Here is a 112,824-nt window from a genome sequence, read left to right on the forward strand (position 1 = left end):
TATCGAAATATCCGGCGATTAACCACAGAACAGAAAAAGCCATCAACCCGTTAGGGAGAGAGACTCCCCGCTCCGGCGCCCGTTGGCCGGTCAGCCAAACGTAACCCATCAGGGCGTAGACCACGCCGGACAAGCCACCAAAATTTGAGCCGCTGAATAAGGATTGTCCCCAGCCGCTAAATACGGCAGAAACAAGGGTTAATACCACTAGTTTTCCCGTGCCGAGGCGTTTTTCCATTTGGCCGCCCAAATACCACCACCACAGTAGGTTAAACAGGATATGCATCAGCGAGAAGTGTAGAACAGCGTGGCTGACCCAACGCCAGATTTCCAGATACTGGCTGCTGTTTACCGGCCAGGCCAGCCAGCTCATAACCGCATTATCGCCAACGATTTGCATCAGAATATAGACTGCAATACATACCGCCATCAGACCGAGGGTGAGTGGGCCAGCCTGACTACGTAAATTCTGCAACAGCGAAACACGCTGATAAGGCATATCGGTGTGAAGATTGCCCGATTGCCAGCTCGCCGCCTGATAGCGCGGGTTGAGTGGGTCTAATAAAAATTGTTCCAGCTCATGCTGAACCTGAGGCAGTTTTTCATCCTCATTTAGCCAGATTTCTGCATCCTGGCTCTGGTGTCGGAGTTCCAAAATCACCTTTTGCGTGGCCATATAGTCCACAAAGGCCTGCGCCAGACGTAGGTTAGAAATTACTATCACACGAATCATATTTATAATTTACCGTCTAACGTTATGATTTATAAAATATCTAAAGCTTTATCGTAGCAATTTAGCATGTTAGCAAACTGATTCTCCCTTTTCGCTGTAGGGATGTCATCTGTTGTTTAAAAAAAGCCAGAGTTCACAACAACGAAAACCGCCGAGACAGGTGAATATGTCGGCTTAATATCATTCTTGTGGGTGATGCAATATGGCGCAAGGCAGAGGCCAGCGGCGGCCTCTTGCATTGGGAAAAGGGGTAAATCAGGCTTTGTCTGTAGCGACATCTTGCGGGTAATTTCTGGCCCAGGCTTCGAAACCGCCGTTAATGCTGTAAACAGCATCGAAACCTTGCTCCAGCAGGTATTGAGAGGCACCGCGGCTGCTGTTGCCGTGATAGCACATCACCATCACCGGCTGGTCAAAATCGGTTTGTTGCATAAAAGTCTGCAAACTGCCGTTGGTCAAATGAAATGCGCCCGGCGCATGGCCGGCTTCGTAGCTCTGCGGATCGCGAATATCCACCAGAACCGCCTGACCCTCTTTCCAGCGAGTGTAGGCTTGCTCAACGTCGATTGCTTCAAATTGTTCCATACTGCTGACACCCTTTTATTGGCGATTAATGTGGTTATGCCGCTATTGTAATCAATTTTATGCCAATAAAGACCCATTGGTTGGTATGGATAAATGTCCGCCAGATAAAATCAGCGGTCGGTTAAACGCCGTATCCCATCATTTGCAGCAATCGCTGCGCTTGTTGCACCGCTTCCTGACGGTGCGCCACGCCCAATTTTTGATACAAATTACGAATATGGGTTTTGATTGTGGTGGCGGCGACGTCCAGTTCACTGGCTATTTGCTCATTACTGTAACCGGAGTAAATCAACCCGAGAACCTGCCATTCCCGCTGAGTCAGCGGGCTGGTACGAATCAATTCTGGCACCTGCGGATGGGTCAGTAACTTATCGACAAAGCGTTCGTCAAAATGAGCAAATTTATGGCGATGATGCTGGTTGATGTCTTTCAGGATGCGTTGAGCACGATGTTGTTCCAGTTCCGGCAGCGCGTTCAGTTGGATAAGCTGACGTAACTGCTGTGCCATTGCTTCCCCTTCGATCACAAAGTGGCTGATAAAACCGGTGCGGTTTGCCAATGTCAGAGATTCTATCAGCGCTTTTTGCGCTTCGCCTTTCCGTTCGGTTTGCCAGTAAAGAATATTACTTAACAGCAGGTTGCGGTTGAGGTCGCTGGTCAGGCGCAGGCGACGGGCATTTTCGTTGAGTTCATCGAGTACCACTTCGGCCTCATCGAAATAACCGAGCATAATCTGCACTCTGGCAATATTACGCCACTGGCCTTGCAGGAAATGGTTATCGGCCATGCCCGGTTTTTCCGCCTGACGCAGCCAGTTAGCCGCAGCCGTTTTATCACCGGTCATTTGCCAGTAAATCACTCTGGGCTTATCCGCATTGGTTACCCAGTCGCGATGGTATTGAGTGCCGTGGATCAAGGCTTCGCAGCGTTGAATATACATATGGGCGTTATCTAAATCGCCCCGCGCCAGCGAGCATTTGGAGAGCATTGCCAGACATTGCAACTGCTGCTGTGGCTGATAGTTGGCGAGAATAGCGATGCCCTGACGTGCGGCTTCCTCTGCTTCATCCAGTCGCGACCACGACCACAGCACCTGCGCGCGAATACGCAGTAAGAATTCATGCATCGGCAATTGCTCAAGGTGCTGTTCGCGTATCAGCTCGAAGGCTTTTTCCTGAGTTTCAAACGCTGCCTGCAAGAAGCCTTGGGCAATCAGAATTTCACTCTGTTGCAGTAGAGCCCACAACGCGTAGTGATAGGCCTGGTGGCGGCGCGCCATTTGCTCAGTTTGCTGCATCATTGGCAGCGCGCGAGCCAGTTCACCTTTGCAGTGATGCACTTCACCTGTGACGGAGGTTGCCACAATTCGGCTGTAGTAACTGGCCATCGGCAGGTATTTCAGCGCATCGGTTGCCAGTTTTTCCGCTTCATCTGGCTTGCCTGCGTTAATGGCTACCTGCGCTCGCAGTGCGTCAAATTCGGCGCTGAGCGCAGCATCAATCGGAATTTTACGTTCCAGCATCGCCGTTTCGGCCTGACCGAGCAGAGTGTTAACTTCACTATAGCGATGCTGACTTTGCGCCAGCCAGGCTTGTAGCAGCGCCAGTTCAGGATTTTGTATCAGCAAAGAATAAGGTAGTGCGCTAAGGCATTGTTCTAGCAGCGCCAATTCGCTGTGATTGAAAAGTGACCAGGCGTGTTGCAGCAGAATATCCCGCAGCATCCCCACATCGCCAGCCGCTAGCGCATGGTGAATAGCTTCAGCGGGATAACCCAGCGCCATCCAACCTTCAGCCGCGGCGTGGTGAAGGTCCGGTAGCTCCAACGCCAGTTCCCACTGGCAGCGTTGACGCAGGAAAGTGGCAAACAGCGGATGGAAACAGAACCATTCGCCAGTGTCATCCATTCGGTGAATGAATAGCCCCTGTCGTTCCAATTCTTCCAGCCGTTGCTGGCCGTTGTCTTCGCCGGTCAGACGCACAATCAGCGCATCGTTCATTGAACGCAGCACCGAACAACGTAGCAAAAATGCACGAGCATTAGCATCAACCTGATCCAATACTTCATCTACCAGATAATCGGATAGATGGCTGGCATTTAACCCAGCCAGACGTTTAGCGGATTTTTGCGCCGATGAATTGGGTTGACGAGAGGAAAGGGCGATAAGCTGCAAAGCCGTAGCCCAACCTTCCACTTCGTCACACAGGCGGCTGCTATCTCCTTGATCTAATGGTACTGGCAAGCGGCAATCAAAGAATTGCTGCGCTTCCTGATGATTAAACGCCAACTGTTGAATACCCAATTCCAGTAACTGATCGCGCACCCGCAGATTGGCGATGCCCAAAGGCGGCAGCGTGCGGGACAAAATCAGCAGCGTGAGGTTTTCAGGCTGATGGCGCAGGAAAAAGCGCATGGCTTCATGAATGGCGTCGTTGGTGATCAGATGATAGTCATCAATCACCAGATACAGCGGCCCGTCCCAGTCGGACAGTTCCACAAATAATTGGGCGAACAGCGCCGAAAGATTGGCATATTGATGTTTTTGGCTGAGCGCTTCGCTCTTGCTGCAATGTCCACCGGTGGCCTGTTGCACCGCCGCGACCAGATAGGTAGCGAAACGTTCAGGCTGATTGTCGCTTTCATCCAGTGAATACCAGCCGAGGTTGGATTGCCCCGCTGCCCATTGGGCAACCAGCGTGGTTTTACCGTACCCCGCTGGGCAATTCACCAGCGTCAGGCGATAGTTCGCTGCCGCAGAAAGTTTGGCCAATAGGCGATCGCGCACAACGGTATTTTGCAGCCGTACCGGGCGGCTCAGTTTTGAAGGGATCAGCATATTATTCCAGACTCAAATGGCAACGACAGACCGGCGGATTCATAGGGATAATTATTTTAAGCCTCGTAATTAATCAGCCCTGTTAAGGTCTGATAACGGCCAAATTATTGCAATAACGTTAATACTTCCTATGGTCGTAAGTTGCACCTGATCACATTTTTAGCTACGCCCTGCGACTCATCCCCAGCTAATCCCTTACCAGGATGATGCTCTTGCCGATTCTCCTCGGCAGGATAAGGGTAAAATTACCCCACTCACAGGATAGAGACTTCCCTATGTCACAGCCCATGCTAAAGAAGGATGATTTTCTGGCAGCACTGACCCGTCAGTGGCAGCGCTTTGGCCTCAGTTCGGCCCAGCAGATGACCCAGCACCAATGGTGGCAGGCGGTCAGCGCGGCATTGGCCGAACAGTTGGCGGCTCAACCGGCGCCGACTAAAGTGCAAAAAACGCAGCGCCATGTGAATTACATCTCAATGGAATTCCTGATTGGTCGCTTGACGGCAAATAATCTTATCAACCTCGGCTGGTATGAAACCGTTGAGAAACTGCTGGCAGAGCAGCAGGTCAATCTGGCCGACTTGCTGGAGCAGGAAACCGATCCGGCTTTGGGTAACGGTGGTCTGGGACGTTTGGCGGCCTGTTTCCTCGATTCGATGGCAACGGTGGAGCAACCGGCGACGGGCTATGGGCTGAACTATCAATATGGGCTGTTCCGTCAGTCATTTAGCGAAGGAAAGCAGCAGGAAGCGCCAGACAACTGGGAGCGCGAGAGCTACCCGTGGTTCCGTCATAATGCGGCGCTGGCGGTGGACGTGAGTTTCGGTGGCAAGCTGGAAAAACAGGCCGATGGTCGTCAGCTTTGGCGTCCAGATTTTACGCTGCGCGGTGAAGCCTGGGATTTACCGGTATTGGGCTTCCGCAATGGGGTGACTCAGCCCCTGCGTTTATGGCAGGCAACCCACGTTCATCCGTTTGATCTGACTAAGTTTAACGACGGTAAATTCCTGCTAGCCGAACAAAACGGTATTGATGCGGAAAAACTGACTAAGGTTCTGTATCCCAACGATAATCATCTGGCCGGAAAGCGTCTGCGTCTGATGCAGCAATACTTCCAGTGCGCCTGTTCTGTGGCAGATATTTTACGCAAACATCACGCCGCCGGACGTACACTGGCCGATCTGCCTGAATATGAAGTGATTCAGCTGAATGATACCCACCCAACCATCGCTATTCCTGAAATGCTGCGAGTGCTGTTGGATGAACATCAGTTGAGCTGGGAAGCTGCCTGGGCTATTACCAGTAAAACCTTCGCTTATACCAACCATACACTGATGCCGGAAGCCCTTGAATGTTGGGATGAAAAATTGGTGCGTAGCCTGTTGCCGCGCCACTTTGCCATCATCAAGCAAATCAACGCTCAGTTTAAAAAACGGGTGGATAAACAGTGGCCTGGGGATAAAGCGGTGTGGGCAAAACTGGCCGTACATCATGATAAACAGGTACGTATGGCAAACCTGTGTGTGGTCAGCGGTTTCGCGGTGAACGGCGTGGCGCAACTACATTCGGATTTGGTGGTTAAAGATTTGTTCCCGGAATACTTCCAGCTGTGGCCAGAAAAATTCCATAACGTAACCAACGGTATTACGCCGCGCCGCTGGCTAAAACAGTGTAATCCGGCCCTTTCTTCGTTGATCGACGAAACTTTAAAAGTGGAATGGGCGAACAATCTGGATGTGCTGGAAGGGCTGGAGCCCTACGCCGAGGATAAAAAATTCCGTGCGCGCTATCAGCAGATTAAGTACGACAACAAGGTAAAACTTGCCGAATACGTCCATCGCACTATGGGAATTACGCTGAATCCAGATGCCATCTTTGACGTGCAGATTAAGCGCCTGCACGAGTACAAGCGGCAGCATTTGAATTTACTGCATATTCTGTCGCTGTATCGCCAGATTCGCGATAATCCTAATCTGGATATTGCCCCGCGGGTCTTCCTGTTTGGTGCAAAAGCGGCACCGGGCTATTACCTGGCGAAAAATATCATTTACGCCATTAATCAGGCGGCCGAGAAGATCAATAACGATCCGATCGTCAAAGATCGTCTGAAAGTTGTATTTATTCCTGATTATAAAGTCTCCGTAGCCGAGCTGATGATTCCGGCGGCAGATGTTTCTGAACAGATTTCCACTGCCGGTAAAGAGGCATCGGGCACCGGTAACATGAAGTTGGCGTTGAACGGCGCTTTAACTGTGGGCACGCTGGACGGCGCTAACGTTGAAATTGCCGAGCAGGTCGGTGATGAGAATATCTTTATCTTTGGTAACACCGTCGAGCAGGTTAAAGCTATTTTGGCGAAAGGCTACCAGCCACTGAAAGTCTTGAAAGCCGATGCGCATCTGAAGAGTATTTTGGACGAACTGGCCAGCGGTGCCTTCAGCAACGGTGATAAACACGCTTTCGATATGATGCTGCATAGCCTGCGTGAAGGGGGCGATCCATATCTGGTACTGGCTGATTTTGCTTCATATTGTGAGGCTCAACAGCAGATTGATGCACTGTATCGTGATAAAGAGGAATGGACTCGTCGCACCATTCTTAATACCGCGCGGGTAGGAATGTTTAGTTCCGATCGTTCGATTCGCGATTATCAGCAGCGAATCTGGCAAGCCAAACGTTAAGGAGACTGCATGGATCGTAAATCGCTCGATCAGGCAGCTACGCTGGCAGGGATAGCCGCCAGCTACATTAATGCCCACGGTAAACAGCAGGCTATACCGATGGAAACCAAGCAGAAACTGCTGGTAGCCATGGGACGAAGCCCGGATTCCGTTCAGCCTTCGCTGGGTGAGAAAACGCCGTTACCGGTGGTGAAAGTCTTTACTCACGTAAGCCCGATGACTCTGGCTATCGGCGGTGAAGGTGATTATCACTGGCAACTGGTGACAGAAGAGGGTATTTCACATCAAGGGCGCGTTAGCGCCCAAAAAACCCTGACGTTGCCGGCATCGTTACCCCTTGGTTACCATCATCTAGCGTTGGAGCAAGGTACGCAGCAATGGCAATGTTCAATCATTGTGGCACCGAAACGTTGCTATGAGCCAGACGCGTTGCTGACCGGAAAAAAGCTCTGGGGCGCCTGCGTACAGCTCTACACTTTACGTTCGGAGCGTAATTGGGGTATCGGTGATTTCGGCGATTTAGACCGAATGGTTGAACAGGTCGGAGGGCGTGGCGGTGCATTTATCGGCTTAAATCCGATTCATGCGTTGTATCCGGCCAATCCCAATAGCGCCAGCCCATATAGCCCTTCGTCCCGTCGCTGGCTGAATGTGGTTTATATCGACGTGAACAACGTGGAGGAATTTCAGCAGAGTGAAGCAGCTCAGCGCTGGTGGCATCTGCCGCAAACCCAAAGCACGCTGGCTGCGATCCGCACCGCCGAATGGGTCGATTACGCCAAAGTGACAGAGCTGAAACTGGCCGGTTTACGTCTGGCTTTCCCGCTGTTTTTGGCGCGAGCAGCCAATGATAAGCAAATGCAGGACTTCCGGCAGTTTGTGGAGCAGGGCGGTAAAAGTTTGCAGCAACAGGCCGCTTTCGATGCTTTACATGCTCATTTAAGCCAACAGGATTCTGCTATGTGGGGCTGGCCGGTGTGGCCAGAACAATACCGCGATGGACAGGGCGAAGGTGTGGCGGAGTTTTGCCAGCAGCATAGTGATGAGGTGACTTTCTACCTGTGGTTGCAGTGGTTGGCAGCCAGCCAGTTTTCCCAGTGTTTCCGCCACAGCCAGCAGCAAAAAATGCCGATAGGTTTGTATCGGGATTTGGCGGTTGGCGTAGCCGAAGGCGGCGCGGAAACCTGGTGCGATCGCGAACTCTATTGCCTGAAAGCCTCGGTTGGCGCGCCGCCAGATATTCTTGGCCCTTTAGGTCAAAACTGGGGGTTGCCGCCGATGGATCCTCACGTGATGGTAGCCAGAGCCTATCAGCCATTTATTGATTTGCTGCGTGCCAATATGACCAGCTGTGGCGCATTGCGGATTGACCACGTTATGGCGCTGCTGCGCCTGTGGTGGATTCCTTATGGTGAAACGGCAGATCAGGGCGCTTATGTGAAGTATCCGGTTGACGATCTTTTGGCAGTACTGGCGCTGGAAAGCCAGCGTCATCGCTGCATGGTGATCGGAGAGGATTTGGGGACAGTACCGGTGGAAATAGTCAGCAAGCTGCGGGATAGCGGTGTTTATTCTTACAAAGTGCTCTACTTTGAAAGAGATAGCGAAAACACTTTCCGTGCGCCTCAGTCTTATCCGGTGCAGGCGATGGCGACTATTACTACTCATGATTTACCGACGCTGCGTGGCTACTGGCAAAGTGACGATCTGACTTTGGGCAATAAGCTGGGTTTGTACCCAGACCAGCAGATTCTCAAACAGTTGTATGCGGATCGGGAAAGAGCCAAGCAAGGCCTGCTGGAAGGTTTGCACCATTATGGCTGCGTACCGAAGAAAGTCGGCCGCAAGGCGGCGCTGCTAGCGATGAGTCCAACGTTAAATAGAGGTCTACAACGCTATGTGGCAGATAGCGCCAGCGCGTTGTTGGGATTACAGCCGGAAGACTGGTTAGATATGGCAGCGCCGGTCAATATTCCCGGCACCAGCGATGAGTATCCGAACTGGCGTCGTAAGCTGACCCATTCTTTAGAGGAGATGTTTGCCGATCAGCGGGTTAACCGTCTTTTGAAGGATTTGGATAAGCGGCGCAAGAATGTCTCTGCGGGTTAACCATCAGCGTTTATCCGATGCCATTCGTTGAAGGGTAGAAATTAAAAAGGGGAGCCGATGATGAGTCGACCCCCCTTTATTTTCCAGCGTTTCTCAATTAGGCAACGGCAGTGAGAGTTGCCATTGCCAGTTTAAGACAACGGAATCAGTAATAAGAATGCTCGCCGCGCTGATGCTCGGTCAGGTCTCTTACCCCTTTCAATTCAGGGAATTTCTGTAACAGCTCTTTTTCGATGCCTTCTTTCAGGGTCACATCGACCATCGAACATCCGTTACAACCGCCGCCGAACTGAAGAATTGCCAGCCCGTCATCGGTGATTTCCATCAGCGTAACGCGACCACCGTGGCCAGCCAGCTGTGGGTTAATCTGCGACTGCAAAACGTACTCTACCCGTTCCATCAGCGGTGCAGAATCATCCACTTTCCGCATTTTGGCATTAGGCGCTTTCAGGGTTAACTGCGAGCCTAACTGATCGGTAACGAAGTCGATTTCAGCATCCTGCAGATAAGGTACGCTCAATTCATCCACATAGGCGGATAATTGCTCGAATTTTAGCTCGGTATCTGTGGCCTCAACCGCATCCGGCGGGCAATAGGACACACCGCATTCTGCCGTTGGAGTACCTGGGTTGATCACAAATACGCGGATTTGGGTACCTTCTTCTTGATTTGCCAGCAATTTGGCAAAATGAGATTGTGCTGCATCTGTTATTTTGATCATGGCATTAGCTCAATAGTTGACTGCTCTTGTCGGTTATAATACGCCCATTGACGCCGTGACTACAAGGTGCGGCAAATACACCAAACCTGCAATGAGCTTACCTTCTGTTCCCGCAGCATAGCGCCTATCTCGGCAACCGTGCTGCCCGTTGTCACAACATCATCCAGTAATACGACGTGCTGACCGCAAAAATCTTCGGTAAGGCGAAATATTCCCCTTAGATTCTTCCGGCGCGCGCTGGCGGTGAGCTGCCGCTGCGGTGGCGCGGCAGACAGGCGTTTTAGACTGTCAGGATGATAATCGCAGCCTAGCCAGCGAGCCAAAGGTCGCGCCAATAAATCGCTTTGATTAAAACCTCTCTGCCAGCAGCGCTGGTGATGTAACGGCACGCTGATCAACCGCTGAGGCTTGATTGCCGCACTATCGGCGTATTTTATCGTTCGCCAGCGTAAGAATATCAAGCGAGCCAAAACCGGCGCTAATTGTGAAAAACCCTTAAATTTCAGCATTTTTATTAGCGTACTTAACGGCGGTTGATAATCCCCGATGAACAGTATCCGCTGCCATGGCCGTGGTTGCTGTAGGCAGCGACCGCAGGGTAGTTCGGGCTGTGATGAGGGCAAGCCACAGCGAAAACAGCAGGGTGGCGGCATGGGTAAATGACGTAAACAGAAACAGCAAATTCCGTGAAAAGCCAGATGTAACGGTTGTCGGCATAGCCAACATAGCCCGGTGATTGTTAGCATAGGCATCTTCCTTGATGTTGAAGGCAACAGGATAGTAACTGATGACAAAGCTTTATTGGCAGACCTGCGGCGAAGGCGATCGCGATCTTGTGCTGCTGCACGGATGGGGACTGAACGCCGAGGTGTGGCGTTGCATGATTGAGCGGCTTGCCCCGCATTTTCGTATTCATCTGGTCGATTTGCCGGGCTACGGACGCAGCCGAGATTATGGTGCGATGTCGCTGGATGAGATGGCTGATATTGTACAGAAACAGGCTCCAGCGAAGGCGCTGTGGCTGGGGTGGTCAATGGGCGGGTTGGTGGCGAGTCAGATTGCCCTGAGTCACCCGGAGCGCGTGAGCGGCCTGATTACGGTCTCTTCTTCCCCCTGTTTTACCGCCCATGACGAATGGCCGGGGATTCGCCCAGAAGTGCTGGCGGGTTTCCAACAGCAGCTAACGGAAGATTTTCAACGCACCGTTGAGCGTTTTTTGGCGTTACAAACGCTGGGGACGGAAAGCGCCCGTCAGGATGCACGCTTGCTGAAATCGGTGGTATTGAATCATCAAATGCCTGAGGTGGAAGTATTGACCGGTGGCCTGGAAATTTTGCGCACGGTGGATTTACGTCAGGAGCTGGCTGCTTGTTCTGTCCCGTTACTGCGTATTTATGGTTATCTGGATGGTCTGGTGCCGCGCAAAGTTGCCGCGTTGCTGGATGATGCTTTACCTCAAAGTCGCTCTGTAGTGATGAAAGGCTCGGCTCATGCTCCATTTATCTCTCACCCTGATGATTTTGCAGAGTTAATCATTAATTTTGCCGCTGAGACTGCTCAGAGTTCTTAATGGAGTCACGCCGTCGGGAGAAGGGCTATCTCTGTCATTACCTCGACGGGATCGAAATATATTGGTCATTTAGTGGCTAAATACTGAATCTACTCAATAATTAGAAGCGTTAGATCAGGTGCTACAGAACGGGCAGTTCATCGCGCCGATTTTTCTGTAACCCTTCCTCTGGGGGATGAACCTTTCCTGTAGGCGCATCAATACAAATCAAATCTAACTCATATCGTTATTACTTGGCTCAATTTTTCTGTACACGCACCTATCACTTTAATGCGAGGTATTACCATGAAATTATTGAAAAATGTAGCGGTTGCTCTGGTTGTTGGTGGGTTGTCTTTTGGCGCTTTGGCAGCGAAAGAAATTACAAGACAAGAAGCGAAAGACAAAGGCTACGAAAAAATTGGCACCATTTCTTCTTCTGGCGAAGCCATGTCTCCACTGGATGTGAAACAGGATTTGTCGGCTAAAGCCGACGAAAAAGGCGGCAAGTACTACGTCATCATCTCGGAAAATGAAAAGAAAAAATTTAACGCTACCGCAGATGTTTATAAGTAATTATCGTTGAATAACAATAAGGTGATGCCATTGCTGACATCACCTTTTTCTTTAGTGGGTTTTTAACTGATACACCACGGTATTGCATTTCTGGCCTTCCGGGCAGCTTTTACAGCTACCGCTCAGGCATCCGCTGTTATCCTGCTCGATACGCTCCAGTTTTCCCATAGCAATCAGTCGTTCTAGCATAGCTTCTACCAAAGGTAGCGGTGCGGCCAACTGCTGACTTAGCTGGCTAGCTTCCATGCAGCCGTTCAGGGCAAGGGTGTCACGCAGTTGCATCAAACTGGCCATAATTGATTTCTCCCTGATTAATGACAGTGACCGCCGCCATTTTGGCAGCCACTCGCGGGCTGTCGATTCTGTAGGCGGAAGGTTACCCGGCTGCGAGCACGGCGCAGGCCGAAGAATATCAAAATGTTAAAGACGATGACCGCCGCGATAATGCCCAAACTTTGCTGTGGATGGCTGCTAAAGGTCGCGGCCTGATAGAACAGCGTTGCCAGTGAGTAAGCCACGTTTAGTCCCCACAGAATTGAGAAGGTCATCCAGCCGCGGCTGGTTTCACGGGCGATCGCGCCCATAACGGAAACGCAGGGAACGTAGAGCAAAACAAAGATCAGGTAGCTATAAGCCGCCACGCTGGAGCCAAATTTGCTGCTCATCATGCCCATTGAACCAGCTTCCATTTCACCGTCACCCTTGCTGGCTTCTATCGGGTTGGAAAGTACGCTCAGGCTGAAGGTATCTTTTAATCCCTGCCAGGTTTCGTTTACCGCTCCGCCGAGTTCATCCAGCAAATTAAAGCCTTCTGCATCAAAAGGTTCGTTCTTAATTTGCTCGGCGGTATACAGAGTGTTTAATGTCCCCACAACGACTTCTTTCGCCATAGCCCCGGTAACCAAGCCCACGGTGGCCTGCCAGTTATCGGCGTGTACGCCCATTGGCGTCAGCAACGGCGTGAGTACTTTACTGACCGAGGCCAAAGCTGAGTCATTAATGCTATCGGCGGCTTTCCCGCCGAAGGTAAAGCTGTTCAATCCACCAATAAAAATACTGGCGATAACGATGACTTTACCGGCGCGCAGCACAAAGCCTTTCAGGCGCTGCCAGGTCTGTAGCAGCAGGCTTTTTAAGTGAGGAACGTGGTAAACCGGCAGTTCCATCACGAAGGGAGAGGCTTCGCCGCGCATAATGGTGTACTTGAGTAGCAGTCCGGTAAGAATGGCGACCACGATGCCGAGCAAATACAGGGAGAATACGATGCTGGCACCGTCCTGCCCGAAGAAAGCGGCGGCGAAGACGGCAAAAATAGCCAGACGTGCACCACAGGACATAAAGGGCGCCATCATGACGGTTGTCAGGCGTTCGCGCTGAGCGTCCAAGGTACGTGCGCCCATAATTGCCGGCACGTTACAGCCAAACCCGACGATGAGCGGCACGAAGGATTTACCCGGCAGCCCCAGAGCCTGCATCAGGCGGTCCATAACGAAAGCCGCCCGAGCCATGTAGCCAGAATCTTCGAGGAAGGATAGAAACAGGTACATCATGCCGATTTGCGGTACCAGCGGTAAAACAGTGTTGATCCCGCCGCCAATCCCCTGAGCTAAAAATATCGTCAGCCATTCGGGGAAGTGCAGGGTATAGCCAACCCATTGTAGACCCTGAATAAATATCGCCGATGAGCCGATATCAAAAATTGGCTGTAGCGCCCCGCCGATATTGATCGCCAATACAAACATCAAATACATAACAAACAGGAAAATTGGCACGCCGAGCCAACGATTCAGAATCACTTTATCTAGCATTTGAGTCAGACGGTTAGGTTCAGCCTGTTGCGCGTTGCTAACCGCATCACACAGCGTTGCGATGCTTTGGTAACGAGCGTCGGCAATCACCAGTTCGGGATCTTCATGTTGTTGATCTTTAAGCCGTTGACGGGATTCTGCCAGCAAAGCGGGCGAAACGCCGGAGCGTGCCAGACTGTAGATATCACCTTCCAGCATTTGTAACGCCAGCCAGCGCCGTTGCTGCATTGGCAGACTATCGGGCATGGCCGAAGTCAGTTTTTCAACTTCTTCCAGCAACAGCGGCGGATAGTTCACCAGAGCGTTATCGGTGTTCGGCTGATATTGGTCGATGCTGGTTTTCAGTTCGGCAATACCTGTTGCACGAGTCGAAACTAGTGGAATGACCGGGCAACCAAGGCGCTTAGACAACGCATCCACGTCAATTTTGATTCGTTGACTTTGGGCAATATCCAGCATATTCAGCGCGATAATGCATGGAATGCCCAACTCTAGCAGCTGCAATGTCAGATAGAGGTTGCGTTCCAGATTCGACGCATCTATTACGTTGATTAACAGATCGGCTTCGCCACTGAGAATGTAGTGACAGGCAATTTGTTCATCCAGCGAGGTTTGTTCAGAGATGGTCGTCAGGGAATAGGTGCCGGGCAGGTCAACCAAAGTCACCTGATGCTGCGCCGTGGAAAAATGACCTTCTTTCCGTTCTACCGTGACCCCAGACCAGTTACCTACGCGCTGACGTGCTCCGGTCAGTTGGTTGAACAGTGTAGTTTTACCTGCATTGGGGTTGCCAATTAAGCCGATTGTGAGTGCTTTCATGATCCAACGTAATATGAGTAAATTAAAATTAATCTAGACCAGGTGATATACCCAACCGAGCCGCAGAGAAAATAAAATGAAAGGAACCTAAAAATTAAGGCTGTAGGTCCAAATTCAGAAAATCTAAATCTTTTTTACGCAAGACCAAGCTAACGCGGCGAGTTTCTATCTGAATGGGATCGCCTAATGGTGCGAGACGCACAACATTAAATGATGAACCGGGTAACATGCCGAGCGACAATAATTTTTGTCGATAAGCCGGGCTGATTTCAGGAGAGAATCCCAAAATCTTATAAGCGCGTTGAGGAAGAAGATGCATATAACCCTCGTGATAATAAAAGATGACATTATCGGCAACAAAATGGCGGACTAACCAGCTCAACGCCAGGTGCGAATATCACATTATCTGCCAGAGGAATCGGGCTATTAGCGCTAGCCATTGAACTGCGGGCGGTAGCGCTAAGCGATAATAGACACAATAATGATAGTGAGAATCGTTATCGTATTCAACAGCGATCAAAAACCTAATGGTAAATATTCGTTACGACATTAGGAATAATATGCTCTAGGCCGATATCTTCTTTTTTTAGCACCAAAGTGTGGCGTTCGCAAACGAGAATGGCTGGTTAAAATGGTTAATGAATTGTATTTCAATTTACATATACGACCAGCCTTAAGGATAATAATTCTAATTTACACTATCTGCAATTCACCATGATTTGAATCAATTAATATCTGGATTTATATTTAGTTAATCTTATTTATTATGTTTCTTAATAAATCCTTAGGGTTGCGTCAGTCGCCTCATTTATTTTGAGAGGTCCAACACAAATAGAAAAAATATGATGGACTCAGAAAATAGATGTTTAGCTTCTGCTAATCATCTATGAATATAAAATTTCATATTTATAGACCAAAAGATTATGAAAGGCATATCACAGAATAGCAGTGAGAAAAGGGAGAGAGTGGCGCGAACTGGGAAGGAAAAACGCCGCTGACAAGAGTCAGCGGCGCGGTTGGATTAGCGTTTTTTGCCTAAGGCCGCTGCTAGCGCGTCGCTCATGGCGCTGTTGCCTGCGCCGGTAGCGCTAGCAGTGCGTCCTTTGGCTGGCGCTCTATCGCGAGAATCCTGACTATTGCGTCCTCCCTGACGAGGTTTAGCACTATTGTCAGCGCTGCCGCGTCGGGCATTGGTTTCTCCCGGTTGCTCGTCTAAACGCATCGTTAAAGCAATACGTTTACGCTGTAAATCTACTTCCATTACTTTCACTTTGACGATATCGCCGGCTTTCACCACTTTATGTGGGTCATCGACAAATTTGTCTGCCAGTGAAGAAATGTGCACCAAACCATCCTGATGGACGCCGATATCAACAAAGGCTCCAAAATTGGTGACGTTAGTCACCGAACCTTCCAGAATCATTCCCACGGTGAGGTCGTTCATGGTTTCAACGCCGTCTGCGAAGGTTGCGGTTTTAAACTCAGGACGCGGATCGCGACCCGGTTTTTCCAACTCTTTAAGAATATCTGTCACCGTCGGCACACCGAAACGCTCGGTAGTAAAATCTCTGGCTTGCAGGTTCCGCAGTACGGTTGGATTGCCCATTAAATCCTGTAACGCCTGCTCGGTCGCAGCCAGAATACGTTCGACTACCGGATAGGCTTCGGGATGCACCGTCGAGGCGTCCAGCGGGTTATCGCCGTGGTTGATGCGCAGGAAACCGGCGCACTGCTCAAAGGCTTTTGGCCCCAAACGACTGACTTTCAATAGCTGTTCACGATTACGGAAACGACCATTTTCATTACGCCAGTTCACGATATTTTGCGCCATCATGCGCGTCAGACCGGCAACGCGGGTTAGTAATGGCACCGACGCTGTATTGAGATCCACGCCAACGGCGTTTACGCAGTCTTCAACCACCGCATCCAGTTTTTTAGCCAATTGGCTCTGGCTAACGTCATGCTGATACTGGCCAACCCCGATAGATTTTGGATCGATCTTAACCAGCTCGGCCAGCGGATCTTGCAGGCGACGGGCAATTGACACCGCGCCACGGATAGAGACATCCAGATCGGGGAATTCCAGTGCCGCCAGCTCAGATGCGGAATACACGGAGGCTCCGGCTTCACTGACAATCACTTTCTGTGCGGTAACCGCCGGATATTGCTGCTGCAATTCGGTAAAGAAGCGCTCTGTTTCCCGAGACGCGGTGCCGTTACCAATTGCCACCAGTTCAACCTGATGCTTGATGCATAGCGCCGCGACAGTGGCGGCGGCTTTGGTGGCCTGACCGGTATGAGGGTAAACCGTGTCGTAAGCCACTAATTTACCGGTGGCATCAACCACGGCGACTTTGACTCCGGTACGTAATCCTGGATCCAGACCCATGGTGGCGCGCATGCCGGCAGGTGCTGCCATCAGCAAATCCTGCATATTACGGGCAAACACGTTGATGGCTTCTTCTTCCGCCCGCTCGCGCAGGGTGCTCATCAATTCGGTTTCCAAATGCAGTAAAACTTTGATGCGCCATGTCCAGTTGATGACGGCTTTCCGCCACGCATCGGCAGGCGCATTATTCAGGCGCAGATCCAGATGATTGATAATAATCTGTTCGCCCTGGCTTTCACGCGGCGGTTCTTCAAACTGCGGATCGGCATTCAGAGACAGTTGCAGCACGCCTTCATTGCGGCCACGGAACATAGCCAATGCGCGGTGCGAAGGTACCTGAGCGATAGGTTCATGATGTTCGAAGTAATCGCGGAACTTTGCCCCTTCCTGCTCTTTGCCTTCAACTACTTTTGAGACGAGGTGCGCATTTTTCCATAGATACTGACGCACTTTAGCCAGCAGCGTGGCGTCTTCGGCGAAACGCTCCATCAGGATGTAACGCGCGCCATCCAAGGCGGCTTTGGTATCGGCAACGCCTTTCTCAGCATCGATATAGGCGGCGGCAACGGGTTCAGGCTCTTGCTGCGGATTGTTCCACAAGCTATCGGCCAGAGGTTCCAGACCGGCTTCAATCGCAATCTGTCCGCGCGTGCGACGCTTCGGTTTATAAGGCAGATAAAGGTCTTCTAGCTCGGTTTTACTCATAGTGCCGTTTATGGCACCGGCGAGTTGCTCAGTTAGCTTGCCTTGATCTTCAATGGATTTGAGAATGGTTTGGCGGCGGTCTTCCAATTCACGCAGATAACCCAGACGGGTTTCCAGCTGGCGCAACTGGGTATCATCCAACCCGCCGGTAACTTCCTTACGATACCGTGCAATAAAGGGAACGGTATTACCTTCATCAAGCAGGCGGATAGCGGAGATGACTTGCTCCGGCCGGGCCTGTAGTTCGCTTGCAATAATGCGGCTCAGTGGTTCATTCATAAGTCTGGTATCAGTTCGATAGATGAATAGGGAAATCAGAAAGGACAGTTATACGGATTGCGACAGAGAATTGCCAGTGCTGCGGTAATGCCGGCGAGCCAGAGAAAGTAGTGTTTTAGCATCTCGTTTTGCAGTAACAAATCAAAGCAGACCATTCCCAATATACTGCCGAGCGAATCTCCCAGAGTGGCAGACAGTGATACCAGCCCGAAGTAGGTAGCGAAACGCCCTGGCTCGGCGAATGAGGCATTAGCCGCGTTTGAGCACGGCATAAATACCATTAGTGCAAAGGCAAAAATACAGCCTGCCAGCAGGATGAAAAACATGTTATGAGCGTAGTAAATCAGCAGGAAGGATAGAGAAAACGCCGCTAATGTCACCTTGGGAAAATAAGCCTGAATCCGCGGGTTAATATGGGCGCTGACCCAGTATTGCAGCACCATCACAGACAAGGCTTCGACCATGTAGAACCGCGTGATATGGCTTTCTGCGCCTAATACTTCGCGCACGTAGAGTGGAATGGTGGAAAAAAGCTGAGCATAAAGCATCCATAGCAGGCTATTGATCAGCAAGAATCGGCAGTAATGCTGTTTTTTGAAGGCGATCAGAAAATCTATAACGATCGGTTTGGCTTTCTCAACTGACTGGTGGTGAGGTTCAGAGAGAAAAAACCGGCAAAATAGCAGCAGAGCGAGATAGAAACTAGCAATAACCCAATACAGCTGACCAGGATAATTGAGCAATATATTAAAACCAATGGCAGGGGCGATTAATGCCGAGCCATGCATAAGAACGTAGATAAATGAATAATCGGCAGGAGCGTGAGAAGCGTCGGATGAAGACTGTTTTTGGCGCGCGATAGCAGAGTGGGTTAGCAATACGATGGAAGAAACGCCCACGCCAGCAATACAGAGGCACCAAGGAGCAAGGATACCTATCAGCTTATCTGATGCAGCCAGTAAAAAACCGACGGCGGCAATGCTTAAAGAAAGCATCAGGCTAGTGCGTAGAGTTAATCGATCGAACCACGGCCCCAAAGCGACCTTTGCCAGACGTGAGGTAAAAACGTAGCCAAAAATGATGGTGCCAACGGTGGCTACGGATAAGTTCAGATAATCATAGAGATAAGTGGCGAGAGTCGTCATCAGCATGTAATAGGCCAATGACGATCCGGCAAAAATAATAGAGATTGATAGTAACGGCCGAGTATTTATCCACAACGGCATATACCCAGCCACTCCTAGGCTGTTTGTCGAGTTCGATGGCCTTCACCTAAAGAGCGAGTGAGGTACAAATCCATCATATGGCGTTGCCACAGATTGAGTGCCTCTGCAAAACGATAAGCCAACCCTAAGGCTTCTTCCACGCAAGCTACGGCTAAAGGCGGACTGTGAGCAGAAAACTGACTTAACGAATTAAGATGATCATAGTTTTCATCCGTTTCTGCGTGGATAACGAAGGGTTCAACCACGCTATAATCTAACGCGTTTCGCTCGGCAATATTTCGATAAAATGTTCGGGTTTCATTGACTCGTCGAGCGGTGTTTTCCAGTACGGCTACGCAGCTTTTGTAGGCGAAACAACCTCGTCTGGCGGCCAATTGCAACAGCGCGCAAAGAGACTGAGTGCAGGGTAACGGCAACAGCGTTTCTTCTAGTGCGGGTAGCAGATGAGCACGGCGAAAACGTATTGCGCTAAGTTTGAACAGATAAGGGTGATCCCATTCCTCAGACAAATGTGTAATGAGTTTGTCCGCGACCAATTGATTCTGAGTATGAGATAGCGCGGCTCCTAAATGTCGGATCACACTGTGAGTATGGTGGTAGTTTTCTATTGCCCAAGCATAAAGCGTATTCAGATCTGTCGCTGCCGTCGGGTTTTCCATCGTTGACCAGAATGGGTCGAAGTAAAGTATATCCGCCCAATGATTCAGCTCGTTGTTTATCAGGTCAGCGGCATCTGCGGCAGCAATATAATCAGCATTAATCGGAATGGCATAGAGCAGAACGTTTTTATGCAGGAATGCCATAAAGTCTCGGCTGAAATCGGCGCTGCACCCTGTTTCTATCAAAGCGGATTCTGGGTCTCGGTTTCTCGACAGCATTTCGACAAAAAATGCATTGATATCATCATGAACCAGCTCAACTACCTGTAGCCGGGAGGTGAGGCGCAAAACTCGTTCGCGAACATATTCAACCACAACGGAATCTTTTAACAGCATGATTTTCTCCAGTATTCACCGATTGTGGTGCTGGTGGCATTAGGCGCTGTGTAACCAATTCATGTGCAATTGAGGGAAGGAGAATGCCTTCTCGACGTAAAAAACCTGCACACCGCGATAAAACAAATGAAATTGATCCCCCAGAGCCGCCAGATTAATCAGGCTGGTATCGATATCTCGTTGCAGGCGCGGACCGATAAAATCGCAACAGGCTTTGCCATAGCTGCCCGCAAGGGGATATCCGTAGACTTTGGTCAGGGGAATACTGGCGAAAGAGGTGTCATTATCAATAGACTCTGATTTCCACGTAGCAAGGTGAGCAATGATTTCCGGGTTATCCAAAAGCTCGCTAAAGAACGCCACTACCGGTTCGATAGATTCGATGTAGCCAGGTGATCCAAATAGATCGATGGCGTAGGCAAAAGCCAGAGGATCTTTAGCGGCGATATTCTCCAGTGTGAGCTGCAACATTAAGGTTGAGGTCAGTGGCTCCAGTTCAGCCAGAGGTTTTTGGGTCAGCTCATGACAAATGTTATCCCAGGTTTTTTTCATTCGATGAGCGTGGAAAGCATGCAGAATAAAAAGCTCCTGAAGCTGCTTATCTTCGGTTTCCGCAGCGCATCGTACCAGCGCTTTATCTAATCCATACAGCAGGTGGCACATTTCAACGGCGAGTTTGCAGCAGTGAGGCGTTAATCCATAGTATTCGCTCATTGCGCCGCCTTTCAGCCAGCCACGCAGCGAAGTCGTCACGGCGATAAACTGTTCATTCATCTCTTCGGGCTGAATCATGTTCCAAGCGTCAGCGGGAAAGGATAAGTCCTTAGGAGTCAGAAGGGGTAGTGCTGGGGCTGTCGCGGTATTATCCATAAAGTTAACCCTTTCCTATATGGTTGAACTTGCGTAGTGGGTACCAGAAAGCTGGTCGGATGATGTAGAAACACACTGAGCGCCAGAAAGCGGCAATGAGTGATAATGCCGATAAATATCGTCATGCCATATCTCAAACCAATTGGCGAGCCGATGACAGCTAGTGAAAATCTGAGTAACTTTCTGTGCCGGTAATGTCGAATGACCTTCCAGTAGGTGTTCGAAGATATCGATATGTTCAAACTTCTGATCTGCCATCAAATGATGAATCAGCTTATCGGTGAATGCCTGAGGGAGTTCTAGCCGCTCGCCGGCCGTTTGATAGAAATCGATCACCGATTGCCCGTTTTGGGTGGTGGCTTCCAGCAAGGCTTCGCAGGCGTTGTACACCAGCGTTCCCATTTGAGCCACATTGGCCATAAAACGCGTAATGCTGGTGGTACTGGCTAGGGGCGGGCTTTGATCCAACTGAGCCTGATCGATACCCACATCGTGGCAAGCGGCCATAAATAACCGGTAATGATCCCACTCTTCGCTGAGATGACGAAATTGGATGCCATGCCCGATTTGGTCATCGGCATAGTGAATAGCCCGAGGCATATGCGACATAACGCTGCGAGTGTAATGCATATTTTCCTGCGCCCAGCCGATAAGCACCGACGGCGATTCTTTACCATCATACAAATCTTGCCATATCTGTTGGTCATACATCTTATGCACCCAAATGGGCAGCCAGCGGTTGAATTCCGTCAAAAAAAGTGGCGTAGGAATCGCCTGATACGCTGGCAGACACCAGATGAAGCCTGCGGACTCCAGAGATGCCAAAGTATGATTAACGGTGGTGATGTCGAGTGATAGGTGTGTAGCGATTTGTTGTGGGGTTTGCGTGCCGTCACAGCATTCAAGCAGGCGTTTGAAGTTATCCCATTGATTGAGGTCTGCGATAGTTAGCGTCACTCCCGCTCGCGAGGCCGTCTTGTCTAAAACTACCGTATTGGGCAGTAATAAAGGCTTGTTGATACCTTCCATGATTCGCTCTCCAGATCATAAATTGTTTTATAAACGTCAGTATGAGCTAACCTCCCTAATATTTTAGGGAGGTCTTGACCGTTATTGTTCGGCTGCTGGTCGAGGTTTATTCTGCTCTGGTAGCTTGGTTTCAAGAATAATAATTTCCATTTTAAAATCCTCCGTGATTTTAAATAAATCCATATATAACATCATGTTAATCAATGTTACTTGAGCGCTTTTCTGCGCGTATTAATCTTTATAACTCGCCGTATAAAAAGTCAACACAGTCTGTCTTAATGTGAAGTTATGACCGTCGAGATAGGTAAAGTTTGAGGCATGGCTCGAGTAAACAACCTGGCGTAATCTGAGGGAAGACAACGTATTGATGATAAGTTACGTTATATTGGATGACTGAATACCCAACCCGTGTTGAGTGGATAAGAGAATGTCGAAAAGTAATTACATCACCCGCGAAGGCTGGCAGGCTCTGGACCTCGAACTAAAATATCTATGGCGAGAAGAACGGCCAAGGGTGACGCAGGCAGTTTCAGAAGCAGCCGCAATGGGCGACCGTTCTGAAAATGCCGAATATATTTATGGGAAAAAACGCCTGCGGGAAATCGATCGTCGGGTGCGTTTTTTATCCAAACGTCTGGATGTGTTGAAAATCGTCGATCCCGATCCGCGTCAGGAAGGAAAAGTTTATTTTGGCGCTTGGGTTAGGGTGGAAAATGAACTGGGAGAAGAGCGGTTTTTTCGATTGGTTGGCCCAGATGAATTCGATCCGGCCAAAAAATGGATCTCAATTGACTCGCCGGTGGCGCGAGCCTTGATTGGTAAACAGGTAGATGATGAAATCACGGTTCAGACACCCAACGGCGAGGCAACCTACTGGATATTAGAGATTCGGTACCGGCCATTTGACGAAAAGTGTTGATTATTAGGTAGAACAATAAGCTTTGTAACAATTTCGACTAGAATATATACCATAAATAGCTGTCTGTTAGCGTGAGTTTTTCTAACAATATTCAGGTCGGGCAATACAGCCTTTGGGAGTACTAAAATGCAAGAGAATCACAAGATTCTGGTCGTCGATGATGACATGCGCCTGCGTGCGCTTTTGGAACGCTATTTGACTGAGCAAGGTTTTCAAGTCCGCAGCGTAGCCAATGCTGAACAGATGGACCGCTTGCTAACCCGTGAATCATTCCACCTGATGGTTCTGGACCTGATGTTGCCGGGCGAAGATGGGCTATCTATTTGCCGCCGCCTGCGTAGCCAGAGCAATCCAATGCCAATCATTATGGTGACCGCGAAAGGCGAAGAAGTTGACCGTATTGTTGGTCTGGAAATCGGTGCAGATGACTATATTCCTAAGCCGTTTAACCCGCGTGAGCTGTTGGCGCGTATTCGTGCGGTGTTGCGCCGTCAGGCCAATGAACTACCGGGTGCACCTTCTCAGGAAGAGGCGATTATCTCCTTCGGCAAATTCAAACTGAATTTGGGGACCCGCGAAATGTTTCGCGAAGATGAACCTATGCCATTGACCAGCGGCGAGTTTGCCGTGCTGAAGGCATTGGTGAGCCATCCGCGTGAGCCGTTATCCCGCGATAAATTGATGAATCTGGCTCGCGGCCGTGAGTACAGCGCCATGGAACGTTCCATCGATGTTCAAATCTCCCGTCTACGCCGTATGGTGGAAGAAGATCCTGCTCATCCGCGTTATATCCAAACCGTTTGGGGCTTGGGCTACGTATTCGTACCGGACGGCAGTAAAGCATGAGGCGATGGCGCTTTTCTCCGCGTAGCTCGTTTGCCCGTACCCTGTTATTGATTGTGACCTTGCTGTTCGTCAGTTTGGTCACAACTTATTTAGTGGTACTAAACTTTGCCATTTTGCCTAGTTTGCAGCAGTTCAATAAGGTTCTGGCTTACGAAGTTCGTATGCTGATGACCGACCGGCTGCAACTGGAAGACGGCACGCTACTGGAGGTCCCGCCCGCTTTTCGGCGTGAAATCTACCGTGAGTTGGGAATTTCTTTGTATACCAATGCTGCGGCGGAGGAGAGTGGCCTGCGTTGGGCTCAGCATTACAAGTTTCTCAGCGATCAAATGGCCCAGCAGCTTGGAGGGCCAACGGATGTGCGGGTTGAGGTTAATAAAAACTCGCCGGTCGTCTGGCTGAAAACCTGGCTATCGCCAGACATCTGGGTGCGGGTTCCTCTGACTGAAATTCATCAGGGTGATTTCTCGCCGCTGTTCCGTTATACGCTAGCGATTATGCTGCTGGCGGTAGGCGGAGCCTGGCTGTTTATCCGCATTCAGAATCGGCCCTTGGTGGAGCTGGAGCACGCGGCGCTACAGGTGGGGAAAGGCAATATTCCGCCGCCGCTGCGGGAATATGGCGCGTCTGAGGTGCGCTCGGTAACCCGGGCATTTAACCAAATGGCCTCCGGAGTAAAGCTGCTGGCAGATGACCGCACGCTTCTGATGGCGGGCGTCAGCCATGATTTACGTACACCGCTGACCCGTATTCGCCTAGCGACGGAAATGATGGCAGAAGAGGATGGTTATCTCTCTGAATCCATTAATAAAGATATTGAAGAATGTAATGCCATCATCGAACAGTTTATTGATTACCTGCGCACCGGGGAGGAAATGCCGACGGAAACCTGCGATCTGAACGCCATTTTGGGCGAAGTCATTGCAGCAGAAAGCGGATATGAGCGGGAAATTGAAACAGATTTATGCGACGGCGAAGTGAAGGTCGAAATGCATCCGTTATCGATTAAACGTGCGTTGGCGAACATGGTGGTTAACGCAGCTCGTTATGGTAATGGCTGGATAAAAGTAAGCAGCGGCACTGAGTTACAGCGCGCCTGGTTCCAAGTGGAAGATGATGGGCCGGGTATCAAACCGGAAGAATTGAAGCATCTGTTCCAGCCATTCGTTCGCGGCGATAGCGCTCGTAGCACCAGCGGCACCGGTCTGGGACTGGCAATCGTACAGCGTATTCTTGATGCTCACTCAGGTATGCTGGATATCGGCACCAGTGAGAAGGGCGGGCTGTGCATTCGCGCTTACCTGCCATTGCCCTTAGACGTGAAATCGGTGGCACCGGGCAAACACGGTTGACGGTGTGAGCGACTAATATCAGTAAGAATCAGCAAGATCAAAAAAGGGCACGAATATCGTGCCCTTTTGCATAAGTAAAACAGATTAGATTTTCGGCCCGGCGCTGACTAAAGCTGCGCCAGCAGGGGTATCGGTATACTTATCGAAGTTGGTGACGAAGCGTTTTGCCAGATCTTCCGCTTTTTCCTGCCACTGCTCAAGACTGCTGTAGGTTTGACGCGGGTCCAGAATCTCTGGATTCACGCCCGGCAACGCCGTCGGTACCGTCAGATTAAATATTGGTAAGGTGAATGTCTCAGCCTTATCAATATCGCCATTCAGGATGGCATCAATAATCCCACGCGTATCTTTAATCGAAATACGTTTACCTGTGCCATTCCAGCCGGTGTTAACCAGATAGGCCTGAGCGCCCGCCGCCTGCATGCGTTTTACCAGTACTTCGGCATACTGAGTTGGATGCAGCGACAGGAAAGCCGCGCCGAAGCAGGCAGAGAAGGTTGGCGTTGGTTCGGTTACGCCGCGTTCGGTACCGGCCAGCTTGGCGGTAAAGCCAGACAGGAAGTGATACTGAGTTTGATCAGCGGTTAAACGAGATACCGGTGGTAAAACACCAAACGCATCGGCGGTCAGGAAAATGACCTTGGTTGCGTGGCCAGCTTTGGATACTGGCTTAACGATGTTTTCGATATGGTAAATCGGATAGGAAACTCGTGTATTTTCCGTTTTCGATCCATCGTTAAAATCAACGGTACCATCGGCCAGTACCATGACGTTTTCCAGCAGAGCGTCTCGCTTAATAGCGTGATAAATATCTGGCTCGGCTTCTTCGGAAAGTTTGATGGTTTTGGCGTAGCAGCCGCCTTCAAAGTTAAACACGCCGTCATCATCCCAGCCGTGTTCATCATCACCGATGAGTTTACGCTTAGGATCGGTAGACAGGGTGGTTTTGCCGGTACCAGACAGGCCGAAGAAGATCGCTACATCGCCTTTCTCGCCCACGTTGGCAGAACAGTGCATGGAAGCAATGCCTTTCAGCGGTAGCAGGTAGTTCATCATTGAGAACATACCTTTCTTCATCTCGCCGCCGTACCAGGTGCCGCCAATCAGCTGCATGCGTTCGGTCAGGTTGAATGCCACAAAGTTTTCGGAGTTAAGACCCTGCTCTTTCCAGTTCGGGTTCGTGCATTTAGCGCCGTTCATCACGATAAAATCAGGCTCAAAATTGGCCAGTTCTTCATCAGTAGGGCGGATAAACATGTTTTTCACGAAGTGTGCCTGCCACGCAACCTCGGTAATAAAACGAACCTTCAGACGAGTATCAGCGTTCGCACCGCAGAAAGTATCAACCACAAACAGACGCTTACCAGATAATTGTTCGGTAACCAGCCCTTTCAACTGGGTCCAGGTTTCCTGACTCAGCGGTTTATTATCATTCTTGCCTTTGCCCTGATCGGCCCACCACACGGTATCTTGAGTGATGGCGTCGCGAACGATGTATTTATCTTTCGGGGAGCGGCCGGTAAAAATGCCGGTATCAACGGCGACAGCGCCTAAATTGGTGACAGTCCCGCGCTCATAGCCTTGCAGATCAGGCTTGGTTTCTTCCTGAAATAAAAGCTCATAACTAGGGTTGTAAACAATCTCGCTTACACTATGGATGCCATAATCGGCGAGCTCTTGCGGGGTGATTCCTTTAACACTCATGTCTAACTCCTAGGGTCGTCTTATTTTTATGCCACCGATTGTAAATCCTCAGCCTCGATTAACAGCGATTGCTATCAAAGATTTTAATAAATGACCTATTTTTAGCTAGGTTATGAGAGATAGCACACGAATTATAGCAAGCGTGAAACGGCAGGAATCACCGGGCACAGTAAATGTGCCCGGAAAGAACAGAATAATTAATGGATTTGATCGTCAGACGGGCTGTTTCCGCTGAGCAAATTGGCGATATCTACAGCGTCAAAAATATGGTGAGTGCCACAATATTCGCAGTGCATATCAATTTGACCATCCTGCTCAAGCATTTCCTGCACTTCTTCAACAGGCAGAGTCACTAAAGCGTCCATGCATCGTTCACGGGAACAGGTGCAACGGAAGCTGACATTCTGCGGATCATAAATAGTCACTTCTTCCTGATGATACAGGCGATACAGCACTTCATTGGCTGGCAGGGTGAACAGTTCTTCCGCCTTGATAGTGGTTGTCAGCTGCGCCAAATGGTCGAATTCGTCTTCATTTCGCTCTTCGGCAGGCAGAACCTGCAACAGCATACCCGCTGCCGCCGCTTTACCTTCGACTTCACCGGTACGGATAAACAGGCGGGTCGGTAGCTGTTCGGACTGCATGAAATAGCTTTCCAGACATTCGGCCAGAGTGTCGCCTTCCAAGCCAACAACACCCTGATAACGTTCACCTTTAGCTGGTGTAATGGTTATCACCATATAACCATTACCAATCATTTGCTTCAGCGAGCTGTCTTCGGCAATTTCGCCGTTGGTGCGAGCCACGCCTCTTAGTTCCTGCTGGTTATTGCCGTTGATTACGGCCAGAGTCAACGGGCCATCGCCCTGCAGCTGTACGGTGATATCGCCGTCAAATTTCAGAGTAGCGGTCAACAGGCTGGTAGCGACCAACAGTTCACCCAGCAGCTTTTTAACCGGCGCGGGGTAATCATGGTTCGCGATAATCTGTTGATAAGTTTCATTAACGGTTACCAGCTCGCCGCGTACCGCATGATGGTTGAATAGATAGCGGTGTAATTGGTCGTGATTAGACATAGTTTTCTCTCTTAAAAGCAGCCGGTTATTCCGACTCGCCGTATTTAAATTTGATCAGATTGCGACGCTCTTTTTTATCCGGCCGTCGATCCGGATGGGGCATGGTCAGAGCATTGAGTTTACGTGCCTGAGCTACTTTCTCCCGGTTGGCGATACTGGTTTCCGTTTCTTCATACATTGCCTGCGCTTCCGCCGCACCGCGCCGCTGGCTGTGTATGGACAGAATTCGAACCGTGCGCTCGTCATTCCCTTGTCGCAACCGAATTTCCGCATTCAATTCAACCAGTTTACTGGGTTTCCCCCGCTGGCCGTTGTAATGAACTTTACCGCCATCAATCATCTCTCTGGCCATTGCGCGGGTTTTGTAAAAACGCGCAGCCCATAGCCATTTATCCAGACGAACGGCGTCATCGGGAGCGGATTTTTCTTTCACAGAATCTCCTGTCTGCTAAGCCGCGCTGTGGTGCCGAATGGCTGGCAACAGTTGGCGATAGTCGCTGATGGCGGGATGGCTTTGAAACACTTTGCCCGCGCAGCTTGAATCAGGGTTTTCAACGCCCAAACAGTAACGGATACCAAAGGTTTTTGCCGCGTCCAAAATGGCTTCGCTGTCATCCACAAATAAGGTTCTGGCGGGGTCAAAATCGATATGTTGAGCCACGGCCTGCCACAAACGCTGATCTTCTTTCGGATAACCAAATATATGGGTGGAAAGTAACAAATCAAGGTGCTGATCGAGACCGGTATGCTGAACTTTAATATTCAGGCTATGGGGATGAGCATTGGTCAGTAAAATGGTTTTCCGCCCGGAGTCGCGTAATTCCTGCAAAAACGGCAGTGTATCCTGACGCAAACTGGCGCGCGACCCGACCTGCGTCGTCATGGCATAAATATCTAGATCTAGTCGTTGGCACCAGTAATCGAAGCAATACCAGCTCATGGTGTGCTGCACCGCGTGGTATTCATCGTTAATAATTGCCTTGGCCTGCTCCAAAGGGATATTCCGCTGCTGGCTTAGAGCTTCAGGCACCAGTTTTAGCCAGAAATAGCTGTCGAACTCCAGATCCAGCAAAGTACCGTCCATATCCAATAATACGGTATCGATATCTTGCCAGTTAACATTCAGTGGCATGGTCACTCCAATAAAATAAGCAGGCATTCTGGCTGTTTGAGGGGGAACAGCGACGGACGATTTAGCAGATAATATTTAGCCTAGCATACCAAAATGACAAGGTCTGCGCGTGGCTGATGCTGCGTAGGCGGATTCTGGCGCTTAGCGAAGATAAGGCGTAGCGGTAAGGTGAGTGCTAAAGCAGCTATCATAATAGCGTTGAATATCTTCCATGCGGGTGCGATTTTGGCGCATACGCTTAATGACCAGGTAGCCGTTGACGGACAGGCAAATAATCAAGGCGAATAACAACAGGCTGGTGCCTAAATAGCGGCTGAGCGTGATAACGTCCGGTTCGCTATGCAAAGTAACATGACGCGTACCGTTGGCATCAACGGTAATGCTGGTGATGACTCCTTCAGCTTTAAACGGGGTATTCAGCAGCAAACCAGAGAGCCGCTGAAGTTCTCGCCACTGCTCTAACGCACTGTAATCAAACAGCGGAACGGCAGGAATAGGATGGTTGACCAGCTGTTTGCCTTCATCGCTGCTGATCAGGAAACCGCCCGGCGGCGGGCTATTTAATGCCTCGGTAGCCAGATGAGTTTCGCGGTAAACGAAGGAAGAGGTAGCGGTATTCACCAAACTTTCCAACGCATCGGCGCTGACCGGACGTAATAACACGTTCATACCTTTGAGCGCGCCAGACTGTGCTTTTTTGGTGAGCGCCGCCCAGTTCTTGGCGTTGCCTAAATTGACCAAGGCGTTTTTCAGACGTACGCAATCGGCTTCGCTTCTGCATAACTCTTTGGTTTTCAGTACAATATCGGAAAAGTTATTCAGCAGAATCATCCCGGACTTTTCAATCGCTGTCGCTAACTGTGGGTTAACGTTAGGATCGCTGCTGTCCTGCGGGTGCAATTGCTGATTGACCGTCGCCAGCAGTGCAGCGGCTTTTTCAATAGTTTCCGACTCAGGCTGTGGTAGCGGAGATGCGGTATTCCAGTAAATGCTAGAGCAATCGAAAGGCGTAAAAGCAAAATTATGCGGGCCGAGAGCGTTAGGCGGCACATAGCACATACCCGTTCCCTGAGCTTTCAGCATATCGCCAATGCGAAGCGGCATCTTTTCCAAAGCTTGTACACTAGTGACCTGCTGGCTTTGTGCACCCTGAATCCACGCCATGCTGAGTTTTAGCGGCAGACCGAGCGGAACATAAACGACCAGCAATATCAGAATCGCTAATGAACCGAGCATTAACGTCAGGTTTTTGCCCCAGCGCTGCAATGGAAAATTTTTCATTTCATCATGCAGGGATAAATAGCGTCCCTGACGGACGACCTGCCGATTTAGATAAATATCAACGTTGGTTTTCTTACCCAGATCGTGGGCGAAATAAGCCTGCCAGTGAGGCGGATAAATCAAGTCGATAATGCCCAAAGAGATGTTATTCATCTGCCCTTGATTGGACTCGCCAAATAATCCCCAACGCTTTGGCGTGCCACTCAGGCAATGAACTTCCTTTAAATCCGATTCTGAAAGTGGTCGGAATAACTTCCAGCAGGCCCAGGAAAGCAGGGCGATAGAGACAAGAATCAGCCATGGCAATACTACCCCAGGACTAATAAGGCTGAGGAATAGAAGCAGCAAAGCCAAACAGATAGTCGCCGCTTCTCTCAGGCCGGTAGGCCCGTAAATCGCATGTTCTTCCGGCGTTTCCTTGCGAATATTGACCAAGGCGACGTGTTCGCTGTCTTCTTTACGGATAGACGCATTTTGTGGCGCAGACTGGGCGACTCGCGGCGTTGGGGCTTCCAACGTGTGATCTTTAAGGGAGTGACCATTTAAAGAGATCACCAATGGGATAGTTTTTGTCTGAATGACTTCGACGTAATTATCCTGCGCGATGAATTGTTCCCAGAACGGGGGTAAATGCACTTCGGTGGCATCAAGGTAGTAACGCCATTTATTCGGTTCATCGCTAGCCACGCCGTAGCGGGTAATAGCGCGGGTGACGGCATAGACATTATCGCTTTCCGGGATCAACGCCAGCTCGTTAGACGAGGACGAATGCCCTTGATCCAGATGTGAATCCAGACCCGGCAGCTTTTTAAAGGTGCCATTTTCGGATTGATTAAGCAGGTAATTCTCGACGGCGACGCGTTCTTCAGGCGTAAGGGTACGATGCGTGGGTTTGACAAACGGGAGCGCCACGGGAACGGCAGAGATTTGGTGATATTTGAACCACCATAGCAATGCAACAGCGACAAGGCTGGTCAAGAGTAAGGCCAATATCAACACTATTGTGCTCATCCCATCCCCATCCGAGTGCTACCAAACCTCGTTAACTCTATGAAAGAATGCATATTATGCATAAAAATCGTGTCGAGGCATACGGAAGAGTTATTTCGTGAGCGGGTATAGCGGCATTCTGCTCAGCGATATGATCTGGTGTAGGGGCTCTTCAACTGCCTGTTAGGCGACAAAGATAACAGGGGTAATACGCGGGTAATATCAGCATATTCCTATTTTCATCTTCATACTTTAACGTTCTTGCTGCCTAAATAGGCCAGTTTCTAACCGACTAAATTTTGACTAAACCGATTGTCATGTTAAAAACGGGTAAATTATATCTAACGGCGTTGCGATAAAGGTTCTCATTAACGCACAATGTGATCAAGTTTTAAAACTATCCCTGCACCCAAGACGTTAGCATTATTCTGGACAGGAAAAGATTGGCCTGAAGCACATTTTGGCAGGCTGGTACGCCCTAATAAAACGTCATATTAGAGGTGAATTATTCATTCGGGGCTATCATGAAACACCTGCAAAAACCTAAAATTCTTAATGTCGAAACGGTTGCCCGCTCCCGCTTATTTAACGTAGAGGCGGTCGATCTTGAGTTTAGTAACGGCGTCCGTCGTCTTTACGAACGAATGCGCCCCTCCAATCGCGAAGCGGTTATGATCGTGCCGATTATCGGCGAAGATCTGTTGCTGATTCGCGAATATGCCGTGGGAATTGAATCCTATGAGCTGGGGTTCCCTAAAGGGTTAATCGATCCGGGAGAAGAAGTTCTGGATGCGGCGAACCGTGAATTGATGGAAGAAGTTGGCTTTGGTGCCAAGCGTTTTGATTATCTGACCAAGCTGACGATGGCCCCATCTTACTTTTCCAGCAAAATGAATATTGTCGTCGCACGAGATTTGTACCCGCAAAGTCTGGAAGGGGATGAGCCAGAACCTTTGCCGCAGGTGCGCTGGCCGATTGCGAATATGATGGCGTTGCTGAAAGATCCTGATTTTAATGAGGCGCGTAATGTGAGCGCGTTATTCCTCGCTCAGGCCTTCTTTAATTCGACTCTCTCACGTTAACTTTCTCTTTTGGAATGATAAAAAAAACCGGCCAATCCTGAAGACTGGCCGGTTTTTTATTCGCGAATACCGTTAAAACTGTTTCCGGCTAGCGCGGCTCCCAACTAGAACAATTCCTGACTCTGGCCGTTGTCCATGAGCGTCGTACCCACTTCCTGAACCGCGTGTTCCGTCGGCTGCGTTCCTTCGATAAAGTACTCAGGTCGGCTACCCGAACCGCCGTCAGACAGCTTGCCGGTACGTTTATCGATCACCACGGTAACCACGCCCGGAGGCGGCGTTGTTTTCTGTTCAGGGATACCTTCCAGAGCGACTTTCATGAAATCATTCCACGCAGGCTGAGCGGTTTTCGCTCCACCTTCACCGCCGGCGATCTGGTCTGGAATAGCGCCAGAAGCGGTACTGCGGCCGAGGTTACGTCGATGGTCATCAAAGCCGATCCACACTGACGTTACGGTATCCGGGCCATAACCAGAGAACCAGGCATCTTTCGAGCTGTTGGTAGTACCAGTTTTACCGCCAATATCGTGTCGTTTCAGATCGCGGCCCGCGCGCCAGCCGGTTCCCATCCAACCTGGCTCGCCGAAGATGTTGGTATTCATCGCATCTTTAATCAGGAACGCCAGCGGAGTGCTGATAACGTGCGGTGCATACTGCTGATCGCTATCTTGTTTAACCTGAGACGGCGAAACCTGCTCTAGCTCCGGCATCGGAACGGTGCTTGCGGTATTATTCTGCGAGGTTGCCACGTTCTCTACGTTGTCGTCAGAAAGCACCACAGAACGCTGCGTATCGCCGTAAATAACAGGCAAATTGCAATCATTGCACACAATCTTCGGTTTGGCTTCGAACAGGACATTATTGGCTTCATCGGTGATTTTAGTGATGAAGTAAGGGTCAACCAAATAACCACCGTTTGCCATCACCGCGTAACCGCGCGCGACCTGCAATGGAGTAAAGGACGCGGAACCCAGCGCGAGCGACTCGGAATGTACGATATTCTGCGCAGGGAAACCGAAGCGTTGCAGATATTCCGCAGCATAATCGACGCCCATGGCGCGCATGGCTCGCACCATAACGACGTTTTTCGATTGACCTAAGCCTTGACGTAAGCGGATTGGACCATCGTAGCTCGGCGGGGAGTTTTTCGGCCGCCAGTCAGTGCCTGCACCGGCATCCCAACGAGTAATCGGCAAATCGTTGAGAATGGTCGCCAGCGTTAAGCCTTTATCCATCGCAGCGGTATACAGGAAAGGTTTGATATTCGAACCAACCTGACGCAATGCCTGAGTTGCACGGTTAAACTTGCTTTGGTTAAAGTCAAAACCGCCAACCAACGCTTTAATTGCACCGTTATTGGGGTCGATTGAAACCAATGCGGAGTTCACGTCCGGCACCTGCGCCAGCCACCAGATATCGCCGACCTGACGCACCCAGATTTGTTGTCCAGCTTGTACTACATCAGTCACGCGTTTCGGCGTAGGGCCTTGAGCCGTATCGGATTTAAACGCCCGCGCCCAACGCATCCCGGCCATTGGCAACGTGACGCTGCTGCCGTCGGCTAATATAGCTGTCGCCTGTTCAGCCGTCGTCTGAGTCACAACCGCAGGGCGCAGCGGGCCGTAAACCGGCAGAGTTTTTAAAGAATCGACAATCTGTTGCTGCGTCCAGGCGGCTTCACCCACTTTCCACAGTACGTTTGACGGGCCGCGATAACCGTGGCGCATGTCATAGGCCAAAACGTTGGCTCGTAGAGAATCCACAGCGGCTAACTGGAGTTTTTTGGTGATAGTGGTGTAAACCTGATAACCATCGGTATAGGCATTCTCGCCATAACGTTTGATCATTTCCTGACGCACCATTTCAGCCAGATAAGGCGCTGAGAAGGCGATTTCTGGCGCATGATAATGAGCGACTAGAGGTTCACTGCGTGCCTGATCGTATTGCGCCTGAGTAATGTATTTTTCATCCAGCATTCGGGATAACACAACATTACGACGCGATACGGCACGATCGTGCGAATAAAGCGGGTTAAAGGTCGACGGCGCCTTCGGCAAACCGGCGATCATGGCAATTTCGCTCAGAGTTAACTGATTAATTTCTTTGCCAAAATATACCTGCGCCGCAGCACCAACGCCATAGGCGCGGTAACCAAGATAAATTTTGTTCAGATACAGTTCAAGAATTTCATCCTTAGTCAGTAACTGCTCAATACGCACTGCCAGAAAGGCCTCTTTGATTTTACGCATCAAAGTCCGTTCCGGGCTAAGGAAGAAGTTTCTCGCCAGCTGCTGGGTGATGGTACTGGCTCCCTGAGAGGCGCGGCCAGAAACTAAAGCGATGGATGCGGCACGCAATATACCGACCGGATCAACGCCGTGGTGCTCATAGAAACGGCTATCTTCCGTCGCAATAAAGGCGTGCACCATTTCAGGCGGAATTTGCTTTAAAGACAGCGGAATTCGGCGTTTCTCACCAAATTGGGCGATCAATTCGCCATCGGCGCTATACACCAGCATAGGTGTTTGTAACCGGACGTCTTTCAGCGTGGCAACGTCGGGTAGCTGAGGCTCAATATATTTGTACAGGCCAAATATCGAGGCTGCTCCCAGTAAAATGCAACACACCGTAAGGATCAAAAAATACTTTACGAACTTCACCTGAGATTTCCCATTCAATGTCATTTGGGCAGTTTATAAACAACCGCGCCGTAGTATAAAGGCAAGCCATGCACCGTGGATACGTTCTTTTATGCTCTCTCGATATGGAGGTCGATGAAGATGTGCGCACAGAAAATATGGCAGGTTGGGCTGGATATTCAAATGAACTGCGTCCGGGCGTTAGCGGTATTGAGGCGACGATATGGCTGGCAACTGCGCCATTGGTGGCAACAGCCATTACCGGACGGCGTTTTACTGAATGGGAATTTACAACATTTAGAGGCGTTGAGCGAGTTGCTTTCGCATTTACGCCGGCAATTACCAAGACATATTTCTTTACGTATTGCCTTGCCGGTTCAGCGCATATTACAGCAAAGCTTTCCTCGCCCGGATAAACGGCTGAGAGAACCTGAGCGCAGCCAGTTTATTTATAACGCCGCCGCTCGGCAGTTTCCTTTGAGTGGCCAAACTCTGGCGTTGGATTACCGCACAAATAGCGCCGATGAACGGCAGCTGTTAATCACTGCGGCTCGCCAGCAGGATATTTCTCGCTGGCAGGATTGCCTGCAGCAGGCAAACTTCATGCCTGATGCGATTGATATTTCACCCTGCGCGCTTCGTTATATGGCCGTAGCCGCCAAATTACCGCCTCGACATCTACTACTTCACCGTATTGAGCGGGAATGGCTATGGACTACCTCTGCGGATATGCCTTTTCGCTATGGTTTGATTACGGCGCAGGAGGGAAGCGATACCAAGGCTATTTTGACGGAATTACATCGGTTGAACCCGCCAACCGGTGAGCCAGCTTTCGGTGTTTATTACAGCAGTATTGGCGATGAACCTATCCCTGAGAATACGCTTCCCTGGTCTCCTTTTATTGCTTTTAGACAGCAACAGCCGCCACTTCCTATTTTGCCCGGAGCTTTTGCTTTAGCGGGAGGGTTGGCTATTCGCCCGGAGGACACCGATGTATCAAGTTAACTTTTTGCCCTGGCGCGTTAGCCGACAACAGGCACGCTATCGTTTATGGCGAAATTTGCTGATAGGACATTTAGCGATGACAGCCTTGATATTGGCATGTATTACTTTTTTGTTGCGTTATGAAAGGGTTGAGCGTGGGGCGGAGATCGGCAAATTATCCCATCGTCAATCAGCGCTGGACTCGTTGCATCAACGAATTCAAAAACGGGTGACTGAGTTGCAAAAACTCAAAGAACATCACCATCGCGATAGGCAAATCTCCCGCCGAACTCAGCATTATCTTGTGTTGTTGAATACTCTGTCTCAATCCATGCCGACAGATTGTTGGATCACACAATTAGTACATGACCAAAAAACGACGGATTTTGATGCCATCTGTCGTGACTATCCAGCAATTGGTCAGCTATATGAAAAATTAACGGAGACAAAGGAGAAAACCGCAAACCATTGGGATAACGCGCAGGTTCACGATATACAGCAGCGAGAAAACAATGGGGGTTTTGCGATCAAGGTTCGCTGGATTTCGGGGAGTCTGGTCGATGAATAATTATTATCTACGCTGGATGAGTCAATCGGGCGGGGTGCTTTATCTCTGGCTAATCATTACAACCTTATTTATCGGTTTTACGTGCTACGCCGTGCTCATCAGACCGGAGCTGTTGCTCAGAGTCAACGAAAGGGAACACATTGAAACGCAACGAATTTCTCTGGCGCAGCGGCAACAGGATATCGCCCAGATGCCCACGCTGGATCAGCTTGGACAGCAGCGCGAAGCGTGGCATTTGTATCAGCAACTAAAAACGGCTGAAAACCCGACTAAATCTTTAATCAGCCATATTGGGGAGTGGGTGGTTGCAACCGGTGGCCAGGTATTACGATGGCAACAGTTAGAGGTAAAAAACAAAAATAAGGTAGGAGTATCGCAATGGGAGGGGCTTCTCAGTATGGATTACTCTGGAGCCATTCACTTGCTGGGGAGCCTCAACGCTCTTTATCCCCCCTTTTTGATAGAGCATTTACATATTACTGCGGAAGCGTCGGGATTAAACCTCAGACTGAGGTTAAGAGGGCAGTACGAGGAGGATGAGAATGACAAGGAACGGTCAGAAAAACTTACTATTAATAGCGTCGGTGATGGTAATGGCATCGATGATGGCGGTCAGTCGAGCCACTTCTGAGTTTGTTCCACTCCGTAATCCGTTCCAACCGGTCATCACGCTTTCCTGCCGAGAGCGTGCTGATGCTGCTATGAGCCAATGGTCGCTGCGAGGGATAGTCGGCGCACCGGGTGAATATCGTGTCTGGTTGGAAAAGTCGGATGGCGAATGGCGTCGTTTGGCTGAAGGCGAATTTATTCAGAGTCACTGGCGCGTAACGCACATAGGGCTGCGGCAAATCAATATGAGTTACAGCGGAATGGACGGTTCCTGCAAGATGATGTCACCGCCGGTATCCTGGTTTCTAATGGAACCGGGTAATAAAGGATGAAACAACGGTATTAAAAGGATGTTTGCCTATGTGTTTACCAATATTGTATTTAACCACGTTGTATTTAATAACATTTTTGCGTTGGGCGGGGCTATCTCTGCTATTTATCCTCTGCTTATTAACACGCAGTGAAGCTCGTGAACCCTCGGTGTCTCTGACATTTCAACAGACCCCGGTATCCGTCATATTGCAAGCCTTAGCCGATTATCAATATATGAATCTGGTGACGTCCGCCAGCGTCGGCGGTAGCCTGAGTTTACGTTTGGAAAACGTTCCATGGTCGCAGGCGTTAAAAACCGTCATGCGCATGGGTAATCTGGTTGCCGAACAGGAAGGGAATGTCCTGTTGGTGATGACCAGACAGGAAGCTTCAGAAAGGTTAATGGTTGATGAAGCTGCGGCTAAGGCCAGAAAAGCAGTGCAACCTGATTTACTCAGCAATTATTCGCATATTTTGCAGCATGCCAACGTAGAAGATGTTGCCGCCAGCCTGAACAACGGGCAGGGCGGATTACTGTCCGATAAGGGGCGGGTAATGGCGGATAAACGTACCAATAGATTGCTGATTCGTGATACCGCAGAATCGATAGAAGTTATGAAATCTTGGCTGGCAGAATTGGATTCGCCACTACAGCAGGTGCAACTTGCTGCCCATATCGTCACCATCGGCAGTGAAAGCCTGCATGAACTGGGTGTTCGCTGGGGGCTACCTGCCAGTGAAGGGCAAAGTGCCCCACTCAAAATAAATAATTTTAACGTCGGTTTACCTATTCAAAACAGCGCGTTGACCGCCGGGTTTCACGTGGCGCGTATTAGTGGCCGCCTGTTGGATTTGGAGCTAAGCGCTTTGGAGCAAGAAAATCAGGTGGAAATCATTGCCAGCCCGCGGCTGATGACTTCTCACCAGCAAACCGCCAGCATCAAACAAGGTACCGATATTCCTTATCATGTCACCAATGGCAAAAACGGGGGAACCACTATTGAATTTAAGGAAGCCGTATTGGGAATGGAGGTCACGCCGAGAATTTTGGCTGCGGGAAAAATTACCCTGAAATTAAAAATTAGCCAGAATATGCCCGGAATGGCGATTAAACGCGGTGAAGGTGAGGCACTGGCGATCGATAAACAGGAAATTAAAACGCAAATTACCGTTCATGACGGTGAGACGATTGTTCTGGGTGGTATCTTTCAGCAAAAAAATACTCAGGGTGCAAATAAAGTGCCGGTTTTGTCCAATATCCCTCTGCTGGGCAATTTGTTTAAACAGGATGCCAACGCGCAGAGCAGGCGGGAGTTGGTCATTTTCATCACACCCCGATTAATTAACACTTAGCGCACTTGGGTAGGCAATAGATAAAAAGAGTCTATTCTTGATGATGATCTACAACTTTTTGTGTGATTGGGGACTTCTAAGTTTGACGCTGCGACGTATTTAGCTTACAAGGGTTACCGAATTGAGCTCCGAGGTTTTAAGTAACGTTGATACGCCGATAAAAACGTATGGTTTCCCTCCCACGACGTGTACAACGATTTATTCGGTTGCCAAACTACCAGAAGTGCTGAGATAATTTTCCGTCTGATCTCGCACTATCGCTTATGAGGTTTCAGTTTAGGTCCCGCCGCTGGTGTGATTGGCGGGGCGGGTTATCATTAACGAATAGTCTTAGTAATACCAAAAACATGGCAGAGAAACGCAATATCTTTCTGGTTGGGCCTATGGGTGCCGGCAAAAGCACTATTGGTCGTCAGTTAGCTCAGCAACTCAATATGGAGTTCTTCGACTCCGATCAAGAAATTGAGCGACGTACCGGAGCTGACGTGGGCTGGGTATTCGACGTGGAAGGCGAAGAAGGTTTCCGCGATCGCGAAGAAAAAGTTATTAATGAACTAACGGAAAAACAGGGCATTGTTCTGGCGACCGGTGGGGGTTCTGTGAAGTCTAAGGAAACCCGTAACCGTTTGTCAGCCCGTGGCGTTGTGGTGTACCTGGAAACCACGATCGAGAAGCAACTGGCTCGTACTCAACGCGACAAAAAACGTCCGTTGTTACAGGTTGATGCGCCTCCACGTGAAGTGCTTGAAGCACTGGCAAAAGAACGTAATCCGCTGTACGAAGAAATTGCAGATGTCACCATCCGCACTGACGATCAAAGCGCGAAAGTTGTTGCTAACCAGATCATCAACATGCTGGAAAGTAATTGATTTTAGCATTCTACTTATGCCTTCGGGTGTCAGTTAAGTTACGTTAAGAAGGTCACTGAGCGCGACATGGAGAAGATTACTGTCACGTTAGGGGAGCGTAGCTACCCTATTACGATAGCCGCAGGATTGTTTAACGATCCGGCCTCTTTTAAACCGCTGAAGGCGGGTGATCAGGTAATGCTGGTTACCAACCAAACGCTTGCTCCTCTCTATCTGGATTCTATCCGGGCAGTGCTGGAGGAAGGCGGTATTCGAGTTGATCAGGTGATTCTGCCTGATGGCGAGCAGTATAAATCTCTCAGCGTTCTGGAGCAGGTATTTTCTGCCCTTCTGGAAAAACCGCACGGTCGTGATACTACGCTTATTGCTTTAGGCGGTGGTGTAGTAGGCGACCTGACCGGTTTTGCCGCTGCCTGTTATCAGCGTGGCGTCCGCTTTATTCAAGTCCCTACCACACTTCTCTCTCAGGTGGATTCATCTGTGGGCGGAAAAACTGCGGTTAATCACCCGTTAGGCAAAAACATGATCGGAGCGTTTTACCAACCCGCTTCGGTCATTGTTGATCTCGATTGCCTGAAAACCCTGCCATCTCGTGAGCTTGCTTCTGGCCTGGCCGAAGTGATCAAATATGGCATCATTCTTGATTCCGAATTCTTTGTCTGGCTGGAAAACAACATCGACGCGTTGCTGGCGCTGGATATGGATGCGCTGGGTTACTGCATCCGCCGCTGCTGCGAGCTGAAAGCCGAAGTGGTTGCTGCCGATGAGCGAGAAGAGAATGGGCTGCGTGCGCAACTCAATTTAGGTCATACTTATGGCCATGCTATCGAAGCCGAAATGGGCTACGGAGTGTGGTTGCACGGCGAAGCCGTTGCCGCAGGTATGGTTATGGCTGCGGAAACCGCCCGATTAATCGGGCAGTTCTCTTCCAGTGATATTGAACGAATTAAACGACTGTTGGTTCGTGCCGGTTTACCGGTCAGCGGCCCGCAGGAGATGGCACCAGAATCTTATCTGCCGCACATGATGCGCGATAAAAAAGTATTGGCGGGTGAACTCCGGCTGGTACTGCCTACTGCTATTGGCAAATCAGAGGTACGCGGCGGCATCTCTCACGAGATAGTCCTTGCTTCTATTGCCGAGTGTCTGGCAGGGTAAATGGCATAAGTATTATGATGTTGTATGCTATAAACATCATATTCTTCGCAAAGGTCCGTTCTGGTCTCTTTGTTGTCAGTCAACTTAATCTGCCGGACCGTCGCTGTATGCAACGGTAGGCTTTTGCCTCGAGTTGGAGGGTTTAGATGGATGAGTTAAAACCGGAAGACGATCTGAAGCCTGATACCAGCGATCGCCGTCCTACGCGTTCGCGCAAGACTTCGAACGGCCCCAAAATTGCTCTCTCACGCCAGCATTTGATGATTGGTATTGGTATTTTGGTGTTGCTGTTGATCATCATTGCTATCGGTTCCGCGTTAAAAGCGCCAACGCAGCATGAAGCTTCTCAGCAGAATCCTAACGTTGCGGCCAGAGATATCATTCTTTCTGATTCCTCTTCACTGACCAACGGCAGTGGCGCTCAGCCGGGTACGGCGAGCAACACCAGCGATGGTCATGACGGCAACGGCGTACAGAATAGTGGCCAGCCGCAAGAGTTGACGGCTCCGCCGGTTTCATCCACCCCTACTGAAGCACAGCCAATGGCGAATGGTAATGCGCCAACCCAGCGCGTTGATTTACCGGGAAACATGTCTGATGCACTGTCTCAGCAGCAGGGGCAGGTGGATTCGGTTTCACAGAATATGAATGGCGCGGTGACATCGACGTTGCCAACGGCACCGGCTACCGTATCTTCTTCAAAAGAGATCAAAACGCCAGCAGTACGTGATAACACCACGCGTCCCGCGCAGAAAACTGCCGCTAAACCTGTGGCTAATGCGCATAAAAATACCCAAGCAGCGGGTACTGGTAGTACAGCGGCCAAAAATACTGCAGCACCAGCCAGCAGCGGTGGGGCATTGAAGAACGCGCCAGGTAGCCACTTTACCTTACAGTTAAGCAGCGCCTCTCGTTCCGATACGCTGAATGCCTATGCGAAACAGCAAAAATTAACTCACTATCAGGTTTACGAAACTAAACGTGATGGTAAGCCTTGGTACGTGTTGGTCAGTGGAAATTATGCTACTTCAGCGGAAGCGAAGAAGGCGATTTCGAGTTTGCCAGCCGACGTTCAGGCGAAAAAACCGTGGGTCAAACCTGTGCACCAAGTGCAGCAAGACCTGAAAAAATAAATCATTTTTATTTGTGCGCTGATGTGCTGTCTGAAACAGAGTACAATCTGCGGCTCTGAATTATTAAGTAGCTAACTGACGGCATGAAGAAAAACCGCGCTTTTTTAAAATGGGCTGGTGGGAAATATCCGCTGGTTGATGACATTCGACGCCATCTGCCAGCGGGAGACTGCTTGATTGAGCCATTCGTAGGTGCGGGTTCAGTGTTTTTGAACACTGAGTATGAATCGTATATTTTGGCCGATATCAACAGCGACCTAATCAACCTCTACAACATAGTGAAGTTACGCACGGATGATTTTGTGCGTGACTCTCGTCTTTTATTTACCGATGAGTACAACAATTCCGATCAGTTTTACCTGATTCGGCATGAGTTTAATGCCTGTGAAGATCCTTACCGGCGCGCATTGTTGTTCCTCTATCTGAATCGTCATTGTTATAACGGTCTGTGTCGTTATAATTTGAGCGGTGAGTTCAACGTACCTTTCGGGCGTTACAAAAAACCGTATTTCCCTGAGGCCGAGTTGTATTGGTTCGCGGAAAAATCTAAAAATGCGGTTTTTGTCTGCGAGCACTATCAGGAAACCTTGCTAAAAGCAGCTTCCGGCTCCGTTGTTTATTGCGATCCGCCTTACGCGCCGCTATCTGCAACGGCGAACTTTACGGCGTACCACACCAATAACTTTGGCATTGCAGATCAAAAAAATCTGGCTCGTCTGGCTTATCAGCTTTCATCTGAAAACCGGATTCCAGTGCTTATTTCTAATCACGATACTGAATTGACGCGAGATTGGTATCATCAGGCGTCATTACATGTGGTGAAAGCGCGCCGCACTATCAGCCGTAATATTCTTGGTCGTAGCAAAGTGAACGAGCTTTTGGCGCTGTACAGCTAAGTGGGATTTCCCGCCTGGTAAGGATACAAACCCTCGTGCTTCCCGAAGCCTATGTGAGCTTTGTGGGGCAGATAAAAAGTTTGGAGAAGCGGATGAAAAAGTTTTTGATTGCCCCGTCCATTCTGTCGGCAGATTTTGCCCGGTTAGGTGAAGATACCGCGAAGGTGATTGCTGCGGGCGCTGATGTGGTTCATTTTGACGTGATGGATAACCATTACGTTCCCAATCTGACGATGGGTCCCATGGTGTGCCAGGCGCTGCGTGATTATGGTATTACCGCGCCGATTGACGTGCATCTGATGGTTAAACCTGTTGATCGCATCGTTCCAGATTTTGCCAAAGCGGGCGCCAGCTATATTTCTTTCCATCCTGAAGCCAGCGAACACATCGATCGCACTCTGCAACTGATTAAAGACCACGGCTGTAAGGCCGGTTTGGTATTTAACCCTGCAACGCCTTTGAGCTACCTCGATTATGTCATGGATAAACTGGATGTGATTTTGCTGATGTCCGTAAACCCAGGCTTCGGCGGTCAGTCGTTTATTCCTGAAACCTTGAATAAACTGCGTCAAGTGCGCCAACGTATCGATGCCAGCGGTTATGACATTCGTCTGGAAGTCGATGGCGGCGTGAAGGTCGATAATATTCGTGAAATCGCCGCCGCAGGTGCAGACATGTTTGTTGCCGGTTCGGCTATTTTCGGTAAATCTGATTACGCTGCGGTGATTGACGCAATGCGCAGCGAGCTGGCGATGGCGGCTCATGACTGAATTTAACTCTATCCGCGGGCTGGCTTTTGATCTGGACGGCACTTTAGTTGACAGTGCGCCGGGCTTGGCCAGCGCGATGGATATGGCATTAGAGCATCAGGGGTTGCCTAAAGCAGGTTTGGAGCGAGTTTCCACCTGGATAGGCAACGGTGCCGACGTCTTAGTTGAGCGCGCGCTGCGTTGGGCTGGCGTAGAGCCTCAGGATGAGATTTGCCAGCGCACTCGCGTACTCTTTGATGGCTACTACGCCCAGACAGTTGAGCGCGGTAGCCAATTGTTTCCTCAGGTAAAAGACACGTTGGCACAGTTAGCCGCCTCCGGTCTGCCGATGGGGCTGATTACCAACAAACCGACGCCGTTTGTCGCGCCGCTGCTGGCTTCTTTAGGTATCGCAGATTATTTCTCACTGGTTATTGGTGGGGATGATGTTGTCGAGAAGAAACCTCACCCGGCTCCGCTGTATCTGATGCTGGGAAAACTGGGGCTGCGCGCCAGCGAATTGCTGTTTGTCGGGGATTCCCGCAATGACATTATGGCCGCTCAGGCCGCCGGTTGCCCTTGCGTAGGGCTGACCTACGGATATAACTATGGCGAATCTATTGCCACGAGTCATCCGGATCGCGTTTTAACGCACTTTGCCGATCTGTTGCCCACGATTGGGCTGTCATCTTTAAAAAATCAGGAAGCGTAAAATGAGTAAACCCATTGTATTTAGCGGCGCTCAGCCGTCCGGTGAACTGACCATTGGCAACTACATGGGTGCTCTGCGTCAGTGGGTACAGATGCAGGATGACTATGATTGCATTTATTGCATCGTGGATCTGCATGCCATTACTGCCCGTCAGGACGCGACTTTACTGAGAAAAAGAACGCTGGATACGCTGGCGCTGTATCTGGCCTGCGGTATCGATCCGCAAAAAAGTACCATTTTTGTTCAGTCCCACGTACCCGAGCACACTCAACTGGGCTGGGCGCTGAACTGCTATACCTATTTTGGCGAACTGAGCCGCATGACTCAGTTTAAAGACAAGTCACTGCGCCATGCGGACAATATCAACGCCGGTCTGTTTGACTATCCAGTGCTAATGGCGGCGGATATCCTGCTGTACCAAACCAATCAGGTGCCGGTGGGTGAAGATCAGAAACAACATCTGGAGTTAAGCCGCGATATCGCCGGTCGTTTCAACGCGATTTACGGTGACATCTTCAAGATTCCAGAGCCTTTTATTCCTAAAGCCGGCGCGCGAGTGATGTCTTTGCAAGATCCGACCAAGAAAATGTCTAAATCCGACGATAACCGTAATAACGTTATCGAACTGTTGGAAGACACCAAATCTGTGGTTAAGAAAATCAAACGCGCCATGACCGATTCCGATGAACCGGCGGTAATTCGCTATGACGTGAAGGAAAAAGCCGGGGTTTCCAATTTGCTGGATATTCTGTCTGGCGTGACCGGCCAGTCTATTCCTGAGCTGGAAGCACAATTTGAAGGCCAAATGTACGGTCATTTGAAAGGTGCGGTAGCAGAAGCGGTCTCTGGCATGCTGAGCGAGCTTCAGGAGCGTTATCATCAATATCGCAATGATGAGGCTTACCTTCAGTCAGTAATGCGTGATGGCGCTGCTAAAGCGCGTGCGCGTGCGCAAGAAACGTTGGCGAAAGTGTATGAAGCCATTGGTTTTGTCGCTCATCCGTAAGCGGTAACGATTCAAGAGCGTTTTCTCACTGAATCGCATCAATAAGAAAAGGGACGATAAGCTCGTCCCTTTTTTCATGGTCAATTTTTATAACTATCAGGATTAACCGGCTTGTTCAGCCTGTTCCTGCTGCATATTTGGGTTGGTTTGTTCTTGGGATGAAAACCAGTTCAGTTTTTCCCGTAGGCTGACCACGCTGCCGACAATAATCAGGCTTGGACTGCTAACCTGCTGAGATAGCAGCGCTAATTGACTAAGTTCCCCACTGACGACACGCTGATGACGCGAGGTTCCGTTTTCTACCAGAGCGACCGGCGTTTCGCTGCTCATACCTTGGCGAATCAACTGCCGCTGAATTTCACTCGCCTGCGATAACCCCATATAAAACACCAGCGTTTGCTCCTCCGCCGCCAGATTAGCCCAATCTAACTGACCGTCGGCTTTGGCATGACCGGTAACCAAACGTACGCTCTGAGCGTGATCCCGATGAGTGAGAGGAATACCGCTGTAAGCTGAACAGCCGGATGCGGCCGTAATGCCCGGAACCACTGAGAAAGGAATGCCGCTGTCGGACAGGGTTTCCAGCTCTTCGCCGCCGCGACCAAAAATAAAGGGATCGCCGCCTTTCAGCCGCACCACGCGTTTACCTTGCTGCGCTTGTTCCAGCAGGATTTGATTGATTTGATCTTGCGGTACGCAGTGATGTCCGGCGCGTTTACCAACAAAAATGCGCTCGGCGTCACGGCGTACCAGATTCATCACCTCATCGGAAACCAGCCGATCATAAACCACTACATCGGCCTGTTGGATTTGCTGCAAACCTTTCAGCGTCAGTAAACCAGCGTCGCCGGGGCCTGCGCCGACCAGAACCACTTCGCCGCGATCTTCTAATGGCGTGCTAAAGAGCTGCTCGACTAATTGATTAGCCTGAGTTTGATCGTCATTGGCCAGAGACTGTGCCAACCGGTCGTGAGACAGTAGTTTTTCCCAGAAACGACGGCGGGCGGTCATGGCGGAGAACTGCCGTTTGACTCGCTGACGCAGATTACCGGCTATACGAGCGAGCTGGCCGAGATGCTGTGGCAGCATGGCTTCCAGTTTTTCACGCAGCAGGCGCGCCAAAACTGGCGCTTTACCGCCGGAGGAGATTGCAATCATGATCGGCGAGCGGTCGATGATCGACGGCATGATAAAGCTGGCGCGTTTAGGATCGTCCACCACGTTGCAGAAAATTCGTTGCTGATTGGCGCTTTGATACACCAGCGCATTAACCTCAACCCGATCCGTGGCGGCAATCACTAGCCACTTTTCTGCCAATAATTCTGGGGCAAATTCCCCATGCACCAGCGTTATCCGGTTCTGTTCTGCCCACAGGTGAAACTGGGGCGAAAACTCACAGGCGTTGACGGTCACCCATGCGCCAGCGTCTAACAGCAGGCGCGCTTTGCGTTCGGCAATATCGCCACCGCCTACCAGCAGGCAGTCTTTGTGGTGCAGTTGGCAGAAAATCGGTAGGTAATCCATCAGCAATCCTTAATTCTGTGGCGGCATATGCCAGCCCCGAAGTAGGGCTGGCCGTCGCAATTATGACTTCGCGGTTTGTGGCGCAGTGGCGCTGACCGCTGCCGGACGCTGATCTTTCGGCGTAGCGTACCAGTAACCCAGACCCATAAAGACCGCACCGGACAGAGTGTTACCCAGAGTGACCCACAGCAGGTTGTGGCCTATGCCGCTCATGGTGTAAGCCTCGCTGTGATTACCAAACCAGGACAGAGCAAACAGAGTCATGTTAGCGACGGAGTGCTCGTAGCCTGAAGCGATAAAGGCCAGCAAACACCACCAGATAGCGAGGAATTTGGCTGCGCCTTCAACGCGAATTGCCATCCAGATTGCCAGGCAAACCAACCAGTTACACAGTACACCTTTGAAGAATAAGGCCATAGCTGGGGCGGTGGTTTTAGCCAATGCCGCAGCGTGAACCAGACTGGTATCTACCGGTAACAGGCTGCCGCCAGCGTAGTAGTAAAGCAGGGCGACAAATACCGAGCCCAGCAGATTACCTAGCCATGTTTGCGGCAATACGGCCCACATCTGGCTGGATTTGATGGTGCCTGCTTTGACGCCGAGAGTCAGGAACATGGTGTGACCGGTGAACAGCTCTGAGCCAGCGATAATGACTAATGTCAGCGCCAGACCAAAGGTTGCCCCCATGACTAAAGGCCGCAGCGCCGGATCGACCAGGTTGCCTAAGGTGAAAATCAAAATGATGGCTAGCCCAACATAGGCTCCCGCCATTGCCGAGCTAATCCAAAAGCCCAGCGGGCTTTCTTTTGCCAGTTTTACGATGCGCGCTGCATTAGCGGCACATTTATTCAAAGTATCTGCGTACATAATTGATCCAAAAGATAAAAATAATTATTTTGATCGTCGACGACGCGATAATTTTTACCGTGTCGCCGCATCAGATCGCTTAAACCTTCACTTGCACCATGCCGTCGCGAACCCGAACGTCGAAGTGACGTACCGAGCGGCTTTCATCTTCCAGACAGAAGCCGTCATGTAGACGAAAATGCTGTTTTTTCAACGGGCTGGCGACCCACAGGTCACCTTGATGTTCGGCTATCAATCCGCGAGACAGCACGCTAGCTTCGGTAAAAGGATCGATGTTACTGATGGCAAAAACCTGCTCATCTTCGTAAGGGCGAAATATCGCCACCTGTTCTTCCCCGACCAGCGCACAGACGCCGGTGCCGGTTAAAATGACCTCTAATGGACATACAGTGATCCACTGGCTCATTGGTTATTCTCCAGTTCAAGTATCCGCACCGGAATGCGTTCATCAGGGCGGGCAGGGCGGTGTTGTTCGCGTTCGCTAACCACCTGAACGTTCGGGTCGCGTAATGGACTATTGATAAAGTGAGCGAAACGTACCTGAGCCGCAGGGTTTTCCACAGTGGCTTTCCACTCGCAGATGACAGCTTCGCGCAGACGGGCAATATCGGCCTCTAACTGATCGTTAATGCCGAGTTTGTCGTCAATAATGACTGAACGCAGATAGGCGATGCCGCCTTCCAGACTCTCCAGCCACACCGAGGTGCGTTGCAGTTTGTCGGCGGTGCGGATGTAGAACATCATAAAGCGGTCGAGATAACGCATCAGCGTGGCTTCGTCCAGATCGGCGGCCAGCAGGTCGGCGTGGCGTGGTTTCATGCCACCGTTACCGCACACATACAGGTTCCAGCCGTTTTCCGTTGCAATGATACCGACGTCTTTCCCCTGCGCCTCAGCACACTCACGGGTACAGCCAGAAACGCCGAACTTCATCTTGTGCGGAGTGCGAATACCTTTATAGCGATGCTCCAGCTTCACGCCGAAGCCTACGCTGTCACCGACGCCAAAGCGGCACCAAGTGCTACCCACGCAGGTTTTTGCCATACGTAAGGCTTTGGCATAGGCGTGGCCGGTTTCGAAGCCAGCGTCGATTAACTTGGCCCAAATTGCGGGTAAATCGTCTTTCTGTGCGCCGAACAGGCCAATACGCTGTGAACCGGTAATTTTGGTATACAGGTTATATTCCCGCCCGATATTCCCGATAGCGACCAGACCTTCTGGAGTGATTTCCCCGCCGGCGGAGCGTGGAATGATTGAGTAAGTCCCGTCTTTTTGGATATTGCCAAGGAAGTTGTCGTTAGTGTCTTGCAGCGGGGTTAATTCAGGCTGCAACACATAATCGTTCCAGCATGATGCCAGTAGCGAGCCAACGGTCGGTTTACACACTTCGCAACCGTAGCCTTTACCGTATTTGCTCAGCAGTTCGCTAAAAGATTTAATCCCTTCAACGCGAATCAGGTGATAAAGCTCCTGACGGGAATAAGCGAAGTGTTCACACAGATGGTGATTAACTTCGATCCCCTGCTTACTCAGTTCAGCATTAAGTACCTGAGTGACCAGTGGGATACAACCGCCGCAGCCGGTACCGGCTTTGGTCGCCGACTTGATCGCTGCCACGGTATGGCAACCATTATTGACTGCCTGAATAATATCGCCTTTGGTGACGTCGAAGCAGGAGCAGATCTGAGCCGTTTCCGGCAGAGAGTCTACGCCGATAGCCGGTTTACTGCCTGCGTGAGACGGTAAAATCAGGCTGTCCGGGTTTTCCGGCAAAGTGATTTTGTTCAGCGCCAACTGCAACAAGTTGCCGTAATCGCTGGTATCGCCCACTAGCACCGCACCCAGTAGGGTTTTGTTGTCTTTGCTGACCACCAGACGTTTGTAGATTTCTTTGCTTTCATCCAGATACACGTAGCTGCGAGCGCCTTCGGTGCGTCCATGAGCATCACCGATGCCGCCGACGTCTACGCCCAGCAGTTTCAGCTTGGCGCTCATATCCGCGCCCTGGAAGGCATTTTCCCGGTTTAGCAGGTGGTCGACGGCAACCTGCGCCATTTTGTAGCCCGGAGCAACCAGACCGAAGGTGCGTTCCTGCCATGATGCGCATTCACCGATGGCATAAACGTCGGGATCGGAGGTCTGGCAGTAATCGTTGATGGCAATCCCGCCGCGGCGCGCCGTAGCCAGACCGCACTGGTGAGCGAGTTTATCCTGCGGGCGAATACCGGTAGAGAAGACGATAAAGTCCACTTCCAGCGAGGTGCCGTCGGCGAAAATCATCGTTTTACGGCATTCGGTGCCGCTATGAGCGATTTCCTGAGTGTTTTTACCGGTATGAACCCGAACGCCCATGCGTTCAATTTTTTGCCGCAGTTGATCCCCGCCCATAGGATCAAGCTGCTCGGCCATTAATACTGGAGCAAATTCAATTACATGAGTTTCAACGCCCAGATTTTTCAGCGCGCCAGCGGCTTCCAGACCCAGCAAACCACCGCCGACCACGGCACCGCGCTTACTGCGGCGGGTACAGGCTTCGATTGCATTCAGGTCTTCAATAGTACGGTAGACGAAACAATCCTGACCTTCGCTGCCTTTAATCGGTGGAATCCACGGATAAGAGCCGGTGGCCATGATCAGTTTGTCGTAATAGAGAGTGCGACCGCTGTTGGAGTGGATCACTTTCTCTTTACGATTGATAGTGATAGCCCGTTCGCCTACTAATACCTTGATACCGTGTTTCTCATAAAATCCTTCCCGCACCAGAGAAAGCTCTTCAGCGGTATGGTGAGAAAAATAGGACGAGAGATGAACCCGATCGTAAGCGATGCGAGGCTCTTCGCAGAATACAGTGATGTCGAATGCGTCTTTGTCTGCTTTATCGAGTAAATCTTCAATAAAGCGATGCCCGACCATTCCGTTGCCGATGACGGCAAGTTTGACTTTGCTCATTTTTGCCTCAATTTTTAGTTTTCTACGCTTACCTTAATCTCCCCGCTATTGCGCTTATTGATGCAAATCAATTTGCCCCTCATATACCTCTAAGGTGGTAGATTGATGATTTATAACGTTTTTTGATAAGTTGTGGATTTTATTCATCTTTAGCTGAATGGTGTCAGTTCTGTGGTTTTTTTACCTTAAATAAATAAAAGGCAACGTGGGGAAGCGAGTTAGGTAAGCTAAAGGAAAGCGATATTTTTTACCGTCAAAGCGGTTAGGGCAGCAGGAGGAAGGATGACTGGGAAGAAGGTGCGAATTATCCACAGTGTGCGGCGCGTCGATCGCCCCGGTTTATGGCAGTTCAACCTGTCGCAGGGCAAGATTATCGGCATTGATGAGCAGCTAACTCAACCGCCTTCCGGCGATGAGGTGCTGGATGGGGAGGGCGGGCTGATTCTGCCACCTTTTATTGAGCCACATATTCATTTAGATACCACGCAAACGGCGGGAGAACCGGCGTGGAATCAGTCCGGCACGCTGTTTGAAGGTATAGAACGCTGGGCAGAGCGCAAGGCGTTGTTGACTCACGAAGATGTTAAACAGCGTGCCTGGCAAACGCTGAAATGGCAGATAGCCAACGGTATTCAGCATGTGCGAACCCACGTGGACGTTTCCGATCCCACCCTGACCGCGCTAAAAGCCATGCTGGAGATAAAGCAAGAAGTTAGCCCGTGGGTCGATATGCAAATCGTGGCTTTTCCGCAAGAAGGGATTTTATCTTATCCCGATGGCGAAGCCTTGCTGGAAGAAGCATTGCGTTTGGGAGCCGATGTGGTGGGTGCGATTCCGCATTTCGAATTCACCCGCGAATACGGCGTGGAATCCTTGCATAAGACCTTCGCACTGGCGCAAAAATATCAGCGGTTGGTGGATGTACACTGTGATGAAATCGATGATGAACAGTCGCGGTTTGTGGAAACCGTTGCGGCGCTGGCTCATAAAGAAGGGATGGGCGCTCGGGTCACTGCTAGCCATACCACCGCCATGCATTCCTATAATGGCGCTTATACCTCGCGTTTATTCCGGCTATTAAAGCTATCCGGCATTAATTTTGTTGCCAATCCGTTGGTCAATATCCATCTGCAAGGTCGTTTTGATACCTACCCTAAGCGGCGGGGGATTACGCGCGTTAAAGAGATGCTGGAATCAGGGATTAATGTCTGTTTCGGCCATGACGATGTTTTTGATCCCTGGTATCCGCTAGGTACTGCCAATATGTTGCAGGTGCTGCATATGGGTCTGCATATTTGCCAGCTAATGGGCTACGGGCAAATTAATGACGGGCTGAAGCTAGTGACTCACAATAGCGCCAGAACGCTGAATTTAAGCGGCTACGGTTTAGCCATTGGGCATCAGGCTAATCTGATCATTCTTCCGGCTGAAAATGGGTTTGAAGCGGTGAGGCGGCAGGTACCAGTGCGCTATTCTCTGCGTGCGGGGGAAATTATCGCGCAGACGCTGCCAGCGCAAAGCCGGATATATGTGGGAAATGAAGAACCTATTGATTTTCGTCGCGAGAAATAAAACCGCCTTCCCACGGCGCTGGCTGGGAAGGCGGTAATAATGGTGACTATTTTATGATGAGGGTAATGAGTTTATTACCGACGGTTAGTGAGTCACATGGCCGTGGCTACGGTGCTTGGTAAAGAAGCCCAGAGCCAGACACATCACGAATACGGCCAGATACAGGCCGTTAGCCGTTGCCAGCGCGGCGTGAACGCCTTTCTCTGCCACGATAGGCCCTGTGACCACGAAGGTCAGCATGGTCCCCACGGTGCCGCAGGTCAGGATAAAGTTAACCAGTTTCGGTGAGGAAACTTTGGTTTGCAGTGAGCCCAGAGTAATCAGGGTGGTGTAAATCGCGCTGGAAACAAAGCCTAGAGTCAGAATGTAGTAGCTCAGGTACTCCGGGCTTTCGGCAGACACAAACATGTACATGGCACCGGTAGCCAGTGCGGCCAGTACGGTAACGATACGTTGCAGGTCAAAGAAGCGCAGGATAAAGCTGAATACCCACATCCCGATCATGTAAGAGATCCAGAAGTTACTGACAAGCTGGCCAGCCTGACCGATGTCCATGCCGAAGGTTTTGGTCGCGTATTCCGGAACCCACTGGATAAAGCCGAGCTGGCCCAGGATGTAGCACAGGGCCGCAATCGCCAGGAACAGAACGCCGATGCCCCATTTTTCTTTCGCTACGGGTTTGCCCGCGTCGGTCGCTTTGTGGCCCAGAACCGGGAATTCGGAGAAAAGAGTCAGCACAAAAATAGCCAGGTACAACAGACCAATACAGGCGTAAACCCAATACCACTCAACGCTGCGAGCTAACAGCATCGCCGCGACCACCGGGAAAATCATCCCCGCCATACTAAAGAAGGAATCGGTAAACAGCAGGCGTGAACCGCGCTGACGGCCTTCGTACATATGGGTTACCAGGAAGGTACCAATAGACATGGTAATACCGCTGACCACCCCGAGAATAAACATGCTCGCGGAGAATATCATCAGGCTATGGCCAATCATCAAGCCAGCGATGGCAATCAGCATCAGAATAAAGCCGAAGATAAGTTGACGTTTCAGCGGGATGATTTCCATCAGCCAGGCGTTCAGGAAGATAGAGATCAGAATACCGGCGTTCAGAAAGGTAAAAGTGTTACTCATGCTGGCAATTGGCAGATTGAAATACTCTGCGATGTTGCCCATCACCATCCCAGTGACGATAACTAACGCACCGGTCAGCGCGTAAGAAAAGTAACTGATCCATGTGAGCCGAATGCGATTGCTGTTGTTCATAGATAGGGCCTGCGTGTCAGTAATAAAAGACGAGTTAGGATTAACTGGCATAGGGCTAAAACGGAACCAAACCGGTTTTCAGCGCTAAGGCGGCGAATCCTAGCACAGGCATGGCTCGTTTTTGTGACTTGTATCCGAATTTTAGTGCAATACATGAAAATTAGTGATGAAAAATGGCGAGTCATCACAAATAAAATGCGTTAATAACCACCGGATGAGCTTATCTCCAGTAAGCTCTCGCCTTTATTATGGTTCGTGTCAGCGCTATTTTTCAGTGCGGGAAAACTCAGGGTTGGAATGCTCTGAGGCCATGATATCGATATTTTATTATTCATCTGGATAAAGGGATTGTTTTGGTGAAGGGATTGACACCCTTGGGCAGCGCGTGACGTTGAGCCGGATAGGTTATCAGCGACGGCGTTTTTCTGCCTGGTTGGGGATATTCGCAATATTAATGCTGTTTATAGCGCCGATGGTGTCTATAACGCTGGCCTCTGCTCAAAACGCCGATTCAGCCGCACTGCTACCGAACATCGACACCGATGATTCGGCCATGTCTGATTATCATTCACACCCATCCAACTCTTATCATGATTCGGTAGCGATGGCGGCAATGAATCATTCCGACGTTATGCCGATGTCGAATCATTCGCCGATGATGAACCATGCGGCCTGTGATTATTGCCTGCTGCTGATCCATCTGCCGTTACTGAATGCGACGGATAAACCTGATATTCGCAGCGTGTCTTTATTGGCCGCGACGTTGCCGGTTTTGTTTATTTCAGAACCTATTGTCACCAAAGACGTTTATTCCAAATTACAGCCACGCGCCCCGCCAGTTTTTTATTCCTGATAGTGAAAATAACCAAATAACCATTCTAATGGCATGGATAAAACCTTGCCGGATGAACCTATTTCGTTTTAGGAATAATAATGTCTAACAAATATAACACCTGCAAAAAAAACAAACTGGCTTACGCCATAGCGTCCTCCTGTTCATTATTGGCTTTCAGCGCTATCAGTGCGTCTGACGTTCGCCATCAGCCTGCGTCGAATGTTGTGAATCAACCGAATGATGCCGAAGTGATTACCGTCACCGCGCCGCAGTATTCACCATTAACCATAGTGACATCGCCTAAAACGCCGCGCCAACCGGTTCCGGCCAGCGACGGTGCTGATTATCTGAAAACCATTCCCGGTTTTTCTCAGATTCGTAACGGCGGCACCAATGGTGATGTGGTATTTCGCGGGATGTTCGGTTCCCGCTTGAAGATCCTAACCGACGGTGCGGAGACGCTTGGCACCTGTCCATCGAGAATGGATGCGCCAACCTCTTATATTTCGCCAGAAAGCTACGATTTGCTGACCGTGGTAAAAGGGCCGCAGTCGGTACTGTGGGGCGCGGGAGCATCTGCGGGAACCGTGCTGTTTGAACGTGAACGACCACGCTTTGAGCAAACCGGCGTGACCGGTAATGGGAGTCTGCTGGTGGGTTCCAACGGCCGTTGGGACAAAAATCTCGACCTGAGTTTAGGCGGCGATCAGGGTTATTTGCGCATGATGGGCAATCAATCCCAAGCTGGCGACTATAAAGACGGTGTAGGCAATCGGGTGCCATCCCGCTGGGATAAGTGGAATGCCGATCTTGCCCTAGGCTGGACGCCGGATGAAGATACGCTGTTGGAAATGACGATGGGTAAAGGCGATGGCGAGGCGCGGTACGCCGGACGCGGTATGGATGGTTCTCAGTTTAAACGAGAAAGCCTGGGGCTACGTCTTGAGAAAAATCATATTGGCGAAGTGCTGGATAAAATTGAAGCCAAAATCTATTACAACTATGTCAATCATGTGATGGATAACAGTACCTTACGTACGCCACCGCATATGGCGATGTCCAGTAATCTGGATCGCCGCACCCTCGGTGGGCGCATGATGGGAACCTGGCTCTGGCAGGATATCAAACTAGAGGCCGGAGGCGATGCGCAAACCGATACTCATCGTAAAAACAATAAAACCCACTGGAGCAAAAACGCCAGTTTCACTCATTACGGCGTGTTTAGTGAGTTGACCTGGGAAATGAATGAGCAGGATAAAGCGATCGTTGGTGCTCGCCTCGATCATCATTCAGTCACTAACTATAAACGCGCTGATGAACCGGAGCGCACTGCCACGCTACCCGCCGGTTTTATCCGCCTTGAGCATAATTTGGCTGATTCGCCGGTGATGCTGTATGCAGGCATCGGTCATACCGAACGTTTCCCCGATTTCTGGGAGCTATTTTCCCCGACCTTTGGGCCTACCGGTTCTGCCAGCGCTTTTGACGGTGTGAAAAGTGAAAAAACCACCCAATTGGATATCGGCGGTCAGTATAGCGGTGAGCAGTTTAACGCCTGGGTTTCGGCCTACGCTGGGAAGGTTAATGATTTCATCCTGTTCAAATACGATCCTAAGAATCTGCGGATCAGTCAGGCAGACAATATCGACGCCACCATTATGGGCGGTGAGGCTGGGATGGCTTATGCCTTTAATGACCGTTGGAAAACCGATGCCAGTCTGGCTTATGCCCGTGGGCAAAATAATACCGACGGCCGACCATTACCGCAGATTTCACCATTAGAAGCCCGATTTGGACTGACTTATGAGAACGGTAATTGGAGCAGCACCGCGCTGTGGCGTTTGGTCAGTAGCCAGCACCGGGTCGCAATTAACGAAGGTAACGTGGTTGGGAAGGATTTTGCCAGCAGCGCCGGTTTTGGCGTACTTTCGGCCAACGTGGCCTATAAGTTTAACCCGCAGATAAAAGTGAGTACTGGTATCGATAATTTGCTGAATAAGGATTACAGCGAGCACCTTAATTTGGCGGGTAATAGCGGCTTTGGCTATTCAGCCAATACTCCGGTGAATGAGCCTGGGCGAACTATTTGGGCAAAGCTCAACGTCACTTTCTGATAGAAACGCATAGATAACCAAGGGCGTGGCGGTTTGGTTGCCGTCACGCCTGAGGCTTATTTCGGCGGTAATACGGATTCGCGGGTTATCACCGTGGGGACGAAGCTCATGGCGGGCGTTTGCGGGTTAATCAACAAACGCGTGGCGTACTGAGCCATTTCGACAATTGGAAAATGTAGGCTGGTGAGTGCCGGAGAAACAAAAGGCGCGCGTTCGCCGCTGTCGTAGCACAGCAGAGAGATATCTTGCGGAACCTGCAAATGATGCTTATTGATAGCCAGCAATGCGCCCAGAGCCATTTCTTCATTACAGCAATAAATCGCCGTCGGAGCTTGAGACTGGCGCAGCGCTTCATCCGCCCGCAGATAGCCGCTTTCCAGATCGTAAACCCCTTGCAGACAGGCGACCGGCGTTAAGTCGGCTGCGGCCATCGCATCCAGAAAACCTTGTAATCGTAATTGACTAGACTGACGTTCAGCGGAGCCGCTGATGCAGGCGATACGTTTATGACCGGCGTCGATCAAAACCTGTGTGGCAATCTGGCTGGCGCGGCGATGATCAAAGATAACGCAGCGTTCTTCCAGACCGCTTACCAGTCTGTCCAGTAACACAAAAGGGCGCTGGGTGGCCGCCAATTGTCTGAGCCGCTCATCGCTGAGGAAGCGAACGTGCAGAATTAATCCATCGCAGCGTAGGTTAAACAGTCGTTGAATAGCTTGCCATTCTTTCTCGGCGTTATCTCGCCCTTGGGTCACCAGTAATTGTTTGCCGTGAGATTCGGCTTCGGTTTGTACAAAATCCATCAACGCGCCAAAAAATCCACCACGGTAAGAGGTGGTGACTAACCCGAGAGTATTAGAGTGACTGGATGCCAATGCGCGCGCCGCAGGATTGGGGGTATAGCCCAATACGGCCACCGCTTGCTCGACTTTTTCTCGGGTCAGGGGTTTGACGTTGGTATCACCGTTGACCACGCGGGAAACCGTAGCTCGGGATACCCCGGCCAGTACCGCGACGTCTTCCAGCGTAACCATGTGCTGCTCCTGTTTTTCCAAACTTCAACCGCCAGCAAAACTGGCGGTTGAAAGCGGGTTGTTATCCCTTTACATCATTTAAACTGAGGTAAATAAGGCTTATTGGCCTCCAAAACCTCCTCTAATAGAGGCTGAGCGATACTGGCATTGGCGACCAGTGGGTTGGTGACCAGAGCCAGCAATGCGCTGTCGCGATCGCCATGGACCGCAGCCTCGATCGTTAAACGCTCATAGGCTTTCACCTGCTGAATTAATCCATGCATTGAGTCAGGTAATTGACCAAATGTCAGCGGATGTGCGCCTTGAGCATCAACGATACAGTTAGTTTCTACCACAGCATCGTCTGCTAAACCGCGAATTGCACCACGGTTTGCAGTATTCACTACTAATTGTGTGCCCAGATTATTATAAATCGACCGAATTAGCTCTAGGGCAACTTCCGAATAGAAAGAACCGCCGCGGAAACTGAGTTGCTCCGGTTTGGTATCCAGCTCTGGATCGGCATAGAGTTCGAACAGCTCTTTCTCCACCTGCATAACCTGCTCGGCACGGGTGCCGCGCTCGGCCGCTGCCGCCACTTCTTCGGTCAGCATATCCTGCGTTTGGTAGAAATAACGGTGGTATGGGCAAGGAATTGCGCCCATTGCTCGCAGGAATTCTGGTGGCCACGGCGCTTCTTTAATGTTGTTCATGGTTAGAGACGCGCCGTCGCACAGCATTTTCAGCACGTCGGCGGTCACATCTTTGCCCCGTTGCAGCACTTCATGCACCCAAACCATGTGATTCAGTCCGGCAAAGCGCAGTTGAATATCTTCGTAAGGCGCGTGAAGCAGATTGGCGATCATGTGATGCATACTGATTGGTACATTACACAAGCCAATGATTTTAGCTTTGGTATAGCGGGAAACCGCTTCGGTGACGATGCCGGCCGGGTTGGTGAAGTTAATGATCCAGGCATTGGGCGCCAAACGTTCAACCCGATGAGCGATGTCCATCATCACTGGAATGGTGCGCAGCGCTTTAGCAAAGCCGCCGACGCCAGTGGTTTCCTGCCCAATCAGGTTGTATTTCAATCCCAAACGTTCATCCGTGGCGCGAGCAGGGAGCTGGCCGACACGGAATTGGGTCAGAACAAAATCGGCATCGCGAATGGCGTCATCCAGTGAGAAATGTACGCTGACCTTAACCTGCTCCAGGCCGTGGCGTGCCAGCATGCGCTCGGTGAGTGCGGCGATGATTTCGACTTTTTGACGGCCCTGTTCGACGTCAACCAGTGCTAATTCTGTCACCGGTAACTCATTGATTCGTTGAATTAAACCGTCAACTAACTCCGGCGTATAACTGCTGCCGCCACCAATAATGGCGATTTTAAACTTTTTCACTGTTGGCCTCCAAACGGCTCTGGCGAGGGTAAAGTTCGATCACGTAAAGATTGAATCCCACATGACCAAGGCATTGATAAATGTTGCCGGGTATAAACCAAAGCGATAAGCAATGTGCCGTTTCCTCGGTCATACCTATTAATCGAGTTGTATCTAATCGAGTTGTATCCGCTGCGCTCGCCGGTTTTTCGTCATGTATGTATCAGAGGAAGCTACGAGGAGGTTTTCGGCCAATGTCTATGGGTAGCTACTGTTTTCTAGCGACAGAGATTCCGCACTAATCATCCTGTCGCCATGTCCCTCATCGCGTAACTCTGACTAGGTAAATTCAAAATGAGAGCGCTCTCATTTGTAGATGATTAACGATTAACCAAAATCAAAACGAGATGAAGCTCGCAAAAACGGCGGATGAAATGAAAATGGGTGGGCAAGGCGTGATCTGGCCTGCAAAACTATTCACTTATATTGGATGTATAAACGGCTTATTTCGGGCATTAACCGCAATTACACGAGTTTTTATCAGAAATGTCCGTTGTGTTAAGTAAATATTGGTAAATGGGTAGCGCTGAGGGGGACAGCTCTTTAGAATCAAGGCGCTTTTCCGTTGTTTGTCTCTAAGAGAAAGGAACCGTAATGTTTAAACGTACTTTAGTGACCTTCGCTACGCTGATCTCCCTGACTGCCATGGCTCCAGCCGCTTCTGCAGCCGCTGCTCCCCATGTATTGCTGACCACTTCGGCAGGGAATATTGAATTAGCGCTCGATAATCAGAAGGCACCGGTTTCCACCCAGAATTTTGTTAATTATGTTAATAGCGGATATTACAACAACACGGTTTTCCACCGTGTAATCCCAGGCTTTATGGTGCAGGGTGGTGGCTTTACTGCGGATTTGCAGCAAAAAGCGACCAATCCGCCAATCAAGAACGAAGCGGATAACGGCTTGCGTAATCTGCGCGGCACCATTTCTATGGCACGTACCGCCGATAAAGACAGCGCAACCAGTCAGTTCTTCCTGAACGTGGCGGACAATGCATTCCTCGATCACGGTCAACGTGATTTTGGTTATGCGGTATTTGGCAAGGTAGTAAAAGGCATGGATGTCGTCGATAAAATATCGCAAGTGCAAACGGAAAATATCGGGCCGTACCAAAACGTGCCGGTTAAACCTATTACCATCCTGTCAGCCAAAGTTTTACCTTAGTTCTCGACACCCCGTTGCTGTAATAACTAGCCGCGGGGTTTTCACTACTCTCAGCGTTAATTCCGTCCAATCATCCCTTTCTTAGCATCGAATTAAGCGCGACTCTCACCGCTTTTTTAGTCCTCATTATTGCCACATCTTTGCTGTATATTAACCCAACTTGGTTAGGGATAACGTTGGCCGGAATAGAATCCATATTGGGATAGCCCAGGAATCACCACAATAGTATCTGAGTAATTAGCCGAGCAGGGTTGTATGGATTATTTTCTGCGGTGACAAGGTAGTTAATTGACTATGAATCAGGATATTAAAGATCGTCGGCCAATACGTGCCAGAAATACAGCGTGGGCGACGACCTTCGCCAGAGTATTACAACAGCGCGGCGCAACGCCCAACGGCATTTCCCTCTTTAGCATTCTCTTTTCTGCATTGGCTGGGCTCAGTTTCTTCTGCGCTTTTCGTCAGGATTCAGCGCTGGTCAGCGGCCTATTGCTTATCGCCGCGGCTTTCATGATTCAGGCTCGGTTAATCTGCAATTTATTAGACGGCATGGTCGCGGTAGAAGGCGGATTACGAAGCACTGTGGGCGCGGTATATAACGATTTACCGGATCGCATCTCCGATACTTTGATTTTAATTGGCGTGGGCTACGGTTTAACCGCTTTTACCGATGCAATAACGCTAAGCTGGGCCGCAGCACTATTCGCCGCAATGACGGCCTATGTCCGCGTTTTGGGCGGTAGCTGCGGTTTAGCTCAACAATTCAGTGGGCCAATGGCTAAGCAACACCGCATGGCTCTGTTAACCCTCGGCACAGTGATTGCCGCAGTTGTGCCTGCCTATAACCAATGGATTTTATATCTCTGCCTGTGGATTATTGGCCTCGGGACCATTGTTACCGCGATTTTACGTACCCGCGCGGTAATGAATGAACTCCAGCGGAAGGAATTGCCACCTAATGATTAAATTTCCTTTTATTCTCAGTAGCAAACTGGTGGCGACCATTCTGGTGTCTTTATGCCGTTTGCTGACCGGAATTCGAGCTCGCTGGCTTGCTCCGTTACCAGATAAACAGGTCAGAATTTACTATGCCAATCATTCCAGTCATTTAGATGGGCTGGTGATCTGGGCGAGCATGCCGCGCCATTTGCGCAGTCAGGTTCATCCAGTGGCAGCAGCGGATTATTGGTCGAAAACACGGTTACGCCGTTATCTGGCGAAGTATGTTTTTCACGCGGTGCTGGTGGAGCGCCGTACGGTGGAGGGTCGCGCTGAAGCGCGTAAAAATCCGCTGACGCCGCTATTGGAAACGTTGGAGAACAATCAGTCGCTAATTTTATTCCCTGAAGGCACGCGCGGTGATGGAGAAAATATTCAAAGCTTTAAAAGTGGGATTTATCACTTGGCTCGCCAATGCCCAGACGTCGAATTAGTTCCCGTGTGGCTGGAAAACCTCAATCGCGTATTACCGAAAGGTTCCAAACTGGTGGTGCCTTTTATTTGCTCAGCGACCTTTGGCGTACCGGTGACAGGCTTGCAGGCGGGAGAAGATAAAGCGGCTTTTCTGGCGCGAATTAAAGCGGCACTAGAGGAAATGGCACCATGATGGCGTTTGATAATGAATTAAAATTGCTGCTGTGCGGTTTATTCGGTTTATTGACGATCGCCAGTTTGATTGGCTTTATTCTTTCCCGCGTGAACGTTTCTCCTGCGGCACGTAGCACTATTTTAAACCTGAATGCCCGCATTCGAGCCTGGTGGTTGATGTGTATTATTTCCGTGCTGGCGATGGCGCTGGGCACTATTGGTTCTGTGGTGTTATTTGCTCTGATGTCATTTTTTGCCCTGCGAGAATGCATCACTCTTACGCCAACCCGACGCGGCGATCATGAAGCGCTGTTTTGGTGTTTCTTCATTATGCTGCCGGTACAGTATTTATTGGTTGGTATGGAAGCCTACGGGATATTTGCGGTATTTATCCCGGTTTACGCTTTTCTGTTTATTCCAACCCGCATTGCTTTATCCGGTGATACCCAGCATTTCCTCGAGCGAACGGCGAAAATTCAGTGGAGCATGATGATTGCGGTTTACTGTATTAGCCACGCGCCAGCGCTGCTGATGCTGAATATTCCCGGCTATGAAAATCAAAATATCAAACTGCTGCTGTTTTTGATGATAGTGGTGCAGCTTTCGGACGTTCTGCAATATGTATTCGGTAAGCTTTTTGGCAAACGTCCTATTGTGCCGAAATTAAGTCCGAATAAAACTGTGGAAGGTTTTATCGGCGGAATTCTCAGCGCCAGCCTGATTGGCGCCAGTTTATGGTGGGCGACGCCGTTTAGCTTCTGGCAGGCCGGATTAATCTCGTTGCTGATTACCTTATTGGGCTTTGCCGGCGGCTTGTGTATGTCGGCGATCAAACGAGATCGCGGAATTAAAGATTTCGGCGCCATGATTGAAGGGCACGGTGGCATGATGGATCGTATTGATTCTTTATGTTTTGCCGCTCCGGTGTTTTTCCATGTGGTACGGTATTTTTATAGCTAGATACCTTACTCGCAAGCGGGGGGCTGCAGTTTGGCAAACAGAGGATGTTACTGAGATTCGCGCCTATAATTTCGGCATAAAGCTATCGTTTCTGAATAAAATCGTTTCAGAATAAAAAAGGTGAAGGCAAATGAGTGAGCAGCCGTTAGTCATTGCTAAAACTGGAGGCCGAACCGCTTCTGCAACCGGTGAGCTGGCGATTTTGCCAGCTTTGGCCAACCGGCATGGTTTGATTACCGGCGCTACAGGCACCGGTAAAACGGTGACATTGCAAAAAATGGCCGAGCAATTCTCCCGCATTGGCGTACCGGTATTTTTAGCCGATGTGAAAGGTGATTTGTCCGGTATTGGTGCCGAAGGCGCGGGATCTGAAAAACTCTTGGCTCGTTTGGCTGCGATTGGCGTCAATGACTGGGAGCCGCAGGCTTGCTCGATTATTCCGTGGGATATCTTTGGTGAAAAAGGGCATCCGGTTCGGGCAACGATTTCCGATCTTGGGCCTTTGCTGCTAGGCCGTTTGTTAGATCTGAACGATGTGCAAAGCGGCGTGCTGCAATTGGTATTTAAAATTGCCGATGACAGAGGCTTATTGCTGCTGGATATGAAAGATTTGCGCGCCGTGGTGCAGTTTGTGGGAGATAACGCCAAAGATTTCCGCACTCAGTACGGCAATATCTCGCCGGCTTCTATCGGGTCGATTCAGCGCGGTTTATTGACCTTGGAGCAGCAGGGGGCGAACCAGTTCTTCGGTGAACCCATGCTGGATATTCAGGATTTAATGCGAGTAGATAGCAATGGGCGGGGGATTATCAACCTGCTGGCTGCGGATAAGCTGATTAATCAGCCGAAACTCTATTCCATTTTCCTGCTGTGGTTGCTGGCGGAACTGTTTGAGCAGTTACCAGAAGTGGGTGATGTAGAGAAACCAAAGCTGGTGTTCTTCTTTGACGAAGCTCATTTGCTGTTCAACGATGCGCCAACGGCGTTGCTGGACAAAATTGAACAGGTGGTGCGCTTAATTCGTTCAAAAGGCGTGGGAATTTACTTTGTTACGCAAAATCCGCTAGATATTCCCGATAAAATTCTCGGCCAGCTTGGTAATCGGGTGCAGCACGCTTTACGCGCGTTCACTCCTCGCGATCAGAAAACGGTAAAATCGGCAGCTCAAACGATGCGAGCCAATCCGGCTTTTAGCGCGGAACAAGCCATAACCGAATTGGGCGTGGGTGAGGCTTTAGTCTCTTTTCTCGATGAAAAGGGACGGCCAAACGTCGTGGAGCGGGCGATGGTGATAGCGCCGCAATCGAAAATGGGTGCTTTAGATGATGCCGCTCGAAATCATGCGCTGAATCATTCGCCATTGTACGGTCGTTATGAGGAAATGGTGGATCGTGAATCCGCCTATGAAAAACTGGCCGCAGACGGTTTTTCTACGGTTGGACAGGCTGCCGAAGCGGGCAAAACTGTGCCGTCATCGCCTAATGAACCGGCAGCTGGCGGTGGGCTGATGGCTGGATTGAACGATTTGCTGTTTGGTTCTACCGGCCCGCGCGGCGGCAAGCGTGATGGTATTGTCCAAACTGCGGCTAAAAGCATGGCGCGAGATTTGGGGCGGCAAATTTTGCGCGGTGTATTGGGTTCGATTACCGGTGGCCGTAAACGCTAGGTTTTGCGACAAACTCATCAACGAATGACGTGAAAATCAGTAAGATGGCAGGGTCATGATTTAGGTTGGATTGAAAATGCTATTACTGATTGATAACTACGATTCGTTTACTTACAACCTTTACCAGTACTTTTGCGAATTGGGTACAGAGGTGCTGGTAAAGCGTAATGATGAACTGCAACTCTCTGATATAGAAGAACTCGCGCCTTCCCATCTGGTGATTTCGCCCGGCCCCTGTACGCCGAACGAAGCCGGTATCTCGCTGGCGGCGATCGGTCATTTTGCCGGCAAAATGCCGATTCTAGGCGTGTGTTTGGGGCATCAGGCGCTGGGGCAAGCTTTGGGTGCCAGCATCGTGAGAGCGCGTCAGGTTATGCACGGGAAAACCACGGCTATTAACCATAATAACCAGGGTGTCTTCCGTGGATTAAATCAGCCACTTACTGTGACTCGCTACCATTCTCTTGTTATCGCGCCAGAAACGCTGCCAGATTGCTTTGAAGTGACGGCGTGGACCGAGCGAAACGGTGCGTTCGATGAAATTATGGGGATACGCCACCGCACGCTTCCGCTGGAAGGCGTGCAATTTCATCCGGAAAGCATCCTCAGCGAGCAAGGTCATCAGCTGCTGGATAATTTCCTTAAAAATTAATGCATTACGATTGTTTTCGTGTTCGTAGCGTTTTTTGTTTGCCTGTTTGTGATTTTTTATGCATATTTTGTGATTATATTTTCACTAATGGCGAGCGGTATCAGCGCGTATCATCAAGGCGGACAGCGGAATGACAGAAAAATCAGCGGTAAATCGGAGCACGTTTGATCGAGTGATTCTACCGGTTTATGCACCAGCTCAGTTTATTCCCGTTAAAGGAAAAGGCAGTCGGGTCTGGGATCAGCAAGGCAATGAATATATCGATTTTGCTGGCGGAATTGCGGTCACGGCTCTAGGCCATTGCCATCCAGCGTTGGTTGCTGCGCTGCATCAGCAAGGGGAAGCCTTGTGGCATACCAGCAACGTTTTCACCAATGAACCCGCATTACGCCTGGCTGAGAAGCTGATTGACGCTACCTTTGCCGATCGGGTGTTCTTCGCCAACTCCGGTGGCGAGGCCAATGAAGCCGCTTTCAAACTGGCGCGCCACTACGCCATTGAGCGCCATAGTCCGTATAAAACCAAGATTATCGCTTTCCATAATGCTTTTCACGGACGCACGTTGTTCACCGTATCCGTCGGTGGGCAACCTAAATATTCCGACGGTTTTGGCCCAAAACCCGCTGATATTATCCACGTGCCTTTCAACGATTTAGCCGCAGTAAAAGCGGTGATGGACGACCATACCTGCGCCGTCGTATTGGAGCCGATTCAGGGAGAAGGCGGCATCACCGCAGCGGATCCGGTATTCATGCAGGGGCTGCGTGAACTGTGCGATCGTCATCAGGCATTGTTGGTATTCGATGAGGTTCAAAGTGGCATGGGACGCAGCGGCAAGCTGTTCACCTATATGCACTACGGCATTACGCCGGATATCCTGACCACGGCGAAGGCGCTGGGTGGTGGTTTCCCAATCAGCGCAATGCTGACAACGGAGGAAATTGCCTCGGTGATGACCGTTGGCACCCACGGTACGACTTACGGGGGTAATCCTTTGGCCTGTGCAGTGGCAGAAGCGGCGCTGGATGTGATTAATACCCCACAGGTGTTAGATGGCATAGCGCAGCGTCACGACCTGTTTGCGGAGGCATTAACGGCTATCGGGAAGCAATACGATCTGTTCACCGATATTCGCGGGATGGGATTGCTTATCGGCGCTGAGCTGAAGCCACAGTATCATGGGAGGGCGCGTGATTTCCTGACCGCAGCAGCGGCCAACGGATTGATGATTTTAAACGCCGGGCCGAATGTGCTGCGTTTTGCACCATCGTTAGTGATTGAATTAGAAGACATCGAGCAGGGTATGGCGCGATTTGCGCAGGCTGTTGCCGCAGTTCTAGACGCTGAATAACGGCAAGTCGCCGCTTTGTTGCGTGGTCATCACAGAGACAGTATGAATCGGCTTGGCGTTGGGCAACTGCAAGATGTGCATCTCCAAAAGTTAGTCAGTGGCGTCCTGTAATTAGGACGCCTCATCAGCCCGGTAATTTATTCCTCAATTATGTTCCGCTAGTGTTTTTTTAAACACTCAGCTATCCCGAAGCTTTCTGCTCAGCCAAATGCCATGATGTGGTCGTTGTCGCCAGGCTAAAGACGAGATGGTGTGCATCACGCTTAGATGGGACAAAATGCGCCTGAGATGGCGTTCCATTTCGGTGATTGGCATATCCGGATGTAGCTCTGGTGGACGCATAAAGCTATTTTCGCTGCTCGGCCCGTCGTATTCCAACCGCTGCTGACAGCTTTGCAACGCAATTTCACAGCGCTGTAAATACTCTTCCGCCAGTTTCTCAGTCAGCATGTAATGATCCCGCGCCAGAATTGTCATCGCGTTGATATGCTCGACGATAAACTGGCTGTGAGTCACCCACAGACGCATATCGGCCAGATAACGGGAGTTAAAGCCCGGTTCCTGCATTGCCTGATTAAGGGAAGTAAACACCGCGTTATGTGCCTGATTAACCTGCATTCGTTCATTTGCCAGCTCGCCAAGGTTAGGCGTCTTTTTGAGTAATAACTGCAAGATATTTTGATCGCTTTCCAGTGCCTGATGAGCGTTTTTACGCAGCAGACCGCTTTGCCATTGCGGCCACAGCCAGATGGTGCTCCCAAAGGCCAGCGCACAGCCAATTAGAGTATCAATCAGACGCGGAACCAGAAAATGCAGGCCATTGAGTGCCAGCAGTTGCAACGTATACACGGCGGTAATAGTCAGCCCAATGACCGCCAGGCCGTAGTTTTTCCGCAGAACCAAATACGCGGCTAGCGTGATAAACAGCATAATGGTCAGCGTGGTACCTTGTGGAAGCTGAAGTTGCAGCAGACCGGCTGCAATAACCAGCCCGACCAACGTTCCCAAGGCTCTGTGCTGAATTCTTACCCGCGTCGCGTTATAACCGTTTTGGGTGACCAACATCACGGTCAATAAAATCCAGTAGGGTTTAGGCAGATTAAATGCCATTCCCAAACTGCTGCCGACGGCTAGCGTAACGGCCAGACGGCCGGCATTACGCAGCGCGACGGATTTAAACGAAAGATAACTGGCGAGCGCTGGCCAGAACGGCAACCGGTGTTGGTCCGACATTAAATCTCGCCGATAGAGCGGCCGTTGGTTACGCAGCAAGCGCGCGATGCGACGGAAATGATAATAACAAAACTGGCCAACCGGATTATCCGGGTGCTGTCCGGCGATTTTTTCCAGCGCTGCCAGCTCGTTGGTCATGGTAAAACGCTGTAATTCATGGCGGTGATACAGAAGATTATCAGCGACGACCCGCAAACGATGAGCAATGACCTGCGCATTCCGCCGGATGACCGCTTCTGCATGGCTTTGTTCCACCAGTTTTTGCACTTCTTCCGGTTGGTGCAGACTGACAGTAATGTGCTCCTGCAAATCCAGCGCCACCTGAAACATTAATCGTAGCCGCTTTTGCTCCCTTTTATGAGTATGAGGAAGCATATTAAGTTGCTGATAAAGCTGGGTTATTAAATCCATTACGCCCTGCTGGCGTTGTAGCAACGGCGGCAATGCGGTTTCCGGATCGATATGTTGAGTCAGCAAACTGTATTTGGCTTCTAAATAATCGGCTAACTGGCGATATAGCTGGCTCAGGGTTTCTCGCATCGGCTGTTCTTTCCACAGGCGGAACCACAGGCCGGTAAATAGCCCGTACCAGGCGGTGCCAACGATGAAAAGTAGCGGAGTGTGCCAAATTGGGAAGCGGCCAATCATGCTTAGTGTGAATATCGCAGCGACTAGCGCAGCGGGCAATAAACGGGCGTGCAGGGGGCTGATGGCTCCGTTAACGCCTAAAATGAGAGTCAGGCCAAACATAATCAGGGGGAGGGGAATATGCCACAGCAGGAATTGTTGAATCAGAAAACTGCTGAGGGCGAATAAAGTTCCGCCAACGACTAAGCGTTTGGTGAAGTGCTTATGGGGGGTATCTAGGCCAGCGATATTGCAGCAGGCAGGGACTAAGGAAAATAACAGGCCAAGCTGCAAATTACCGAGCAACAAAGCGATAGCCACAGGCAAACACAGCACCAGCGTTTGCCGTAATGCATAGTTTACTTCAGGGTGGTAAATCAGCCGACGCCACATCAGGTCAATATCCGTCGTCCATATGCAGACAAAGAAAAAACCGGTGCCATGTTAAGCACAGGGAACCGGTTTTTTTAGGTAATTAACGGGTGCCGTAAACGACAATCGTTTTACCATGCGCAGAGATCAGGTTTTGATCTTCGAGCATTTTCAGGATTCGACCGACGGTTTCGCGGGAGCAGCCAACAATCTGGCCAATTTCCTGGCGAGTAATCTTAATCTGCATCCCATCTGGGTGTGTCATTGCATCAGGCTGTTTTGCCAGATTAAGCAGCGTTTGCGCGATACGCCCGGTCACATCAAGGAAAGCAAGGTTGCCCACTTTCTCGGATGTAATTTGCAGGCGATTCGCCATCTGCGAAGACAGACGCATCAAGATATCTGGATTAACCTGAATCAGCTGACGGAATTTTTTGTAAGAAATTTCAGCCACTTCACAGGCGGTTTTTGCACGAACCCAAGCACTACGTTCTTGGCCTTCTTCAAATAATCCAAGTTCACCGATGAAATCCCCCTGGTTTAAATAGGAGAGAATCATTTCTTTACCTTCTTCATCTTTGATCAGAACCGCAACGGAACCTTTCACGATGTAGTAAAGCGTTTCGGCTTTTTCACCCTGGTGAATCAGCGTACTCTTCGATGGATACTTGTGAATATGGCAATGAGACAGGAACCATTCGAGAGTTGGGTCTGTTTGTGGCTTGCCGAGAACCATTCGCTGTTATCCTCTGTTGTTATCGCTGCCTAACTTAACAGGGCTCAGAGTTCCCTGTACGGCGTGTTTATAAAATACACTTTCTATTAGCATATTAATTTGCTCAACTACCGAAAGGTATAGCCAATATACATCTCAGATAGAGACCCTTCACTGAGTCTTGATCTCTACCCTTTTTATTCTAAGAAACATCTCTTCGGCTCTGTTTGTAGCACAGGATGAGGCCAGTGTCTTGTGTTGTATCGCTTCAGCATGATGAGGGTCTGGTTACATTGCCACTTTATGAATGAAAGAGTAGTCTGATTCGGAAAAACTAATAGGGAGTGACGGGTATGCAGGCACGAGTAAAATGGGTTGAAGGTCTGACTTTTTTGGGTGAATCCGCCTCTGGTCATCAGGTTTTAATGGATGGTAACGCCGGAGATAAAGCCCCAAGCCCGATGGAAATGTTGCTGATGGCGGCCGGTGGCTGTAGCGCTATCGATGTGGTGTCCATTTTGCAAAAAGGGCGCAACGATGTGCACGACTGCGAAGTAAAATTGACCTCCGAGCGTCGGGAGGAAGCCCCTCGCCTGTTTACCTTGATTAACCTGCATTTTGTCGTCAGTGGTAAAGATTTGACCGAAAAAGCCGTCGAGCGAGCCGTTGAGCTTTCCGCGGAGAAATACTGCTCGGTAGCCCTGATGTTGGGTAAGGCTGCCAAAATCACCCACAGTTTTGAAATTCGCTCTCTAACCTGACCATATTTATCAACGCCCGGTTTATTCGCTCCGGGCGTTGTATTTATAGGATTCATATACGTACAGAATTGCTTGTATCACTGCCTGTTTATCCGGAAACTGCTACTCAAAGACTCAAAGACTCAAAGACTCAAAGACTCAAAGACTCAAAGACTCAAAGACTCAAAGACTCAAAGACTCAAAGACTCAAACATCTTAAATCGTTAAATCCCCCACTGTTCCCTTACTCACCGCGATTCATATTTCACAGTCAATCGCCGCGGTTCAATTTTTTGATTTTCTATCAGGCTGTTATCGTATTTATTACTATACATTTTTAAGATAAACGCCGTCGTTTTCCAGGCGCCTGATCGTTAGATAGTCATTGCGAATGGTTTCTGCGTCAGAATGAACCAGATAAATAGCACCTGGCTGGCTGAAAACATCCTGAGTGACCCCAATAGCATCACCTTCTTCTACATAAAAATCAGCCAGTGAAAAAGACGGTAAAGTAAGAAGTTCGGATAAAAAATCCTGCTGATGGAAGATACCTTTATGTCTATTAATCAGGCCGATATTGTAAGAGTAATTTTGTAGCTGGTATGACGGATGGCATTCGGTAAATGACAGAAACTGCGTCGGTGCGGTGATTGCCATAACCGTGGCACAAATTTGCCCCAATCCGGTGGTACGCGCCGATATGGTAGGACGCAGAATTCCGTCCGTTCTGGCGGCCACCTCGACTAATTTAGGCCCCGACGTTGTTAACATCACTTCTGCATGGCTAGGGCCATTGCGAATTCCTAATGACTCAATTACCTGGCGAGTGTAACTAACCAGCGCCTGATAATGCTCGAAGGATGCATCCAGAATTTCATCGATATCATAAAGAATCCGCCCTGAAGCAAGACGAAGTTTGGTGTAACGGACAACTTCAGTTACCAGCGGTCTGCCCATCAGTGAAACCATATTCACCACGTATTCCACGCCGTCGAGATATTCCTGAATTAACACCTGCTGATTAACCGCATTTAATTTGCTGTAGCTACCCATTATTTGAACAAATGCGTCTTCAGCCTCTGCCTGAGAATGGCAAATGAATACGCCTTCAGAGCCTGCGCTGGCCAACGACTTTAGTACGACGGGGTAGCCGTGATGAGATTTAATCCAACCTTCGGCGGCTGGCCATTCGCTGGCGGTGGTTTGTCGTGCGGCAGCTAAACCGGCATGGGTAATGGTTTCAATCATGGCATATTTGTTTCTGCGGGCTTCGCTATGGTTATAGTCATTGGCAAAAGGCAAACCAAAGCGATGATTGAGTTCGTCGCAGAGCAAAAGGCCACTTTCAGCTCCGGCAATGATGTAATCGGGGGCGAATAGCGCAACATCCTGGTTGGTATCGGATAAGTTTTGATGGGTGAGTAGCGACGAATAGATCGAATAATCAAACCCATAATAGTAGTAATCATGTAAATCAGCGCTAGACGAAATGTGTAATAGCAAGCAACCCGCATCAAATAGTTCCTTCGCCAGAAATTTTCCGGAAGAAAAACCATCAACAATGACGACTTTAATCATGTTTAACTCCATGTTATCGAATGGTCTTTAATTTATAAACGGACATAAACAGCAACATTGCCAGTATGAACCTTAATGAAAAAATACTCCTTGATGAAATCAGAATACGTTCGTCGAGGTACGACAATAACAATGTGAAAATAGGTAGTGTTAATAAATTTAGCGACACCTGAATATCTGTTAAATAGAACATGGTTATCTGAATAAGATAAACAACAAAAATATATTCTACGATAATAAGCCTAGAAATAGGTGCTGCGTGATATTTATCTATCAGTAATAAATTTCTATTGTTGCTTAAATAAATAGCGGCGATTAGTCATGTAATGATATTCCTTAGCGTTAGGCGCTCATGGGTGTGCCAGCCATATAGAAACACCTTCTTTGATACTGTGATGTATAGAACTGTACCAATAGCACAGAGAATCATGTTGGTAATACCGATAAAACGCTGAGCCGGAGAGGGGGTTGCTAACCCACTGCTTCCGATAACTAAATTGAAAAGCATAATAAAACGGTAATTAGAGCTAGGGGCAAGATTGCGTACTCAATTTTCGCAATTGAGCCATTATCTTTTAGCCCGTGGGAAAGAAGATAATATTGTTTTCCAATTCATTTATTGCATGAATGAATATTCTATCTGTATGGCTGCCAGTCGGGTTGCTATATTCACATGTGGAAAATACGCAGCTTCCATTTCTTCTTAATCTATCGGTCTCTATAAGTGCAGTACGGCCAATATCCGCTATTTCCATTTATACACTCCTTAAGTTTTTCCAGTATGGCTTATTGGGTATGAAACAGTAATGGGCGAATAAAAACTAGCACTGTTTTATTTTAAATAAAAGTGATTAATTTGTTGATGTATTTAATTATGATTTTGTTTATTATTTTTATATGGATTATTCACTGATAAGAGTCGACTATCAAATGATAGCCGTCTTCATTTATTAGAGGTTACGTATTGATTGGCTCTGCCGGAATCAGCCGATTTTCTTTCCTTCTAATAATTGTTGTACCAAAGGCGCCATGATTAATTCCATTGCCAGCCCCATTTTTCCGCCGGGAACAACCAATGTATTGATATTTGAAATGAATGAACCTTGCAGCATCGCCAAAAGGTAAGGGAAATCAATTTGATCCAGCCCGCGGAAATGGATCACCACAAAACTTTCATCCAAAGACGGAATAGCTTTGGCTGCAAAAGGATTGGATGTATCTACAGTTGGCACCCGCTGGAAGTTGATATGAGTTCGGGAAAACTGAGGTGTGATGTAATTAATATAATCATCCATCGAACGCACCACGGAATCCATCACTGCTTCTCGTGAATGGCCACGCTCACCGGTATCCCGAACCAGTTTCTGTATCCACTCAAGGTTCACTATTGGGACAACGCCAACCAACAGATCGACATGTTTAGCTACATCATGGTGTTCGGTCACTACGCCGCCGTGTAAACCTTCGTAGAATAAAACGTCGGTGGGTTCTGGCAGTGGCTCCCAAGGAGTGAAAGTTCCAGGCACCTGATGGTAGGGAACGGCTTCGTCGTAAGTATGCAGATACTTGCGTGAGCGTCCTCGGCCGTGCTCGCCGTATTCAGACACGCTTTGCTCCAGTAAACCGAAATCATTCGCCTCAGGCCCAAAATAGCTAATGTGGCGGCCAAGATCCCGCGCTTTGCGGATCGCTGCATCCATTTCCGGGCGTGTGTAGCGGTGGAAACTGTCCCCTTCGATTTGGGCTGCTCGTATGTTTAGTTGTTGAAATATCTTACGAAAAGCCAGGCTGGTCGTTGTGGTTCCTGCGCCGCTTGAGCCTGTTACTGCAATCACCGGATGTTTGGCTGACATAGGGGTTCTGCTCCGTAGGGTACTGAGTTATTGTTATATTTTTCAAAGGATTATTATGATTTATCTGCCAGTAATGAGCTGGGGATAATGGCCGAAGAAAAATAGCTGATAGTTACTTTTAGGGCAAAGCGGCGGTTTTGTCATCTTGTTTCACTGTGGTATCGCGTTGGACACCACGGTGAAATAACAGAGTGAGTGACGGATTATTCTTGCTCTTCTGAGCCGGCACGAAATAGCGCTTTAGGCATAATATTGATTGTTTCATGCAGTTCCGACCACACCAATACGGCTTCGCCGCTGACTAACTGGCGGCGTACGTCGGCCACTTTTTGTTCCAACGATCGTTCCTGTTCGCCATAGTCGGTTCCTTCGCGTAGCACGAAAGCTTCGATCAAATTTTCCAGCGTAGCGCTGTCTATTTGTTGCCATGGAATAATCATTTTTGCTCCAGATAAGGGGATAGCCAGGCCGGAATACGCTGTTCCAGCCACATTTTCGGTTGTTTTATAGAGCCGCCGACAAAACCAACGTGACCCCCGTGTTCCGTCAACTGATATTCAATATTCGACGGTAATGCCGTTTGAACGGGAATAACGTCTGGCGTCATAAAAGGATCGTCTTTAGCGTGAATAATCAGCAGCGGTGTACGGATCTGCGGTAATAGGGGTAGGGCGCTACAGCGGCGATAATAATCCAGCGCATCGGTAAAACCGTGTATTCGTGCGGTGATGACGTCATCAAAATCGCGTATCCGGCGTAAGTTTTTTAGCTGGGATAAATCCAGCGGTAGGCTGCCGGGATAGCTTAATAATTTACGTGTCGCGTTAAGTTTGAGTTGATCGAGCAAATAACGTTGATAGACCCGTGAGAATCCCTGTTCCAGACGGTAGGCACAAGGTTCCAGCATGAGTGGAGCGGAAACCACGACCGCAGCTTCCAATAGGCTATTTTCCCCCTGTTGCGCCAAATAGCAGGCTAGCATATTGCCGCCTAGAGAGACGCCGACGGCAGCGGTTGGTACCTGACCATAGCTGTCCCTCAGCCACTGTAGGAAAAAACGGGCATCTTCCGTTTCGCCGGAATGATAAATGCGGGATTTACGATTAGGTTCTCCACTACAGCCGCGAAAATGCATGACTACGCTGAGCCAGCCCTGTTCTCGACAGGCATGCAGCAGGCCGTGAGCATAAGGGCTGTAGAAGCTGCCTTCCAGACCGTGGAACAGTACGACTCTGGGTTTTTCTCTGGCGAGGTCTGGATCTTCGCTCCAGGCGAGATCGACAAAATCTCCATCGGGCAGGTTTAGGCGCTGCCAAAACGGCTGGAGACGTATTCGACGCCGGATCAGGCGGGGTAACAGAGTCTGTAAATGTGGGTTACTGGCACCGGCTAGCGGGCGAAAGATCTCATACATAAGATGAATTTAAATCATGCTATTGCTCTTGTATGATCAATATCACACTGTTAGCTTCAATGATATATCGCATCTATTTCAAGGGTGAGAGGCACCCGTTTCATGGAGCTAAGTTTATTTCTTTCGATGTTAGGTTTTCTTTGGGTTGCCGCAATCACGCCTGGTCCAAATAATATGTTGTTGACTGCTTCTGGCGCTAACTTTGGCTTTACTCGCTCCATTTGGCTGATGTTGGGCATTATGCTGGGAATGCAAAGTGTGTTGTTGTTCGTGGCATTCGGCGTGGGCAGCCTGATTTTGATTTACCCTTCGCTGCATCTGGCATTGAAAGTTCTGGGTAGCCTCTATTTACTGTGGTTGGCATGGAAAGTTGCCACTTCTGCCTATCAAAAACTCGAAACCGACGTTGCACCGCCTAAACCGATGCGTCTGTATCAAGGCTGGCTGCTACAATTTCTTAATCCAAAGGCTTGGTTGATGGGATTAGGCTCGGTTGCCAGTTTCAGTCTGGCCGGTGCCGCCTATGATCATTCCATCGTGATGATTAGCTTGGGTATGTTTTTGGTCAATCTGGTGTGCGGTATCGTCTGGTTGGGCTTCGGTAGTGTGATCGGCCAAATGCTGCGTAGCCGCCGCGCCTGGTTTACCTTTAATGTCTCGATGGGGATATTGACGGCGGCCTGTGTGCTTCTGATCTGGCATTAATCACATCAATACTTTGCTGCTATAGGATATCGATTTGAGCGATTTTAACTATTTTCACGTAGATGCCTTTGTTGGCGAGGGTCTGCTGGGTAATCCGGCTGGCGTCTGCCTGCTAAAACGTCCGTTAACGACAGAGCACATGCAAGCCATTGCTGCGGAATTGCATTTACCTGAGACCAGTTTTATTTGGGATGATGGGGATCAAACTGCGATTCGTTGGTTTACGCCAACGCGGGAAGTGGATTTGTGCGGACACGGAACGCTGGCAGCGGCGCATGTGATGTTCAGCCATGTCAATCCGGCCTTGAGTGACATTGTCTTTCGTTCTGCCAGCGGCGAGCTTTATGTGAAGCGCGAAGCCGAAGATTTTGAACTGTTATCCTTGAATTTCCCTTCTCTACCGCCGCAAGCTATTGCTACACCAGACATTTTAACTAAGCTGCTGGACGTGGACATTCAGCTGGTGTTGCAGGCTAAATCACTATTAGTAGTATTGGCGTCGGAACAGCAGGTACATGATTTGCAGCCTGATATTGGCGAACTGATCGAAAAAATGGGGCGTGGTGTGATCGTTACCGCCCCCGGCGATGAAGTCGATTTCGTTTCGCGCTTCTTTACGTTGGGTGGAAATGAAGATCCGGTGACCGGCTCGGCGCACTGTACTTTGATGCCATATTGGGCCGCGCGTTTAGGTAAAAATAGTCTCCATGCCCGCCAAATATCGCATCGGGGAGGCGAGCTTTTCTGTACCTTGAAAGGCGATCGCACGGTGATTGCCGGTTATGCCAAGATATTTCTGCAAGGCGCAATTGTGTTGTAATTAATACCTCGATTTTTATGCGCTGAATCAGACTCATAGGTTATTTCCCTCCGGGTCTGTGACAGCGATACTCACCCCAGATCCTCTTATTGGCTCGAGCTTCACTCTGCCGTTTTATTTATCTCTTATTCATCAAAAGAATAAAAAATATTTTTTTATTCTTTTATGTCGTTATCTCTCTTGGGTACAACTGTGGATACCGAGCGTCTTTGCGCTCCTGCTGCAGTGATGTCACTGAATGGCAACTTTATCCAAGTGGAGCAAACCATGGCGTTCAAACCTTTCTCTTTGAGTTTATTGGTGTTGTCGCTGGCAACGACTGCTGCCCACGCGGTGGACGTTACCGTGGCCTACCAGACGGCTGCGGAACCGGCGAAAGTGGCACAGGCAGAAAACAGTTTTGCCAAACTCTCCGGAGCCAAGGTCGATTGGCGCAAATTTGACAGTGGCTCCAGCGTGGTGCGCGCACTGGCCTCTGGCGATGTACAAATTGGCAATTTGGGTTCCAGCCCATTGGCAGTTGCTGCCAGTCAGCAGGTTCCCATTGAAGTGTTTTTGCTGGCTTCTCAACTCGGTAGTTCCGAAGCTTTAGTGGTGAAAAAAGACATCAAAACGCCGCAGGAACTGATCGGCAAACGCATTGCGGTTCCCTTTATCTCTACAACGCATTACAGCCTGTTGGCGGCGTTAAAACATTGGGGGATAAAGCCCGATCAGGTCACTATCCTGAATTTACAACCGCCGGCCATTGCGGCGGCGTGGCAGCGCGGAGATATTGATGGCGCTTATGTTTGGGCACCTGCGGTAAATGAATTAGCGAAAACAGGCAAAGTGTTGACCGATTCGGCGGAAGTCGGGCGCTGGGGGGCACCAACGCTGGATGTATGGGTGGTGAGAAAAGATTTCGCCAAGGCGCATCCTGAAGTTGTGACCGCCTTTGCCCGTAGCGCGCTGGATGCGCAGCAGGCTTATTTGTCTCAACCGAACCAATGGCTGATAAACGCGCAAAATCTACAACAGCTTTCCCGTTTGAGCGGCGTGCCGGAAGCTCAGATTCCCGAATTAGTGAAGGGAAATACTTATTTACCGGTAGCCGAGCAAATTACCCAACTGAGCAAACCCGTGGATAAGGCGATTGCCGATACTGCCGCCTTCCTGAAAGCGCAGGGGAAAATTCCGCAGGTTGCTGAGGATTACAGCGATTACGTTACCGACCGCTTTGTTAAAGCGGTACAAGCAGCGCCGCAGTCTTAGGAGGCCAGATGCTAAACGTCAGCGGCCTGAGTGCGGAATATCAGGGAAAAGCGGCATTAAAAAATGTGTCGTTAAATATAGCCTCCGGCGAACTGGTGGTGGTGCTTGGGCCATCAGGATGCGGAAAAACCACGTTATTGAACCTGATTGCCGGCTTTATTCAACCCTCGGCGGGAAGTATCACTTTAGACGGTGTGCCGATTACTGGGCCGGGTGCCGATCGCGGCGTGGTGTTTCAGCATGAAGGATTGCTGCCGTGGCGAGATGTGATTAGCAACGTGGAATTCGGTCTTCAACTGGCTGGCATGGATCCCTCGCAGCGACGTGAAACGGCGTTGAAAATGCTGGGCGAGGTCGGATTAAGCGGTTTTGAGCATCACTTTATCTGGCAGCTCTCTGGCGGTATGCGCCAGCGCGTCGGAATAGCTCGTGCATTGGCGGTTGATCCGCGCTTGCTGCTGTTGGATGAACCTTTCGGTGCGCTAGATGCATTCACGCGTGAGCAGATGCAAGAACTGTTACTGAATATTTGGCGCGATACCGGTAAGCAGGTGCTGTTAATTACCCATGATATTGAAGAAGCTGTTTTTTTAGCCAGCGAGCTACTGTTGTTATCGTCAGGGCCGGGGCAGGTGGTGGAACGGTTGACGCTCAATTTTGGTCAGCGATATGCCAATGGCGAAGCCTGCCGCTCAATTAAGTCAGATCCAGAATTCATTGCTCAGCGTGAATATGTGCTGAGTAAAGTATTCCAGCAGCGAGAGGCTTTGATATGAGCCTGCACAGCACATTGCGTTCTTCGGCACCGAATACGGCATCTTCAGGGCGAATTAGCCGCCGATTCGTTCGCTCTATCGGGCAGTTATTGCCCCGCAGTTTAGGGTTAAGTTTGCTGACGTTAGCGCTGATATTAGTGATTTGGTGGAGCGTTACGGCGCTGCAACTGATTAGCCCGCTCTTTCTTCCTGCGCCGCAGCAAGTGCTGCATCAGCTCATGACCATTGCCAGCCCACAAGGCTTTATGGACGCTACGCTGTGGCAGCATTTAGCCGCCAGCCTTGGGCGGATTATGCTGGCTTTATTAGCGGCAATCGCGCTGGGAATCCCAACCGGCATTGCTATGGGATTAAGTCCGACGGTACGCGGCATATTGGATCCGCTGATTGAAATTTATCGGCCCGTACCTCCTTTGGCTTATTTACCGCTGATGGTGATTTGGTTTGGCATCGGTGAGACATCCAAGATTTTGCTGATTTATTTAGCCATTTTCGCGCCGATTACTCTGGCTGCGGTAGCCGGTGTGCGCAGCGTAGCGCAGGTGCGAGTCAGAGCCGCGCAAGCATTGGGTGCCAACCGTTGGCAGGTATTACGACATGTGGTATTGCCGAGTGCCTTACCCGAGATTCTGACCGGCATCCGCATTGGTCTGGGCGTGGGTTGGTCTACTTTAGTCGCCGCCGAGCTGATTGCAGCCACGCGAGGTCTGGGATTTATGGTGCAGTCTGCCGGTGAATTTTTAGCAACGGATGTGGTTATCGCCGGTATCGGCGTAATCGCAATAATCGCTTTCAGCATGGAATTAGGGCTTCGGGCCATTCAGCGCCGCTTAACCCCTTGGTACGGAGTGCAACAATGAACGAACGTTTAGTGGTTAATCCCCTTGGGCCTTATATCGGCGCACAAATCGAAAATATCGATATTTCCCGCCCATTGGGCGATAGTCAATTTGAGCAGCTTTATCATGCGTTGCTCAAACATCAGGTGCTCTTTCTGCGTAATCAGCCGATAACGCCGTTGCAGCAGCGAGATTTGGCGGGGCGTTTTGGCGACCTGCATATTCATCCAGTTTATCCACACGCCAAAGAGTGTGAGGAAATTATCGTACTGGATACTCACGATGATAATCCGCCGGATAATGATAACTGGCATACGGATGTGACTTTCATCGCCAATCCGCCGTTGGGTGCCATTCTGGCGGCGAAGCATCTACCTGCTACCGGCGGTGACACTCTATGGACCAGCGGCATCGCGGCCTACGAGGCGCTATCTGCCCCGTTTAAGCAGCTTTTGGCGGGATTGCAGGCCGAGCATGATTTTACTAAATCATTCCCTGAGCATAAGCATCGGGCTACGCTGGAAGATCACCAACGCTGGCTGCTGGCGAAAGAGAAGAATCCGCCGCTTTTGCATCCGGTGGTACGCACCCATCCGGTCAGTGGCCGTCAGGCGTTATTCGTTAATGAAGGTTTTACGACAAAAATCAATGAATTAAGCGCTAAAGAAAGTGAGGCTTTGTTGGGATTCCTGTTTGCTCACGCGACGAAACCCGAATTTCAGGTGCGCTGGCGTTGGCAGCAGGATGACGTGGCTATTTGGGATAATCGGGTTACCCAGCATTACGCCAATGCGGATTATTTGCCGGAGCGTCGGATTATGCATCGGGCCACGATCCTCGGTGACAAACCCTTTTATCGGCCTTAAGTGAAGGTTTTTGTCTGGCGTAGCGGCGGAAAATGATAATGCAACGTAGCGCCCGCCAGAAATCCCGCAGGCCGATCGCTCCCCGGATTAAGGGCATTTCCAATCCTAATTCTTTGAAACGTCTGGCAAGCTGGCTACGCTCTGCGCAGGTTCTGGTTTGCCAACGGGTTAAGCCTAATAGCTGGCCGCTTTCTCGATTAGCGTGGCGTAGCAGTGCCTTGCTCAGCACTGGCTCTGATTGCGCCGCAATACGGACTAATTCGCTGATAATATCGAGATAACTCGCTGCTCGTAACATTCTTAGATGAAAACAGTGTTTTCTGGTGATGGAGTGGGGCGCGGTGCGATAGCCATAAAGCGGTTCAGGGCAGTAATTTACGCGCTGTGCGGCTAACGCCAGCCGAGTGGTCCATAAAATATCTTCATGGAGCTGATGAGGCGTAAAAGTTAATTGATGCGCCTGGATTAGCTCTCGACGGATCAGTTGTAGCCAGCAAAAATGCAGCCAGTTGTTTTGTGCGACGCTGTGGATAATCCATTGTTTTCCGGTGAGCGTCTTTTGCCAGCGTTGTTCGGGTAATAAAGGTTTGACGCTCTGCTGAGTGGGTTCGCCGCAGAAACGATAGCCGTTGCCAATCAGTAGATCCAACTGCTGTTCTGTGGCCTGTTGTAGCCAGATTTGCAGTGCGTTCGGCGCTAGCCAGTCATCGCAATCGGCAAATGCGACCCATTGCCCTTTTGCCTGAGCAATGCCCTGATTACGGGCAATGGATAAACCTTGATTGGGTTGATGTATGACGCGCAGAAAAGAGTGACGGCGGGCGCGATCCGTGAGTATGGCGGCGCTGCCGTCGCTGGAGCCATCATTGATAGCGATGATTTCGAAAGATACGCCTGACTGACTGCTCAATGAATCAAGCAGCGTGGCAAGATAGGCTTCGCCGTTGAACACCGGCACAATAATGCTGATATCAATTTTTTCCATGCCGCGATCATCCATGAATAGCGGCAGTTTTCAGCTTGGAAACGCTTAATTTTCTTCAAATTCCTTAGTCAGATGCTCTAATTGCTCCTGGGCATCCAGCCAATTCATTTCGGTTTCTTCCAGTTTGGATTTCACCTGATTTTGCCGCTGCAAACATTCGGTTAGCTCGCTCTTGCGGGAGATATCGTACAGCGCAGAATCTGCCAATTCATCTTCCACGGCGGCTAGTTCGGCGCTCAACTTATCCATTTGTTTTTCCAGCGTCATGATTTGCTTACGCAGTGGCTGGGTTTGCGTGCGGAACTCAGCGTCGCGGCGTTTTTGGTCTTTACGCTGCTGGGCGCTATTTCCAGAGACTTCTTTTTCCGGGCTACCTTGCTGTGACTGCTGACGCTGTAAATCGACCAGCCACTGCTGATAATCCTCCAGATCGCCGTCAAATTGCTCGACTTTGCCGTCGTGAACCAGATACAAATCGTCAGTTGTAGAACGCAATAAGTGACGATCGTGGGAAACAACGACCAATGCGCCTTCAAAATCAATTAGCGCCTCGGTGAGTGCCTGCCGCATATCTAAATCCAGATGGTTGGTCGGTTCATCCAGCAGCAATAGGTTAGGGCGCTGCCAGATAATCAGCGCCAATACCAGACGCGCTTTCTCTCCACCGGAGAATCGAGCGGTCGGATCTGTGACTTGATCACCCTGGAAACCGTAGCCGCCCAGATAATCCCGCAGTTGCTGTTCCGGCTCTTTCGGCGCCAAACGGCTCATATGCTGGAGCGGGGATTCATCCGCACGTAAGAATTCCAACTGATGCTGAGCGAAGTAACCTAGTTTGATGCCTTTCGACAAACCGATCTCACCGCTTTGTGGTTCCAGCGTGCCAGCCAGCAATTTGATTAGCGTAGATTTACCTGCCCCGTTGCGTCCGAGCAGACCGATACGGGAGCCGGGAACCAGATTTAACTTAATAGATTGCAGAATGGTTTTATCGCCGTAGCCGGCGCTGACTTTCTCCATTCGCAATAGCGGATCGGGCAGGCTTTCCGGCGTGCGAAAGCTAAAGCGGAACGGGTTATCAACGTGCGCTGGCGCAATCATTTCCATGCGTTCGAGCATTTTAATTCGGCTTTGTGCCTGCTTGGCTTTGGTCGCCTGAGCGCGGAAACGGTCAATATAGTGTTGCAGATGCGCGACTTTTTCCTGCTGGTGTTGATACATCGATTGCTGCTGAGCGAGCTTGGTCGCACGCTGGCGTTCGAAAGATGAATAGTTGCCGGTATATTCATTTAGCGACTGCTGTTCAATATGCAGAATCTTATCGATAATAGGATCGAGGAAATCCCGATCGTGGGAAATCAGGATTAGCGTACCTGAATAGCTTTTCAGCCATTTTTCCAGCCAGATTACGGCGTCCAAATCCAAATGGTTGGTCGGTTCATCCAGCAGCAGCAAATCAGAACGACATACCAGAGCCTGTGCCAGATTAAGGCGCATTCGCCAGCCGCCAGAGAAAGAATGAACGGGCTGCTGCAACTGATCCTGCGAAAAGCCTAAGCCATTTAGCAGACTGGCTGCGCGAGACTGAATGGTCCAGGCCTGAATGGCATCGAGTTTCCCATGTACCGTAGCAATAGCATGACCGTCGTTTTTTTCGTTGGCGGCCTGTAATTCGGATTCCAACTGACGAAATTCACGGTCGCCGTCGATAACATACTCTATCGCTGGCATATCTAGCGCCGGGGTTTCCTGATTAACCCAGGCCAGCGCCCAGTTATTGGGGAAAGTGGCGTTGCCCCCATCGGCGCTCATTTCGCCTTTCAGCAAGGCCAGCAGGGTCGATTTGCCACAGCCGTTTTTACCTACCAGCCCGACCTTCTGGCCCGGATTGACGGTCGCTGTAGCATTGTCCAGCAAGACGCGAGTCCCGCGTCGAATTTGAAGCGAAGAGAAAACAATCATAGAGTGCCGTATGTTTAGAGTATGTTAAATTGTCATTATATTAAGGTAACCCTTAGTACCTGAGGTCGCAGAGGCATTAGTTTCTAGCCTAATCTGCAATACCCACTACTTCTACTTTGGGTACAAACAGGGCGTTAAACGCCCTATTTTAAGTCTTGCGACGCATGGTAACGGAAAACCCGCACCCTGACGACGCTTTGGAGGGGAATGATGTCACAGCCGCCGAAGGTTTTGCTGCTGTATGCCCATCCGGAATCACAGGACTCGGTCGCCAATCGGGTTTTACTGCAACCGGTAAAGCAGCTAGCGCATGTCACTGTGCACGATCTTTACGCACATTATCCGGATTTCTTTATTGATGTTCATCACGAGCAACAGCTACTGCGTGAGCATCAGGTCATTGTCTTCCAACATCCGCTTTATACCTATAGTTGCCCGGCCTTATTAAAGGAATGGCTGGATCGCGTACTGGCGCGCGGGTTTGCCAATGGCGTCGGAGGCCATGCTCTGCGGGGAAAATACTGGCGTTCGGTGATTACCACCGGCGAACCGGAAGGGACATATCGAGTCGGCGGCTATAACCAATATCCGATGGATGACATTCTGCGCCCGTTCGAATTGACTGCGTCTATGTGTCATATGCATTGGATAAATCCGATGATTGTTTACTGGGCGCGTCGGCAAAAGCCGGAAGTGTTGTCCAACCATGCGCAGGCCTACGCCGAGTGGTTAGCTTCTCCGTTGCCACAAGGGAGGCCATAATTATGGAAGGCTCGGCGCTATTAACCGCAATTTTACTGTTTTTGTTTGCAGCTGTCGTTGCGGTACCTATCGCACAACGATTGGGTATTGGAGCGGTATTGGGATACCTGATTGCCGGTATCGCCATTGGCCCGTGGGGGCTGGGTTTTATTCGCGATGTGGATGAGATTCTGCATTTTTCTGAGCTAGGCGTTGTTTTCCTGATGTTCATCATTGGTCTGGAACTGAATCCAGCCAAACTCTGGCAATTGAGGCGCTCTATTTTTGGCGTCGGAGCGGGGCAGGTGATCATCACCGCGACGGTTTTGGGCGCGCTGCTCTATTTCACTCAGTTTGCCTGGCAGGCCGCGGTCATTGGTGGCATCGGTTTAGCCATGTCCTCAACCGCAATGGCACTTCAGCTTATGCGTGAAAAAGGGATGAACCGTAACGAAGGCGGCCAACTTGGTTTCTCTGTATTGTTATTTCAGGATATGGCTGTTATTCCCGCATTGGCGCTGATTCCCATTTTGGCGGGCGGCGGTGGGGGCGCTAACGATTGGGCGAGAATCGCTCTGAAAGTGGCCGCTTTTGCTGGCATGCTCATCGGAGGGCGATACCTGCTACGCCCGTTATTTCGTTATATTGTTGCCTCCGGCGTGCGTGAGGTGTTTACCGCCGCCGCGCTTCTGGTCGTGCTAGGTTCGGCAATATTTATGGATGCGCTGGGCCTGTCGATGGCGTTAGGGACATTTATCGCCGGAATCCTGTTGGCGGAAAGTGAATTTCAGCATGAACTGGAAATCGCTATTGAGCCTTTTAAAGGCTTATTGCTCGGCCTGTTCTTTATCTCAGTGGGGATGGCGCTGAATATTGGCGTTATCTTTACCCATCTGCGGGAAGTATTACTTGGCGTATTGGCGCTGGTTTCCATCAAAGCCACGGTACTTTATGGGTTGGCCAGAGCCTTTGGCCTGAGGCGTTCAGTGCGGCTTCAGTTTGCCGGTGTGCTGAGTCAGGGCGGTGAGTTTGCCTTCGTACTATTCTCTGCGGCTTTTAGTCAGCATGTATTAAGTGTCGATCAACTCGCGCTGCTGCTGGTGGTCGTGACTTTATCAATGATGACTACACCGTTATTGATGCAAGGTATCGATCGTATTCTGTCTCGCCGTTATAACGCTCCGGAAGAAAGCGACGAAAAACCTTTCGTGGAAGACAACGATCCGCAGGTTATCGTTGTAGGTTTTGGGCGCTTCGGGCAGGTTATTGGCCGTCTGCTGATGGCAAACAAAATGCGTATTACCGTATTGGAGCGGGACGTTAGCGCCGTAGGCGTGATGCGCAAATACGGTTATAAGGTTTATTATGGCGATGCAACCGAACTAGAACTGCTGCGTGCCGCCGGCGCGGAGAAAGCCAAAGCCATAGTGATTACCTGTAATGAGCCGGAAGACACCATGACATTGGTGCATTTATGTCAGCAACACTTCCCCAATTTACATATTCTGGCCCGCGCCAGAGGCCGCGTGGAAGCACATGAATTATTGCAAAGCGGCGTGAAGGATTTTACCCGCGAAACTTTCTCCAGTGCGCTGGAACTGGGGCGTAAAACATTACGACAACTGGGTATGCACCCGCATCAGGCTTATCGGGCGCAGCAGCATTTCCGTCGTTTGGATATGCGTATGCTGCGTGAGCTGATGCCGCCGCACCATGGCGATGTGGCGCAGATTTCCAGAGTCAAAGAGGCCCGTCGCGAGCTGGAAGATATTTTCCAACGAGAAATGCTGCATGAAAGCAGGCAGCTTGATGGCTGGGATGAACACGAGTAAACCGGAGAAATCAGCATGTCTGTAACCCGTAAACGTTTTATTGCCGGCGCTACCTGCCCGCAGTGTAAGGCTATGGATACTCTCGCTTTATGGCGTGAAGATCAGGTGGAAGTCGTGGAATGTGTGAAGTGTGGCCATCATCAGCGTCAAACTGACGAGCAGGTCAATCAGCATGTCCGCCCGAAAGAGCAAGTTATCGGTATTTTTGATCCAAAGTAGCGTTATCCTCAGCGATTTTTTATGCTGAAGGGTACAGGGGTTCAGATTTCCGCTACAATCTGTGCCAATTTTTGTTCCAAGGGTAGGAGATGTCATGAAAGTAGCAAAAGACCTAGTGGTCAGCCTGGCTTACCAGGTACGTACAGAAGACGGTGTGTTAGTTGATGAGTCTCCGGTGAGTGCGCCGTTGGACTACCTGCACGGACACGGCTCCCTGATTTCCGGTTTGGAAAAAGCGTTGGAAGGCCACGAGGCGGGCGACCGTTTTGATGTGCGTGTAAGTGCTGATGACGGTTACGGCAACTATGATGAAAATCTGGTTCAGCGCGTACCGAAAGACGTATTTATGGGTGTTGACGAGTTGGAAGTCGGTATGCGCTTCCTGGCTGACACCGATCAGGGTCCAGTACCGGTAGAAATTACCGCAGTGGAAGACGAGCACGTTGTGGTTGATGGTAACCATATGCTGGCTGGTCAGGATCTGAACTTCAACGTTGAAGTTGTTGCCATTCGCGAAGCGACTGCAGAAGAACTGCAACACGGCCACGTACACGGTGAGCACGATCATCACCATGAACACGGCGGCGGCTGCTGCGGCGGTCACGACCACGATCACGACCATGACCACGGCCATGACCACGCTCAACAGGGCGGCGGTTGCGGTAAAGGCGGCTGTGGTTGCCACTAAGGCATCACGATCGTCAATGAAAAAGCCAGCCGCAAGGCTGGCTTTTTTGTGCCGCAAATAAACCTCAATAGTGAGGTGGGGGCGTTTCGTCTGCCTGTGATGCCAACATTGAAGGCTGGGAGGCCCGTAATTTATCCGTCAGCAAACGCAGGTGTTCCCGCAGTTTGGTCATTTCCATCTGGTGTTCAGTCACAATCAAATTCAATTCTTCAATTGTCACTTCCTGAAACGCCAGACGACTTTCCAGCATTTCAAGCCGTTGTTCGAACAAAGACGCTTCCATAGTATTTCCTCTCATAACTGCTAACGACGATTCTGTCATCGATTCCTGCCGCGGTGGCCGCATGCCGGAGCGACAGCGATGTCAGAGATTCTACCTGTAAACGCCGCGGAATGCCTTGCGCAGAGAGTGAGAACAATAAAAAGGAAACTTCTTGTGATAAAAAAAGTCGAAATATCACTGCATACTGTAGATTCGGAGATTGTTTTGTCTTCGCTCCGGCAGTTATAGTACTGAAACATACACAATCGTTGCTTGGGGTAAGAAGCCCTGAGCCATTGGAGAAATGGATGAAATCATTGTTTAAAGTAACCTTGCTGGCTACAACCATGGCATTGACCCTGAATGCAACTCAGGCTATGGCTGCTGACGCGGTAAAAACTCCTGACGCGGCAGCAACGACTAACAGCAAGTTCAAAAATGACGACCAGCAATCTGCATATGCACTGGGTGCATCCTTAGGTCGTTATATGGACAACTCGCTGAAAGAACAAGAAAAACTGGGAATCAAACTGGATAAAGACCAGTTGATCGCCGGTGTTCAGGACGCTTTTGCCAATAAATCTAAGCTGACTGACGAAGAAATTGAAAAAACTCTGCAAGGTTTTGAAGCTCGTGTGAAATCCTCGGCTCAGGCCAAGATGGCGCAAGATGCGAAAGAAAATTCAGATAAAGGCACCAAGTACCGCGATACTTTTGCTAAAGAAAAAGGCGTGAAGAAAACCGCGAGCGGCCTGCTGTATAAAGTTGAAAAACCAGGTGCTGGTGACGCGCTGAAAGACAGTGATACCGTAGTAGTTAACTATAAAGGTACTTTGACTGACGGCACCGTCTTTGATGATTCATACAAACGCGGCGAGCCACTGTCTTTCCGTCTGGACGGCGTTATTCCAGGCTGGACTGAAGGTCTGAAACAAATCAAGAAAGGCGGCAAAATCACTCTGGTCATCCCACCAGAACTGGCTTACGGTAAAACCGGCGTTCCGGGGATCCCCGCTAACTCCACTCTGGTATTCGACGTGGAATTGCTGGATGTGAAAGCTGCTCCTAAAGCCGACGTCGCTGCTGAAAAAACCGCCGCAGAAGCTGAAGCAAAAGCCCAAAAATAATTCGGAAATAGCTTAGTATCGCTTTGGCGAACAGCACAGACCGTTGCGAATTGCTTTCGCGGCGGTTTTTTTTTGTATTCTGCTGATTCATTTTGCGCTTCTGCTCTTGGATAACTTGACGCTTATGGGTTGTGGGCTTAACGTCAATACCACGCACAAACGCAAGGATTTAGCTTTGGCATATTTGCTAAGCTTATATTCCAAGATATTGAGTTATGAGTCTGCCCGTTGCTATTGAGACAGGCTCTACCTAGAGGGTGGTGTCTTCGATGTCTAATTCGCTTTTAACTGGCGAAACCAGTGAACTGGATTTACTGGATGAACGTCCGTTCAGTCAAACAGATTATGAAATACTGAAATCATACGAGGCCGTCGTTGATGGCTTGGCCATGTTGATTGGCGGACATTGTGAAATTGTTCTGCATTCGCTGGAAGATCTTAAGTGTTCAGCCGTCAGAATTGCCAACGGTGAACATACTGGCCGTCAGATTGGTTCGCCGATAACCGATCTGGCGCTGCGTATGCTGCACGATATGGCCGGTGCGGACAGTAGCGTCTCTCGCGCCTATTTCACTCGCGCAAAAAGCGGCGTATTGATGAAATCCGTCACTATCGCTATTCGTAATCGCGTTCAGCGAGTGATTGGCTTGCTGTGTATCAACATGAATCTGGATGTGCCTTTCTCACAAATTATTCAGACATTTATGCCACCGGAAACGCAGGAAGTTCCTTCTTCCGTCAACTTTGCGTCATCGGTGGATGATCTGGTGGCGCAAACGCTGGAATTCACCATTGAAGAGGTGAATGCGGATCGCAATGTGTCTAACAATGCGAAAAATCGCCAGGTGGTGCTCAATCTTTATGAGAAGGGTATTTTTGATATTAAAGATGCCATTAACCAAGTGGCGGAGCGGTTGAATATCTCGAAGCATACGGTTTATCTGTATATTCGCCAGTTCAAAAGCGGCGATCTTATCGGGCACGAGCGCTAATGCTGCGTTACTGCCTATTGGTTACCGGCCCTGCCTATGGTACTCAGCAGGCCAGCAGTGCTTATCAGTTTGCTCAGGCGTTACTGGCGGCGGGCCATCAATTGGTCAGCATTTTTTTCTATCGGGAAGGGGTGCTGAACGCCAATCAACTGACTTCGCCTGCCAGCGATGAGTTTGATCTGGTTCGCGCGTGGCAACAACTGGCGCAGCAGAATGGGATTGAGCTCAATGTGTGTGTGGCCGCGGCGTTGCGGCGAGGAATCTGCGATCGGCATGAGGCGGAGCAGCTTGATCTGGCCGCCGCCAATCTACAGCCCGGTTTTACTCTGAGCGGATTGGGTTCGCTGGCCGAAGCGGCGCTGACCTGTGACCGCGTTGTTCAATTTTGATCGCGCAATTTTAGAGATGGGCATGAAATCTATCGCTTTTGTTTTCACTCAAGGCCCACACGGAAACGCGAGTGGCCGGGAAGGACTAGACGCGCTATTGGCGGCTTCGGCTCTCAGCGAAGATATCGGCGTGTTTTTTGTCTCGGATGGCGTATTCCAGTTACTTCCGCAACAACAGCCGGAAAAAATTCTGGCCAGAAACTATATTGCCACTTTCGGTGTCTTACCACTTTATGACGTAGAAAAGTGTTATATGTGCGCAGAGGCATTACGGCAACGCGGTCTGGCTCAGGCCAAAGATTGGGTGTTGGATGTTGAAGTGTTAGCGCCTGAAAAGTTACGCCAACAGTTAGCCGCTTACGACGTTGTGCTGACATTTTGACCGTATCAGGATACTAAATATGTTGTATACCTTCAGCCGTTCACCTTTTCAATGCGATTTATCCGCGCTGCTGAGACTGACCACCGACGAAGATGCCATTCTGTTTTTGCAGGATGGAGTGCTAGCGACGTTAAAAGACGCCGATGTTCTTAACATATTGTTAAATAACTTAGCTTCTCTCTATGTTCTGGAAAATGATCTGGCTGCGCGTGGTTTGGTTGGTCAAAATTCAGACAAAATACTAGCGATCGGCTATACTCACTTCGTCGATTTAACCACTAAACATCGTCAACACTTGGCATGGTAATACGACTAATGCTGTATATTTCTTGACACCTTAGGTAGTCAGCCATAAAATTCTGCGTCCTCGTACTCTGCCCTTAGTGCATACGAGGGGGATTTATCACGTGTTTACGAAGCAAAAACCCAGGAGCTTTTTTAATAATGGCAACGATTAACCAGCTGGTTCGCAAGCCACGTAGCATGAAGGTTGCTAAGAGCAACGTTCCTGCACTGGAAGCCTGCCCGCAGAAACGTGGTGTATGTACCCGCGTATATACCACCACCCCGAAAAAACCAAACTCCGCACTGCGTAAAGTTTGCCGTGTGCGTTTGACTAACGGTTTTGAAGTCACCTCCTACATCGGCGGTGAAGGTCATAACCTTCAGGAACACTCCGTGATCCTGATCCGTGGCGGTCGTGTTAAAGACTTGCCAGGTGTGCGTTACCACACCGTTCGCGGCGCGCTTGACTGCTCAGGTGTTAAAGACCGTAAGCAAGCTCGTTCTAAGTACGGCGTGAAGAAGCCAAAGGCTTAATGGTTCTCCGTTAAGTAAGGCCAAACATTTTCACTTTAATGTCAAAATAAACTCTTAGAGTTTTGGACAACCCTGAATTAACAACGGAGTATTTCCATGCCACGTCGTCGTGTTATTGGTCAACGTAAAATCTTGCCAGATCCTAAGTTCGGATCTGAGTTACTGGCCAAATTTGTAAACATCCTGATGGTAGATGGTAAAAAATCTACTGCAGAAGCAATCGTCTATACCGCGCTGGAAACCCTGGCTCAGCGTTCTGGTAAAGACTACCTGGAAGCGTTTGAAACTGCTCTTGATAACGTGCGCCCGACTGTAGAAGTTAAGTCTCGCCGCGTTGGTGGTTCAACCTACCAGGTACCAGTAGAAGTTCGTCCGGTTCGTCGTAATGCCCTGGCAATGCGTTGGATCGTTGATGCTGCTCGTAAACGCGGTGATAAATCCATGGCTCTGCGCTTGGCGAATGAACTGTCTGACGCAGCAGAGAACAAAGGTTCTGCTGTTAAGAAACGTGAAGACGTTCACCGCATGGCAGAAGCCAACAAGGCGTTCGCCCACTACCGCTGGTAATTACCACGCAGTAGTAATGCTAACCATGCGGGCGCTTCAATTAGCCAACCCGCATGGGTTAACTGAACTTGAACGCCCTAGGAATAGAGGAATCAAATGGCTCGTACAACACCCATTGAGCGCTATCGTAATATCGGTATCAGTGCTCACATCGACGCCGGTAAAACCACCACTACCGAACGTATTCTGTTCTACACCGGCGTAAATCATAAAATCGGTGAAGTTCATGACGGCGCAGCCACCATGGACTGGATGGAACAGGAGCAGGAACGTGGTATTACCATCACTTCTGCTGCAACCACGGCCTTCTGGTCTGGTATGGCTAAGCAGTTTGAGCCACACCGCGTCAACATCATTGACACCCCAGGACACGTTGACTTCACCATCGAAGTAGAACGTTCCATGCGTGTTCTTGATGGTGCTGTAATGGTTTACTGTGCTGTTGGTGGTGTTCAGCCGCAGTCTGAAACCGTATGGCGTCAGGCTAACAAATATAAAGTTCCACGCATCGCGTTCGTTAACAAAATGGACCGTATGGGTGCTAACTTCCTGAAAGTTGTTGGTCAGATCAAATCTCGTCTGGGCGCGAATCCAGTTCCATTGCAACTGGCAATCGGCGCAGAAGAGAAATTCACCGGCGTTATCGATCTGGTGAAAATGAAAGCCATCAACTGGAACGATGCAGATCAGGGCGTTACCTTCGAATACGAAGATATCCCTGCTGACATGGTTGAGCTGGCTAAAGAATGGCACCAGAACCTGGTTGAATCTGCAGCTGAAGCTTCAGATGAGCTGATGGACAAATACTTGGGCGGCGAAGAGCTGACCGAGGCTGAAGTCAAGAAAGCTCTGCGTCAACGCGTTCTGAACAACGAAATTATTCTGGTAACCTGTGGTTCTGCGTTTAAAAACAAAGGCGTACAGGCGATGCTGGATGCGGTTATCGAATACCTGCCGGCTCCAACTGACGTTGAAGCTATCAACGGTATTCTGGACGATGGTAAAGATACCCCGGCTGTTCGTCATTCATCTGACAACGAGCCATTCTCTGCACTGGCGTTCAAAATTGCTACCGACCCGTTTGTTGGTAACTTGACCTTCTTCCGCGTGTACTCTGGCGTTGTAAACTCCGGCGACACCGTGTTGAACTCAGTGCGTTCACAGCGTGAGCGTCTGGGTCGTATCGTACAGATGCACGCCAACAAACGTGAAGAGATCAAAGAAGTTCGCGCAGGCGACATCGCAGCAGCGATCGGTCTGAAAGATGTGACTACTGGTGACACCCTGTGTGACCCAGCTAATCCTATCATCTTGGAACGTATGGAGTTCCCAGAGCCAGTAATCTCTGTTGCTGTTGAACCAAAAACCAAAGCCGACCAGGAAAAAATGGGTATGGCTCTGGGTCGCTTGGCAAAAGAAGATCCATCATTCCGCGTTTGGACTGACGAAGAATCTGGTCAGACTATCATCGCTGGTATGGGTGAGCTGCACTTGGATATCCTGGTTGACCGTATGCGCCGCGAATTTAACGTGGAAGCAAACGTCGGTAAACCTCAGGTTGCTTACCGTGAAACCATCCGCGACACCGTTAAGGACGTGGAAGGTAAGCACGCTAAACAATCAGGCGGTCGTGGTCAGTACGGTCATGTTGTTATCGACATGTCTCCGCTGCCACCGGGTGGCGTAGGTTATGAATTCGTCAACGAAATCGTTGGTGGTTCTATTCCTAAAGAGTTCATCCCAGCCGTTGATAAAGGTATCCAGGAACAGCTGAAAGCTGGTCCATTGGCAGGTTATCCGGTTGTTGACGTTAAGATTCGTCTGCATTACGGTTCTTACCATGACGTTGACTCCTCAGAATTGGCGTTTAAATTAGCCGGTTCTATCGCCTTTAAAGAAGGTTTCAAACGAGCTAAACCAGTTCTGCTTGAGCCAATCATGAAGGTTGAAGTCGAAACCCCAGAAGATTACATGGGTGACGTAATGGGCGACCTTAACCGTCGTCGCGGTATCATCGAAGGTATGGAAGATACTGCTACCGGTAAAACCGTTCGCGTCAAGGTTCCGTTGTCTGAAATGTTCGGTTATGCTACTGACCTGCGTTCTCAGACTCAGGGCCGTGCTTCTTACTCCATGGAATTCCTGGAGTATGCTGAAGCACCTAGCAACGTCGCTAAAGCCGTTATCGAAGCCCGTGGCAAATAAGCTTTCGGGTTTAAAACAATGATCCAGTGCTCTCTCATAAGTGGGAGAGCACAAGAGTAAGGAATATAGTCGTGTCTAAAGAAAAATTTGAACGTACCAAACCCCATGTAAACGTCGGTACTATCGGCCACGTTGACCATGGTAAAACTACCCTGACTGCTGCAATCACTTCCGTATTGGCTAAAACCTACGGCGGTAACGCTCGTGCATTCGATCAGATCGATAACGCGCCAGAAGAAAAAGCTCGTGGTATCACCATCAACACTTCTCACGTTGAATATGACACCCCGACTCGCCACTACGCGCACGTTGACTGCCCAGGTCACGCCGACTACGTTAAAAACATGATCACCGGTGCTGCGCAGATGGATGGCGCTATCCTGGTTGTTGCTGCAACTGATGGCCCTATGCCACAGACTCGTGAGCACATCCTGTTGGGTCGCCAGGTTGGCGTTCCTTACATGATCGTATTCATGAACAAATGCGACATGGTTGACGACGAAGAGCTGCTGGAACTGGTAGAAATGGAAGTTCGTGAACTTCTGTCTACTTACGATTTCCCAGGCGACGATATCCCAGTAGTTCGCGGTTCAGCGCTGAAAGCACTGGAAGGCGCTCCTGAGTGGGAAGCTAAAATCATCGAACTGGCTGGCTTCCTGGATTCTTACATCCCAGAACCAGAACGTGCTATCGACAAGCCGTTCCTGCTGCCTATCGAAGACGTATTCTCCATCTCCGGCCGTGGTACTGTTGTAACTGGTCGTGTAGAGCGCGGTATCGTTAAAGTTGGTGAAGAAGTAGAGATCGTTGGTATCAAAGATACTGTTAAATCTACTTGTACTGGCGTTGAAATGTTCCGCAAATTGCTGGACGAAGGCCGTGCTGGTGAGAACGTTGGTGTTCTGCTGCGTGGTATTAAGCGTGAAGATATCGAACGTGGTCAGGTTCTGGCTAAACCAGGTTCTATCAAACCACACACTACCTTTGATTCAGAAGTTTATATTCTGAGCAAAGACGAAGGCGGCCGTCATACTCCGTTCTTCAAAGGCTACCGTCCACAGTTCTACTTCCGTACAACTGACGTGACCGGTACTATCGAACTGCCAGAAGGCGTTGAGATGGTAATGCCAGGTGACAACATCAACATGAAAGTTACCTTGATCCACCCAATCGCGATGGATGACGGTCTGCGTTTCGCAATCCGTGAAGGCGGCCGTACTGTAGGCGCTGGTGTTGTTGCTAAAGTAATCTCTTAATTTCTTTACTGATTAAGTTAGAAGGGCGCTCCGGCGCCCTTTTTTATATCAAAAGAAAATAATCTTAATTGAAATAAAAAGCATTCCCATTTACACTTACGGCATTGGTTAAGAAGTGAGCCTTATATGTACGTATGTTTGTGTAATGGAGTGTCTGATAAAGTCATCCGCAATGCTGTTCGCCAGCATCATCCCCATACTTTGAAGCAACTACGCCAACTGGTTCCAATCGGAACTGATTGCGGAAAATGTATCCGGCAGGCGAGAGAAATTTTGATCGAGGAGTGTGCGAATATTCCAGAAATGAATGACGTTGCTTAAAACATAGGTGGGATAAGATTCCCCACTCTTTGCCATCTGGTACTACACTTTTAGTACTGGAAGCGGAGGGCTTATCTATGAAAGGCGATAAAAAAATAATTTCTCATCTCAATAAACTACTCGGAAACGAGCTGGTTGCTATCAATCAATACTTCCTGCATGCGCGAATGTTTAAAAACTGGGGACTTATCCGTCTGAATGATAAGGAATACCACGAATCCATCGATGAAATGAAACATGCAGATCGTTACATTGAGCGGATTCTGTTTCTCGAGGGTATTCCTAATCTACAGGATTTAGGCAAAATCAATATTGGCGAAGACGTCGAGGAGATGCTCAGGTCGGATCTGGCTCTGGAATTAAGCGGCGCCAAAGATTTACGTGAAGGCATCGCTTATGCTGATTCGATACATGATTATGTTACTCGCGATCTGCTTAAAGAAATTCTGACCGATGAAGAAGAACATATTGATTGGCTGGAAACTGAACTGAGCCTGATAGAACGTTTAGGTATACAGAACTACTCTCAGGCGCAGCTAGGGAAGATTAACTAAGCTGTTGTGCCACAATGCTGGGATAACAAAAAAGTGAGTATCTCAACGGTGCTCACTTTTTGTCTATTCAATTGAGGGTGGCGCAGTACTTACTTACCAGCACTATATACACTGTGCACTAAGATTTATCGATATAGCTAGGCTGGTCGAGATAACTGATCTGAAATATAGGGCCTGCCGCCAAAGATGCCAGAGAGCGATCTTCTGGATAAGAAAGCAATAGAGGGAACAGAACTGCCTGCCCAATAATAGATCTCCTGCTACGATCTTTCGGCCCTAAGCCCCATATGTTTTGAAAGGTCATCGGCCGTTCTTCATCAGTGTTTCCTACGTACAGCATAATATGTCCCCGAATATGAATGAGGGTCATAAAAGGCCGACCATGCTTAGCCAGAAAGTCTAGGCGCTCGTTTGGCGGATATTGGCTTAAATCAACGGTTTTTCCCTGAGTGATTTGTTTTGAAGAGTGAGTGGGGAGCCAAAACCCGAATGCGGTCATCAGATTTTTTAATTCGCTCGAACAATCGTTGTAGCCGTACAAGCCTCCCCATCCGTAAGGGCGACCTAGTGAACGCTGAATCAGTAACGCAAAATTCTTACGGCTTGCAGTGAGCGGTAGGGTACTTATTTTGTCGGGCGCTACTCTGGCGATATGTATAACAGCTTGTTGCCGATTGTTAACCACCGGAATCATCAGGTGTTGGGCGTCAAGCTGTGGGAGAATGCTCCCCATGTCATCACTGGCATAAATACGAGATTGATGTGGCTCAGTCAACGCTACGTTGAAGTCGATTATTACCGCCATCTTTTTTTTTGCCGCACTTCGCCATAGTTGGATAAAAGCCTCATCGGCATAGGCAATAGAATTAGACAGCACCCATCCCTGTAAGTCTGGGCTCATAATGAAACTCCACAGAGTATCGGCACTATGCCCAATGACATAAATGGGCGTTCCAATGTGTAGCCGCGATTCTTGCAGGTTATCGAAAGGGTAACCTTCACCCGCGATAGCATCGCTATAAAAGCTAGGATCATTGGTAGGGAGCACTCTAACCATCGTTTGACTTACGGTTATTCCTCTCTGTGCAGCGTGAAAATGTAGCTTCTTGAACTGAGTTAGCGGCACATTGGTACGAATGCTATCAATCCATGTTTGTGTATAGGGACGATAATTACTGCCGTAATTAATGCTATCTCCCTTGGCATCTACATTGTCAAAGCGCTCTAATACTTTCTTTATAGAAGAAGCGATACTATCCGTTCCTTTATCCGATAGCTTTTGCTGAACATAGTGCTCATCCCAAGGCGAAGAAGAGGTAGGGCTGCCGCCGAAATAGTGTTTGAGTAGGTTTTGATGAGCTTGCTGCTGAAGTTTGGCGGAAACTAAGGGTTTAGTATAATCGGGGGCGTTGGGTGGAAACCAATAGGTAGGGCTTTGGTTGTAGGCCTGCAGGGGAAAAATCGAGCGCGTACTCGCTATTGCTTGAGTCATGAAACATACGATAACAAGTAGTAGAATACTCCGGCAATTATGAGCCATGGCATAGTCCCTTTTGCGAATATATGGATGACCAACTCTCCCTCTCCCTGTATTGGTCAATATTTGTTACTCACCTATAGTAACGTAGTGTGATAATAAGTAAATTCACTAAAACTTGAGATGAATGGCTAAATACGTAAGTTCTCGCATAGATTTTCAACAGTGACTTGCTTACTGCCCGAATTTACGTATAATGCGCGTGCCTACCTAATCTTGGTTGGTCAGATTGAATTTGATCTGTCGGGAGTAGCTAAATGATACTTCCGAACAATACTCCCGATTTGGGGGTTATATGTTGAACGATTACACTCTCCCATCAATCGAAATGGGTCTGAGTAGTAATCATTTATGTTTATAAATAATTGGAGCTCTGGTCTCATGCAGAACCAAAGAATCCGTATCCGCCTGAAAGCGTTTGATCATCGTTTGATCGATCAATCAACTGCGGAAATCGTCGAGACTGCCAAGCGCACTGGTGCGCAGGTCACCGGTCCGATCCCGCTGCCGACCCGCAAAGAGCGCTTTACCGTTCTGGTTTCTCCGCACGTCAATAAAGATGCGCGCGATCAGTACGAAATCCGCACTCACAAGCGTCTGGTTGACATCGTTGAGCCAACCGAGAAAACCGTTGATGCTCTGATGCGTCTGGATCTGGCTGCCGGTGTAGACGTGCAGATCAGCCTGGGTTAATCAGGTCATTGAGCGATTGAGAGGTTGAAACAATGATTGGTTTAGTCGGTAAAAAAGTGGGCATGACTCGTATCTTCACTGAAGATGGCGTTTCAATCCCAGTAACCGTTATCGAAATTGAAGCAAACCGCGTAACTCAGGTCAAAGACCTGGAGAACGACGGTTACCGTGCCGTTCAAGTAACTACCGGTGCTAAAAAAGCTAACCGCGTTACCAAACCGGAAGCGGGTCACTTCGCTAAAGCTGGCGTAGAAGCTGGCCGTGGCCTGTGGGAATTCCGCCTTGCAGAAGGTCAAGAATTCACTGCTGGTCAAGAAATTAGCGTTGAAATTTTCGCAGACGTTAAGAAAGTCGATGTTACAGGTACATCTAAAGGTAAAGGTTTTGCCGGTACTGTTAAGCGCTGGAACTTCCGTACCCAAGATGCTACCCATGGTAACTCCTTGTCTCACCGCGTTCCGGGTTCTATCGGTCAGAACCAGACTCCGGGCAAAGTGTTCAAAGGCAAGAAAATGGCTGGCCACCTGGGTGACGAGCGTGTAACCGTTCAAAGCCTGGACGTAGTACGTGTTGACGCTGAGCGCAACCTGCTGCTGGTTAAGGGTGCTGTACCGGGCGCAACCGGTGGCAACCTGATCGTTAAACCAGCTGTGAAGGCGTAAGGGGATAGCAATGGAATTAGTATTGAAAGACGCGCAAGGCGCGCTGACTGTTTCCGAAACTACCTTCGGTCGTGATTTCAACGAAGCGCTGGTACATCAGGTTGTTGTTGCTTATGCAGCAGGTGCCCGTCAAGGTACTCGCGCTCAGAAGACCCGCGCTGAAGTGACTGGTTCCGGTAAAAAACCGTGGCGCCAGAAAGGTACCGGCCGTGCACGCGCAGGTTCTGTAAAGAGCCCGATCTGGCGTTCAGGTGGTGTGACCTTTGCTGCGAAGCCTCAGGACCACAGTCAGAAAGTAAACAAAAAGATGTACCGCGGCGCGCTGAAAAGCATCCTGTCCGAATTGGTACGTCAAGATCGTCTGATCATTGTCGAGAAGTTCTCTGTAGAAGCGCCTAAAACTAAGCTGCTGGCACAGAAACTGAAAGATATGGCTCTGGAAGATGTGCTGATCGTAACTGGTGAAGTTGACGAGAACTTGTTCTTGGCAGCTCGCAACCTGTACAAGGTTGATGTTCGCGATGTAGCAGGTATCGATCCAGTTAGCCTGATCGCCTTCGACAAAGTGGTTATGACTGCTGATGCTGTGAAGCAAGTTGAGGAGATGCTGGCATGATTCGTGAAGAACGTCTGCTGAAAGTACTGCGCGCGCCGCATGTATCTGAAAAAGCGTCCGCTGCGATGGAAAAAAGTAACACCATCGTTCTCAAAGTTGCCATCGACGCGACCAAAGCAGAAATTAAAGCTGCAGTGCAGAAACTGTTTGAAGTCGAAGTTGAAGACGTTAACACCTTGCTGGTTAAAGGCAAGAGTAAGCGTCACGGTCAGCGTGTTGGTCGTCGTAGCGACTGGAAAAAAGCTTACGTCACCCTGAAAGAAGGCCAGAATCTGGACTTCATCGGCGGCGCAGAGTAAGTCGGAGGAGTAAACAATGGCAATTGTTAAATGTAAACCTACATCTCCGGGTCGTCGCCACGTTGTTAAAGTGGTTAACCCTGAGCTGCACAAGGGTAAACCTTATGCCCCGCTGCTTGAGAAATTAAGCAAAAGCGGTGGTCGTAACAACAATGGCCGTATCACCACCCGTCATATCGGTGGTGGCCACAAGCAGCATTATCGTCTGGTTGACTTCAAACGCAACAAAGATGGTATCCCTGCAGTGGTTGAGCGTCTGGAATACGATCCGAACCGTTCCGCGAACATCGCGCTGGTTCTGTACAAAGACGGCGAACGCCGTTACATCCTGGCGCCAAAAGGCCTGAAAGCTGGTGACCAGATCCAATCTGGCGTTGATGCTGCAATCAAGACAGGTAACACCCTGCCTATGCGCAACATCCCAGTTGGTTCAACGGTTCATAACGTAGAGATGAAACCAGGTAAAGGCGGCCAGATGGCTCGTTCTGCTGGTGCATACGTTCAGATCGTTGCTCGTGACGGTTCCTACGTTACTCTGCGTCTGCGCTCCGGCGAAATGCGCAAGGTTCAAGCTGATTGCCGCGCCACCTTAGGTGAAGTCGGTAACGCTGAACACATGCTGCGTGTGCTGGGTAAAGCAGGTGCAAGTCGTTGGCGTGGTATTCGCCCTACCGTTCGCGGTACTGCGATGAACCCGGTAGATCACCCACACGGTGGTGGTGAAGGTCGTAACTTTGGTAAGCACCCGGTAACCCCGTGGGGCGTTCAAACCAAAGGTAAGAAGACCCGTAGCAACAAGCGTACTGATAAGTTCATCGTACGTCGCCGTAGTAAAAAATAATTAGAGGATAAGCCATGCCACGTTCTCTCAAGAAAGGTCCCTTCATTGACCTGCACTTGCTGAAGAAGGTAGAGAAAGCGGTGGAAAGCGGAGACAAGAAGCCTATTCGGACTTGGTCCCGTCGTTCAACGGTCTTTCCAAATATGATCGGTTTGACCATCGCTGTCCATAATGGTCGTCAGCACGTTCCTGTCTTTGTTTCCGATGAAATGGTCGGTCACAAATTGGGTGAATTCGCGCCGACCCGTACTTATCGCGGCCATGCGGCCGATAAAAAGGCTAAAAAGCGCTAAGGTAGGAGGAAGAGATGGAAACTATCGCTAAACATCGCCACGCTCGTTCTTCTGCTCAGAAGGTTCGCTTGGTAGCGGACCTGATTCGCGGTAAGAAAGTGTCGCAAGCTCTGGAAACTCTGGCCTATACCAACAAGAAAGCTGCTGGTTTGGTTAAGAAGGTACTGGAGTCTGCCATTGCTAACGCAGAACACAACGATGGCGCTGACATCGATGATCTGAAAGTCACGAAGATCTTCGTAGACGAAGGCCCAAGCATGAAGCGCATTATGCCTCGTGCAAAAGGTCGTGCAGATCGCATCCTGAAGCGCACCAGCCACATTACTGTGGTTGTGTCCGATCGCTGAGACTCTGGAGACTAGCAATGGGTCAGAAAGTACATCCTAACGGTATTCGCCTGGGTATTGTCAAACCTTGGAACTCTACTTGGTATGCGAATACCAAAGAATTCGCTGACAACCTGGACAGCGACTTTAAAGTTCGCCAATTCCTGACTAAGGAACTGGTGAAAGCTTCCGTTTCTCGCATCGTTATCGAACGTCCAGCGAAGAGTATCCGTGTGACTATTCACACTGCTCGCCCTGGCATCGTTATCGGCAAGAAAGGTGAAGATGTCGAAAAACTGCGTAAGGTCGTAGCGGATATCGCTGGCGTTCCTGCGCAGATTAACATCGCCGAAGTCCGTAAACCGGAACTGGACGCAAAATTGGTTGCTGACAGCATCACTTCACAGCTGGAACGTCGCGTTATGTTCCGTCGTGCTATGAAGCGTGCTGTACAGAACGCAATGCGTCTTGGCGCTAAAGGTATCAAAGTTGAAGTAAGCGGCCGCCTTGGCGGTGCTGAAATCGCGCGTACCGAATGGTACCGTGAAGGTCGTGTTCCGTTGCATACTCTGCGTGCGGATATCGATTACAACACATCTGAAGCGCACACCACTTATGGTGTAATCGGCGTTAAGGTATGGATCTTCAAAGGTGAGATCTTGGGTGGTATGGCTGCTGTTGAACAACCGGAACCGGCTGCTCAACCTAAAAAGCAGCAGCGTAAAGGCCGCAAGTAAGGAGAATCGCTGATGTTACAACCAAAGCGTACAAAATTCCGTAAGATGCACAAAGGCCGTAACCGTGGCCTGGCGCAGGGTACGGATGTTAGCTTCGGTGAGTTCGGCCTGAAAGCTTGTGGCCGTTGCCGCCTGACGGCTCGTCAAATCGAAGCAGCCCGTCGTGCGATGACACGTGCAATTAAGCGTCAAGGTAAGGTCTGGATCCGTGTATTCCCGGACAAACCGATCACTGAGAAGCCGCTCGAAGTGCGTATGGGTAAAGGTAAGGGTAACGTAGAGTATTGGGTTGCCCTGATCCAGCCAGGAAAAATGTTGTTTGAAATGGCTGGTGTGCCGGAAGAAACTGCTCGCGAAGCATTCAAGCTCGCGGCAGCAAAACTGCCTGTCGGAACCACCTTTGTAACTAAGACGGTGATGTAATGAAAGCACAAGAGCTGCGTGAAAAAAGCGTTGAAGAGCTGAACACTGAGCTGCTCAACCTGCTGCGTGAGCAATTTAATTTGCGCATGCAGGCGGCTAGTGGCCAGCTGCAACAAACTCACCTGTCGAAACAAGTGCGTCGTAATATCGCACGTGTTAAGACTTTACTGACTGAAAAGGCGGGTGCGTAATGACTGACCAAACTCGTACTCTGCAAGGTCGCGTAGTTAGTGACAAAATGGAGAAATCCATGGTTGTTGCTATCGAACGTGTGGTGAAACACCCTATTTATGGGAAATTCATCCGTCGTACGACGAAATTGCATGTACATGACGAGAACAATGAATGTGGAATCGGTGACGTGGTAGAAATCCGCGAATGCCGTCCATTGTCAAAGACTAAGTCTTGGACCCTTGTTCGCGTTGTAGAGAAAGCGATTCTGTAATAGAGTAGCCAACTCGCATAGAATAAACGGCTCAGAAAGTGAGCCGTTTATTTTTTCTACCCATAATTTGGAACCGGTGTTATAATGCCGCGCCCTCATTAGTGGGGCTTTTAAACGACCTATTCTGGGTCCTAAAGTAGTAGTTGACATTAGCGGAGCACTAACATGATCCAAGAACAGACTATGCTGAACGTGGCCGACAACTCCGGTGCACGTCGCGTAATGTGTATCAAGGTTCTAGGTGGCTCGCACCGTCGCTACGCAGGCATCGGCGACATCATCAAGATCACCATTAAGGAAGCAATTCCTCGTGGCAAGGTGAAGAAAGGCGATGTGCTGAAGGCGGTAGTGGTGCGCACCAAGAAGGGTGTACGTCGCCCGGACGGTTCTGTCATTCGCTTCGATGGCAATTCTTGCGTTATTTTAAATAATAACAGCGAGCAGCCAATCGGCACGCGTATTTTTGGGCCGGTAACTCGTGAACTGCGTAATGAGAAGTTCATGAAAATTATCTCTCTGGCACCAGAAGTACTCTAAGGAGCGAACCATGGCAGCGAAAATCCGTCGTGATGACGAAGTTATCGTGCTAACCGGGAAAGACAAAGGTAAGCGCGGTAAAGTAAAGAATGTCCTGTCTGCTGGTAAGGTCATTGTTGAAGGTATCAACCTGGTTAAAAAACATCAGAAGCCGGTTCCGGCCCTGAACCAACCAGGCGGCATTGTTGAAAAAGAAGCTGCTATTCAGGTTTCTAACATTGCGCTGTTCAACGCGACAACCGGTAAGGCTGACCGTGTAGGCTTTAGATTCGAAGACGGCAAAAAAGTACGCTTCTTCAAGTCTAATAGCGAAACTATCAAGTAATTTGGAGTAATACGATGGCGAAACTGCATGATTACTACAAAGACGAGGTGGTCAAACAACTGATGTCTCAGTTTGGCTACAACTCTGTCATGCAAGTCCCTCGGGTCGAGAAGATCACCCTGAACATGGGTGTTGGTGAAGCGATCGCTGACAAGAAACTGCTGGATAACGCAGCAGCTGACTTGACAGCAATCTCCGGTCAAAAACCGTTGATCACCAAAGCCCGCAAATCTGTTGCAGGCTTCAAAATCCGTCAGGGCTATCCGATCGGCTGTAAAGTAACCCTGCGTGGCGAACGCATGTGGGAATTCTTAGAGCGACTGATCTCCATTGCTGTTCCACGTATCCGTGACTTCCGTGGCTTGTCCGCTAAGTCATTCGATGGCCGTGGTAACTACAGCATGGGCGTGCGCGAGCAGATCATCTTCCCGGAAGTCGACTACGATAAAGTCGATCGCGTGCGTGGTTTGGATATTACCATTACCACTACTGCGAAATCCGATGATGAAGGCCGTGCATTGTTGGCTGCTTTTAACTTCCCATTCCGCAAGTAAGGTAGGGTTACTGATGGCTAAGCAATCAATGAAAGCACGCGAAGTTGTTCGCGTGAAACTAGCTAACAAATACCGCGCTAAACGCGAGGAATTAAAAGCTATTATCTCTGGTGTGAACTCATCCGATGAAGAACGTTGGGATGCTGTTCTGAAGCTGCAGTCTCTGCCGCGTGATTCCAGCCCGTCCCGTCAGCGTAACCGCTGCAACCAAACTGGTCGTCCGCATGGTTTCCTGCGGAAGTTCGGGTTGAGCCGTATTAAAGTCCGTGAAACCGCAATGCGCGGTGAAATCCCGGGCCTTAAAAAGGCTAGCTGGTAATTTCACCAATTGAATCACGGGAGTAAATACAGATGAGCATGCAAGATCCGATCGCGGATATGCTGACCCGTATCCGTAACGGTCAAGCCGCGAACAAAGTAGCGGTCACCATGCCTTCTTCCAAACTGAAACTGGCAATTGCCAAGGTTCTGAAAGAAGAAGGTTTTATTGAAGATTTTAAAATCGAAGGCGACACCAAGCCTGAACTGGTCTTAGTACTTAAGTACTTCCAGGGCAAGGCAGTGGTAGAAAGCATTCAACGTATCAGCCGTCCAGGTCTGCGCATCTATAAGAAAAAAGATGAGCTGCCAAAAGTTATGGCCGGTTTGGGTATCGCTGTTATTTCTACCTCTAAAGGTGTTATGACCGATCGTGCAGCTCGCCAGGCTGGTCTTGGTGGCGAGATTATCTGCTACGTAGCTTAATTCGGGAGGAAAGAATGTCTCGTGTTGCAAAAGCACCCGTCGTCATTCCTGCCGGCGTAGAGGTAAAACTCAACGGTCAGGTTATTTCGATAAAGGGTAAAAACGGCGAGCTGACTCGTACCATCCATAGCTCCGTTGTTGTTAAGCAAGAAGAAAATACACTGACTTTCGCTCCACGCGAAGGCGCTGTAGACGGTTGGGCCCAAGCGGGTACCACTCGTGCACTGCTGAACTCAATGGTTATTGGTGTTACCGACGGCTTCACTAAAAAGCTTCAACTGGTAGGCGTAGGTTACCGTGCCGCAGTTAAAGGCAATGTGGTGAATTTGGCCTTAGGCTTCTCTCATCCAGTTGACCATGAATTGCCGGCTGGCATCACTGCAGAGTGCCCGACCCAAACTGAAATCGTGCTGAAAGGCGCAGATAAGCAGGTGATTGGTCAGGTTGCGGCAGATTTGCGTGCCTACCGTCGTCCTGAGCCTTATAAAGGCAAGGGTGTCCGTTACGCCGACGAAGTCGTGCGTACCAAAGAGGCTAAGAAGAAGTAAGGTAACACTATGGATAAGAAAGCAGCTCGTATCCGTCGTGCGACCCGCGCACGCCGCAAGCTCAAAGAACTGGGTGCGACTCGCCTGGTGGTACATCGTACCCCACGCCATATTTACGCGCAGGTTATTGCACCAAACGGTTCTGAAATTTTGGTAGCAGCTTCTACTTTAGAAAAAGCTATCAATGAGCAATTGAAGTACTCCGGCAACAAAGATGCCGCAGCAGCTGTAGGCAAATCTATTGCTGAGCGCGCATTGGAAAAAGGGATTACTAAAGTATCCTTTGACCGTTCCGGTTTCCAATATCATGGTCGAGTCCAGGCACTGGCAGATGCTGCCCGTGAAGCTGGCCTTCAGTTCTAAGGTAGAGGTGTAAGATGTCACACATCGAAAAACAAGCTGGCGAACTGCAGGAAAAGCTGATCGCGGTAAACCGCGTATCTAAAACCGTAAAAGGTGGCCGTATTTTCAGCTTTACCGCACTGACAGTAGTTGGTGATGGTAACGGTCGCGTTGGTTTTGGCTACGGCAAAGCACGCGAAGTTCCAGCAGCGATCCAAAAAGCGATGGAAAAAGCCCGTCGCGCTATGATTAACGTTGCTCTGGATGGCGGCACTCTGCAGCACCCTGTTAAAGGTGCTCATACGGGTTCTCGCGTATTCATGCAACCAGCTTCCGAAGGTACCGGTATCATCGCCGGTGGTGCAATGCGCGCCGTTCTGGAAGTTGCAGGGGTTCATAACGTATTGGCCAAAGCCTATGGTTCCACTAACCCGATCAACGTGGTTCGTGCAACTATTTCAGCTCTGGAAGATATGAAATCCCCAGAAATGGTCGCTGCCAAGCGTGGTAAGTCCGTCGAAGAAATTCTAGGGAAATAACCATGGCAAAGACTATTAAAGTAACTCAAACAAAAAGCAGCATCGGTCGTTTGCCAAAGCATAAGGCAACTCTACTCGGTTTAGGTCTGCGTCGTATTGGTCATACTGTAGAGCGTGAGGATACTCCTGCTGTGCGTGGTATGGTCAACTTGGTTTCCTACATGGTTAAAGTTGAGGAGTAACAGATGCGTTTAAATACTCTGTCTCCGGCTGATGGTGCCAAGCATGCGCCTAAGCGTGTAGGTCGTGGTATCGGTTCTGGCCTGGGTAAAACCGCTGGTCGTGGTCACAAAGGTCAGAACTCACGTTCTGGCGGTGGCGTACGTCGTGGGTTTGAAGGTGGTCAGATGCCGTTATATCGTCGTCTGCCGAAATTCGGCTTCACCTCTCGCAAAGCAATGATCACGGCAGAAGTTCGTCTGTCTGAACTGGCTTTAGTGGAAGGCGACGTAATCGACCTGAACACGCTGAAAGCCGCTAACGTTGTTGGTACCCAGATTGAATTCGCGAAAGTTATGCTTTCAGGCGAAGTCACTCGTCCGGTAACTCTGCGTGGTCTGCGTGTCACCAAAGGCGCTCGTGCTGCTATCGAAGCTGCTGGCGGTAAAATTGAGGAATAAGTAGCAGATGGCTAAGCAACCAGGATTAGATTTTCAAAGTGCTAAAGGCGGATTAGGCGAACTGAAGCGCAGACTTTTGTTTGTTATCGGTGCGCTTATTGTTTTCCGTATCGGCTCTTTTATTCCGATTCCTGGTATCGATGCCACTGTGCTTGCCAAATTGCTCGAGCAGCAGAGAGGCACCATCATTGAAATGTTCAACATGTTCTCTGGTGGTGCTCTCAGTCGTGCTTCGATCTTTGCCCTGGGTATTATGCCGTATATTTCGGCGTCAATTATTATCCAGCTGCTGACGGTGGTTCATCCAGCGTTAGCTGAAATAAAGAAAGAAGGGGAGGCTGGCCGTCGTAAGATTAGCCAGTACACCCGTTATGGCACGTTGGTATTGGCTATATTCCAGTCGATCGGTATTGCTACCGGTCTGCCGAATATGCCTGGGATGCAAGGTCTGGTATTAAATCCAGGCTTTGCCTTCTATTTTACCGCTGTTGTGAGCCTGGTTACCGGGACTATGTTCCTGATGTGGCTGGGTGAACAGATTACTGAACGCGGTATCGGTAACGGTATCTCAATCATAATCTTTGCTGGTATTGTCGCGGGTCTCCCGCCGGCAGTTGGTCATACCATCGAGCAAGCTCGGCAAGGCGACCTGCACTTCCTCCTGTTGCTGTTGGTTGCAGTATTAGTGTTTGCAGTAACCTTCTTCGTTGTTTTCATTGAACGTGGTCAACGTCGTATCGTCGTTAACTATGCGAAACGTCAACAGGGTCGTCGTGTTTATGCAGCACAGAGCACACACTTACCGTTGAAAGTGAATATGGCTGGGGTTATTCCCGCAATCTTCGCTTCCAGCATAATTCTGTTCCCTGCCACGATTGCATCATGGTTTGGGGGCGGGACAGGTTGGAACTGGCTGACGACTATTTCGATGTATTTGCAGCCGGGACAGCCGCTTTATGTGTTACTCTATGCGTCTGCAATCATCTTCTTCTGTTTCTTCTACACGGCGTTGGTGTTTAACCCGCGTGAAACAGCAGATAACCTGAAGAAGTCCGGTGCATTCGTGCCAGGAATTCGTCCGGGAGAGCAAACGGCGAAGTACATCGATAAAGTAATGACGCGTCTGACCTTAATTGGTGCGATGTATATTACTTTCATCTGCCTGATCCCGGAGTTCATGCGTGACGCGATGAAAGTACCATTTTACTTTGGTGGTACCTCACTACTAATCGTAGTTGTGGTCATCATGGACTTTATGGCTCAAGTGCAAACTCTAATGATGTCGAGTCAGTACGAGTCTGCATTGAAGAAAGCAAATCTGAAAGGCTATAATCGCTAATCAGATATGTTTGAGAAGTTACGGAGAGTAAAAATGAAAGTTCGTGCTTCCGTCAAGAAATTATGTCGTAACTGCAAAATTGTTAAGCGTAACGGTGTCGTTCGCGTAATCTGCAGTGCCGAACCAAAGCATAAACAGCGTCAAGGCTGATTTATCTTGCATATTTTTCTTGCAAAGTTGGGTTGAGCTGGCTAGATTAGCCAGCCAATCTTTTGTATGTGACAGCAATGCTATTTGAGTATCCTGAAAACGGGCTTTTCAGAATGGTATTGCCGTATAAAATAGTAGGAGTGCATAGTGGCCCGTATAGCAGGCATTAACATTCCTGATCAGAAACATACTGTTATCGCTTTAACCGCGATCTACGGTATCGGTAAGACCCGTTCACAGGCTATCTGTGTCGCTGCGGGTATTGCTGAAAATGTTAAGATCAGTGAGCTGTCTGAAGAGCAAATCGAGAAGCTGCGTGACGAAGTTGCCAAGTACGTTGTAGAAGGTGATCTGCGTCGTGAGGTGACCCTGAGCATCAAGCGTCTGATGGACCTTGGGACTTATCGTGGTTTGCGTCATCGTCGTGGTCTACCAGTTCGCGGTCAGCGTACTAAGACCAACGCACGTACCCGTAAGGGTCCGCGTAAACCGATCAAGAAATAATCGGGGTGATTGAATAATGGCAAAGGCACCTATTCGTGCACGCAAGCGTGTAAGAAAGACAGTCTCTGACGGTGTGGCTCATATCCATGCTTCTTTCAACAACACCATCGTTACCATTACTGATCGTCAGGGTAACGCTTTGGGTTGGGCAACAGCCGGTGGTTCCGGTTTCCGTGGTTCTCGTAAATCTACTCCGTTTGCAGCGCAAGTTGCAGCAGAGCGCTGCGCAGAAGCAGTGAAAGAATACGGTATTAAGAACCTGGAAGTTATGGTTAAAGGACCTGGTCCTGGTCGTGAGTCAACTATTCGCGCGTTAAACGCGGCTGGTTTCCGCATCACTAATATTACTGATGTGACTCCGATTCCTCATAACGGTTGTCGTCCGCCGAAAAAGCGCCGCGTATAACGTTGCTTTTAGGTTTGTTGGAGAGAGAAAATGGCAAGATATTTGGGTCCTAAGCTCAAGCTGAGCCGTCGTGAGGGCACAGACCTGTTCCTTAAGTCTGGCGTTCGCGCGATTGACACCAAGTGTAAGATTGAACAACCACCTGGTCAGCATGGTGCGCGTAAACCGCGTCTGTCTGATTACGGTGTGCAGTTACGTGAAAAACAAAAAGTTCGCCGTATCTATGGTGTTCTGGAGCGTCAATTCCGTAACTACTATAAAGAAGCAGCACGTCTGAAAGGCAACACAGGTGCAAACCTGTTGCAATTGCTGGAAGGCCGTCTGGACAACGTAGTTTACCGTATGGGCTTTGGCGCAACTCGTGCTGAATCACGTCAGCTGGTTAGTCATAAAGCTATCATGGTAAATGGTCGCGTTGTTAACATCGCTTCTTATCAGGTATCTCCGAATGACGTAGTCAGCATCCGTGAGAAAGCTAAAAAGCAGTCTCGTGTGAAGGCAGCTTTGGAGCTGGCTGAGCAGCGTGAAAAGCCGACTTGGCTGGAAGTTGATGCTGTTAAGATGGAAGGTGTGTTCAAACGTATTCCTGAACGTACTGATCTGTCTGCGGACATTAACGAACACCTGATCGTCGAGCTTTACTCCAAGTAAAGCTTAGTACCAAAGAGAGGACACAATGCAGGGTTCTGTGACAGAGTTTCTAAAACCGCGCCTGGTAGATATCGAGCAAGTCAGTTCGACGCACGCCAAGGTGACCCTTGAGCCGTTAGAGCGTGGCTTTGGCCATACTCTCGGCAACGCACTGCGCCGTATTCTGCTTTCATCTATGCCGGGTTGCGCGGTGACCGAGGTTGAGATTGATGGTGTACTGCATGAGTACAGCACCAAAGAAGGCGTACAGGAAGATATCCTGGAGATCCTGCTCAACCTGAAAGGGCTGGCGGTGAGAGTTCAAGGAAAAGATGAAGTTATTCTTACCCTGAATAAGTCTGGCATTGGCCCTGTGACTGCAGCCGATATCACCCATGATGGTGATGTCGAAATCGTCAAGCCGCAACACGTGATCTGCCACCTGACCGATGAAAACGCATCTATTAGCATGCGTATCAAAGTTCAGCGCGGTCGTGGTTATGTGCCGGCTTCTGCCCGAATTCATTCGGAAGAAGATGAGCGCCCAATTGGTCGTCTGTTAGTAGACGCATGCTATAGCCCTGTAGAGCGTATTGCCTACAATGTTGAAGCAGCGCGTGTAGAACAGCGTACCGACTTGGACAAGCTGGTCATCGAGATGGAAACCAATGGTACGATCGATCCTGAAGAGGCGATCCGCCGTGCGGCCACTATCTTGGCTGAACAACTTGAAGCTTTCGTTGACCTACGTGATGTACGTCAGCCGGAAGTCAAAGAAGAGAAGCCAGAGTTCGATCCGATCTTGCTGCGCCCTGTTGACGATCTGGAATTGACTGTCCGCTCTGCTAACTGCCTCAAGGCAGAAGCTATCCACTACATCGGTGATCTGGTACAGCGTACCGAGGTTGAGTTGCTGAAAACGCCGAACCTGGGTAAAAAATCTCTTACTGAGATTAAAGACGTGCTTGCGTCACGTGGTCTGTCTCTGGGCATGCGCCTGGAAAACTGGCCGCCAGCAAGTATTGCTGACGAGTAACCGGATCACAGGTTAAGGTTTTACTGAGAAGGATAAGGTCATGCGCCATCGTAAGAGTGGTCGTCAACTGAACCGTAACAGCAGCCATCGCCAGGCTATGTTCCGTAACATGGCCGGCTCTTTGGTTCGTCATGAGATCATCAAGACGACCCTGCCGAAAGCGAAAGAGCTGCGTCGCGTTGTTGAGCCGCTGATTACTCTTGCCAAGACCGACAGCGTTGCTAATCGTCGTCTGGCATTCGCCCGTACTCGTGATAACGAGATCGTGGCAAAACTGTTTAACGAGCTAGGCCCGCGTTTCGCGAGCCGCGCCGGTGGTTACACTCGCATTCTTAAGTGTGGCTTCCGTGCAGGCGACAACGCTCCGATGGCTTACATCGAGCTGGTTGATCGTGCTGCGTCTGAAGCAGAAGTAGTAGCTGCAGAGTAATCTGTGAACGCGTAAAAAAACCGGGCTTGCCCGGTTTTTTTACGTCTATTGACAGCCCTGCCCAAAATAAGACCGTCTTAGCCGTTCTTCGTGATTATTTCCCTCGCTTATTATCTGCATCCTAATGCGTTATGCTATGTATATCGGTTAAAGCTGGGAACTACGTGTATGTCATTAATTGATGAATGGGCTGAAAGGCACATAATGGATGCGCAAAAAAAGGGTGAACTTGAAAATTTGCCCGGTTTTGGTGTGCCCCTGGAACTTGATGATGATACTCATATTCCTACTGAGCTTAGGGTCAGTTATCGAATTCTGAAGAATGCTGGCTATATTCCCGTCGAGTTACAAGATCGGCAAGAAGCACTGACTATTATTCATCTACTCGCGCAATTAGATCACAATGAAGCGGAGTATCAGAAATTATCGAAGCGGCTGGGTTTACTCGAACTGAAGTTGAAACAAGCGGGATTGAATACCGATTTTTTGCACGGTGATTATCAGCTGCCATTATCCGAAAAACTGTCTGGAGAATCAGGATGTTGAAAATAGGTCAATTGGCCAAGCTGGCCGATGTCACACCTGATACGGTGCGATATTATGAAAAACAGGGAATGATGGAACATGGCATTCGTACTGAAGGCGGTTATCGCTTATATAATGAACAGGATTTACAGCGTTTACGCTTTATCCGATATGCCAAACAGTTAGGTTTTACTCTGGAGACGATCGCGGAACTATTATCGATCCGAGTCGATCCTGAGCATCATACATGTCAGGAATCCAAATCGATCGTCGATTCCAGACTCAGTGAAGTTGAGGGGAAAATTAAAGAATTGCAGAAAATGCGGGAATCTCTCAAACGTTTAAGCGATGCCTGTTGCGGTAGCCACCATACCAGCACTTACTGTTCGATCTTAGAAGCGCTGGAGCAAGGCGCTACGGACGAAACCTCGCGAAACTAAATTTGTTTGCCTAGTTATTTCATTACTGGACGAACAGCAGTATGATTCGAACGTTTTTCAAACAATGTTTATTACAATGAGGATCTACCATGACTACTTACCGTCATACTAAAGGCAAAATTAAAGATAATGCTCTGGAAGCATTGTTACATGACCCACTGTTCAGGCAGCGAATAGAGAAAAATAGTAAAGGGAAAGGCAGCTATCAGCGTAAAACAAAACACGCGAAAGGCGGTAACTGGGAGGCCAGTGGCAAACAATCAGCAGATTCTTTACCACTGGCCTTCTGGTTTTAAGGAATAAAAAAAGCCATCTTACGATGGCTTTTGACGTACTGAAATCGTGATTATTTAGTTTGTTGTTCTTTTAATAAATCACGAATCTCGGCTAATAACTTTTCTTCCGTAGTTGGTGCCGGTGGTACCGCTGGTTCTTCTGCTTTTTCGCGACGCATTTTATTCATCAGCTTAATTGCAGAGAAGATTGCCAGTGCAACGATAACGAAATCAAAAATGCTTTGAATAAATGAACCATAATTCATGACAACTGCAGGAATCGCACCTTGGGCTTCACGTAGTACGAAATGGAATTGTTTGAAGTCCACGCCGCCTAATAACAGTCCTAGAGGTGGCATGATAATATCTGCGACCAGCGAGGAAACAATCTTCCCGAAAGCGGCACCGATAATAACACCGACCGCCAAATCAACCACATTCCCACGCATGGCAAATTCACGAAATTCTTTCATAAAGCTCATAGCAACACCCCTTCAAAATTAAACGAAACAATCTTAACTAACAGAAATCCCTGTACCTCAAGAATTATAGGAAATTTTTCATCCTTTCCCATGGGAATAGTTTTAATTAATTCACTCGTCCCTGAAATTAAGATTATAGCCTTATAAGAAGAATGGGCTTGGTTGGAACAAGCGTTCAACGTCAGGAA

Annotated in this window: 121 protein-coding genes (2 of these 121 running past the window's edge); 83 read left to right on the top strand and 38 right to left on the bottom strand. The window is 49.6% G+C overall.

Translation table 11 applies throughout. From position 1 onward, the window contains the following. The 3 genes from glpG to malT form a co-directional block, all read right to left on the bottom strand. Positions 1 to 733: the 5' portion of a rhomboid family intramembrane serine protease GlpG gene (glpG, locus tag DBA33_RS01485; RefSeq protein WP_064515674.1), read on the bottom strand. The gene continues 104 nt to the left of window position 1, outside the view; only the first 733 of its 837 coding nucleotides appear in the window; its start codon is at positions 731 to 733; its stop codon lies beyond the left edge, outside the window. 255 nt (positions 734 to 988) lie between these two features. Continuing rightward, the gene (glpE, locus tag DBA33_RS01490; RefSeq protein WP_064515673.1) at positions 989 to 1,318 is read right to left on the bottom strand and encodes a thiosulfate sulfurtransferase GlpE; all 330 of its coding nucleotides are present in this window, start codon (positions 1,316 to 1,318) and stop codon (positions 989 to 991) included. Positions 1,319 to 1,439: 121 nt separating this feature from the next. Further along, positions 1,440 to 4,154, bottom strand: coding sequence for an HTH-type transcriptional regulator MalT (gene malT / locus DBA33_RS01495; RefSeq protein ID WP_064515672.1), 2,715 nt, complete (start codon positions 4,152 to 4,154; stop codon positions 1,440 to 1,442). Between the two features lie 275 nt (positions 4,155 to 4,429). Here malT and malP point away from each other — a divergent pair, with 275 nt between their 5' ends. After that, positions 4,430 to 6,835, top strand: coding sequence for a maltodextrin phosphorylase (malP, locus tag DBA33_RS01500; protein WP_120805328.1), 2,406 nt, complete (start codon positions 4,430 to 4,432; stop codon positions 6,833 to 6,835). Positions 6,836 to 6,844: 9 nt separating this feature from the next. Continuing rightward, positions 6,845 to 8,944 (top strand): 4-alpha-glucanotransferase, encoded by a 2,100-nt coding sequence (malQ, locus tag DBA33_RS01505; RefSeq protein WP_064515670.1) that lies wholly within the window; start codon positions 6,845 to 6,847, stop codon positions 8,942 to 8,944. A gap of 145 nt (positions 8,945 to 9,089) precedes the next feature. Here the strand turns inward: malQ and nfuA are convergent, their stop codons facing one another. Together nfuA and gntX are read right to left on the bottom strand one after the other, a co-directional pair. Continuing rightward, positions 9,090 to 9,665 carry a Fe-S biogenesis protein NfuA gene (nfuA, locus tag DBA33_RS01510; protein ID WP_064515669.1) on the bottom strand — a complete coding sequence of 192 codons (576 nt, stop codon included), beginning with the start codon at positions 9,663 to 9,665 and terminating at the stop codon, positions 9,090 to 9,092. A gap of 59 nt (positions 9,666 to 9,724) precedes the next feature. Beyond that, positions 9,725 to 10,411, bottom strand: coding sequence for a DNA utilization protein GntX (gene gntX / locus DBA33_RS01515; RefSeq protein ID WP_064515668.1), 687 nt, complete (start codon positions 10,409 to 10,411; stop codon positions 9,725 to 9,727). A 41-nt stretch (positions 10,412 to 10,452) separates the two neighbouring features. On the opposite strand from gntX, the gene bioH reads away from it, so the two are divergent. Continuing rightward, complete coding sequence (gene bioH, locus DBA33_RS01520; RefSeq protein ID WP_064515667.1) at positions 10,453 to 11,235, top strand: pimeloyl-ACP methyl ester esterase BioH; 783 nt, start codon at positions 10,453 to 10,455, stop codon at positions 11,233 to 11,235. A gap of 285 nt (positions 11,236 to 11,520) precedes the next feature. Next, entirely contained in the window at positions 11,521 to 11,790 is a 270-nt protein-coding gene (locus DBA33_RS01525; RefSeq protein WP_064515666.1) for a YdgH/BhsA/McbA-like domain containing protein, read from the top strand. Positions 11,791 to 11,841: 51 nt separating this feature from the next. On the opposite strand, the gene feoC is transcribed toward DBA33_RS01525, so the two are convergent. From feoC to DBA33_RS01565, 8 genes are all read right to left on the bottom strand, one after another. Further along, on the bottom strand, positions 11,842 to 12,084 hold the full coding sequence (feoC, locus tag DBA33_RS01530) for a [Fe-S]-dependent transcriptional repressor FeoC (RefSeq protein ID WP_120805330.1): 243 nt from the start codon (positions 12,082 to 12,084) through the stop codon (positions 11,842 to 11,844). 17 nt (positions 12,085 to 12,101) lie between these two features. Beyond that, on the bottom strand, positions 12,102 to 14,417 hold the full coding sequence (gene feoB, locus DBA33_RS01535; protein ID WP_120805332.1) for a Fe(2+) transporter permease subunit FeoB: 2,316 nt from the start codon (positions 14,415 to 14,417) through the stop codon (positions 12,102 to 12,104). A gap of 94 nt (positions 14,418 to 14,511) precedes the next feature. Continuing rightward, a complete protein-coding gene (gene feoA / locus DBA33_RS01540; protein WP_049597284.1) occupies positions 14,512 to 14,736 on the bottom strand; it encodes a ferrous iron transporter A in 225 nt (74 codons plus the stop codon). Positions 14,737 to 15,438: 702 nt separating this feature from the next. After that, entirely contained in the window at positions 15,439 to 17,790 is a 2,352-nt protein-coding gene (locus tag DBA33_RS01545; RefSeq protein WP_120805334.1) for a Tex family protein, read from the bottom strand. 35 nt (positions 17,791 to 17,825) lie between these two features. Then, positions 17,826 to 19,016, bottom strand: coding sequence for an MFS transporter (locus DBA33_RS01550; RefSeq protein WP_064515662.1), 1,191 nt, complete (start codon positions 19,014 to 19,016; stop codon positions 17,826 to 17,828). Positions 19,017 to 19,030: 14 nt separating this feature from the next. After that, positions 19,031 to 20,011 (bottom strand): hypothetical protein, encoded by a 981-nt coding sequence (locus DBA33_RS01555; protein ID WP_064515661.1) that lies wholly within the window; start codon positions 20,009 to 20,011, stop codon positions 19,031 to 19,033. Between the two features lie 39 nt (positions 20,012 to 20,050). Beyond that, positions 20,051 to 20,881, bottom strand: a complete 831-nt coding sequence (locus tag DBA33_RS01560; RefSeq protein ID WP_064515660.1) for a hypothetical protein — start codon at positions 20,879 to 20,881, stop codon at positions 20,051 to 20,053. A gap of 15 nt (positions 20,882 to 20,896) precedes the next feature. Continuing rightward, positions 20,897 to 21,910 carry a hypothetical protein gene (locus tag DBA33_RS01565; protein ID WP_064515659.1) on the bottom strand — a complete coding sequence of 338 codons (1,014 nt, stop codon included), beginning with the start codon at positions 21,908 to 21,910 and terminating at the stop codon, positions 20,897 to 20,899. Between the two features lie 427 nt (positions 21,911 to 22,337). On the opposite strand from DBA33_RS01565, the gene greB reads away from it, so the two are divergent. From greB to envZ, 3 genes are all read left to right on the top strand, one after another. Further along, positions 22,338 to 22,829 (top strand): transcription elongation factor GreB, encoded by a 492-nt coding sequence (greB, locus tag DBA33_RS01570; RefSeq protein WP_064515658.1) that lies wholly within the window; start codon positions 22,338 to 22,340, stop codon positions 22,827 to 22,829. A gap of 126 nt (positions 22,830 to 22,955) precedes the next feature. After that, positions 22,956 to 23,675, top strand: a complete 720-nt coding sequence (gene ompR / locus DBA33_RS01575; RefSeq protein WP_049597277.1) for a two-component system response regulator OmpR — start codon at positions 22,956 to 22,958, stop codon at positions 23,673 to 23,675. Further along, complete coding sequence (envZ, locus tag DBA33_RS01580; protein WP_120805336.1) at positions 23,672 to 25,027, top strand: two-component system sensor histidine kinase EnvZ; 1,356 nt, start codon at positions 23,672 to 23,674, stop codon at positions 25,025 to 25,027. Before ompR ends, envZ begins: the two co-directional genes overlap by 4 nt. Before the next feature lie 84 nt (positions 25,028 to 25,111). Here the strand turns inward: envZ and pckA are convergent, their stop codons facing one another. From pckA to DBA33_RS01605, 5 genes are all read right to left on the bottom strand, one after another. Further along, a complete protein-coding gene (pckA, locus tag DBA33_RS01585) occupies positions 25,112 to 26,731 on the bottom strand; it encodes a phosphoenolpyruvate carboxykinase (ATP) (RefSeq protein WP_120805338.1) in 1,620 nt (539 codons plus the stop codon). 197 nt (positions 26,732 to 26,928) lie between these two features. After that, positions 26,929 to 27,807 carry an Hsp33 family molecular chaperone HslO gene (hslO, locus tag DBA33_RS01590; RefSeq protein WP_064515655.1) on the bottom strand — a complete coding sequence of 293 codons (879 nt, stop codon included), beginning with the start codon at positions 27,805 to 27,807 and terminating at the stop codon, positions 26,929 to 26,931. Positions 27,808 to 27,832: 25 nt separating this feature from the next. Continuing rightward, a complete protein-coding gene (gene hslR / locus DBA33_RS01595) occupies positions 27,833 to 28,240 on the bottom strand; it encodes a ribosome-associated heat shock protein Hsp15 (protein ID WP_064515654.1) in 408 nt (135 codons plus the stop codon). Positions 28,241 to 28,255: 15 nt separating this feature from the next. Continuing rightward, entirely contained in the window at positions 28,256 to 28,939 is a 684-nt protein-coding gene (yrfG, locus tag DBA33_RS01600) for a GMP/IMP nucleotidase (RefSeq protein WP_064515653.1), read from the bottom strand. A gap of 141 nt (positions 28,940 to 29,080) precedes the next feature. After that, positions 29,081 to 31,231, bottom strand: a complete 2,151-nt coding sequence (locus tag DBA33_RS01605; RefSeq protein WP_120805340.1) for an intracellular growth attenuator family protein — start codon at positions 31,229 to 31,231, stop codon at positions 29,081 to 29,083. Between the two features lie 503 nt (positions 31,232 to 31,734). On the opposite strand from DBA33_RS01605, the gene nudE reads away from it, so the two are divergent. Next, positions 31,735 to 32,292 (top strand): ADP compounds hydrolase NudE, encoded by a 558-nt coding sequence (gene nudE / locus DBA33_RS01610; RefSeq protein WP_179207946.1) that lies wholly within the window; start codon positions 31,735 to 31,737, stop codon positions 32,290 to 32,292. Between the two features lie 104 nt (positions 32,293 to 32,396). Here the strand turns inward: nudE and mrcA are convergent, their stop codons facing one another. Continuing rightward, positions 32,397 to 34,952, bottom strand: a complete 2,556-nt coding sequence (gene mrcA, locus DBA33_RS01615; RefSeq protein WP_064518400.1) for a peptidoglycan glycosyltransferase/peptidoglycan DD-transpeptidase MrcA — start codon at positions 34,950 to 34,952, stop codon at positions 32,397 to 32,399. Positions 34,953 to 35,072: 120 nt separating this feature from the next. On the opposite strand from mrcA, the gene pilM reads away from it, so the two are divergent. The 12 genes from pilM (at position 35,073) to trpS (ending at position 45,280) form a co-directional block, all read left to right on the top strand. Continuing rightward, the gene (gene pilM, locus DBA33_RS01620; protein ID WP_064515651.1) at positions 35,073 to 35,936 is read left to right on the top strand and encodes a pilus assembly protein PilM; all 864 of its coding nucleotides are present in this window, start codon (positions 35,073 to 35,075) and stop codon (positions 35,934 to 35,936) included. A 76-nt stretch (positions 35,937 to 36,012) separates the two neighbouring features. After that, complete coding sequence (locus DBA33_RS01625) at positions 36,013 to 36,483, top strand: hypothetical protein (protein WP_162975145.1); 471 nt, start codon at positions 36,013 to 36,015, stop codon at positions 36,481 to 36,483. Continuing rightward, entirely contained in the window at positions 36,476 to 37,114 is a 639-nt protein-coding gene (locus DBA33_RS20590; RefSeq protein WP_162975146.1) for a hypothetical protein, read from the top strand. Before DBA33_RS01625 ends, DBA33_RS20590 begins: the two co-directional genes overlap by 8 nt. Beyond that, a complete protein-coding gene (locus DBA33_RS01630; RefSeq protein ID WP_158513763.1) occupies positions 37,077 to 37,424 on the top strand; it encodes a DNA utilization family protein in 348 nt (115 codons plus the stop codon). The genes DBA33_RS20590 and DBA33_RS01630 overlap by 38 nt, the downstream gene beginning before the upstream one ends. Positions 37,425 to 37,452: 28 nt before the next feature. Beyond that, complete coding sequence (gene hofQ / locus DBA33_RS01635) at positions 37,453 to 38,757, top strand: DNA uptake porin HofQ (protein WP_084414327.1); 1,305 nt, start codon at positions 37,453 to 37,455, stop codon at positions 38,755 to 38,757. A gap of 347 nt (positions 38,758 to 39,104) precedes the next feature. Beyond that, positions 39,105 to 39,626, top strand: coding sequence for a shikimate kinase AroK (gene aroK / locus DBA33_RS01640; protein ID WP_004718471.1), 522 nt, complete (start codon positions 39,105 to 39,107; stop codon positions 39,624 to 39,626). A 66-nt stretch (positions 39,627 to 39,692) separates the two neighbouring features. Beyond that, positions 39,693 to 40,784 carry a 3-dehydroquinate synthase gene (gene aroB, locus DBA33_RS01645; protein WP_120805344.1) on the top strand — a complete coding sequence of 364 codons (1,092 nt, stop codon included), beginning with the start codon at positions 39,693 to 39,695 and terminating at the stop codon, positions 40,782 to 40,784. Between the two features lie 146 nt (positions 40,785 to 40,930). Further along, entirely contained in the window at positions 40,931 to 41,917 is a 987-nt protein-coding gene (locus DBA33_RS01650; protein WP_120805346.1) for an SPOR domain-containing protein, read from the top strand. Positions 41,918 to 42,000: 83 nt separating this feature from the next. Further along, positions 42,001 to 42,813, top strand: coding sequence for an adenine-specific DNA-methyltransferase (gene dam / locus DBA33_RS01655; RefSeq protein WP_064515643.1), 813 nt, complete (start codon positions 42,001 to 42,003; stop codon positions 42,811 to 42,813). A 92-nt stretch (positions 42,814 to 42,905) separates the two neighbouring features. Next, entirely contained in the window at positions 42,906 to 43,583 is a 678-nt protein-coding gene (gene rpe / locus DBA33_RS01660) for a ribulose-phosphate 3-epimerase (protein WP_064515641.1), read from the top strand. Then, entirely contained in the window at positions 43,576 to 44,274 is a 699-nt protein-coding gene (locus tag DBA33_RS01665) for a phosphoglycolate phosphatase (protein WP_064515640.1), read from the top strand. The genes rpe and DBA33_RS01665 overlap by 8 nt, the downstream gene beginning before the upstream one ends. 1 nt (position 44,275) lies before the next feature. Continuing rightward, a complete protein-coding gene (gene trpS, locus DBA33_RS01670; protein ID WP_064515639.1) occupies positions 44,276 to 45,280 on the top strand; it encodes a tryptophan--tRNA ligase in 1,005 nt (334 codons plus the stop codon). Between the two features lie 102 nt (positions 45,281 to 45,382). Here the strand turns inward: trpS and cysG are convergent, their stop codons facing one another. The 4 genes from cysG to nirB all read right to left on the bottom strand — a co-directional run bounded on the left by cysG (position 45,383) and on the right by nirB (position 50,620). Further along, positions 45,383 to 46,804, bottom strand: a complete 1,422-nt coding sequence (gene cysG / locus DBA33_RS01675) for a siroheme synthase CysG (protein WP_120805348.1) — start codon at positions 46,802 to 46,804, stop codon at positions 45,383 to 45,385. A 60-nt stretch (positions 46,805 to 46,864) separates the two neighbouring features. Further along, complete coding sequence (gene nirC, locus DBA33_RS01680) at positions 46,865 to 47,671, bottom strand: nitrite transporter NirC (RefSeq protein ID WP_120805350.1); 807 nt, start codon at positions 47,669 to 47,671, stop codon at positions 46,865 to 46,867. 79 nt (positions 47,672 to 47,750) lie between these two features. After that, positions 47,751 to 48,077, bottom strand: coding sequence for a nitrite reductase small subunit NirD (gene nirD / locus DBA33_RS01685; RefSeq protein WP_120805352.1), 327 nt, complete (start codon positions 48,075 to 48,077; stop codon positions 47,751 to 47,753). Continuing rightward, positions 48,074 to 50,620: a nitrite reductase large subunit NirB gene (gene nirB, locus DBA33_RS01690; protein WP_120805354.1), complete on the bottom strand. Its 2,547-nt coding sequence runs from the start codon at positions 50,618 to 50,620 to the stop codon at positions 48,074 to 48,076. The genes nirD and nirB overlap by 4 nt, the downstream gene beginning before the upstream one ends. Positions 50,621 to 50,902: 282 nt before the next feature. Between nirB and DBA33_RS01695 the strand changes: the two genes are divergently transcribed. Continuing rightward, positions 50,903 to 52,192 carry a cytosine deaminase gene (locus tag DBA33_RS01695; protein WP_064515634.1) on the top strand — a complete coding sequence of 430 codons (1,290 nt, stop codon included), beginning with the start codon at positions 50,903 to 50,905 and terminating at the stop codon, positions 52,190 to 52,192. A gap of 84 nt (positions 52,193 to 52,276) precedes the next feature. On the opposite strand, the gene tsgA is transcribed toward DBA33_RS01695, so the two are convergent. Then, positions 52,277 to 53,461 (bottom strand): MFS transporter TsgA, encoded by a 1,185-nt coding sequence (gene tsgA, locus DBA33_RS01700; protein ID WP_064515632.1) that lies wholly within the window; start codon positions 53,459 to 53,461, stop codon positions 52,277 to 52,279. 385 nt (positions 53,462 to 53,846) lie between these two features. Between tsgA and DBA33_RS01705 the strand changes: the two genes are divergently transcribed. Together DBA33_RS01705 and DBA33_RS01710 are read left to right on the top strand one after the other, a co-directional pair. Further along, complete coding sequence (locus tag DBA33_RS01705; RefSeq protein WP_064515631.1) at positions 53,847 to 54,314, top strand: DUF2946 domain-containing protein; 468 nt, start codon at positions 53,847 to 53,849, stop codon at positions 54,312 to 54,314. Between the two features lie 77 nt (positions 54,315 to 54,391). Continuing rightward, complete coding sequence (locus tag DBA33_RS01710) at positions 54,392 to 56,410, top strand: TonB-dependent copper receptor (RefSeq protein WP_120805356.1); 2,019 nt, start codon at positions 54,392 to 54,394, stop codon at positions 56,408 to 56,410. 56 nt (positions 56,411 to 56,466) lie between these two features. On the opposite strand, the gene DBA33_RS01715 is transcribed toward DBA33_RS01710, so the two are convergent. Together DBA33_RS01715 and DBA33_RS01720 are read right to left on the bottom strand one after the other, a co-directional pair. Beyond that, the gene (locus tag DBA33_RS01715; protein ID WP_064515629.1) at positions 56,467 to 57,444 is read right to left on the bottom strand and encodes a LacI family DNA-binding transcriptional regulator; all 978 of its coding nucleotides are present in this window, start codon (positions 57,442 to 57,444) and stop codon (positions 56,467 to 56,469) included. A gap of 74 nt (positions 57,445 to 57,518) precedes the next feature. After that, positions 57,519 to 58,826 (bottom strand): 6-phospho-beta-glucosidase, encoded by a 1,308-nt coding sequence (locus DBA33_RS01720; RefSeq protein WP_120805358.1) that lies wholly within the window; start codon positions 58,824 to 58,826, stop codon positions 57,519 to 57,521. A gap of 633 nt (positions 58,827 to 59,459) precedes the next feature. Here DBA33_RS01720 and ppiA point away from each other — a divergent pair. The 7 genes from ppiA (at position 59,460) to DBA33_RS01755 (ending at position 66,245) form a co-directional block, all read left to right on the top strand. Then, the gene (gene ppiA, locus DBA33_RS01725; protein WP_120805360.1) at positions 59,460 to 60,029 is read left to right on the top strand and encodes a peptidylprolyl isomerase A; all 570 of its coding nucleotides are present in this window, start codon (positions 59,460 to 59,462) and stop codon (positions 60,027 to 60,029) included. A 294-nt stretch (positions 60,030 to 60,323) separates the two neighbouring features. Continuing rightward, positions 60,324 to 60,995, top strand: coding sequence for a CDP-alcohol phosphatidyltransferase family protein (locus DBA33_RS01730; protein ID WP_120805362.1), 672 nt, complete (start codon positions 60,324 to 60,326; stop codon positions 60,993 to 60,995). Continuing rightward, complete coding sequence (locus DBA33_RS01735) at positions 60,988 to 61,635, top strand: lysophospholipid acyltransferase family protein (RefSeq protein WP_064515624.1); 648 nt, start codon at positions 60,988 to 60,990, stop codon at positions 61,633 to 61,635. Before DBA33_RS01730 ends, DBA33_RS01735 begins: the two co-directional genes overlap by 8 nt. Further along, a complete protein-coding gene (locus DBA33_RS01740; protein ID WP_064515622.1) occupies positions 61,632 to 62,576 on the top strand; it encodes a phosphatidate cytidylyltransferase in 945 nt (314 codons plus the stop codon). The genes DBA33_RS01735 and DBA33_RS01740 overlap by 4 nt, the downstream gene beginning before the upstream one ends. Positions 62,577 to 62,706: 130 nt before the next feature. Beyond that, positions 62,707 to 64,242, top strand: a complete 1,536-nt coding sequence (locus tag DBA33_RS01745) for a helicase HerA-like C-terminal domain-containing protein (RefSeq protein WP_120805364.1) — start codon at positions 62,707 to 62,709, stop codon at positions 64,240 to 64,242. Between the two features lie 76 nt (positions 64,243 to 64,318). Beyond that, positions 64,319 to 64,894, top strand: coding sequence for an aminodeoxychorismate synthase component II (locus DBA33_RS01750; protein WP_064515618.1), 576 nt, complete (start codon positions 64,319 to 64,321; stop codon positions 64,892 to 64,894). Positions 64,895 to 65,024: 130 nt separating this feature from the next. After that, positions 65,025 to 66,245, top strand: a complete 1,221-nt coding sequence (locus DBA33_RS01755; RefSeq protein WP_064515616.1) for an aspartate aminotransferase family protein — start codon at positions 65,025 to 65,027, stop codon at positions 66,243 to 66,245. Positions 66,246 to 66,422: 177 nt separating this feature from the next. Here DBA33_RS01755 and DBA33_RS01760 read toward each other — a convergent pair whose 3' ends face one another. Both DBA33_RS01760 and crp read right to left on the bottom strand, forming a co-directional pair. Further along, entirely contained in the window at positions 66,423 to 68,498 is a 2,076-nt protein-coding gene (locus DBA33_RS01760; protein WP_120805366.1) for a YccS/YhfK family putative transporter, read from the bottom strand. A gap of 82 nt (positions 68,499 to 68,580) precedes the next feature. Then, entirely contained in the window at positions 68,581 to 69,213 is a 633-nt protein-coding gene (gene crp, locus DBA33_RS01765; RefSeq protein ID WP_002212297.1) for a cAMP-activated global transcriptional regulator CRP, read from the bottom strand. 332 nt (positions 69,214 to 69,545) lie between these two features. Here crp and DBA33_RS01770 point away from each other — a divergent pair, with 332 nt between their 5' ends. Further along, complete coding sequence (locus tag DBA33_RS01770; RefSeq protein ID WP_064515613.1) at positions 69,546 to 69,953, top strand: OsmC family protein; 408 nt, start codon at positions 69,546 to 69,548, stop codon at positions 69,951 to 69,953. A 306-nt stretch (positions 69,954 to 70,259) separates the two neighbouring features. Here DBA33_RS01770 and DBA33_RS01775 read toward each other — a convergent pair whose 3' ends face one another. The 4 genes from DBA33_RS01775 to DBA33_RS01790 all read right to left on the bottom strand — a co-directional run bounded on the left by DBA33_RS01775 (position 70,260) and on the right by DBA33_RS01790 (position 74,777). Continuing rightward, positions 70,260 to 71,510 carry an ATP-grasp domain-containing protein gene (locus DBA33_RS01775; protein WP_120805368.1) on the bottom strand — a complete coding sequence of 417 codons (1,251 nt, stop codon included), beginning with the start codon at positions 71,508 to 71,510 and terminating at the stop codon, positions 70,260 to 70,262. A gap of 983 nt (positions 71,511 to 72,493) precedes the next feature. Further along, entirely contained in the window at positions 72,494 to 73,363 is an 870-nt protein-coding gene (locus DBA33_RS01780) for a phosphoribulokinase (protein WP_064515610.1), read from the bottom strand. A gap of 203 nt (positions 73,364 to 73,566) precedes the next feature. After that, the gene (locus tag DBA33_RS01785) at positions 73,567 to 73,803 is read right to left on the bottom strand and encodes a YheU family protein (RefSeq protein ID WP_049597236.1); all 237 of its coding nucleotides are present in this window, start codon (positions 73,801 to 73,803) and stop codon (positions 73,567 to 73,569) included. After that, the gene (locus DBA33_RS01790) at positions 73,800 to 74,777 is read right to left on the bottom strand and encodes a hydrolase (RefSeq protein ID WP_064515607.1); all 978 of its coding nucleotides are present in this window, start codon (positions 74,775 to 74,777) and stop codon (positions 73,800 to 73,802) included. Before DBA33_RS01790 ends, DBA33_RS01785 begins: the two co-directional genes overlap by 4 nt. A gap of 102 nt (positions 74,778 to 74,879) precedes the next feature. Here DBA33_RS01790 and DBA33_RS01795 point away from each other — a divergent pair, with 102 nt between their 5' ends. The 6 genes from DBA33_RS01795 (at position 74,880) to tauD (ending at position 80,037) form a co-directional block, all read left to right on the top strand. Then, positions 74,880 to 75,482, top strand: coding sequence for a LysE family translocator (locus DBA33_RS01795; protein ID WP_064515605.1), 603 nt, complete (start codon positions 74,880 to 74,882; stop codon positions 75,480 to 75,482). Between the two features lie 34 nt (positions 75,483 to 75,516). Beyond that, complete coding sequence (locus DBA33_RS01800; protein WP_120805370.1) at positions 75,517 to 76,302, top strand: PhzF family phenazine biosynthesis protein; 786 nt, start codon at positions 75,517 to 75,519, stop codon at positions 76,300 to 76,302. 267 nt (positions 76,303 to 76,569) lie between these two features. Then, positions 76,570 to 77,556, top strand: a complete 987-nt coding sequence (gene tauA / locus DBA33_RS01805; RefSeq protein ID WP_064518396.1) for a taurine ABC transporter substrate-binding protein — start codon at positions 76,570 to 76,572, stop codon at positions 77,554 to 77,556. Positions 77,557 to 77,564: 8 nt separating this feature from the next. Beyond that, positions 77,565 to 78,332 carry a taurine ABC transporter ATP-binding subunit gene (gene tauB, locus DBA33_RS01810; protein ID WP_064515602.1) on the top strand — a complete coding sequence of 256 codons (768 nt, stop codon included), beginning with the start codon at positions 77,565 to 77,567 and terminating at the stop codon, positions 78,330 to 78,332. Continuing rightward, on the top strand, positions 78,329 to 79,192 hold the full coding sequence (gene tauC / locus DBA33_RS01815) for a taurine ABC transporter permease TauC (protein WP_064515600.1): 864 nt from the start codon (positions 78,329 to 78,331) through the stop codon (positions 79,190 to 79,192). Before tauB ends, tauC begins: the two co-directional genes overlap by 4 nt. After that, positions 79,189 to 80,037 (top strand): taurine dioxygenase, encoded by an 849-nt coding sequence (gene tauD, locus DBA33_RS01820; RefSeq protein ID WP_120805372.1) that lies wholly within the window; start codon positions 79,189 to 79,191, stop codon positions 80,035 to 80,037. Before tauC ends, tauD begins: the two co-directional genes overlap by 4 nt. Here tauD and DBA33_RS01825 read toward each other — a convergent pair. Next, positions 79,988 to 81,022: a glycosyltransferase gene (locus tag DBA33_RS01825; protein ID WP_064515598.1), complete on the bottom strand. Its 1,035-nt coding sequence runs from the start codon at positions 81,020 to 81,022 to the stop codon at positions 79,988 to 79,990. The two genes, tauD and DBA33_RS01825, sit on opposite strands and share 50 nt — an antisense overlap. A 45-nt stretch (positions 81,023 to 81,067) precedes the next feature. Further along, positions 81,068 to 82,984 (bottom strand): ABC transporter ATP-binding protein, encoded by a 1,917-nt coding sequence (locus tag DBA33_RS01830; protein WP_064515597.1) that lies wholly within the window; start codon positions 82,982 to 82,984, stop codon positions 81,068 to 81,070. Between the two features lie 210 nt (positions 82,985 to 83,194). On the opposite strand from DBA33_RS01830, the gene kefG reads away from it, so the two are divergent. The 4 genes from kefG (at position 83,195) to slyD (ending at position 86,464) form a co-directional block, all read left to right on the top strand. Continuing rightward, a complete protein-coding gene (gene kefG, locus DBA33_RS01835) occupies positions 83,195 to 83,746 on the top strand; it encodes a glutathione-regulated potassium-efflux system ancillary protein KefG (RefSeq protein WP_064515595.1) in 552 nt (183 codons plus the stop codon). 2 nt (positions 83,747 to 83,748) lie between these two features. Next, a complete protein-coding gene (gene kefB, locus DBA33_RS01840) occupies positions 83,749 to 85,557 on the top strand; it encodes a glutathione-regulated potassium-efflux system protein KefB (RefSeq protein ID WP_120805376.1) in 1,809 nt (602 codons plus the stop codon). A gap of 15 nt (positions 85,558 to 85,572) precedes the next feature. Beyond that, entirely contained in the window at positions 85,573 to 85,776 is a 204-nt protein-coding gene (locus tag DBA33_RS01845; protein ID WP_049597226.1) for a YheV family putative zinc ribbon protein, read from the top strand. A 94-nt stretch (positions 85,777 to 85,870) separates the two neighbouring features. Continuing rightward, positions 85,871 to 86,464 carry a peptidylprolyl isomerase gene (gene slyD / locus DBA33_RS01850; RefSeq protein ID WP_064515592.1) on the top strand — a complete coding sequence of 198 codons (594 nt, stop codon included), beginning with the start codon at positions 85,871 to 85,873 and terminating at the stop codon, positions 86,462 to 86,464. Between the two features lie 64 nt (positions 86,465 to 86,528). Here the strand turns inward: slyD and DBA33_RS01855 are convergent, their stop codons facing one another. After that, the gene (locus DBA33_RS01855; protein ID WP_049597224.1) at positions 86,529 to 86,747 is read right to left on the bottom strand and encodes a protein SlyX; all 219 of its coding nucleotides are present in this window, start codon (positions 86,745 to 86,747) and stop codon (positions 86,529 to 86,531) included. A gap of 287 nt (positions 86,748 to 87,034) precedes the next feature. On the opposite strand from DBA33_RS01855, the gene fkpA reads away from it, so the two are divergent. The 11 genes from fkpA (at position 87,035) to bfr (ending at position 95,338) form a co-directional block, all read left to right on the top strand. Next, on the top strand, positions 87,035 to 87,853 hold the full coding sequence (gene fkpA / locus DBA33_RS01860) for an FKBP-type peptidyl-prolyl cis-trans isomerase (RefSeq protein ID WP_064515591.1): 819 nt from the start codon (positions 87,035 to 87,037) through the stop codon (positions 87,851 to 87,853). Between the two features lie 269 nt (positions 87,854 to 88,122). Next, positions 88,123 to 88,845, top strand: coding sequence for a transcriptional regulator (locus DBA33_RS01865; RefSeq protein WP_064515590.1), 723 nt, complete (start codon positions 88,123 to 88,125; stop codon positions 88,843 to 88,845). Then, positions 88,845 to 89,234, top strand: coding sequence for a sulfurtransferase complex subunit TusD (tusD, locus tag DBA33_RS01870; protein ID WP_064515587.1), 390 nt, complete (start codon positions 88,845 to 88,847; stop codon positions 89,232 to 89,234). Before DBA33_RS01865 ends, tusD begins: the two co-directional genes overlap by 1 nt. 16 nt (positions 89,235 to 89,250) lie before the next feature. After that, on the top strand, positions 89,251 to 89,616 hold the full coding sequence (gene tusC / locus DBA33_RS01875; RefSeq protein WP_120805418.1) for a sulfurtransferase complex subunit TusC: 366 nt from the start codon (positions 89,251 to 89,253) through the stop codon (positions 89,614 to 89,616). Between the two features lie 19 nt (positions 89,617 to 89,635). Continuing rightward, positions 89,636 to 89,923, top strand: a complete 288-nt coding sequence (gene tusB, locus DBA33_RS01880) for a sulfurtransferase complex subunit TusB (protein WP_064515585.1) — start codon at positions 89,636 to 89,638, stop codon at positions 89,921 to 89,923. A 137-nt stretch (positions 89,924 to 90,060) separates the two neighbouring features. Then, on the top strand, positions 90,061 to 90,435 hold the full coding sequence (rpsL, locus tag DBA33_RS01885) for a 30S ribosomal protein S12 (RefSeq protein WP_004718567.1): 375 nt from the start codon (positions 90,061 to 90,063) through the stop codon (positions 90,433 to 90,435). A gap of 96 nt (positions 90,436 to 90,531) precedes the next feature. Further along, the gene (gene rpsG, locus DBA33_RS01890; protein WP_004702306.1) at positions 90,532 to 91,002 is read left to right on the top strand and encodes a 30S ribosomal protein S7; all 471 of its coding nucleotides are present in this window, start codon (positions 90,532 to 90,534) and stop codon (positions 91,000 to 91,002) included. Positions 91,003 to 91,098: 96 nt separating this feature from the next. Next, positions 91,099 to 93,207, top strand: a complete 2,109-nt coding sequence (gene fusA, locus DBA33_RS01895) for an elongation factor G (protein WP_064515583.1) — start codon at positions 91,099 to 91,101, stop codon at positions 93,205 to 93,207. 71 nt (positions 93,208 to 93,278) lie between these two features. Next, complete coding sequence (tuf, locus tag DBA33_RS01905; RefSeq protein ID WP_064515581.1) at positions 93,279 to 94,463, top strand: elongation factor Tu; 1,185 nt, start codon at positions 93,279 to 93,281, stop codon at positions 94,461 to 94,463. Between the two features lie 126 nt (positions 94,464 to 94,589). Then, a complete protein-coding gene (gene bfd / locus DBA33_RS01910; RefSeq protein ID WP_071665759.1) occupies positions 94,590 to 94,784 on the top strand; it encodes a bacterioferritin-associated ferredoxin in 195 nt (64 codons plus the stop codon). Positions 94,785 to 94,861: 77 nt separating this feature from the next. Beyond that, positions 94,862 to 95,338 carry a bacterioferritin gene (bfr, locus tag DBA33_RS01915; RefSeq protein WP_120805380.1) on the top strand — a complete coding sequence of 159 codons (477 nt, stop codon included), beginning with the start codon at positions 94,862 to 94,864 and terminating at the stop codon, positions 95,336 to 95,338. Between the two features lie 118 nt (positions 95,339 to 95,456). Here bfr and DBA33_RS01920 read toward each other — a convergent pair whose 3' ends face one another. After that, entirely contained in the window at positions 95,457 to 96,830 is a 1,374-nt protein-coding gene (locus tag DBA33_RS01920) for an SH3 domain-containing C40 family peptidase (RefSeq protein ID WP_162975147.1), read from the bottom strand. A 426-nt stretch (positions 96,831 to 97,256) separates the two neighbouring features. Here DBA33_RS01920 and rpsJ point away from each other — a divergent pair, with 426 nt between their 5' ends. From rpsJ to DBA33_RS02075, 31 genes are all read left to right on the top strand, one after another. Further along, the gene (gene rpsJ, locus DBA33_RS01925; protein ID WP_004718576.1) at positions 97,257 to 97,568 is read left to right on the top strand and encodes a 30S ribosomal protein S10; all 312 of its coding nucleotides are present in this window, start codon (positions 97,257 to 97,259) and stop codon (positions 97,566 to 97,568) included. Positions 97,569 to 97,600: 32 nt separating this feature from the next. Beyond that, positions 97,601 to 98,230: a 50S ribosomal protein L3 gene (gene rplC, locus DBA33_RS01930; protein ID WP_049597215.1), complete on the top strand. Its 630-nt coding sequence runs from the start codon at positions 97,601 to 97,603 to the stop codon at positions 98,228 to 98,230. A gap of 10 nt (positions 98,231 to 98,240) precedes the next feature. Continuing rightward, complete coding sequence (rplD, locus tag DBA33_RS01935) at positions 98,241 to 98,846, top strand: 50S ribosomal protein L4 (RefSeq protein WP_064515576.1); 606 nt, start codon at positions 98,241 to 98,243, stop codon at positions 98,844 to 98,846. After that, complete coding sequence (gene rplW, locus DBA33_RS01940; protein WP_049597213.1) at positions 98,843 to 99,145, top strand: 50S ribosomal protein L23; 303 nt, start codon at positions 98,843 to 98,845, stop codon at positions 99,143 to 99,145. The genes rplD and rplW overlap by 4 nt, the downstream gene beginning before the upstream one ends. Positions 99,146 to 99,161: 16 nt before the next feature. Continuing rightward, positions 99,162 to 99,986: a 50S ribosomal protein L2 gene (gene rplB, locus DBA33_RS01945; RefSeq protein ID WP_025376653.1), complete on the top strand. Its 825-nt coding sequence runs from the start codon at positions 99,162 to 99,164 to the stop codon at positions 99,984 to 99,986. Between the two features lie 14 nt (positions 99,987 to 100,000). Next, positions 100,001 to 100,279, top strand: coding sequence for a 30S ribosomal protein S19 (gene rpsS, locus DBA33_RS01950; protein WP_002213430.1), 279 nt, complete (start codon positions 100,001 to 100,003; stop codon positions 100,277 to 100,279). 14 nt (positions 100,280 to 100,293) lie between these two features. Next, positions 100,294 to 100,626 carry a 50S ribosomal protein L22 gene (gene rplV, locus DBA33_RS01955; RefSeq protein ID WP_004391423.1) on the top strand — a complete coding sequence of 111 codons (333 nt, stop codon included), beginning with the start codon at positions 100,294 to 100,296 and terminating at the stop codon, positions 100,624 to 100,626. A 17-nt stretch (positions 100,627 to 100,643) separates the two neighbouring features. Beyond that, positions 100,644 to 101,342, top strand: a complete 699-nt coding sequence (gene rpsC / locus DBA33_RS01960; RefSeq protein ID WP_004718588.1) for a 30S ribosomal protein S3 — start codon at positions 100,644 to 100,646, stop codon at positions 101,340 to 101,342. A gap of 12 nt (positions 101,343 to 101,354) precedes the next feature. Beyond that, positions 101,355 to 101,765, top strand: coding sequence for a 50S ribosomal protein L16 (rplP, locus tag DBA33_RS01965; protein ID WP_038242806.1), 411 nt, complete (start codon positions 101,355 to 101,357; stop codon positions 101,763 to 101,765). Continuing rightward, entirely contained in the window at positions 101,765 to 101,956 is a 192-nt protein-coding gene (gene rpmC / locus DBA33_RS01970) for a 50S ribosomal protein L29 (protein WP_005159843.1), read from the top strand. Before rplP ends, rpmC begins: the two co-directional genes overlap by 1 nt. After that, positions 101,956 to 102,210, top strand: a complete 255-nt coding sequence (gene rpsQ, locus DBA33_RS01975; RefSeq protein ID WP_004718590.1) for a 30S ribosomal protein S17 — start codon at positions 101,956 to 101,958, stop codon at positions 102,208 to 102,210. The genes rpmC and rpsQ overlap by 1 nt, the downstream gene beginning before the upstream one ends. A 165-nt stretch (positions 102,211 to 102,375) precedes the next feature. Beyond that, positions 102,376 to 102,747 carry a 50S ribosomal protein L14 gene (rplN, locus tag DBA33_RS01980; protein ID WP_049597212.1) on the top strand — a complete coding sequence of 124 codons (372 nt, stop codon included), beginning with the start codon at positions 102,376 to 102,378 and terminating at the stop codon, positions 102,745 to 102,747. Positions 102,748 to 102,757: 10 nt separating this feature from the next. Further along, on the top strand, positions 102,758 to 103,072 hold the full coding sequence (gene rplX / locus DBA33_RS01985) for a 50S ribosomal protein L24 (RefSeq protein WP_004709242.1): 315 nt from the start codon (positions 102,758 to 102,760) through the stop codon (positions 103,070 to 103,072). Between the two features lie 14 nt (positions 103,073 to 103,086). Next, positions 103,087 to 103,626 carry a 50S ribosomal protein L5 gene (rplE, locus tag DBA33_RS01990; RefSeq protein ID WP_004718595.1) on the top strand — a complete coding sequence of 180 codons (540 nt, stop codon included), beginning with the start codon at positions 103,087 to 103,089 and terminating at the stop codon, positions 103,624 to 103,626. A gap of 13 nt (positions 103,627 to 103,639) precedes the next feature. Beyond that, the gene (rpsN, locus tag DBA33_RS01995) at positions 103,640 to 103,945 is read left to right on the top strand and encodes a 30S ribosomal protein S14 (RefSeq protein WP_049597211.1); all 306 of its coding nucleotides are present in this window, start codon (positions 103,640 to 103,642) and stop codon (positions 103,943 to 103,945) included. Between the two features lie 32 nt (positions 103,946 to 103,977). Further along, the gene (gene rpsH / locus DBA33_RS02000) at positions 103,978 to 104,370 is read left to right on the top strand and encodes a 30S ribosomal protein S8 (protein WP_049597210.1); all 393 of its coding nucleotides are present in this window, start codon (positions 103,978 to 103,980) and stop codon (positions 104,368 to 104,370) included. A 14-nt stretch (positions 104,371 to 104,384) separates the two neighbouring features. Continuing rightward, on the top strand, positions 104,385 to 104,918 hold the full coding sequence (gene rplF / locus DBA33_RS02005; protein WP_064515574.1) for a 50S ribosomal protein L6: 534 nt from the start codon (positions 104,385 to 104,387) through the stop codon (positions 104,916 to 104,918). Between the two features lie 9 nt (positions 104,919 to 104,927). Then, the gene (rplR, locus tag DBA33_RS02010) at positions 104,928 to 105,281 is read left to right on the top strand and encodes a 50S ribosomal protein L18 (RefSeq protein WP_049597208.1); all 354 of its coding nucleotides are present in this window, start codon (positions 104,928 to 104,930) and stop codon (positions 105,279 to 105,281) included. Between the two features lie 14 nt (positions 105,282 to 105,295). Continuing rightward, positions 105,296 to 105,799, top strand: a complete 504-nt coding sequence (gene rpsE / locus DBA33_RS02015) for a 30S ribosomal protein S5 (protein ID WP_049597207.1) — start codon at positions 105,296 to 105,298, stop codon at positions 105,797 to 105,799. Positions 105,800 to 105,801: 2 nt separating this feature from the next. Next, on the top strand, positions 105,802 to 105,981 hold the full coding sequence (gene rpmD / locus DBA33_RS02020; RefSeq protein WP_012147215.1) for a 50S ribosomal protein L30: 180 nt from the start codon (positions 105,802 to 105,804) through the stop codon (positions 105,979 to 105,981). A 3-nt stretch (positions 105,982 to 105,984) separates the two neighbouring features. Further along, on the top strand, positions 105,985 to 106,419 hold the full coding sequence (gene rplO / locus DBA33_RS02025; protein WP_004718608.1) for a 50S ribosomal protein L15: 435 nt from the start codon (positions 105,985 to 105,987) through the stop codon (positions 106,417 to 106,419). A gap of 7 nt (positions 106,420 to 106,426) precedes the next feature. Beyond that, on the top strand, positions 106,427 to 107,758 hold the full coding sequence (secY, locus tag DBA33_RS02030) for a preprotein translocase subunit SecY (RefSeq protein ID WP_004718611.1): 1,332 nt from the start codon (positions 106,427 to 106,429) through the stop codon (positions 107,756 to 107,758). Between the two features lie 33 nt (positions 107,759 to 107,791). Continuing rightward, positions 107,792 to 107,908 (top strand): 50S ribosomal protein L36, encoded by a 117-nt coding sequence (rpmJ, locus tag DBA33_RS02035; protein WP_002227352.1) that lies wholly within the window; start codon positions 107,792 to 107,794, stop codon positions 107,906 to 107,908. Between the two features lie 147 nt (positions 107,909 to 108,055). After that, positions 108,056 to 108,412: a 30S ribosomal protein S13 gene (rpsM, locus tag DBA33_RS02040; RefSeq protein ID WP_004702348.1), complete on the top strand. Its 357-nt coding sequence runs from the start codon at positions 108,056 to 108,058 to the stop codon at positions 108,410 to 108,412. A gap of 16 nt (positions 108,413 to 108,428) precedes the next feature. Then, entirely contained in the window at positions 108,429 to 108,818 is a 390-nt protein-coding gene (gene rpsK / locus DBA33_RS02045; protein WP_002218948.1) for a 30S ribosomal protein S11, read from the top strand. Positions 108,819 to 108,848: 30 nt separating this feature from the next. Next, a complete protein-coding gene (gene rpsD, locus DBA33_RS02050) occupies positions 108,849 to 109,469 on the top strand; it encodes a 30S ribosomal protein S4 (RefSeq protein ID WP_002218949.1) in 621 nt (206 codons plus the stop codon). Positions 109,470 to 109,494: 25 nt separating this feature from the next. After that, complete coding sequence (gene rpoA, locus DBA33_RS02055) at positions 109,495 to 110,484, top strand: DNA-directed RNA polymerase subunit alpha (protein WP_002438685.1); 990 nt, start codon at positions 109,495 to 109,497, stop codon at positions 110,482 to 110,484. 40 nt (positions 110,485 to 110,524) lie between these two features. Further along, positions 110,525 to 110,914, top strand: a complete 390-nt coding sequence (gene rplQ, locus DBA33_RS02060; RefSeq protein WP_064515571.1) for a 50S ribosomal protein L17 — start codon at positions 110,525 to 110,527, stop codon at positions 110,912 to 110,914. A 168-nt stretch (positions 110,915 to 111,082) separates the two neighbouring features. Continuing rightward, a complete protein-coding gene (locus tag DBA33_RS02065; RefSeq protein ID WP_120805386.1) occupies positions 111,083 to 111,460 on the top strand; it encodes a DUF1992 domain-containing protein in 378 nt (125 codons plus the stop codon). Then, positions 111,454 to 111,879 (top strand): Zn(2+)-responsive transcriptional regulator, encoded by a 426-nt coding sequence (gene zntR / locus DBA33_RS02070; protein WP_064515570.1) that lies wholly within the window; start codon positions 111,454 to 111,456, stop codon positions 111,877 to 111,879. Before DBA33_RS02065 ends, zntR begins: the two co-directional genes overlap by 7 nt. An 89-nt stretch (positions 111,880 to 111,968) precedes the next feature. Next, positions 111,969 to 112,175, top strand: coding sequence for an alternative ribosome-rescue factor A (locus DBA33_RS02075; protein ID WP_064515568.1), 207 nt, complete (start codon positions 111,969 to 111,971; stop codon positions 112,173 to 112,175). A 50-nt stretch (positions 112,176 to 112,225) separates the two neighbouring features. Here DBA33_RS02075 and mscL read toward each other — a convergent pair whose 3' ends face one another. Continuing rightward, on the bottom strand, positions 112,226 to 112,636 hold the full coding sequence (mscL, locus tag DBA33_RS02080; protein ID WP_064515566.1) for a large-conductance mechanosensitive channel protein MscL: 411 nt from the start codon (positions 112,634 to 112,636) through the stop codon (positions 112,226 to 112,228). 141 nt (positions 112,637 to 112,777) lie between these two features. Then, positions 112,778 to 112,824, bottom strand: the 3' end of a protein-coding gene (gene trkA, locus DBA33_RS02085; protein ID WP_064515564.1) for a Trk system potassium transporter TrkA. 1,330 nt of this gene lie beyond the right edge of the window; only the last 47 of its 1,377 coding nucleotides appear in the window; its start codon lies off the right edge, out of view; it ends in the stop codon at positions 112,778 to 112,780.

This window comes from Yersinia sp. IP36721 (assembly GCF_003634395.1).
In the GTDB taxonomy this organism is placed as follows: Bacteria; Pseudomonadota; Gammaproteobacteria; order Enterobacterales; family Enterobacteriaceae; genus Yersinia; species Yersinia entomophaga.

Excerpts from the sequence above, each read along its gene's own strand:
- glpE (WP_064515673.1), bottom strand. The coding sequence starts at position 1,318 with ATGGAACAATTTGAAGCAATCGACGTTGAGCAAGCCTACACTCGCTGG.
- malT (WP_064515672.1), bottom strand. The coding sequence starts at position 4,154 with ATGCTGATCCCTTCAAAACTGAGCCGCCCGGTACGGCTGCAAAATACC.
- malP (WP_120805328.1), top strand. The coding sequence starts at position 4,430 with ATGTCACAGCCCATGCTAAAGAAGGATGATTTTCTGGCAGCACTGACC.
- malQ (WP_064515670.1), top strand. The coding sequence starts at position 6,845 with ATGGATCGTAAATCGCTCGATCAGGCAGCTACGCTGGCAGGGATAGCC.
- nfuA (WP_064515669.1), bottom strand. The coding sequence starts at position 9,665 with ATGATCAAAATAACAGATGCAGCACAATCTCATTTTGCCAAATTGCTG.
- gntX (WP_064515668.1), bottom strand. The coding sequence starts at position 10,411 with ATGCTAACAATCACCGGGCTATGTTGGCTATGCCGACAACCGTTACAT.
- bioH (WP_064515667.1), top strand. The coding sequence starts at position 10,453 with ATGACAAAGCTTTATTGGCAGACCTGCGGCGAAGGCGATCGCGATCTT.
- DBA33_RS01525 (WP_064515666.1), top strand. The coding sequence starts at position 11,521 with ATGAAATTATTGAAAAATGTAGCGGTTGCTCTGGTTGTTGGTGGGTTG.
- feoC (WP_120805330.1), bottom strand. The coding sequence starts at position 12,084 with ATGGCCAGTTTGATGCAACTGCGTGACACCCTTGCCCTGAACGGCTGC.
- feoB (WP_120805332.1), bottom strand. The coding sequence starts at position 14,417 with ATGAAAGCACTCACAATCGGCTTAATTGGCAACCCCAATGCAGGTAAA.
- feoA (WP_049597284.1), bottom strand. The coding sequence starts at position 14,736 with ATGCATCTTCTTCCTCAACGCGCTTATAAGATTTTGGGATTCTCTCCT.
- DBA33_RS01545 (WP_120805334.1), bottom strand. The coding sequence starts at position 17,790 with ATGAATGAACCACTGAGCCGCATTATTGCAAGCGAACTACAGGCCCGG.
- DBA33_RS01550 (WP_064515662.1), bottom strand. The coding sequence starts at position 19,016 with ATGCCGTTGTGGATAAATACTCGGCCGTTACTATCAATCTCTATTATT.
- DBA33_RS01555 (WP_064515661.1), bottom strand. The coding sequence starts at position 20,011 with ATGCTGTTAAAAGATTCCGTTGTGGTTGAATATGTTCGCGAACGAGTT.
- DBA33_RS01560 (WP_064515660.1), bottom strand. The coding sequence starts at position 20,881 with ATGGATAATACCGCGACAGCCCCAGCACTACCCCTTCTGACTCCTAAG.
- DBA33_RS01565 (WP_064515659.1), bottom strand. The coding sequence starts at position 21,910 with ATGGAAGGTATCAACAAGCCTTTATTACTGCCCAATACGGTAGTTTTA.
- greB (WP_064515658.1), top strand. The coding sequence starts at position 22,338 with ATGTCGAAAAGTAATTACATCACCCGCGAAGGCTGGCAGGCTCTGGAC.
- ompR (WP_049597277.1), top strand. The coding sequence starts at position 22,956 with ATGCAAGAGAATCACAAGATTCTGGTCGTCGATGATGACATGCGCCTG.
- envZ (WP_120805336.1), top strand. The coding sequence starts at position 23,672 with ATGAGGCGATGGCGCTTTTCTCCGCGTAGCTCGTTTGCCCGTACCCTG.
- pckA (WP_120805338.1), bottom strand. The coding sequence starts at position 26,731 with ATGAGTGTTAAAGGAATCACCCCGCAAGAGCTCGCCGATTATGGCATC.
- hslO (WP_064515655.1), bottom strand. The coding sequence starts at position 27,807 with ATGTCTAATCACGACCAATTACACCGCTATCTATTCAACCATCATGCG.
- yrfG (WP_064515653.1), bottom strand. The coding sequence starts at position 28,939 with ATGCCACTGAATGTTAACTGGCAAGATATCGATACCGTATTATTGGAT.
- DBA33_RS01605 (WP_120805340.1), bottom strand. The coding sequence starts at position 31,231 with ATGAGCACAATAGTGTTGATATTGGCCTTACTCTTGACCAGCCTTGTC.
- nudE (WP_179207946.1), top strand. The coding sequence starts at position 31,735 with ATGAAACACCTGCAAAAACCTAAAATTCTTAATGTCGAAACGGTTGCC.
- pilM (WP_064515651.1), top strand. The coding sequence starts at position 35,073 with ATGTGCGCACAGAAAATATGGCAGGTTGGGCTGGATATTCAAATGAAC.
- DBA33_RS01625 (WP_162975145.1), top strand. The coding sequence starts at position 36,013 with ATGACAGCCTTGATATTGGCATGTATTACTTTTTTGTTGCGTTATGAA.
- DBA33_RS20590 (WP_162975146.1), top strand. The coding sequence starts at position 36,476 with ATGAATAATTATTATCTACGCTGGATGAGTCAATCGGGCGGGGTGCTT.
- DBA33_RS01630 (WP_158513763.1), top strand. The coding sequence starts at position 37,077 with ATGGCATCGATGATGGCGGTCAGTCGAGCCACTTCTGAGTTTGTTCCA.
- hofQ (WP_084414327.1), top strand. The coding sequence starts at position 37,453 with ATGTGTTTACCAATATTGTATTTAACCACGTTGTATTTAATAACATTT.
- aroK (WP_004718471.1), top strand. The coding sequence starts at position 39,105 with ATGGCAGAGAAACGCAATATCTTTCTGGTTGGGCCTATGGGTGCCGGC.
- aroB (WP_120805344.1), top strand. The coding sequence starts at position 39,693 with ATGGAGAAGATTACTGTCACGTTAGGGGAGCGTAGCTACCCTATTACG.
- DBA33_RS01650 (WP_120805346.1), top strand. The coding sequence starts at position 40,931 with ATGGATGAGTTAAAACCGGAAGACGATCTGAAGCCTGATACCAGCGAT.
- dam (WP_064515643.1), top strand. The coding sequence starts at position 42,001 with ATGAAGAAAAACCGCGCTTTTTTAAAATGGGCTGGTGGGAAATATCCG.
- rpe (WP_064515641.1), top strand. The coding sequence starts at position 42,906 with ATGAAAAAGTTTTTGATTGCCCCGTCCATTCTGTCGGCAGATTTTGCC.
- DBA33_RS01665 (WP_064515640.1), top strand. The coding sequence starts at position 43,576 with ATGACTGAATTTAACTCTATCCGCGGGCTGGCTTTTGATCTGGACGGC.
- trpS (WP_064515639.1), top strand. The coding sequence starts at position 44,276 with ATGAGTAAACCCATTGTATTTAGCGGCGCTCAGCCGTCCGGTGAACTG.
- cysG (WP_120805348.1), bottom strand. The coding sequence starts at position 46,804 with ATGGATTACCTACCGATTTTCTGCCAACTGCACCACAAAGACTGCCTG.
- nirC (WP_120805350.1), bottom strand. The coding sequence starts at position 47,671 with ATGTACGCAGATACTTTGAATAAATGTGCCGCTAATGCAGCGCGCATC.
- nirD (WP_120805352.1), bottom strand. The coding sequence starts at position 48,077 with ATGAGCCAGTGGATCACTGTATGTCCATTAGAGGTCATTTTAACCGGC.
- nirB (WP_120805354.1), bottom strand. The coding sequence starts at position 50,620 with ATGAGCAAAGTCAAACTTGCCGTCATCGGCAACGGAATGGTCGGGCAT.
- DBA33_RS01695 (WP_064515634.1), top strand. The coding sequence starts at position 50,903 with ATGACTGGGAAGAAGGTGCGAATTATCCACAGTGTGCGGCGCGTCGAT.
- tsgA (WP_064515632.1), bottom strand. The coding sequence starts at position 53,461 with ATGAACAACAGCAATCGCATTCGGCTCACATGGATCAGTTACTTTTCT.
- DBA33_RS01715 (WP_064515629.1), bottom strand. The coding sequence starts at position 57,444 with ATGGTTACGCTGGAAGACGTCGCGGTACTGGCCGGGGTATCCCGAGCT.
- ppiA (WP_120805360.1), top strand. The coding sequence starts at position 59,460 with ATGTTTAAACGTACTTTAGTGACCTTCGCTACGCTGATCTCCCTGACT.
- DBA33_RS01730 (WP_120805362.1), top strand. The coding sequence starts at position 60,324 with ATGAATCAGGATATTAAAGATCGTCGGCCAATACGTGCCAGAAATACA.
- DBA33_RS01735 (WP_064515624.1), top strand. The coding sequence starts at position 60,988 with ATGATTAAATTTCCTTTTATTCTCAGTAGCAAACTGGTGGCGACCATT.
- DBA33_RS01740 (WP_064515622.1), top strand. The coding sequence starts at position 61,632 with ATGATGGCGTTTGATAATGAATTAAAATTGCTGCTGTGCGGTTTATTC.
- DBA33_RS01745 (WP_120805364.1), top strand. The coding sequence starts at position 62,707 with ATGAGTGAGCAGCCGTTAGTCATTGCTAAAACTGGAGGCCGAACCGCT.
- DBA33_RS01750 (WP_064515618.1), top strand. The coding sequence starts at position 64,319 with ATGCTATTACTGATTGATAACTACGATTCGTTTACTTACAACCTTTAC.
- DBA33_RS01755 (WP_064515616.1), top strand. The coding sequence starts at position 65,025 with ATGACAGAAAAATCAGCGGTAAATCGGAGCACGTTTGATCGAGTGATT.
- DBA33_RS01760 (WP_120805366.1), bottom strand. The coding sequence starts at position 68,498 with ATGTGGCGTCGGCTGATTTACCACCCTGAAGTAAACTATGCATTACGG.
- crp (WP_002212297.1), bottom strand. The coding sequence starts at position 69,213 with ATGGTTCTCGGCAAGCCACAAACAGACCCAACTCTCGAATGGTTCCTG.
- DBA33_RS01770 (WP_064515613.1), top strand. The coding sequence starts at position 69,546 with ATGCAGGCACGAGTAAAATGGGTTGAAGGTCTGACTTTTTTGGGTGAA.
- DBA33_RS01775 (WP_120805368.1), bottom strand. The coding sequence starts at position 71,510 with ATGATTAAAGTCGTCATTGTTGATGGTTTTTCTTCCGGAAAATTTCTG.
- DBA33_RS01780 (WP_064515610.1), bottom strand. The coding sequence starts at position 73,363 with ATGTCAGCCAAACATCCGGTGATTGCAGTAACAGGCTCAAGCGGCGCA.
- DBA33_RS01785 (WP_049597236.1), bottom strand. The coding sequence starts at position 73,803 with ATGATTATTCCATGGCAACAAATAGACAGCGCTACGCTGGAAAATTTG.
- DBA33_RS01790 (WP_064515607.1), bottom strand. The coding sequence starts at position 74,777 with ATGTATGAGATCTTTCGCCCGCTAGCCGGTGCCAGTAACCCACATTTA.
- DBA33_RS01795 (WP_064515605.1), top strand. The coding sequence starts at position 74,880 with ATGGAGCTAAGTTTATTTCTTTCGATGTTAGGTTTTCTTTGGGTTGCC.
- tauA (WP_064518396.1), top strand. The coding sequence starts at position 76,570 with ATGGCGTTCAAACCTTTCTCTTTGAGTTTATTGGTGTTGTCGCTGGCA.
- tauB (WP_064515602.1), top strand. The coding sequence starts at position 77,565 with ATGCTAAACGTCAGCGGCCTGAGTGCGGAATATCAGGGAAAAGCGGCA.
- tauC (WP_064515600.1), top strand. The coding sequence starts at position 78,329 with ATGAGCCTGCACAGCACATTGCGTTCTTCGGCACCGAATACGGCATCT.
- tauD (WP_120805372.1), top strand. The coding sequence starts at position 79,189 with ATGAACGAACGTTTAGTGGTTAATCCCCTTGGGCCTTATATCGGCGCA.
- DBA33_RS01825 (WP_064515598.1), bottom strand. The coding sequence starts at position 81,022 with ATGGAAAAAATTGATATCAGCATTATTGTGCCGGTGTTCAACGGCGAA.
- DBA33_RS01830 (WP_064515597.1), bottom strand. The coding sequence starts at position 82,984 with ATGATTGTTTTCTCTTCGCTTCAAATTCGACGCGGGACTCGCGTCTTG.
- kefG (WP_064515595.1), top strand. The coding sequence starts at position 83,195 with ATGTCACAGCCGCCGAAGGTTTTGCTGCTGTATGCCCATCCGGAATCA.
- kefB (WP_120805376.1), top strand. The coding sequence starts at position 83,749 with ATGGAAGGCTCGGCGCTATTAACCGCAATTTTACTGTTTTTGTTTGCA.
- DBA33_RS01845 (WP_049597226.1), top strand. The coding sequence starts at position 85,573 with ATGTCTGTAACCCGTAAACGTTTTATTGCCGGCGCTACCTGCCCGCAG.
- slyD (WP_064515592.1), top strand. The coding sequence starts at position 85,871 with ATGAAAGTAGCAAAAGACCTAGTGGTCAGCCTGGCTTACCAGGTACGT.
- DBA33_RS01855 (WP_049597224.1), bottom strand. The coding sequence starts at position 86,747 with ATGGAAGCGTCTTTGTTCGAACAACGGCTTGAAATGCTGGAAAGTCGT.
- fkpA (WP_064515591.1), top strand. The coding sequence starts at position 87,035 with ATGAAATCATTGTTTAAAGTAACCTTGCTGGCTACAACCATGGCATTG.
- DBA33_RS01865 (WP_064515590.1), top strand. The coding sequence starts at position 88,123 with ATGTCTAATTCGCTTTTAACTGGCGAAACCAGTGAACTGGATTTACTG.
- tusD (WP_064515587.1), top strand. The coding sequence starts at position 88,845 with ATGCTGCGTTACTGCCTATTGGTTACCGGCCCTGCCTATGGTACTCAG.
- tusC (WP_120805418.1), top strand. The coding sequence starts at position 89,251 with ATGGGCATGAAATCTATCGCTTTTGTTTTCACTCAAGGCCCACACGGA.
- tusB (WP_064515585.1), top strand. The coding sequence starts at position 89,636 with ATGTTGTATACCTTCAGCCGTTCACCTTTTCAATGCGATTTATCCGCG.
- rpsL (WP_004718567.1), top strand. The coding sequence starts at position 90,061 with ATGGCAACGATTAACCAGCTGGTTCGCAAGCCACGTAGCATGAAGGTT.
- rpsG (WP_004702306.1), top strand. The coding sequence starts at position 90,532 with ATGCCACGTCGTCGTGTTATTGGTCAACGTAAAATCTTGCCAGATCCT.
- fusA (WP_064515583.1), top strand. The coding sequence starts at position 91,099 with ATGGCTCGTACAACACCCATTGAGCGCTATCGTAATATCGGTATCAGT.
- bfd (WP_071665759.1), top strand. The coding sequence starts at position 94,590 with ATGTACGTATGTTTGTGTAATGGAGTGTCTGATAAAGTCATCCGCAAT.
- bfr (WP_120805380.1), top strand. The coding sequence starts at position 94,862 with ATGAAAGGCGATAAAAAAATAATTTCTCATCTCAATAAACTACTCGGA.
- DBA33_RS01920 (WP_162975147.1), bottom strand. The coding sequence starts at position 96,830 with ATGACTCAAGCAATAGCGAGTACGCGCTCGATTTTTCCCCTGCAGGCC.
- rpsJ (WP_004718576.1), top strand. The coding sequence starts at position 97,257 with ATGCAGAACCAAAGAATCCGTATCCGCCTGAAAGCGTTTGATCATCGT.
- rplC (WP_049597215.1), top strand. The coding sequence starts at position 97,601 with ATGATTGGTTTAGTCGGTAAAAAAGTGGGCATGACTCGTATCTTCACT.
- rplD (WP_064515576.1), top strand. The coding sequence starts at position 98,241 with ATGGAATTAGTATTGAAAGACGCGCAAGGCGCGCTGACTGTTTCCGAA.
- rplW (WP_049597213.1), top strand. The coding sequence starts at position 98,843 with ATGATTCGTGAAGAACGTCTGCTGAAAGTACTGCGCGCGCCGCATGTA.
- rplB (WP_025376653.1), top strand. The coding sequence starts at position 99,162 with ATGGCAATTGTTAAATGTAAACCTACATCTCCGGGTCGTCGCCACGTT.
- rpsS (WP_002213430.1), top strand. The coding sequence starts at position 100,001 with ATGCCACGTTCTCTCAAGAAAGGTCCCTTCATTGACCTGCACTTGCTG.
- rplV (WP_004391423.1), top strand. The coding sequence starts at position 100,294 with ATGGAAACTATCGCTAAACATCGCCACGCTCGTTCTTCTGCTCAGAAG.
- rpsC (WP_004718588.1), top strand. The coding sequence starts at position 100,644 with ATGGGTCAGAAAGTACATCCTAACGGTATTCGCCTGGGTATTGTCAAA.
- rplP (WP_038242806.1), top strand. The coding sequence starts at position 101,355 with ATGTTACAACCAAAGCGTACAAAATTCCGTAAGATGCACAAAGGCCGT.
- rpmC (WP_005159843.1), top strand. The coding sequence starts at position 101,765 with ATGAAAGCACAAGAGCTGCGTGAAAAAAGCGTTGAAGAGCTGAACACT.
- rpsQ (WP_004718590.1), top strand. The coding sequence starts at position 101,956 with ATGACTGACCAAACTCGTACTCTGCAAGGTCGCGTAGTTAGTGACAAA.
- rplN (WP_049597212.1), top strand. The coding sequence starts at position 102,376 with ATGATCCAAGAACAGACTATGCTGAACGTGGCCGACAACTCCGGTGCA.
- rplX (WP_004709242.1), top strand. The coding sequence starts at position 102,758 with ATGGCAGCGAAAATCCGTCGTGATGACGAAGTTATCGTGCTAACCGGG.
- rplE (WP_004718595.1), top strand. The coding sequence starts at position 103,087 with ATGGCGAAACTGCATGATTACTACAAAGACGAGGTGGTCAAACAACTG.
- rpsN (WP_049597211.1), top strand. The coding sequence starts at position 103,640 with ATGGCTAAGCAATCAATGAAAGCACGCGAAGTTGTTCGCGTGAAACTA.
- rpsH (WP_049597210.1), top strand. The coding sequence starts at position 103,978 with ATGAGCATGCAAGATCCGATCGCGGATATGCTGACCCGTATCCGTAAC.
- rplF (WP_064515574.1), top strand. The coding sequence starts at position 104,385 with ATGTCTCGTGTTGCAAAAGCACCCGTCGTCATTCCTGCCGGCGTAGAG.
- rplR (WP_049597208.1), top strand. The coding sequence starts at position 104,928 with ATGGATAAGAAAGCAGCTCGTATCCGTCGTGCGACCCGCGCACGCCGC.
- rpsE (WP_049597207.1), top strand. The coding sequence starts at position 105,296 with ATGTCACACATCGAAAAACAAGCTGGCGAACTGCAGGAAAAGCTGATC.
- rpmD (WP_012147215.1), top strand. The coding sequence starts at position 105,802 with ATGGCAAAGACTATTAAAGTAACTCAAACAAAAAGCAGCATCGGTCGT.
- rplO (WP_004718608.1), top strand. The coding sequence starts at position 105,985 with ATGCGTTTAAATACTCTGTCTCCGGCTGATGGTGCCAAGCATGCGCCT.
- secY (WP_004718611.1), top strand. The coding sequence starts at position 106,427 with ATGGCTAAGCAACCAGGATTAGATTTTCAAAGTGCTAAAGGCGGATTA.
- rpmJ (WP_002227352.1), top strand. The coding sequence starts at position 107,792 with ATGAAAGTTCGTGCTTCCGTCAAGAAATTATGTCGTAACTGCAAAATT.
- rpsK (WP_002218948.1), top strand. The coding sequence starts at position 108,429 with ATGGCAAAGGCACCTATTCGTGCACGCAAGCGTGTAAGAAAGACAGTC.
- rpsD (WP_002218949.1), top strand. The coding sequence starts at position 108,849 with ATGGCAAGATATTTGGGTCCTAAGCTCAAGCTGAGCCGTCGTGAGGGC.
- rpoA (WP_002438685.1), top strand. The coding sequence starts at position 109,495 with ATGCAGGGTTCTGTGACAGAGTTTCTAAAACCGCGCCTGGTAGATATC.
- rplQ (WP_064515571.1), top strand. The coding sequence starts at position 110,525 with ATGCGCCATCGTAAGAGTGGTCGTCAACTGAACCGTAACAGCAGCCAT.
- DBA33_RS02065 (WP_120805386.1), top strand. The coding sequence starts at position 111,083 with ATGTCATTAATTGATGAATGGGCTGAAAGGCACATAATGGATGCGCAA.
- zntR (WP_064515570.1), top strand. The coding sequence starts at position 111,454 with ATGTTGAAAATAGGTCAATTGGCCAAGCTGGCCGATGTCACACCTGAT.
- DBA33_RS02075 (WP_064515568.1), top strand. The coding sequence starts at position 111,969 with ATGACTACTTACCGTCATACTAAAGGCAAAATTAAAGATAATGCTCTG.
- mscL (WP_064515566.1), bottom strand. The coding sequence starts at position 112,636 with ATGAGCTTTATGAAAGAATTTCGTGAATTTGCCATGCGTGGGAATGTG.